This window comes from Comamonas sp. E6 (assembly GCF_001010305.1).
Taxonomy (GTDB): Bacteria; Pseudomonadota; Gammaproteobacteria; order Burkholderiales; family Burkholderiaceae_C; genus Comamonas; species Comamonas thiooxydans.
On record NZ_BBXH01000024.1, the window covers coordinates 1 to 113,741 of the forward strand.

The window sequence follows — 113,741 nt, forward strand, 5'->3', positions numbered from 1 at the left end:
GATGGCTCGAATGTTCGCCACAGCCGCCGCTTCACTACAGCGCATGCCAGTTGCCTTGCTACTTTCATGTAGCCTGCGTTGCCAACAGAAGTATCTGCTGTTACTGACCTGCAGCACGGCGTACGACATAGCTACGGGATATACGGCCTTCATTTGGTAGATCTCAGGCGTGTCTCGCAGCACATCTGGGCGAAGTACGCCGCCGCTTTTTTGCGATATATCGCTCCATGCGCAACCGTGCGTTCTCTGCCTGTAGGCGAGCTATCTCCATTTGCTGTGGAGTGACCTTGGGCTGAGTGGCATCACTGCAGGCTCCATCAAGCTGACCCACGGCCGCTTGCCTGACCCCGTTAGACAAACTGGCTTTGGGGAATACCCAGGACCTTACCCACTACAGCCGTGGACTGCCCTTGCTGCACCTGCCTGACGGACTCCAACTTGAACTCTTGCGTGTATTGCGCACGCACTTGCTTTGATGTCGTCTCTTGGTTCCTTACCGAGATTCTGTTCAAAGCTAAGAACTACAGTTTTCGGGGGTAAGGTCAATTCGTAGAAGCAGAAAATCCAGCAGCCCCCGCCTTTGGGCATAGCAACGTTCAGCATTGTTCGCACTCGCAGAAGAACTGGTAGGCATCGATCGGCATGGTCTCATGCTTGACATGGCCGCAGTGCGAGCAGGTCAGCACCGACTCCAGTGTGTGCATGGGCCCTGTAGGGCCGATATGCAGGGCCTTCCCGACGAGCGCAGGCCTTGGCGGCACTCTACAACCAAGTAGACCATCCGGTGGATCGGCAAGGCCGACGATGCAGGCAGGGTCAAATAAATATGATTTCCCATGGAATAAACCGCCTAGTTGGCCTGTTTACTGCAGGTCAACCCCAAGGAGAACCTCCATGACCCGCCTCGCAACCTTTTCCATCCTCGGCTCGGTGCTGCTGGCCGCCTGCACCATGGCGCCCAAGACCCAGGCAGAGGCCCCGGCCAGCGCTATGAACGGTGTGCTGGTCGGCCCCAACCAGATGACGCTGTATGTCTTTGACAAGGATGCCGCAGGCTCCGGCAAGAGCGTATGCAACGGCGGTTGCGCCACCAACTGGCCGCCGCTGCTGGTGGCCGCGAGCGCTGCCGCCAGCAGCGACTGGAGCGTGGTGAGCCGCGATGACGGCGGCAAGCAGTGGGCCTACAAAGGCCGTCCGCTTTACTTCTGGAGCAAGGATGCCAAGCCCGGCGACAAGACGGGCGATGGCTTTCTCAACAACGCTTGGCACGCCGCCAAGCCCTGAAGGTTCTGTGGTCTTACGCTGCGGCGCTGGATGGGTGCCGCAGCGCTGATCCCCACCGCAACAGGATAGACACGCACGCATGAGGAGCCAATGGTATTGGTTCCGAAGGCTATGTACGGTCTGCAGGAAGCGCCAGCGCTGTAGACCCAATCCAAGACAAGAGAATCTATGACACGCAGGAAAATGAATTTCGTTATGGTCAGTGTGATGGCATTGCCACCAATGTTCTCGCAGGCGGCCGAGCCGGAAGTGACGGCACCGCAGGTGGTCCAGGCGCTCGAGGGCACCTTTGGTGTCCATCAGGGAGAGCGCCGGAATCACACCAAGGGGACGTGTGCGAGTGGTGAATTCATCGGTACTGCCGAAGCGGAAAAGTACTCGCGCTCCGCACTGTTCTCCGGCAAGGCCGTACCGGTGGTTGCACGCTTCTCTCTGGCCGGCGGCAATCCTCATGCGCCAGACGTAGCGAAGAGCCCGCGCGGCATGGCGCTGCAGTTCAAGCTGCCGCAGGGGCAGTTGCACCAGATGTCCATGCTGAACACGCCGATGTTCGGCGCGGCTAGCCCGAAGACCTTCCTGGACCTGACGCTGGCCCAGCGCCCCGATCCCGCCACCGGCAAGCCCGACCCGGAAAAGCTCAAAGCCTTCAAGGCGGCCCATCCAGATAACCTGGCGCAGGCGCAGTACCTGGCGGGCCACAACCCGCCCGACAGCTATGCCCACAGCGCTTACTTCGGCATTCACACCTTCAAGTTCATCGACATCCATGACAAGGTGACGCCGGTGCGCTGGCGCTTCGTGCCGCAAGGCGGCGAGAGGCCTTTGAGCGATAAGGCATTGAAGACAGTCGGCGCCGACTTTCTGGAAAAGGGCTTGATTGATGCCACGGCGAAGCAGCCAGTCCGCTGGGACATGCTGGTGGCCGTGGGGCAGCCGGGCGACCCGCGGGACGATCCGACGCAGCCCTGGCCGGTAGAGCGGCCCGAGTTCAAGGCCGGCACGTTGACCATCACCAGCGCATCGCCCCAGAAAGGCGCTGCGTGCGAGACGGTCAATTTCGACCCCATGGTCATGGCCGACGGCATTGCGCCAACCAATGATCCAGTGCTTCGATTCCGTTCGCAAGCCTATGCCGTGTCTTTTGGCAAGCGGTTGAGCGGCCAGTGAATATGCACCACCAGTCAGCTCCTTGAGTGCAAGGTGTCCTGGTAGAGGGGGGAGGCTCGTCCACCGGTATTGGCAATTTGCGCAGACGTTGGCCACAGCTCTCCATTGAGCCGGTCACGACGAGCAGACTGGTCAGCCGCAACCGGCGTAGGTGGTCAACTCAACCGGAGTCCGCATCCGATTACAAACTCTCGATCATCCAGGCCCAGGTCGGGTGGTAGCGACCTTCCTCGATGCGAAGCAGTGCTTCCTGAACCCATTCACCGCGTTGAGGACTTGAATTCTTGATGTAGTTCACCTTGGCAGTTATTCTTTCAATGGCAATTTCGGCAGGGTGCTTTGGCACGGCCTTCCTAGGTTCAACTGGCGCTTGAGCTCCGAGTTCAAAAGATTTGAGTAAGCGAAAGCTTGCCAATGACCACACATGATCGAAGCTGTCGATTTCCCGTAGGTGTTTGCAGAACAAGCATCCGGTGGGAGTCAGGCAATCTGGCTGAGTCGCAGGAGCCGGTTTGTTTGCAATGGGCTCTGGGGTCTTTCCCAGACATGTGCCTATCCCGACGGCCGCCTGGGCCGGGTCATACTGCGCCCAAAAGTTTTTGATTTGTACCATGGCCCGCTGTAGGCTTGGCTTCTCGTACACGCTCAGCAGTGTCTTAACGGCATGCTGTTTCTCGTTTGCGGTAAGGTCAGGGTCCTGCGTACGTCGAAGTAGCCAGTTGACGTTAGTCTGGCGTAGTGCACTGGGAGGAAGGTATTTGATGCCCGCCCGTACGCAAGCATTTTTGAGGTTGTTAAACATCGGGTGCTTTTCCGGATGGCGGGTGGTTTGCTTGCCGCCATGGCCAAGTAAGGGAAAGAGCAGCCCATTCGGGTCGTCGGGGAAGATGGCAGTTCGCCACTTCAAATAACGCTCGAAGACCTGACGATATTGGGAGTAGATTTCGAACACCACCGGCCCCCATCGGCGATGCTTGTATGTGCGAATTTCGTATCCATGGGTGGATGGCTTGTATCGCCATTGATCCATGCGTAATTGATGTGTCTGTGCCAAGTTCACTGCTGGTTGTCCCATAAGCATGAACATCTCAGCTTGAATGCGTAGGTTGATGAGAGGGTAACGTGTCCGGAAGGTGGTTTCAGCTGTCCATTTAGCGCGTTTCTGCGCTGACTTTTTGGCGAGGAATTTTGTCTGATTAGGGTATTTGGGGTTGGGAGGCTTTAGGGTCTCGGAGCGCTTCAATCCCGACCATTCCTCTAGTGCGATGCCATTGCGCAGTTGGATGCGAACTGGTATTGGTCCCCAGATGGCATCCACATGCAACGCGTCTGCAATATCCAGCAGAAAATGTCCTAGAGCGAAGGTCTCTTCTAGGTTTTGTTTGTCTGCTTGGGGGCGGACTGCGCGGGGAGTACGCTTGGGTAAGCTCAGGCGAGTTGTCTTGACGATGGGGATGCTACGTTCCAAAACGCGATCTAGCGCCCATCCTGCCACGGAGCCGTAGCTATAGGCGGTCCTCTCGGACAGATCATTTTTGATCCGTACGCGATGTAGGAGCCAGTCGGTCCAGTGTAGGTAACTGGACTCAATGGATGCCAAGCTGAGTTCTTTATTGTTTTCGTCTGCCCAGCGAAAAAGTAACGTCAATTTATCGATTACGCTCCTCACTGTTTCTCGTCTGCTGCCGCGATCAAGGTAGTTTGAAAGAACTTCATGGATTTGGTGCACGAGCTCAATGCGCTCCATCAAGGGCTGGCCAAGCTGGCCTGATGTAATCTTGGTTGTGACCGTTCTGACGTTGGCTTTTGAGCCACCCTTGTAAATCCAACGCACCAAGTCCCATGGTGTTTCATACTTCCCAAAGGTCATGTTGGGAAAAATCAGTCCTGATAGGTTCTGCTCAAACATGATCGCTACCAAGTCGCGTGCTCAACCCCAGGAACGCCTGTGTAAACTCATTGGCCACCTTGATCTTGATGGGGGTTTGATCGACAAATTTGATATATCGTAGTGTGGTCTCAACATCCTTGTGTAGCATGGCATCGCAGACGAAGGTAAGGACTGCCTTGACATTGAAGCCGTGCTCTAGCAGGGTTGATGTCAACCAAGTACCAAAAGTCGCTCGTGTCATGTGAAAGTGAAAGTGCTTGGAGAACTTCAATCCTGCATCTGTTGCCTTGCGTCGAAGGTCCACCATGGCGCGATCAATCGCTGTGCCTGAGTCGGATTCACGATCAGCGTAGCGGTTTCCGTAGCGTGTCAGGAAGACGAGATCCTTGTGTTCCGGAGGGGCCAGCGTCTCGCGCTTGAGCCGATTCGTGTCAGTTACGTAATCCTGCAATGCTTGGAACAACCAATCCGGCACTACGATGCTCCCTCGTACATCGAACTTTGTGGCCACATGAGGCTTATGACCAGGTCCTACTGCCAGATAGATCAAGCCCGGAGTTGAAGGGTCGGCTGTCGCATTTTCGAGCGTTCCACGTTTTAAATCAGTGATGGTCTCGATGCGAGCTCCGGAATAAAAGCCAAGTTGGAGCATTAAATGAAGTTCGCGGCTGGCATGTTCCTCTTGCGAAGTGAAGGCCAGTAGCTCGAGCATTTGTTCTCCAGTGAGCGGGGTAAGCCCGTCTTCTAGTTGCAACCCGTGCCGAGCTCGATTGGGGATGGCCAAGTCCGTGCTTGAAAGCCGCATTGTGCGCTCGAAACCGTGGGCATCGTGAAAGCGATGGAGAATCTGCCGCTCTTGCCATAGCGGCGCATCCTTTCCAATCAAATCATAGGTCCGGACGTGGCGGTAGAAATGAATTGTCGCGTTCATCCGGTGGGTGGCAGTAGATGGCGCCAGCAACCCATACTTGTCGCGCAGTTCCATCAAATGTTTGCGCCAGCGGATAAGCACTCTGTCTCGCTCAAGCATCGGAAAGTGACGCCAATCTACCTCCTCGGACTCAAGCCATCCTGCATATTTGTGCAGGTGCCGCAGATTGGATTGAACCGTCTTGATATCGATCTTGCCGGATGTGGCACGCTCATGAGCCCATAAATTGGCCTCTAACCATGGTGTTCCATCGCACCAGAAAAGTTGGGGCAACTTCTTGATAGGACGGCATGCGGTGTCGCGCGCCCAGGCCACTTGGCCATCCATCCCAACGATAGGACGATGTGGGATGTAGTGAATCAACTCAAGCGAGGCCATCAGCAGGCTCCTACATGCTGTTTTCTCCGCTCTGATTATGGGGCTGATTAGTTAAAAGCTTGCTCAATCTCTGCCGGGAACTCAGGTCGGCCTCGCGAATTCAACGCGGTCCCCGTCACAACCGCGCTCAACATCAGCCGGTTGTCTGGAAGTCGATGGATGTACTGCTTGAAAAGAAAGCGGATTCTTCCGCTGCGCTCTAGGGCTGTGTGAACGACGAAAGAGTCTCCGCTAAGGAGTGAACCCCTGTAGTCAACCTCAATGCGGGTTATGACCAAGCTAATGCCTCGTTTGGAAAGCTCCCCGAACTTGAGGCCCTTGGTGGCAAGCAGTTCATGTCGAGCATGCTCTAGGTAGTTGAGATAGACCGCGTTGTTCACAACGTGATCCATGTCGCATTCGTAGTCTCGAACCTTCAGTTCCAGCTCCAAGAAGTGCGGGAAGGTCTCTGGGGTGGGGATGGATGATTGCATGTCCATAGGTTAACGACACGCTGTTACGGTGTCCATGCCGTCAACACGCGCGTATCGGTGTCTTCCCAGTAAACGCGTATCGGGAATGTGAACACCCCGGCTGCGGCGGCTTGCATGGCATCGGCCCCGTCAGGCAAAGGCGCTGGTTGGCTCTGCATCATCACGGATTCAGCAGAAGAGCTTTTTCATGCGAGCAATGGCTTCCTGCAGCTGCTCCATGGAGTTGGCGGTGGAAAAGCGCACATAGTTCGCCGTCTCGGCCTGACCGAAGTCGCGGCCGGGGGTGATGGCCAGGTGAGCCTGGTTCATCAGCGCATAGGCAAAATCCCAGCTGCCCTTGACGCCGAGCTTCTCGGCGGCAGCGCGGCAGTCGGCCCAGGCGTAGAAAGCGCCGTCGGGCTTGACGGGCACGGGCAGGCCTATCGATTCGAGAGCCGGGATGAAGTAGTCGCGGCGGGCCTTGAACTCGGCGCGGCGGCGCTCGTATTCGGCAATGCTCTCGGGCTCGAAGCAGGCGAGGGCCGCATATTGCGATACGGTGCTGGCACAGATGAACAGATGCTGGGCCAGCATCTCTATGGGCGCGACCAGCGACTCGGGCACGACCATCCAGCCCAGGCGCCAGCCCGTCATATTGAAGTATTTGCTAAAGCTGTTGATGGAGATGATGTCATCGCCCAGCTTCAGGGCCGATTGGCCAAAGGCTTCGTCGTAGGACAGGCCCAGATAGATTTCGTCGACGATGGTCAACCCGCCTTTGGCGCGCACGACGTCGTGGATGCGGCGCAGCTCATCGGGAGCAATCGAAGTGCCCGTGGGGTTGGACGGCGAGGCCAGCATCACGCCGCGTGTGCGCTCGCTCCAGGCGGCTTCGACCTTGGCGGCGCTGAGCTGGAAGCGCTCCGCCGCCGAGGAGGGGATGAGCACCGGCTTGCCCTCGGCCGCCGAGACAAAGTGGCGGTTGCAGGGGTAGCTGGGATCGGGCATCAGCACCTCGTCGCCCTCGTCGATCAGCGCCAGACAGGCCAGCTGCAGCGCGGCCGAGGCGCCGGCCGTGATGATGATGCGGCGCGCCGGCACGTCCATGCCGAAGCGGCTGGCGTACCAGGCGCTGATGCGCTCGCGCAGCTCGGGCAGGCCTGGTGCCTGGGTATATTGCGTGCGACCGTCGCGAATGGCGCGCTCTGCCGCTTGCTGCACCAGAGGCGGGGCGCTGAAGTCCGGCTCGCCAATGTTCAGATAGATCATGGGCGTGCCGCTGGCGCTGGACTGGCGGGCCACTTCCTGCGCGTGCTTGGCCATTTCCATGACGTAAAAAGGCTCGATACGTTGGGCGCGGCGGGAAAGCTCAATGACGGACATGGACGACGTTATTCTTTCAATCAATCAGCGTTCGGGTGCAGTCTGGTGCCGGAGGATGCAGCCGGTACAGCAGCCTGGCACCCATAAAAAAACTGCAACCAGCCAGCCGGTGCACGATAGCACCTGCGGCCCTGTTGCAGTATTTGCATTGACTATGCATGTGGCGCCAGCAGGGCCGCGCAGGCACGGCGCTGCAGATCAAGCGGTTCAGCTCGCAGACTTGTTGGCGCGGTCATGCGCCACTTCGGTGGCGCGCAGCTCGGGAGCCAGTCCGTTGAGCACGGCGTTGACATACTTGTGACCGTCGGTGCCGCCGAATTCCTTGGCCAGCTCGATGCACTCGTTGAGCACCACGCGCCAGGGCACGTCGGGGCAGTTCTGGAACTCGTACACACCAATCCACATGCAGGCATGTTCGATGGGCGAGATCTCGGTCAGGCCGCGATCGAGCTTGGGCGTGATCAGTGCATCCAGTGCAGCTTCGTTTTCCACGCAGCCGCGCAGCAGTGCATCGTAGTGCACCACGTCGGCCTTGTGAAAGCCGGCCAGATCGCGCGTGAAGCGGTCGATGTCGAGCACCGCATTGCGGCCCACGATGTGCTGATACAGGCCTTGCAGTGCGAACTCGCGTGCGCGGCTGCGATTGGATTTGGAGCCCGCCTTGCGTGCGCCGGTGCTGGTCAGGCCGGTGCGCTTCTGGGGAGGGCGGCGCGAGCCGGACTCGCTGGATTGTTCTTCACTCATGATCGTCGTAGGAGTTGAGCAGATTGGCCATTTCCACGGCGACCTGGGCGGCGTCGCGGCCCTTGTCTACCTGGCGGGCAATGGCTTGCTCCATGTTTTCAGTGGTGATGATCGCGTTGGCGATCGGCAGGCGGTAGTCCAGGGACAGGCGTGTCACGCCTGCGCCCGATTCGTTGGCTACCAGCTCGAAGTGGTATGTCTCCCCACGGATGATGCAGCCCAGCGCCACCAGGGCGTCGTACTGATCGGTGTCGGCCAGTGTCTGCAGCGCCACGGGCACTTCGAGTGCGCCGGGGACGGTGACATGGTCGATGTTCTCGCTCTTCACACCCAATGCCAGCAGCTCATCGCGGCAGGAGGCAAACAGGGTGTTGGTAATGCTTTCGTTGAAGCGTGCTTGCACGATGCCGATCTTCAGTTCGGCTCCGTTGAGGTTCTGGCCTTGGCCTTTTTCTGCGTTTTGCATCTGGTGTTCCGTCTCTTATTCTTTGGGGATGTAGCCCGTGATTTCCAGGCCGTAGCCTGCCATGCTGGGCATGCGGCGGGGCTGGCCCATGAGGTGCATCTTGCTCACGCCCAACTCGCGCAGGATTTGCGCGCCCACGCCATAGGTGCGCAGGTCCATGCGGCCACGCTCTGGCGCCTGGGCAGAACGGGCCTTGCCTTCGAACTGGGTCAGCAACTGCTCGCCGGACTCGCTGCAGTTGAGCAGCACGGCCACGCCTTGGCCATTGCCGTTGATGTACTTGAGGCTTTCGTCCAGGCACCAGGAATGCTGGTTGCGGCCGGTTTCGAGCGCATCGAGCACCGACAGCGGCTCGTGCACGCGCACGGGCACGGTGGTGTCGGGCTGCCATTCGCCCTTGACCAGTGCCAGATGCACGGAGCCGCTGGGCACGTCGCGGAAGGCATGGGCGATGAATTCGCCATGGGCCGTCTGCATGGGGCGGCTGCCCACTTTCTGCAGCAGGGATTCGTTGCGGCTGCGGTATTCGATGAGGTCGGCAATCGTGCCGATCTTGATACCGTGCTCGGCACAGAACAGCTGCAGATCGGGCAGGCGGGCCATGGTGCCGTCGTCCTTCATGATCTCGCAGATCACGGCCGAGGGCGTGCAGCCTGCCAGCGCGGCCAGATCGCAACCAGCCTCGGTATGGCCGGCGCGCATGAGCACGCCGCCGTCCACGGCCTGCAGCGGGAAGATATGGCCGGGCTGCACCAGATCGCTGGGCTGGCTGTTCTTGTTCACGGCCACCTGGATGGTACGTGCACGGTCGGCGGCCGAGATGCCGGTGGTCACGCCTTCGGCGGCTTCGATGGAAATGGTGAAGGCCGTGCTGTACACGGTGCCGTTGCGCGCGGCCATGGGAGGCAGCTTGAGGAATTCGCAGCGCTCGCGGGTCAGCGTCAGGCAGATCAGGCCACGGCCGAAGCGGGCCATGAAGTTGATGGCTTCTGCTGTGACATGGTCGGATGCCAGAACCAGATCGCCTTCGTTCTCACGGTCTTCTTCGTCAACGAGAACGACCATGCGGCCGGCACGCATTTCCGCCACGATTTCTTCGACGGGCGAGATGGGCACAGGTTGGAGGGAGCTGTTCATGGAATGCCTTCTTGGACGTGAACTGGATGCGATGCACTGCAGTCGGCGGCTGGCGCATGACACGCACCAGTGAGGCATTGCCGACGCCGCCATGGGCGCAGGCAGGACTTCCAAAGAACGTGTGAGGCGGGAGGCCGCCTGGGCGGAGCCGCTTTCTGCAGGACAAGGCCTTGCGGAAAGCGCTCATTCTATTGCAGAGCGGGCTTTGAGCGCGCAAGCCGACCCTGAAACCATGATGCAGTGCAAGAACCGGATGCAGTTCCAAGGCGTGGCATCCGGCAAGAGCCGCCCCGCCGCTCAGGGGGCTTACAAATACTCATGATCCTTGAGCACCACATCGCTGTCGGGATAGGCACAGCAGGGCAGCACATAGCCTTCGGCCTGCTCTTCGGTCGTCACACCCGGCCACTCGATGTCGTAGTGCACGCTGCCCGACACCAACTGCCCCATGCAGGTGCGGCAGGTGCCGTTGCGGCAGGAGCTGGGCCAGTTCACGCCGCCGCTCTCCAGCGAGTCCAGCAGGGACTGGTCGGCCCAGGCGTCAACCTGCTGGCCGCTGGGCTCGCACTTGGCGATGAAGAAGGGAGGGGCAAAAGCAGAGTCGTTGGACATGAGGCGCTGTAGTGATTCTTTGCAAAACCCGTTGTTTTAGCCGGTTTGCCAAGGCCGTGGGCCCGGTGCGGATTGCCTGTTTTTTCAGCGCTGAAAAATGAACCTTTTGAAATCAATGACTTGCCTGACTTATTCATGGGGCGGTGGCAGTTGTTCACAAGGATGTCCAGCGTAGGACGGGATAAGTGGCTGGTTGTCGGATAGGAGCTGATCAAAAAATAGGCGGTTTGAAAAATTCTATATAAATCAAATACTTGAGCAATTGTTGCAAAAGATATTCAGGCTTGTCCACAGGCTTGTTGAGAAAAATTGGGGAAAAGCCGTCGCTTGTGGATGACTGATTTTTTTGCTATTGAAAGAAGAGCTTATAGCGAATACAGATTTTGAAATTTGAATAGTTTTAATATTGAAACCAAGTGATTTTCTGCGGTAAAAGCTCCCGGATTGATAGCATTCTCCAGACTTACCCGCAGGCAGTCGCAAACGCTACGCTGCGCTGCAGCATGGGCGCTTAAAGTGGCTGCATCAATGCACAAGCAAGGAGCAGCACATCATGGCAATGGATTTTCAAGGTCGTGTGGCCATCGTGACGGGAGCGGGCGGCGGTCTGGGGCGTCTGCATGCGCTGGCTCTGGCCAGGCGCGGTGCCAAGGTGGTGGTCAACGATCTGGGCGGCGCGGTGGACGGCTCGGGCGGTTCGGCCACGGCGGCGCAGCAGGTAGTGGATGAAATCCGCGCTGCGGGCGGCGAGGCGATTGCCAACGCGGCCTCCGTGACCGACTTCGACGCCGTGCAGGCCATGGTCAAGCAGGCCATCACGGCCTGGGGGCGCGTGGACATTCTGGTCAACAACGCCGGCATTCTGCGCGACAAGAGCTTTGCCAAGATGGACATGGCGGACTTCCGTCTGGTCGTCGACGTGCACCTGATGGGCGCGGCCAATTGCTGCAAGGCGGTCTGGCCCTATATGCAGGAGCAGAACTATGGCCGCATCGTGATGACGACTTCGTCCACGGGCCTCTACGGCAATTTCGGCCAGGCCAACTATGGCGCGGCCAAGCTGGCCCAGGTGGGCCTGATGCAGACGCTGGCCATCGAAGGGGCCAAACACAATATCCGGGTCAACGCGCTGGCCCCCACGGCGGCCACACGCATGACAGCGGGTCTGCTGCCCGAGCCGGTGCTGGAAGCCTTGAAGCCGGAGGCTGTGGTGCCTGCCATGCTGGTGCTGGCGCACGAGAGCGCGCCCACGCGCACCATTATCTGCGCCGGCGCAGGCGGTTTCGAGGCCGCTCATATCACCATGACCGAAGGCGTTTATCTGGGCATGGGTGAGACCGTTCCCGAAGAGTTGGCCGCGCGTCTGGCTGAAGTCACGGCCAGCGAAGGCCAGCAGGTGCCGGCCAGTGGCGCCGTCCAGGGACAGGTGGAAGTGGGCAAGGCCATGAAAGCGCATGGACATTGATCAAGGCCAAAGTCGCAGCATTTTTTGCCCTGCACGAGCGGCAAGAGCGGCAGGCGATTGCGATTAGCACAGCTGAAAAAAGCCCTCTCGCGAGGGCTTTTTCTGTTTTGGAGTGAGCATGTGCTCATGTTTGGGTTGCTGTTAACCTGACAAATTTCTGGCAGAGGCCCTGGCTCTTGGCGGCTCAACAGGCCGAAAAACGTGGTTAAGCGGCCAGCCGCCATCGCGTTGCGTCTTGTTTCTCTATCATTCGCCGTCTGGGCGCGATTGGGCAGACGAAGTTTGTCGTCAGCGTCTTCACTAAGAAGGTAAGAACAATGAAGACATCGCAGGCCGCCGTGAATATGCCCACCGCCGAAAGGCTGCTGGGCATTCGTCGCGGCATCGAGAAAGAGGGACTGCGGGCACTGGCCACGGGCTCGCTGGCCCTGACGCCGCACCCGGCGGAACTGGGCTCGGCTCTCACGCACCCGCACATCACCACCGATTACAGCGAGTCCCAGCTGGAACTCATCACCGGCGCACGCCTGGGTGTCGAGGAATGCCTGGACGAGCTGACCGAAGTCCATCAGTTCGTGCTGCGCAACCTCAGCGAAAGCGGCGAGCTGATGTGGAATTCCAGCATGCCCTGCCGCCTGCCCACCGACGAGACGATTCCGCTGGGCCGCTATGGCAGCTCGCACTCGGGCCGTTCCAAGAGTGTGTACCGCATGGGTCTGGGCCACCGCTATGGCCGTCGCATGCAGACCATCTCGGGGATTCATTACAACTGGTCGCTGCCCGGAGTGAGCAGCGACCAGTACTTTGCGCTGATCCGCAACTTCCGCCGCAACGCCTTTGTGCTGCTGTATCTGTATGGCGCCTCTCCCGCGCTGTGTCCCTGCTTTGTGGAAGGGCGCGAGCATCGCCTGCAGCCGCTGGGCGACGGCAGGCATGCGCTGTACCTGCCCTATGCCACATCGCTGCGCATGGGGCGCCTGGGCTATCAGAGCGACGCGCAGTCCAGCATCAATGTCAGCTACAACGGACTCGACGGCTATGCGGACTCGCTGCATGAGGCGCTGACCCGTCCTTACCCGGCCTACGAGCAACTGGGCGTGCGCAACCCCGGTGGCGACTACAACCAGCTGGGCACGGGCCTGCTGCAGATCGAGAACGAGTTCTACGGCACCATCCGTCCCAAGCGCACCGTCAAGAGCGGCGAGCGCCCGCTGCACGCGCTGCGCGAGCGCGGTGTGGAATATGTGGAAGTGCGGCTCATGGATATCGATCCCTATGAAACCGTGGGCATTGCGCCGGCCACCATGCGCATGATCGACGTCTTCCTGCTGCACTGCCTACACAGCGACAGCCCCGACGACACGCCCCAGGAAATTGCCGACCTCAAGCACAACCAGCATCTGGCTGCGGAACAGGGCCGCGAGCCGGGCCTGAAGCTGGTGCGCAACGGCCAGCAGGTGCTGCTGACCGACTGGGCACAGGAAGTGCTCGAGCAATGCCGTCCCTATGCCCAGGCGCTGGATGCTGCTCATGGCACAAGCGACTACAGCGCTGCGCTGGATCAGGCCCTGGCCCGCGTGCAGGATGCGCAGTCCACGCCTTCGGCCCATGTGCTCAAGGAGCTCACCAGCGCCTATGACAATCGTTTCATAGACTTCATGACCACGCAGTCCGCCAAGGCGCGCGATGCCTTGCTGGCCATGCCCTGGACGGCCGAGCAGCAGGCGCGCTACGAGCGGATGAGCCAGGAGTCGGTGACCGCGCAGCAAGCCATCGAGGCTGCCGACACCGTGACGTTCGAAGAGTGGCGCCAGCGCTATATGGATCCAGCCAGCCTGCTGTAATTCTTGGAATTTGATAGCTGGGAGCGCTTGCAATCTCTGGGTTGCAGGCGCTTTTTTATTGCATTAGGTGCTGCGGCTGTCACGTCACTGTCATCTGTGTTTCATATCGTAACGATCAGCGGAGCACTGCGCTTCGCGCTTGATCGGCGGTGTGCTCATGTTGTTGAAGAAATTCCAGAACCTTTCGGTGGCTCGCAAGATGTGGGCCTTGTTCCTGGGGCTGTTGCTGTGCAATGTGCTGGTGGCAGGCGGCCTGTTCAGCTATCTGCAGAATGTGGAGCAGCGGGTCAGCGCCGCTGTTCAGGCCACGGACAAGCGCATCAATCTTGCGCTGCGCTGGCAGGCGCTGACGCTGCAGAGCGTGGAGGCTGCGCTGGCCAGCGTGCTCTCTTCGGAAGAGCATCTGATTGCTCAGCTCTCGCAGAAAGCTCGCGGGCTGATGCAACAGGCTGGTGGTCTGCAGCAACAGGTGCAGGCCGATGCTCAGAGCGAAGTCGATCGAAGCGGCCTGGCCAGGGTGGAGCAGGAACGCAAGGCAGTGCTCGATATCTACGAGCAGGCCTATCAGGCGCGTGATCTGGGCAAGGCCTGGGAGGCGCAGAAGCTGGTGGACGAACAACTGATTCCCGCTTCCAGGCGCTATGTCCAGGCGCAGGATGCCTTTATCGAGGCTCAGCAGCAGCAGCGTCTGGACGCCGAGCAGCATGGGCGCGAGCAAACCGCCATCGCCAAGCGTATGGCCATGGGTGTGGGCTTGTTCATGGGCCTGGTGGGGGCGTTGCTGTCGTTGACGACGATTCGCTCCATCACCACGCCCTTGAGCGAGGCGGTGCAGCTGGCGCAGACCATTGCGGCGGGCGATCTCAGCTATGCACCACCGGCGACGGGGCGCGGCGACGAGCTGGGTCGGCTCATGCAGTCGCTGGCGCTGATGACTAGGCAGTTGCGCGGCCTGGTAGGCGAGGTGCAGGGTGGTGTGGAGGCCGTGGCTGCCGCATCCAGCCAGATGGCGCAGGACAACAGCGATCTCTCCGATCGCACAGCCCACGCTGCAGAGCAACTCAAGGCCACGGTCAGCAGCATAGAAAACATGGTCACCCTGGTCACCCATTCGGCCGACAGTGCGCGCCATGCCGACCAGAGTGCGCGCAGTGCCGCCGAGGCGGCGGCCAGCGGAGGCAGCGTGGTGCAGGAGGTGGTTCGCAATATGGAGCACATGGCGCAAAGCAGCCAGCAGGTGGCTGCCATTGTGGGGGTGATTGACGGCATTGCCTTCCAGACCAATATCCTGGCGCTGAATGCCGCCGTGGAAGCGGCGCGGGCAGGCACTCAGGGCCGTGGCTTTGCGGTGGTGGCGGCCGAGGTACGCGAGCTGGCCCAGCGCAGTGCCGAAGCGGCTAAGCAGATCCGCCAGCTCATGGAGCACTCCACCAAACAGATGAAGTCGGGACAGACATTGGCGCTGCAGGCCGGCCAGCGCATGGAGCATATCGTGCGCGATGTGCGCACGGTCAGCGGTCTGATCGCCTCGATCACCGAGGCGGCACAGGCCCAGAACCAGGGTATCGCCCAGATCAGCGAGGCGGTGCAGGCACTGGACCATATGACCAGCCAGAACGCGGGTCTGGTGGCCGAATCCAGCGCAGCAGCGCGCGAGCTATTCCATCAGGCGCAAAGGCTGGAGGCAGGGGCGGGGCGCTTCCGTATTGACTATCAAGCGCTGGATAACGAGATCGCCGATATCGAGGTGGACGTCATGGAAAAAGAAGTCCATGTGCCTCGCCTGGCTGCGCTGGAAGCCGAAATGGCATGAGTCCCGTGTAGCGGGTTTCAGGCCTCGGTCATGGCTTGGGCCGCATCCTCCAGCCAGAAAGTCAGCGCGCCGTAATAGCCTTCCCAGACGCAGCCGTTGCAGCCGCGCCCGCAGCAACTCGTGGGCTCGGGCGGCGGCTGGCGCAGCGTCACCGCCGCTGCTGCTGCGCGCTGCTGCCACAGCGCAATCTGGCTGCGCGCCTGTGTCAGCGGCTGCAGCAGGGCTGTGTCGCTCATTTCTTGAAGCGAACCCAGAGAAACTGGGCGATGAAGGCCAGACCCAGCACCAGAGCAAACCAGCCCACGATATGGGACTGGGCAAACAGCTGGGCAATACCGCTTTCAGGCTTGAACACAGGGGCCAGCAAGATGATGATGCCGATCAGTGCAATCGTCAGGCCCTTGATCAGAATTTCGTTGCGGGCTTTGGACTTTTGGGGGGCGGAGGGCAAGGGCATAAGCGAGCTGGCAGGTCAGAAAAGCAGAGGGAGATTATCCTTGCGCGCCTGAATTCACTGACATAAAAGGGTGTTTGCGCCCATTGCGTGCTCGCACCCTGCAAAAAAGAAAGATCTCCGCTTATGGCCATCCAATGGTTTCCCGGTCACATGCATCTGACGCGTCAGGCCATCACGGAGCGCGTCAAGGAAATCGATGTGGTCATCGAGGTTCTGGATGCGCGCTTGCCCGGCTCCAGCGCCAACCCCTTGCTGCAGGAGATGACGGGCCACAAGCCGCGCCTGAAGATACTCAACAAGCAGGATATGGCCGATCCGGTCCAGACCAAGGCCTGGATGGACTGGTACAACGCCCAGAGCGAGACGCGCGCCATTGCGCTGGACGCCTCGGAACCTGCTCCCACCAAGCGTCTGATCGAGCAGTGCAAGCTGCTGGCGCCCTCGCGTGGCGGTCTGGCCAAGCCCATGCGGGTGCTGATCTGCGGCGTGCCCAATGTGGGCAAGTCCACGCTGATCAACTCCATGAGCGGCAAGACCCAGGCCAAGACCGGTAATGAGGCCGGTGTGACCAAGCTGGAGCAGCGCATCGTGCTGGCCGACGACTTCTACCTCTGGGACACGCCCGGCATGCTGTGGCCGCGCATCATCGTGGAGAAAAGCGGCTACAACCTGGCGGCCAGCGGTGCCGTGGGGCGCAATGCCTACGACGAAGACCTGGTGGCGCTGGAGCTGCTTTTGTATCTGCAAAAGCACTACGCTTCCATGCTGGAGGCGCGCTACAAGCTGGGCATTTCGGCCGATGAAATTGCGGCGTTGCATGATGACGAGCTGCTGACAATGATCGGCAAAAAGCGTGGCGCCGTGATGAGTGGCGGCCGCGTGAACCTGCAAAAGGCGGCCGAGCTGGTGCTGACCGACTTCCGTGATGTGAGCATTGGCCGCATCACGCTGGAGACTCCGGCCGAATTCGAGGTCTGGCTTGCCGAGGGCCAGCAAAAAGATGCGGAGCGCCAGGCCAGGAAAGATGCACAGACCAAGGCACGCCGAAGCGCGCGGCGGCAGCAGCAGCAGCGTTAGGCTGCAGGCGACAAGCCTGATGCGGCCAGGCCAGGCCTTGCATGCACTCAAGCCGGGCAGGCCGTGCGTCTGGGCTTTCAAGACCTGGCTCGCCGGACGATTGAACTAATTGGCAACTGCCCCTAGCATTCATCATTCAGTCTGAATGCCAAAGGGCTTGCATGCAGCGTCACTTCGTTGAGGCCAGATACCGGTTGCCCATGCGCCGCATGGTGTGGCTGGGCTGTCTCTGGATGTGGGTCCTGGGCGCTGCAATGAGTCTGGTCTGGTTGCTGATGCCGGCGATGGACGACATGGATCTGGCGCTGTCCGGCGGCGTCATGCTGCTGTCGCTGCTGTGCATGGGCCTGGCCAAGGCCAGGCAGTGGGTCTGGGCCGTGTCCTGCTTTGTCTGGGGCAACTGGCTGTTGAGCTTGCTCTGGGTCTGGCACATGGGAGGGCTTTATGGGCCGGCCGTGATGGCATTTCCTGCCTGGCTGGCTGTTGCGCTCTGGGTGCAGGGCACGCGTGCCGCCCTGACGATGCTGGGGCTATCCTCCATCGTCGTTTCTGCCCTATGGTGGCTGGCTCCTCATATCGGCACGCCGTTTGCAGCTCTATCGGCAGCCGAGCATCTGCTGGCGATGGTTCATTTGCTGGGCATGATGATGCTGGTGCTCATCATTTGCTTGCAGGCAAGAGCCAGCCTGGGGCGGCGCGTGCAGAAAAGCCAGGAGATGCTGGCCGCACTGGAGGCCAGCCAGAACGAGTTGCGCAAGTTCTATCGGGCGGTCGAGCAGAACCCCGAGAGCATCGTCATCACCGATCCCGAGCTGAAAGTCATCTATGTCAACGAGGCCTTTCTGCTGCGCTCGGGCTATGCGCGCGAGCAGGTGCTCGGCCAGTCTACCGAGCTGGTGTCCACCATGGGCATGGACCGCAGTCACCGCCAGCGCGCGCTCAAGCAATTGGCCAAGGGCACGCTATGGCGTGGCGAGATGACCAATCGCACGAGCAAGGGTGAGGCCTTGCGGGAGTCGGTGCTGGTGACGCCGATTCGCACGCCTCAGGGAGAGGTCGTCAATTATGTGGAGCTCAAGCGCGATCTCTCCGAGCGCGTTCTGGCCGAGCGCCGTATCCACGACCTGGTCTACCTGGACTCGCTCACGGGGCTGCCCAACCGCCATTCGCTGACCTTGCATCTGCGCGAACTGGCCCTGGTTCGGCAGGATGCCAGCCATGGATTGCTGCTGCTGGACGTAGATCGCTTTTCCGTCTTCAACGATGTGCATGGCATGCAGCACAGCGACGAGCTGGTGCAGGCCATGGGGGCCAGGCTGGTCGAGGTTCTGCCTGACGATGCCTGGATTGCGCGTGTTGCGGCTGCGGAGTTTGCTATTGTTTTTGATAGCCTACACAAGCATGCCGAAGGTGTGGAAGAGCAGCTGCAGCAGTATGCGCAGACCTTGAAGAAGGCCTTGCAAAAGCCGTTTTCTCTCAACAGCTGGGTGGAAACCGAGTTTGTCAGCTGCTGCATTGGCGGTGCCGTGCTGGAGCCGGCCATCAAAGGCGGCAACAGCCATGACGTGCTGCGCTTTGCCAGCGTGGCCTTGCATGAGGCCAAGCTGGGCGGTCCGGGCAGCGTGGTGCTGTTCGAGCCGCGCATGGCCCAGGATGTGTATCGGCGCGTGCGCATTGCCAGGGATTTGTACCACGGCATCTCCGACGGGGAGTTGCGTCTGTATCTGCAGAGCCAGACCGATGCGCGCGGTCGCTGCGTGGGTGCCGAGGCGCTGGTGCGCTGGCAGCACCCCGAATGGGGGCTGGTAAGCCCGGGAGAGTTCATTCCGGTGGCCGAGGAGTCCGAGCTCATCGTGCGTCTGGGCGACTGGGTGCTGCGTCAGGCCTGCATGCTGCTGGCCAGGCCGGCCATGGCAGAGCGTGGACTGCGTCTGTCGGTCAACGTCAGCGCTCAGCAATTTGCGCATGACGATTTCATGGCCACGCTGGACAAGGTCTTGAGGGAAACCGGTGCCAATGCTCGCCAGCTGACACTGGAGATCACCGAAGGCACCTTGCTGCGGGATCTGGATCAGGCGCGTCGGCGCATGCTGGCACTGCGTGGCCTGGGCATAGAGATTTCTCTCGATGACTTCGGGACCGGCTATTCCAGTATGTACAGCCTGCAGCACCTGCCGATTCAGGAGCTCAAGATCGACAGAAGCTTTGTCAGCGGCAGCCATCGCTCCGAAAAAGATGCAGCCCTGGTCGAAGCCATGTTGCTGGTGGCGCGGCGCTTGCAACTGCGCGTGGTGGCAGAAGGTGTGGAGCTGTCCGAGCAGGCGCTGCAGTTGACGCAGTGGAACCCGGACATCGTGCTTCAGGGCATGCTGCTCGGCATGCCCATGCCGCAGCAGCGTTGGCTGGTCGAGGTGTTGGGCGAGCCCGATGCCGCTGCCAAGATATAAAAAAGCCCACAACCGTTGCTGGTTGAGGGCTATCAGCTATGAATAGCGTAGTTCTTGGCTGTCGTCAGGCGGCCGGCTGCTCAAAATAGCGACGTGCCAGCAGATCCCAGAATCTGGAGCCGCGACCGATATTGTCATCGTTGAAGTCGTAGGCCGGATTGTGCAGGCTCACGCCGGGCTGGTCGCCCTTGGCATTGCCAATCCAGCCATAGGCGCCGGGGACGGCCTCCAGCATGAAGCCGAAGTCTTCGGAGGTCATGGCGGGCAGCACATCGTCAAAGGCGTTGTCGTCACCGACCACTTCACGCATCACGGCGGCCATGAACTTGGCTTCGCGGGCGTGGTTGGTTGTGTTGGGGTAGGAGCCGGGGCGCAGCGTGAACTCGGCCGTGCACAGATGGGCGGCTGCCACGTGGCTGCTGATGCGTTTGAGGCCTTCGACAAACATCTCGCGCGTTTCCTTCTTCAGGGTGCGCACGGTGCCGGCGATGATGGCGTCATCGGGAATGATGTTTTCCACGGTGCCACTGGTGATCTTGCCCACGGTGAGCACGGCCGAGTCCAGCGGATCGGTGCTGCGCGAGACCAGGGTCTGCAACTGGCTGACGATGGCGCAGGCCACGGGAATCGGGTCCAGCGTGGTGTGGGGCATGGCCGCATGGCCGCCCTTGCCATGGACCCTGATCTGAAAGCGCAGGGTGGAGGCCATGATGGGGCCAACGCGCACGGCCATCTGGCCGGCCGGCAGCGATGGCCAGTTGTGCAGCGCAAACACGGCTTCGCAGGGGAATTTGTCGAACAGGCCGTCATCCATCATGGCCTTGGCGCCAGCGCCTCCTTCTTCGGCTGGCTGGAAGATCAGGTGCACCGTGCCGTCAAAGTCGGGTTGCTGAGCCAGGGTGGTTGCAGCGCCCAGCAGCATGGTGGTGTGGCCGTCGTGGCCGCAGGCATGCATGCGGCCCTTGTTCTGGCTGATGTGCCCGAAGGTGTTGATTTCCGTGACGGGCAGGGCATCCATGTCGGCACGGATGCCGATGCTGCGGCCGGGGTTGTCCTTGCTGCGGCCCTTGCCGTGGATGCTGGCGACAACGCCAGTCTGGCCCAGGCCGCGATGCACGGTCAGGCCCAGGGCCGTGAGGTATGCGGCGACCTTGTCGCCGGTGCGGTGCTCTTCGTATTTGAGCTCAGGATTGGCGTGCAGGTCGCGGCGAAAACTGAGCAGCGTACCGAGGTGAGGAGTGATATCGGGTGTAGATCGCATACAGGGGCCGCGGAGCACCCAGCGCTGTAACTGTCGTGGCAGGCAAGCGTTGCGGGCCTGCCGGTGACCGCAGCATTTCAATAGCAAGACCCCCATCATAGGCGTATGCGAAGAGTGGGGGCTTAGGTAGATACCGAAATCAGGGATTTCAGCGCTTGTGCTAACCAAGGAAAAAGCAAGCGGTGACTTACAAGGCGTGAAGCCTCTTGCGGGCAGCCGGATGAGCCCTGCAGGCCGTGTCTTGCAGGGCGAAACACCCGCCACGGAAGCAGTCAGCCGTGAGCCCGCAATGCCCGTGCGTCGCCTCGCTCCGGCGCAAACGGCGAAAATACCCGGCTATGACCGCACAGAACGCCAAAATTTCCCTGTTCCAGCAGTTGCTGGTGCGCCCCGATCGCAACGATCCCAAGCCCCTCATCCTCTACCATGGCCGTCGCTGCCCCGACGGCTTTGGCGCGGCGCTGGCGGCCTGGCTGTTCTATGAAGGCCAGGCCGAGTTTCGAGGTCTGGATCACGGCGAGATTCAGGCGGCCGACGACTTGGGTGATCTGGCCGGTCGCGCCGTCTATGTACTGGACTTTGCCTTCGAGCCCACGCTGATGGCCGAGATCGAGTCGCGCGTGGCCAAGCTCGTGGTGCTGGACCATCACAAGAGTGCGGCCGAGAAACTCAGCGGCTACCAATGCCAATGCGGCGTGGTGCATTTCGATATGAGCAAGTCCGGCGCGCGTCTGGCCTGGGAGTTTTTCCAGGCCGACAAGCCCGTGCCCGGTCTGATTCGCTACATCGAGGACCGCGATATCTGGAAATGGGAATTCCCCGAAAGCGCGGCGTTTCTCGCGGCTCTGGACATGGAGCCCGTGCGCAGCTTTGAGCGCTGGGCCGAGATTGCGGCCTTCACGCCCGAGCAGGAAACCGTCTACATGGCCCGTGGCGGCGCCATGGACGAGAAATTCCAGAAGCTTTGCGCCGATATTGCCGACGGCGCCCAGGTGCTGGTCTTCAACGGCAGGCAGGGCCTGATGGTCAACTGCCCGGGCATGTTCCACAGCCAGGTGGGTGATTTGCTGGCGCGCCAGAGCGGCAGCTTTGCCCTGATGTGGCATGCCAATCACAAGGGCACCAAGGTGGGCCTGCGCTCGCGCTCGGAGTTCAACTGCATTCCTCTGGCAGAGAGCTTTGGCGGCGGAGGCCATGCCCAGGCCTGTGGCTTCAAGATGGGCAACGAGCGTCTGGTGGAGTTGCTGCAGGGTGAGCTCAAGGCCGAACCCGAAGCGCAATACGAGTTTGCGGCCGCACCAGGCCTGCAGTTCGACGAAGAGGGCAAGTGGATTCGCGCTACGCCAAAGTCTGCGTAGTTGCAGAAAATCATAGCTGTCAACGCTTGAGATACAAGCGCTGACAGCTGTTTCTTATGCTATGGGTTGCCAGCCCGGCAGCGCCAGCAGCTTTCGCCAGTCCCGCGCTTCCTGCAGCTGAGTCAGGCTGGACCAGTCGGCCTCGAAGCGCATGGGCTGCCCGCTCACGGGGTGGGCAATCTCCAGTGCCCTGGCATGAAGCCATAGCCGCTGTTGACCCAGGCGTTCGGCCCACCAGCGATTCAGCGGCCCCTTGCCATGGGTGGCGTCGCCGATGATGGGGTGGGCCACATGCTTGAGATGGCGGCGTATCTGGTGTCTGCGGCCCGTGGTCGGCAGGGCTTCGACCAGGCTGATGCGGGTTTCGGGGTGTCGGCCGTCATAGCTTTCGGGCCAGGACAGGCGCGCCAGACAGCGCAAGTGCGTGTGCGCGTCCTGCACCGGGGCATCCTCGGGTGCATCGTCGGGCTTGAGGGGATGATCGACTTCCAACGTTTCGGGCAGCCAGCCGCGCACCAGGGCCCGATATTCCTTGCGGGTTTCATGGGCTGCAAAGCTGGCAGCCAGAGCCTGGGCCGCTTGCTTGTGCAGTGCCATGAGCAGCACGCCGCAGGTGCCCTTGTCCAGCCGGTGCACGGGCCAGACATGATGGCCCAGCTGGTCGCGCAGCGTCTGCATGACAAAGCGGGTCTCGTGCGCATCCAGGCCCGTGCGATGCACCAGCCAGCCGGCGGGTTTGTAGACCACGACCATATGCTCGTCCTGCCAGAGTATGTGCAAAGGCGGATTGGCAGAGCCGTCGGGCAGGGCGGTATCGGGCATGTGGAAGGCAGACAGAAGAGGGCGAGCCGCACTCTAGCGCACAGTGCAAAGCTTTGCTGACCAGGGTCTGCCTGCCGACAGGCCGCTTCGTGGCCGAGAATCGGTGCGGGCCGCTTGACGTCGGCTCATTTTTTGAAGTAGCTGCCAGCGCTTGACGGATCAATGCTGGCCGCCATTTGGAGGCTTGATCTTGTGTCTGTGATGTTCAAGGGTGTGGTGGTTTCGGTCCTGGCGTCCGTGCTGTTCGCCTCGCTGTACTACCTCTCGCCTTTTCTTGCCCCGCTCGATGGCGAGCAGATCTTTGGCTGGCGCGTGCTGGTGACGTTGCCCTTTACCACTGCCCTGCTGTTCGCTCTCAAGGAGGTGGCGGCGGTACGCGACTTGCTGGCAAGAGCGCTGGCCCAGCCCCGGTTTGGAATGCTGCTGGTGCTGAGCTCGGCGCTGCTGGGCGTGCAGCTATGGATTTTCATGTGGGCACCCATGAACGGGCGTGCGTTGCCAGTGTCGCTGGGCTATTTTCTGCTGCCGCTGGTGATGGTCGTGGCCGGGCGTGTGCTGTTTGCCGAGCGTCTGACGCTGGGTCAGAGCCTGGCTACGCTCCTGGCGGCTGCGGGCGTGGCGCATGAGTTCTGGCAGGCCGGCGGCATGTCCTGGGAGACCTGGGTGGTGGCGCTGGGCTATACGGTGTATTTCTCACTGCGCCGCTGGCTGCAGACCGATACCCTGGCCGGTCACTGGATAGACATGGCGCTGCTGGTTCCGGTGGCCATTGCCTTCACGCTGCGCACGCCAGACAGTTGGCCGCTGGTCGCGGGTCATCCGACGTTATGGGGCCTGCTGCCCTTGCTGGGCATCGTCAGCGCCGTGGCGCTGGCGCTGTACATGATTGCCAGTCGCTGGCTGCCGCTGGGCCTGTTCGGTCTGCTGTCCTATGTGGAACCGGCCTTGCTGGTCGTGGTGGCCTGGCTGCTGGGTGAGAGCATGGAGCCGCAGCAGCAACTGAGCTATGCGCTGATCTTTGCCGCCGTGGGCCTGCTGATCGGCGATGGCTTGCGGCATTCATGGCGTGGGCGTTCACACACATCGGACTGAGATTGCTGCAGTTCCAGCCCCAAGTTGGTGCATCACAGGGCAATAATTGAAGTTTTGTTTTGTTTGAAGGAATAGCTCGTCATGGCATCGACCTCATCCCCTATCCGCGTTGCTATCGTCGGTTACGGCAATCTGGGCCGCGGCGTGGAAGCTGCTGTCGCCAAGAACCCCGATATGCAGCTCAAGGGGATTTACACCCGTCGCGACCCTTCCCAGCTCCAGCCCCTGAATGCAGATACGCCTGTGCATTCCATGGATGTTTTGCTGTCGCACAAAGGTCAGGTCGATGTGCTGATTCTCTGCGGCGGCTCCAAGGACGATTTGCCCAGGCAGGCGCCCGAGCTGGCGGCTCATTTCAATCTGGTCGACAGCTTTGACACCCATGCCCGCATCCCCGAACACTTTGCCAACGTGGACAAGGCCGCTCAGGGGGGTCAATGCACGGCCCTGATCTCGGCCGGCTGGGACCCCGGCATGTTCTCCATCAACCGCGTGCTGGGTGAAGCCCTGCTGCCTGACGGCGCTACCTACACCTTCTGGGGCAAGGGCCTGAGTCAGGGCCATTCCGACGCCATCCGCCGCGTGGAAGGCGTGGCCGGCGGCGTGCAGTACACCATCCCTGTGGAAGAGGCGGTCAACAAGGTGCGCTCCGGCGTGCGCCCCGAGCTGTCCACCCGCGAGAAGCACCAGCGTGAATGCCATGTGGTGCTCAAGGATGGCGCCGACGCCGAAGCCGTGCGCAAGACCATTGTGGAAATGCCTCACTACTTCGACCAGTACGACACCACGGTCCACTTCATCAGTGCCGAAGAGCTGGCTCGCGATCACTCTGCCATGCCCCATGGCGGCTTTGTGATCCGCAGCGGCAATACCAGTGCCGAAAACAAGCAGGTCATCGAATACCGGCTGCAGCTGGACAGCAACCCCGAGTTCACTTCCAGCGTGCTTGTGGCTTATGCACGCGCCGTGCATCGCCTGGCCCAGGCTGGTCAACATGGCTGCAAGACGGTATTTGACGTGGCCCCTGGCCTGCTGTCGCCCAAGAGCGCCGAACAACTGCGTGCCGAGCTGCTGTAAATCAGCCGCCGCGATCAGCAAAAAGCCTCGCAGGGTCTGCGAGGCTTTTTTGTGTCGAAACGGGTTGCAGCGTCAATTGCCCGATGATTGGCAGCTATTGATTTTCAAGTGCTTGCGGGGCTCGAGGCCGCTTACGCGCGCCGCATCTTCGAGCCTGTCCACATCGCGCAGGGGCTTGAACAGTGCCATCCAACCACCCACCACGCCCAGCGTGCACAGGCTGCCCAGAATGGCGGCGGGAACTGCGCCGAACCAGGACGCGCTGCTGCCTGCGCGGAACTCGCCCAGCTCGTTGGAGGAGCCGATGAACAGCATGTTCACCGCATTCACGCGGCCGCGCATATGGTCGGGCGTGGAAAACTGCACCAATGCGCCGCGAATATAGACGCTGACCATATCGGCCGCACCGGCCACGGCCAGTGCCAGCATGGACAGTACAAACCAGTGCGAGAGCGCAAACACCAGATTGGCCAGTCCGAACACTGCTACGGCGGCAAACATCACCTTGCCCACGCGGCGGTTGATGGGGCGCGATGCCAGCCACAGGCCCATGCAGACCTCTCCCGCAGCCATGGAGGAGCGCAGCAGGCCCAGGCCTTGCGGACCTACCTGAAGCACCTCGTGCGCATAAACGGGCAGCAGGGCCACAACGCCACCCAGCAGCACAGCAAACAGATCGAGCGAGATGGTGCCAAGGATGATGGGGCGGGTACGCATGAAATGCAGACCTTCGGCAAAGCGTTGCCACATGGTGGTTTGCACGTCAGTGAGGATCCTGGGGCCGGCAAAATGTACGGGGACCTGGCTCAGCAGGCCGGCTCCCAGAAGCAGAGCGACGCCGCAGACCGCATAGGTCAGCACGCCGCCGCCGAGCGCGTACAGCAGGCCGCCCAGCACGGGAGCGGCAATCGCCGAGATACGCATCAGCATGCTGTTGGTGGCCAGTGCCTGGGCCAGTTGCTCGCGGGCAACGATCTGCGGCAACAGGCTTTGCAGCGCCGGACCGCTGAAGGCGCGACTGCAGCCAAACAGCACCAGCACTGCATAAATCCAGTGCACATTGTGCGCGCCGCTCTCGGCTAGCAGCCAGAGCAGGCCCGAGCAGACTGCGGCCACCAGCCAGCTGATGCCAAGCAGGCGCTTGCGGCTCATGCGGTCGCTGAGATCGCCAGCGGGAATCAGCAGACCCGCCATGGGCAGGAACTGCGCCAGCCCGACATAGGCCAGAGACAGAGGCTCGCGGGTGATGTCGTACACCTGCCAGGCCACCACCACTGCCTGCATCTGCTGGGCAAACATGGCAAGCATGCGTGCCAGCACGAAATTGACAAAAGCGGGATCGCGCAATGGCGGGATGGAGGAGGCCTGAGGCGCTGTAGAGGTGACGGGGGTGGACAAGGTGAGATCCGTGAGTGCGGCTGAGGAGGCGGGAGTTGGCCTGGGCTGACGTCCTGCCTTGGCGACCTGAAATGTCAGAGGGCCGAGTATGCGCGATCGCCTTGTTTTCTGCAGTGCCTATGGCCGTTCTGAGCATTCACTTCTGCTGCGGTTCATATCCGGCAAGCAGGCTGCGGATTAACCTTCATGCCATGCAGGAGAGAAGCCTTGTTTGTCAAAAAATGTTTACCGACGAAGGCATGAGTCACTTTCCCACACGCAAAGAAACGGCGGCGATTCATCATAGCTTCACACAAATGGTTTGGCGTTAGGAATAGCGAAGCTTTCTCTCAAGGAGTCACATCATGTCCATGCTTTCGATGCAATACGCAGGAACTCTTCTGGGCCGCGAAGCAGTCATTGAATTCCCGGACAGCCAGGCCCAAGTCCGCTACACCGCCAGCGGTCAGATGCGCTGGCGCGTGGTGGACTCGCAAGGGCATATTTCCGAGGGCTGCGAGAACCTCAGCTATCTGCAACTGAGCGACCACCTGCATTTTTTGAACTGGATCGAGAAAACCGGCTTCACGGTCAGCCAGGTCATAGATTCGGCCAAGGGCACGGTGCAGGCTTTCTGGTCCTACGCTGACAACCAGTGCGAAAGCGGCCATCGTTCCTCCATGTTTGTGGAAGGTCGTTTCCGTCTGCGTTGAATCTGTCGGCTATTGCCCGGGGCATGGAGCCGGGGCAGGAGCCAGCTCAATGATTTGTGTGTGAGGTCAGTGACTTTCCTCTCTTGCCGGCATCCGAAAGGTGTCGGCTTTTTTCTCCGTGAAACATTGCAGGCTCAATCATCCCTGCGTATTTTTTGATCGCAGGGCCCGAAGTCAATGCCTGTGCGGCCTCGCTCTGCTTTTCCGAGGCTTGTCCACAGGCGGCTCCACAGACGCTGGGCATAACCTGTAATCCTGTTTTCCGAACTACTGCGTTCAGAAAACATTCCCTAAGTAGTTATTGCCAAAAGAAAATCGTCCTTTGGCAACGAACCATGTTTGATGAAACGTGGTGCGTGAAACATCGGCGTTGAATGTACGCATGAAAATAGAAAAGCCGGCACCAGGGCCGGCTTTTTCAATGCCTGAGCGCCGGCTTACTTGAGCTTGTCGGCGATGGCCGAGGACACCACCATGTCCAGCACATAGACATAGCTTGAAGCATCGGCGGGTACATTCTGGCGCTTGAAGCGGTTGATGCGCAGCACATTGCTCACACCGGTTTCGTGCTTGTAGCCTTCAATCTCGCTGTAGAAGTTCTCCCACTGGCCGGTATAGGTCTTGACGCCGTTGTCGCCGTAGCGGATCTCGCGTACCTGCAGACACTGATGGCGGCCTGCACCTGCACTACAGGCCTTGCGCTCGGGACCGACCTCGAGAAATATGCGTTCGGGCGCGCTGCCGTATTGGGTCTGGGCAGTGGGCTTGCCGTTGAGCTGCCAGCGCGTGCCATCAATGAATTGCAGCGTCAGGCGAGGCTGTTCAGTGGAGGAGCCGCCGAGCTGCACATTCCATTGCTTGGCCGTAGGCAGAATGCGCGCTACCTTCTGCTCCAGCATCATCAGCTGGTTGTCATTGCAGGCACGCAGGGTGCTCATGCCGCGCTGCAGATTGATGCGCTGGCCCTCAACGGTGTAAGCCGACGAGATGACGTTGCACAGATTCTTGACGACGACGCGCTGATCCACGAAGTCCAGCTCGATAGGTGCCTGGCTGGAGCCCAGAAACCAACTCTGGTCCTCATTGCCAGCCGGTGTGTAGGCCTGCTGCAGTTTCCAGTGGTAGGCGGTCAGCGACGCGGCATCGCCTGCGGAGCCTGTAGGGCCGGGCTTGCTTGCACCGCCGCCGCTTGTCGTACCGCAGGCGGCAAGCGTCATGGAAGCAACAAGGGGAAGGCACCAGGTCCAGCGAAATTTCATAGGGTTTCCTTAAGGTCGAATAGAGGAATACGGCAAACCGTGTCAGCAGAAACAGAGTCTCTGTTGACCATATCAGTTCCCTGCGGGTTTTATCTGACCTTAACCCAACGTTGCGGTTGTTTTGCGCTTCGACAACCTCAGAGTGTCAACAAATGCTGCACGCGGAAGGGCGGAGAAATCAGATGTGCCGCCCGGGCGTGAAGCCCCTGTAAAGATCGAAAAAATCCGTACGACTAGACAGCGCTTCGTCAAATTAGTCTTTGCCAAGCTGCTACGCTTCAAAGGTTCGGGCTATGAAGAAACTACGGCCCAGGCATCAAGGAGTTTCTGTGCGCTTAGGTGGTGTTGCTTTGTTTGGGCTGAATTGGGGGCGGCTGGGTTCTGTGGGCATATTGGCAGGTTTGCTGGGGGCATGCTCGGCAACCGCACCTCAGCATATGCCGGTACAGGAGACTTTTGACTCCAGTTCCACGTTTTCCCGCGGCTTTGATGCGACACCGGCACAGACTTGCGAGGCCGCACGTCGCGCCTTGTTGAGCCAGGGTTATATCGCAACGGCCAGGACGCAGGAGCTGATAGAAGGGCGCAAGAACTTCCAGCCCAATACGGAGACCAATCTGGAAATCAATTTCCGTGTGGTCTGCGTGCCGCAGACCAGTGATGGCCTGGTCAGTCTGGGTTTTGCGACAGCGTTGCAGGATCGCTATTCGCTAAAGAAGAGTGCAACCTCGGCCAGCGTGGGGGTGAGCGCTCTGGGTTCGCTGTCTCTGCCGTTTTCCTCCAGCAACGATTCGCTGGTCAAGGTGGGCAGCGAGACCATTTCCAAACGCAGCTTCTACGACAGTTTCTTTGAGTTGGTGGAGAACTATCTGAAGCAGGATCGGGATGCACCATAGTTTCGAGCAAACCGATCTGCAGCGTTTGGTAGGTCGGGCGCTTGTGATTCTGATCTGGTAGCAAGAACTAAAAAGCGGCTCGCTGAGCCGCTTTTTCGTCTGCGAGATCCGTTCAGATGAACAGCGCCGGGTCCACCATGGCGCGGTTCAGCATCACGCTCCAGTGCAGGTGGGGACCGGTCACGCGGCCTGTGGCTCCGACCTTGCAAAAGGAATCGCCTGTCTGCAACTGGTCGCCCGGCTTGCAGTCCACCTGGCTCAGGTGGCAGTACATGGTGAGCAGGCCGCCGCCATGGTCCAGCCAGACCGTGCCGCCGTTGAAGAAATAGTCGCCCACATCGATCACCTTGCCGGGTAGCGGTGCACGCACCGGCGTGCCCGTAGGGGCGGCGATGTCCATGCCGCTGTGCGGATTGCGCGACTGGCCGTTGAAGACACGGCGCAGGCCGAAACTGCTGGAGCGGCGACCCGGCACCGGCACGCGCATGTGCAGGCTGCCGGAAGGCAGCGGCTCTGTGAAGGTGGCCATCACGGTCTTCAGGTGGGCGGCCTCGCGTTCGTAGCGGGCATTGTCTTCGGCAGACAGGTCCACCGTCTTGGGTGAGACCTTGAGGCGTTGCTCCACATACTGTTTGTCGCGCACCGTATAGCTCATGGTGCGCAAACGGCCGTCGGCCTTCACGCCAACGCTTTGCTCACCCGGTGTGGTGGCAAGCGGTATGCCCACGAGTGCGGTCCATTCGATCATGTCTCCCACCACCAGAACCTCGGCCTCCGCTGCCGTGACCAGGGGACGTGCGGAAGCAGGGCCCAGCGACAGGCGTGCGACGCCGCCGGGAACCCTGCTGTCCTGCGGCCAGAGCGCGCTGTCCGAGTTGGCGCTGCGCGCAGCCCAGGCTGGTGCTGCGGCAAACAGCGCCGATTGCGCCATCCATTGCAGCAGGCGACGGCGCTCGGGAGGGAGAGAAGGGTTGGAAATTTTTTCGGCTGGCATGGTGCTTATCGGGTTGTGCAGGCATTGTGCTGTATTGCTATCGATAGCGGAGCTAAAGGCGATACAGGCATGTGAGCTTTACGCTGGCTGTGCCTTGAAGGCCGGCCGCGCGATCAGGGCTGGCGCATGCTCTGGGCCAGATCCAGCTGTCCCAGTTGCTCCAGGGCCTGCACTGCACCGAGCCGGTCACGCTGCTGCTTGTTCTGGCTCAGCTTGAACTTGGCTTCCAGGCGGTCGACGGTAATTTCCAGGCCCACGATGGCGCCGAGCATGCGCTGCAGATAGTCGGGCGGAGCATCGCTCATTTTCCACGGGGCCTGGGCATTGTTCCGAGCCTCATGGCGGCGGGTGAGCCGGCCCACCACGCCGCGCACGAACTTTTCATCATCGCGCACACCGATGCGGCCGTGCGCATGGACCACACGGTAGTTCCAGGTCGGGACCTGCTCATGGTTCTCGTGCTTGCTGGGATACCAGTTGGGGGAGATATAGGCCTGCTCGGCACGGAAGATCACCAGCACGGAGCTGTCGTCCCGGATCTGCTGCCACACAGGGTTGGCGCGCGCCACGTGGGCGATAAGGCGCAAAACGCCATCCTCGTCCTGCAACAGCTCGAAAGGCAGGTGATTGGCGTCCAGCCCCGAGTCGGAATGGGTGACCAGACAACCCAGCGGGTGAGCCTGGATCAGGGCATGCAGGGAGGCCGGATCATCGATCTTGAAATGGCTGGGGTTGTACATGAAGGCTGCGGCAATGAGTGGAGCAAAACGAATGAGCTTTTATGAGCTTGTTTATACCGTCATGCAGGCTGCGCACTGACAAGCCGCCTGCATGGCAGGCGGCATGGTACGAAGGCGAGTGGCGTTTCAGCGGTGCTCGCGATCCCCGCGCGAGCGGCCCTCAGACCGCGTCGCTTGCATGCGAGCCTGCTGCTCGGCCTGGTGCTGTTGGGCCTGCATCTGTGCCTGCTGCTGGCGTTGGGCCTGTTCCTGTGCCCGTTGTTGCTGCATCTGGGCCTGCTGCTGGCGCTGCTGTTGTTCACGGGCTTGTTGCTGGCGCTGAGCTTGCTCCTGGGCGTGCTGCTGTTGCATCTGCTGCATCTGCTGCATCTGGGCCTGCTGCTGGCGCTGCTGTTGTTCACGGGCTTGTTGCTGCTGCATTTGTTGCTGGCGCTGAGCCTGTTCCTGGGCGCGCTGCTGTTGCATCTGCTGCATCTGTGCCTGTTGCCGACGCTCTTGCTGTTCAAGGGCTTGTTGCTGCATTTGTTGCTGGCGCTGAGCCTGCTCCTGGGCGCGCTGCTGTTGCATCTGCTGCAGCTGTGCCTGTTGCCGATGCTCTTGCTGATCACGGGCTTGCTGCATTTGCTGTTGGCGTTGAGCCTTCTCCTGGGCACGCTGCTGTTGCTGCTGCATCTGGGCTTGTCGCTGGAGCTCCTGCTGCTCGCGGACTTGCTGCATGGGCTGCTGACGCTGGGCCTGCTCCTGGGTGTGCTGCTGTTGCACCTGCACAGGAGTCTGCTGCTGCATTGCTTGCTGGCGCTGGGTTGGCTCCTGTGGGCGTTGCTGCATGGCTTTCTCCGCCGTGGCAGCCTGCATCTGCGGCGCCTGCGGTGGATGGCGATCATGCGGGTCTTGCGGCGGCATCAAAGTATTGCCATTGGACGCGCGTGGCCCGCCTGGAACCTGGTTGGGTCCCTGGGCAAAGCCCGGCCTGCCCTGTAGCTGTGTAGCCAGAGGATTCTGTGCTGGCTGGCGCTGGCTCAGGGCATGACCACCGGCAGCGAGGGCCGCTGCTGTTGCGCCGCCAGCAATCGCGTCCGGCTGCAGTCCATGCTGTGCAGCGAAGATGCCTGCAGTCTGAGGCTGTCCGGTTTGTACCTGGCGCTCGCCTGCGGCATTTTCATGGATGCTGTTGATATAGGTGTTGTCCGTGCGATGGATGTTCTGCACCACGGTTCGCGACTGCGATATATAGGTGGTGTTGTTGTAGACCACGGCCGGACGGGCTTGCGGGGGCGGGGGGCGCTCGCCGTGACGCCAGGGCCTTTCGGGATCGCCCCAGTGCATATTCCAGGCATTCCAGCCCCAGGACGGATGTCTGTCCATGGACCCGGCCAGCACGATGGCGGAGCCAAAGCCCAGCAGGCCGGCAATCACGGGCACGCCTGCCACGGGAGCTGGAGGCGGCACCTCCACATAGCGGTAGCCGCCATATACGGGCAGCGGCTGACCGTAGACTGCAGCCGGGTCGTACTGAGGAACGTAGACCGTATCCACTTGGGTGGGGCTGATTTCAATGAACTGCTCCGGCGGCTCTATGACCGGGTCGGGCAGCGGTGTGACCACGGCTCCTGGCGTATAGGCCACGGCGGCAGGCGTGGACGCCAGGTTGACCTTGAGCTGGCTGGAGGTCTTGAGCGTGCCGGCCTTGTAGGCACGGTTGCGCATGACCTGTATGGCGTTCATCACATCCGAGGGATCGTTGTAATAGGCTTTGCCCAGCGCCGTGGTCCAGGGCAGGTTGGAGGCCATCTGTTCCAGCACATTGGGAAACTGGGTTAGTGATTTGACGGAAGGGTCCCAGTTCTGGGCGTTGACGGCATTGCTCAGCGCCGTCTTCTGCAGTCCGGGGTTCTGCCCCAGCCAGGTTTCGGCGGCGCTGATCTGGTCTGGATAGGTGGCACCGGCCAGGATCTGGGCCACAAGCTTGTCCGGGTAAAGCGCAATCGGCGCTACCATCCGGTAGAGCGCGTCAGCACCGGGTGGCACATAGGCTGCGGGCTGAGGCTGGGCGGCATCGGGCGTGGCGGAAGGTACCGAGGCTGGCGGCGCACTGTCCGCCTTGATCGGCGAATCCTTGTCGTTGCAGGCGCTCAGCGCCATGGCGGCGGCCAGGGCAATCATGCCTGGATGCCATAGGCGGGCGACCGTTTTTGGCTGCAGTTCCGGCTGCTCGGGCCGGGTCCTGGGGAAATGCGACATCTGACGCTCCTTGCGCCGCGCCGTGCAAATCACGGTGCTTTGGCGGATGCTGTTTTAACGCCAGTTTTGAGCCGTTGTTGACAGAGTGTTGTAAGCAAATAAAGCGTGTGGTTGCAGGCCATGCTCCGAGAGATATCGTGAATTTTGATAGCTTCTTTCGCAGTGTGGGTAAGGGCTGAAGGCTGAAAACAATGAACATTTCGGGCAGGAGTTGCTGACGGTGCTTTCTCGTCTGCATCTCCATACTCGGGGGGCGTTCTTCCCATGAAAAAGGCCTGCGCGAGGCAGGCCTTGGAGCTATCCGCGAAGCAACACGCCTCCCGGGTCTGGGTCACATCATTCGGTCATGGTGCCCATGAGTGTGCTGGTACCCATGGCGTCCAGCGGCTTGCCGTTGACCTGGAATTCGCCCTTGGCATAGACGATCTCGGTGCGCATCTTGCCGTCCTTGTCTTCAAAGATGCCTTGCTCCTTGAGCATGTCCAGGCTGGCTTGAGTCTGGGCTTTGGCGGCTTCCTCGATATCTTCGGGTTTGTACTCGCTCTCGTCTTCAAACACGGCCAGCAGGCTGGAACGTCTGCGCGAGAGCATCATGTTTTCCATGAAGGGCTTGGGCATTTCGGCCTTGAGGCTGACCTTCAGATCCTGCAGCAGAGTGCCCATCTTCTCGCCATCGCCCAGATACTGAATGGCTGCCGCGAACTCGCTCACGCCGTCGGGGGTGCGCATGGACAGGCGTTTGAGCTCGATCACGGGCTGGCGCGCCAGGGCCTGTGTCAGCGACTTGAGCATTTTCTCGCGCAGATCGCCGCTGCCCTGCTCCTCGGCATCTTCGTCGTCAGTGGCCTCGCCGAGCAGCGGGTTCTTGCGCTTGCTCATTTCCACGACCTGGTTGATCCAGTTGGCATCGACATTGTTGAAGGCCATGTCCAGCATCAGGTCGTCAGCCTGTTTGTCTTCGAGTTTGGCGGTCTTGATGCCGGTCTTGAGCGTCATTTCCACGACCTCGCCTTTGAGGATGGTGTCCGAATCCATGGTGATGCCTTCGAAGTGGCTGGCAGAGCTTTTGCCTTCCTCTTCCTGCTTGGTGGCGGCAATCTTGGCAATCGTCATGGCAAAAGGGCCGGTCCAGAACTGCTGGCCCGGGGGCTGTTTCATGTCGAAGCGCATATCGGCCTTGTCCAGCGTCACGCTGCCTTCCTCGTCCTTGAACTGCAGGCCGGCGAAGCTGCCCGTGCCCTTGGCGGCCTTCATGTCGGCGGGCATGTCCCAGACGATCTTCATGCCGCCCCAGTTCATTTCGCTGTCCTTGATCTTGCTGCTCACGGCCGGCGACGTCATGACGTTGGAGCTGCTGCGGCCCCAGCCGACCTTGGTGTCGACTTCCAGCGGAGAGCGGCCGTTGAGCGCGGTTTTCAGCGCCGGGTCCGCGTCTTCGGGCAGATCGAAGCTGGTGTGAATCTCGGCGGCATGGCCAAGGGGCAGCGGACCGTGGCTGATCTTGTGCTCGGCGGTGAACTGGACGGGCTCGTCGCCGCTGTCCAGGGTCCATACCGTTTTGGCGGTGGAGGAAAAAGCGCCGCGGTCATAGCTGGTGACCTGAATCTTCACGCCATGCTCGCTCCACTTGTCCAGGCCTTCGGTAAAGCTTTGCTGCAGTTTGCCGCCCATGTAATAGCTGGTGCCCAGTGTTCCTGCCACGATCACGGCGATGGCCGCTGCAATGCCTGCTCCTGCTTTTCTGTTCATTCTTGACCTTTGATGAAAATAAAAAATCCGCGAATGAATTGCGGATTGGTAATGTTGCGGTGAGCAGGATTCTAGAAAGAAAATAATCAAATGCTCTGAATTTCAGAACATTTTATGCAAATGTTTATCGAGTATTGAAAATCAATACCGGCGGTATTCATTTCAATATGTAACCAGAATTCATTGGGCGCTATCCATTTTCCGATCGGAGAACCGAATAGCTTTCTTGGGATAAATGCTGCGGCAGTTTGCGCAATAAAAAAGGCCGCCAGTGAATCCTGGCAGCCTTGTTGAAACCGGCTGGAGTGTTTACTTGCCCCAGCTGTCCTTGAGTCCCGTGATCTTGTTGAACACGGGCTTGTCGCTGCGGTGATCCTTGCGGTCGGCCACAAAGTAGCCAAAACGCTCGAACTGGAACTTGTCGTCAGCCTGAGCCGCCTTGAGCGAAGGCTCCACATAGGCGGTGACGACCTTCAGGCTGTCGGGGTTCAGCAGGGTCAGGAAGTCCTTGCCGCCTGCATCGGGCTGCGGGTCGGTGAACAGACGGTCGTACATGCGCACTTCGGCCTGCAGGCCATCGGCCGCGCCCACCCAGGTGATGGCGGCTTTGACCTTGACGCTGTCGGCGCCCGGTGTGCCGCTCTTGGTGTCGGGCACCACGGTGGCCAGCACCTTGGTCACATTGCCATCGGCGTCCTTTTCGGCGCCGGTGCATTCGATCACATAGCCGCCCTTGAGGCGGACCTTGTTGCCGGGGAACAGGCGCTTGTAGCCCTTGGGCGGCACTTCGGCAAAGTCTTCGCGCTCGATCCAGACTTCGCGGCCAAGGGTGAAACGGCGCTCTGGCACGGTTTCACCTTCCGCCGCGTGGGGCAGGGCGGGCAGGTGGCAGTCCTCCAGATGTTCGGCGCTGCCAAACACTTCGGCCCAGTTGCTGAGTTCGAGCTTGACCGGGTCCAGCACGACCATGGCGCGGTGTGCCTTGTTTTCCAGATCTTCACGCAGGCAGCCGTCCAGCGTGCCGTAGTCGATCCAGGCGTAGTCCTTGGTCACGCCGATGCGTTCGCAGAAGTTGCGGATGGACTCCGGCGTGTAGCCGCGGCGGCGCAGGCCGACCACGGTGGGCATGCGCGGGTCGTCCCAGCCGGTGACGAACTGGTTGTCCACCAGATGCTTGAGCTTGCGCTTGCTGGTGATCACATAGGTCAGGTTCAGGCGCGAGAACTCGTACTGGCGGGGCTGGGGGGCGTCGATCAGACCGCCTTCGCGCAGGTGGTTCAGCAGCCAGTCGTAGAAGGGGCGCTGATCCTCGAACTCCAGTGTGCAGATGGAGTGGGTGATGTGCTCGTAGGCATCCTCGATAGGGTGCGCAAAGGTATACATCGGGTAGATGCACCACTGATTGCCAGTGTTGTGATGCTCGGCGTGGCGCACGCGGTAGATGGCAGGGTCGCGCAGATTGATATTGGGCGCGGCCATGTCGATCTTGGCGCGCAGCACGGCGGCGCCATCGGCCAGCTTGCCGTCCTTCATGTCGGCAAAGCGCTGCAGGTTTTCGGCCACGGAGCGGTCGCGGAAGGGGCTGTTCACGCCGGGACGGGTGAAGTCGCCGCGGTTGGCCTTCATCTCGTCGGCCGACTGCTCGTCCACGTAGGCCAGGCCTTGCTCGATCAGGTAGACCGCACAGCGGTACATGAAGTCGAAGTAATTGCTGGCGAAGTAGAGGTTCTCGTGTCCGTCGGCATCCTTCCAGTCGAAGCCCAGCCAGCGCACGGCATCGATGATGCCGTCCACATATTCCTGGTCTTCCTTTTCTGGATTGGTGTCGTCGAAGCGCAGATGGCAGACGCCGCCGAAGTCGCGTGCCAGGCCGAAGTTCAGGCAGATGGACTTGGCATGACCCACGTGCAGATAGCCGTTGGGCTCTGGCGGAAAGCGGGTGCGGATCTTGGCTTCGTCTATCTGGCCGCTCTGGTGATGCTGGGCATCGCCGGGCGCGCCGCCCCAGTGACGGGCGGCATAAGTGCCCTTGTCCAGATCCGATTCGATGATCTGGCGCAGGAAGTTTGTGGGCTTGACCGCTTCGGGGGCGGTGTTGTTGGATTTGGAGGCGTCAGCAGAGCTCATTGCACCATTTTAGGCCGGCTGCCATGACCTCATGTCGATCTGCGGACACTGCAGCTTTGCCGCGTGTGCATTTGGACACAATGTTTTGGAGGAACCGTGCCATCCTGACGGGACTCTGAAACGTTATATCCCCAAGGGCCGAAGGCGCAGCACAGATTTGCAAGCTTGCCCCGGTGACACATAAACAGAGGAGAGATTGTGATGTCCAGAACAACTTCCCCCCGCATGGCCAGGCTGCTTGCCGCTGGCTCTATCGCTATTGCTGGCCTGATGGCTGCCGCAGGCGCCCAGGCGCATGGCGGCGTCAGCCTGTCGGTCGGCATCGGCGTGCCCGGCGTGGCCGTGGGCGTCGGCGCTCCCGTTTACGCCACGCCCTATGTGGCGCCCGCCCCGGTCTATATGCCGCCGCGCCCTGTCTACTATGCGCCTCCGGCACCGGTCTACTATGCGCCGCCGCCTCCCGTGTATCGTCCCGCACCCGTGATGGTTGTGCCCGGCCCGGTCTATTACGGTGGCGGCCCGCGCTGGCGTGGTCATCGCCATCATCATCATCACTATCGCTGATGACATCGATGACGGAGCCCTGAAAGACTCTGCACCACAGACGGCTGCCCAGGCAGCCGTTTTTTATGCCTGCGGGGCGGTTGCAGCGCTCGCATAATCCGGGCAGTCCTCAAAAATCAGGAGAGTGCTTCCGTGAAAACCGTCTATGTCCTCAATGGCCCGAATCTCAATCTGCTGGGCATGCGCGAACCCGCCATCTATGGATCGGCCACGCTGGCCGATGTGCGCCAGCTTTGCGAAGAGGCCTGTGCACGCCATGGCCTGAAGCTGGAGTTCCGCCAGAGCAACCATGAGGGCGAGCTGGTGGACTGGATTCACGAGGCAGGCCGGTTGCACTCCAAGGGGGAGTTGCAGGCGCTGATCATGAATGCAGCGGCCTACACCCATACCAGTGTGGCAATTCTCGATGCCGTCAAGGGCACGGCCGTGCCGCTGGTGGAGTTGCACATCAGCAATGTCCATGCGCGTGAGAGCTTTCGCCACCATTCCTATCTGTCGGCCACGGCGCGCGCCGTGATGTGCGGCTTCGGCGTGGCAGGCTACGGTCTGGCCATCGATGCGGTGGCGCAGTGGTGACATCGGCGGTTGAAGCAGCCTGTTCGCTGGAGCAGGTCTCGCAGGAGCTGGGGGTCGAGCTGCCGGCAGCCATTGCCCGGCTGCAGGCCACGGCGCAGCGCGTGCAGACCCGGCTTGGAGAAGCCGCCGACAGCGGCTTGATGGTCTGGCATGGCTGGCAGCCCCCGGCCGGGGTGGTGCAGCGCGGTCTGCCCCTGGTGCTGCTGCATGGCGGCAGTGGCAGCTGGACGCATTGGTTGCGTGTGATTCAGCCGTTGACCGAGGCGGGCTACAGCCTGTGGCTGGCCGATCTGCCGGGTTTTGGTGAATCCGATGGAGTGCCCGGCGGCATGGATGTGGACACCATGCTGGAGCCTCTGGCCTATGGCATCCGGCAGTTGCTGGGCAATGCCGATACGGGTCCGGTCTGCGACCTGGTCGGCTTTTCCTTTGGCGGCATGACCGCCGGTCTGCTGGCTGCCGAGCATCCGGAGCTGGCCCGGAGGCTGGTGTTGGTCGGCGCTCCCGGCATGGGAATGACCGAGGGACGCAGCGTGCGCCTGCTGGGCTGGCGCCACCTGCCGGGACTGGAGGCACAGATGCAGGCCCATCGCCACAATATCGCGGCCCTCATGCTGCATGACGAGGTGCTGATCGATGAAGAGACGCTGGCACTGCATGCGCTCAATGTGGCTCGCGACCGACTGCCGCGCAGACGGCTGTCGCGCACCGATGTGCTGGCCCGGGCCCTGACCCGTATCAAGGTGCCGGTGGCGGCGATCTATGGCGAGCATGACCCTCTGTATGCGGGCTGCCTGGCCGAGCTGCAACTGCTAATGCAGCGTCAGTGCCTGGGGGCGCTGGACTGGCAGGTGATGCGGAACGTCGGCCATTGGGTACAGCACGAGGATCCGGCCACCTTCTGCGCCGCGCTGCAGGAGGCTCTGTCGTGAGCAATGCGGCCGCCTTCGAGCTGACCGAAGCCGATGTGCAATGGAGCGCCGTGCGCGCTCAAGGCCCGGGCGGCCAGAATGTGAACAAGGTGGCCAGCGCTGTGCATCTGCGCTTTGACGTTCGAGCCTCGCGTCTGCCGGTCGATGTGCAGCAGCGCTTGCTGGCTTTGGGCGATTCGCGCATCACCACCGATGGAGTGGTGGTCATCAAGGCGCAAAAATACCGCACTCAGGAACACAATCTGTGGGATGGGCTGCAGCGCCTCAATGCGTTGGTAGCCACGGTTGCAAGGCCGCCGCGCCCACGCAAGCCCACCAAGCCGACCTGGGGCTCGCAGCAAAGACGCCTGCAGGGCAAAAGCCTGCGCTCCGGCATCAAGGCATTGCGCGGGCGGGTGCATGACTGAGCTTGTGTAGCGGCAAAGCCACGCTCAGGTCGGTCAACTGTATCAAAAGGCATGCGCGCACCCTGTCGGGCCGAGTGCGGATCGGTCAGCCAGCTGCGGGTCTGCGCTATATTGTTTTGATAGCTGCAGTCGCAGAATGCAAAAGCGCTGCAGCCTTTTCCCATCAAATTCCGTGCTGCCTTCGGGAGTTGTCCATGAGCACATTGCCTTTGACTTATCTGGAGCGGCCCGCGCAGCTGGACGCCGGCCGGCCTGCCTGGCTGCTGGTGCTCATGCATGGCGTGGGCAGCAATGAGCAGGACCTGTTCGGCCTGGCGCCCTATGTGCCGCCGCAATTTCATGTGCTCAGTCTGCGTGCGCCCTTTGCCATGGGCATGGGTGCTTATGCCTGGTTTCAGTTCACTGTGGATGCCGATGGTACGCGCCATATCAATGTGCCGCAGGAGCAGCAGGCGCGTATCTTGCTGCAGCAGACGGTGGAGCAGGCCGCGCAGCAACTGGACATTCCGCCCGAGCGGGTGGTGCTGGGGGGCTTCAGCCAGGGCGGCATCATGAGTCTGAGTCAGTTGCTGACCCAGCCCCAGACCTTGCGTGCCGCACTGGTCTGGCACAGCCGTCTATTGCCCGAGATCGCGTCGCTGCACGCGCCCGCTGCCGCATTCGAGGGCAAGTCGGCCTGGGTCAGCCACGGCACTTATGACAATGTGATTCCGCTGACCAGCGCCCATGCCGTGCGTGACCGCCTGGCCTCCTTGCCCTTGCAACTGAGCTATCACGAGTACCCGGGCGCCCATGAGATCCGGCCCGAGGAGCTGCGCGCCAGCATGCAGTGGTTGCAGGATCTGACGCAGTCAGTGGAGGACTTCGGGGGCGAGGGCGATCAGTGACCGGCGGTCTTTGAAAACAGGTTGATCACCAGCACGCCCCCCACAATCATGGCCATGCCGGCCAGAGCGGGGGCATCGAGCTTCTGGCCCTGCCAGAAGTAGGCAACGGCCGAGACCAGCACGATGCCCACGCCGGACCAGATTGCATAGGCCACGCCCGTGGGCACGGTACGCAGCGTCAGCGACAGCAGATAGAAAGAAATCGCATAGCCCACCAGGGAAACCGCGGTAGGGCCGAGCCTGGAGAAGCCTTCCGACCTGGCGAGGAAGGAGGTGGCAATCACCTCGCAGATGATGGCCAGACCCAGATACAGGTAATTTGTCATGCCGGGCACTGTAGTGCGGCTGGGGCCGGGCTGTTTCCAGGCTGGTTTCAAGACCCCGGACCGCTTCTGGCCGTTATTGCCAAAATCCAGCGGCTGTGCGCACATAGCCGAGGGCAATATGCACGGTTCGCCGCGCTTGATCAGATGGCAGGGTAGTCGCCTGTACCCTCGGGCCAGGGGGTCAGCACCTCAAATCCGGTCTCCGTCACCAGCACCATATGCTCCCACTGGGCGGAGAGCGACTTGTCATTGGTGATCACGGTCCAACCGTCCGCCAGTTCGCGCGTGGCGGCCTTGCCGGCGTTGAGCATGGGCTCGATGGTGAAGATCATGCCGGGCTGCAGCGTCAGGCCCTGACCGGGCGTGCCGTAGTGCAGCACCTGGGGCTCGTCGTGATAGACCTTGCCGATGCCATGGCCGCAGTACTCGCGCACGATGGAAAAGCGCTCGCGTTGGGCCACGGTCTGGATGGCATGCCCCACATCGCCTAGCGTGGCCCCGGGCTTGACGGAGCGGATGCCGGCCACCAGCGCTTCATAGGTGGTGTTGACCAGGCGCTTGGCCAGATTGCTGGGCTGGCCCACGTAGTACATGCGGCTGGTGTCGCCGATCCAGCCTTCGGGCGTGGTTACTGCGACGTCGACATTGATGATGTCGCCGTCCTTGAGGACCTGCTTGGTATCTGGGATGCCGTGGCAGACCACATGGTTGACCGAGGTGCACACGGTTTTGGGAAAACCATAGTAGCCCACATTGGTGGGCGTGCATTTCAGCTCGTTGACGATGTAGTCGTGGCAGATCTTGTCCAGTTCCTCTGTGCTTACGCCGGGCTGCACATGAGGGGTGAGCATGGACAGCACCTTGGCGGCCAGGCCGCCGGCCTTGCGCGAGAGGTAGATGTCGGTGGCGTCATGAATGGGTACGACTTTCTGTTTGCCGCGCTTCATTGCATGCCTCCTACCAGGCGCACCGGACGGGGGCGGCGCACGACTGTGTCGGCTTCATGAGCGCTGGCAGGCTGCAGCTCACGCTCGGCTTGCTGCAGCAGCAGGGCGCAGATGCCTTCGTAATTGAGCTGGGGGTGATGCTCGGCCAGCTGGCCTACACGCAGCCAGTGCTCGGCCTGGGCATTGATGGAGCGGCCGAGGGCCGCGCTGGAGACACGAATCTGGTCGTGCAACTGGTCTGAAATTTTGACGATTCCCATGGCCGAGCATCATAAGGTCTGTATACGTTTCGTATATTGACAAACGCAAATTGCATGGTTGAAGCAGCGGTTTTGCCGCTGCTTGACAAGCGCTGTTCGTCGAATGGGGTTTTAAGGCCACGTCGTACGACATGGCGCTCAAGAAGTTGATAGCGCGCCACGCTTGATTGCCATTGCTTGCAGCCAGGGTTATTCAGAAAATTGAAAGCTTTCAAGGCAGACCTTGCATTCGTGCAGCTCAAGTCTTATAAAAGATATATATCATCATTATTTGCCTTGTCCATATTGAGTTTCCTGCTATAAAAATTGAAGAACAATCAATGCGTGCCAGATATCTTGAGATGTTCTGGCGTCCGGTCACAACAGACGCAGAGTCAGGGTCGTTCATGGAAAACGCAGTCAATCAAGCAGAGCAGGGCGAGCAGCCCATCACCGAATCCCAGGAGCCGCAAGCTCGAAAGCCACAGCATCCACGCAATGGGCATGCGGCCCGCATCGTGGTCGTGGGCGGTGGTGTGGCGGGGTTGGAGGTGGCCACGGCCCTCGGCAAGCTCAAGAGTGAAAGCATTGACACGGTGACGCTGGTGGACAGCGACTCCGCCCATGTCTGGAAGCCCATGCTGCACACGATTGCAGCCGGCACTCGCGATCTGGCCCAGCAGCAGACCACTTATCTTGCTCAGGCCACCGATGCCGACTTTGCCTACCAGCCCGGCGAGATGTGCGGTCTGGACCGTGAGGCACGCGAGATTCTGCTGGCCCCCATTTATGCACCCGATGGCCGCGAGCTGGTGGCGGGTCGGCGTCTTGCCTATGACAAGCTGGTGATTGCGGTGGGCAGCGGTGCCAACGACTTCGGCACGCCCGGTGTGCATGAGCATTGCTTCATGATCGATTCGCGCCGCAAGGCCGATGCCTTCAACCAGGAAATTCGTTTGCGCATGGTGCGCTGCATGACCAGCGGCGAGCAACTGCAGGTGGCCATCGTGGGCGGCGGTGCCACCGGGGTGGAGCTGGCGGCGGAGCTGGTTCAGCTTGCAGAGAGTGCCACGGCCTACGGCGCCTTGGGCGAGGCCGCCAAGTTCCGCATCGTGCTGATCGAGGCCGGCTCGCGCCTGCTGCCCAGCTTTCCCGAGGAGATCTCCGAAGCCACGCGTGTGCGACTGCAGGCCCTGGGCGTTTCCGTGATCGTCGGCGGCCGCGTCAGCCGTGCGACCGAGCAAGGTTTCGAGCTGGCCAATGGCGAGCTGATTCCTGCCAGCCTGCGTGTCTGGGCGGCGGGGGTAAAGGCCCCGGAATTCTTAATGCAGCTGGGTTTGCAGACCACGCGCAGCAATCAGCTGCTGGTCAATGACGAGATGCAGACCAGCGACCCCGATATCTATGCCCTGGGCGACTGCGCCAGCTATACCCTGCCGGGCAAGCAGGAGGCTTTGCCTCCTACGGCCCAGGTGGCCCACCAGCAAGCCCGCTATCTGATCGAGACTCTGCCTCATGTGCTGGAGCGTCCCGGTGCCAAACCCGTAGGCTTTGCCTATCGTGACTTTGGAGCCCTGGTGTCGCTTGCGCATTACGACGCCTATGGCTCGCTGGGCAAGTTCGGCCTGTTCAACGGCGGCGTGATCCGCGGCCGCATGGCCATGCTCAGCCACATCATGCTGTACCGCTCGCACCAGGCGCGGCTTTACGGCTTCTGGCGCGGCGGCCTGCTGTGGCTGATCGACCTGATGAACGCGCGGCTGCGGCCCTCCATCCGCCTGGACTGAGTTACAAAAATCCTTCGATGGGCAGCCAGCTCAGCACCCGCACCATGAAGCGCTGCCACCAGTTGGTGCCGGGGTCGGCACTGAAGGTCTGGGCTTCATGGGGCGGCTGCGGACTCTGGCCCGTCCAGCTCAGCCTGCCCTGCGCGTCCAGTTGCACCTTGTAGGCCATGTACGGCAGATGCTGATCCAGCGAGGTGCTGACCTGCTGGCTCAAGGCCGGGTCTTTGATGACCAAGCCCATTTCGGTATTGAGCATGGCCGAGCGCGGATCGAAGTTGAAGGAGCCGACAAAGAGCTGCTTGCCGTCGACCGCGAAGGTCTTGGCATGTAGGCTGGCGCCCGAGCTGCCCGTTGTGGCGGAGCTGCCGCTCAGCGCTGCAGGTGACGGAGCTTCGCGCTTGGGAGTCTTTTCGGCAGGCTCGCTCCTTGGTGTCTTGTCCGGCTCGTTGGCTGCGGGCTGGTTGCGCAGATCGATCTGACGGCGCATCTCGTAGAGTTCCACGCCCATTTTCAGCAGCGGCTTGCGGTATTTCTCGTAGCCGGCATGCACCACGGCCACATCGGTCGCCTCCAGGCTATTGGTCAGAATGCGCACCCGCACACCTTGCCGGCGCAGATGGCCAAAGGCGTCGACTCCGGCCTGGGTGGGCACGAAATAGGGCGACACCACTTCCAGCAACTGCTGTGGCTGGCCAATCACAGGCTGGAGCTGGGACAGCAGCAAGTCCTCGGGTGCGGCTTCGCGCAGGACCTTGGCCGGGTCGTCGCTGACCAGGGTGGTCTCGGCCCATTGCAGCGGCAGTTGACCTGCCAGCAAATCGGTGCTGAAGCGGCTGCGGCTGACGGCCTTCACATAGGCCTGTGCTTCGGGGCGATTCACATCGGCGTGCAGGCTTGCATAGACCTTGTCCACGGCCTGCTGTGGCATGGCGGGCAGCAGGCTGGCTGCCGGGTAGGCGGAGGTGCTGTTCCAGTAACGGTCGAACTCCGCTGCCACCTCGCCCACCACCGAGCCTGTTGCCACCACATCGAGGTCGGCGAACAGCACGCCGTCGGATGCGGCAAAGTACTCGTCGCCGATATTGCGTCCGCCCACGATGGTGGCGGAGGAGTCGGCCGTGTAGCTCTTGTTGTGCATGCGCCGCTGGGTGCGTGCGAAGTCCGTCACATAGCCAATCGCCTTGGGCGTGCGCAGGGCGAAGGGGTTGAATAGCCGCACCTCGATTAGAGGGTGCTGGTCCAGGGCGGCCAGGGTGGCGTCCATGCCGCCGGTGCCGCCATCGTCCAAGAGCAGGCGCACGCGTACGCCGCGGTCTGCCGCAAGCAGCAACTCATCGAGCAGCAAATGGCCGGTGGTGTCGTTGCGCCAGATGTAGTACTGCACATCGAGAGTGCGCTGCGCGGCTCGGGCCAGCAGGGCGCGGGCGGCATAGGCGTCATGGGCGTCGGCCAGCATATGGATGCCGCTCTGCCCAGGATGTGCCTGCTGCAGCGGCGCCAGCGCCTGGCCGAGCCGGGTTTGCAGGGCCTGCTCGGCGCTCAGGGCCTCGCTGGCCATGCGATCCGGCAGGGGAGGCAGGCCGCAGCCTGTGAGCAGCCCCGCGATCAGAAGGGCGGCCGCCGTACCGCGCCACAGGGGAAGTTCGGGTCTCGAGGCCTGTGTGTTTTGCATGACCCGAGTATGCCGTAGCGCATCAGGCGATCTTTACAGGACCGGGGCGGCGATCTTCCACCACAAAGCGTGCCAGCGTATAGAGACTGCTGTCGGCCTGGAGCGGGTTGCTCACGGCGCGCAGCTCCGTAGTCATGGACTGTGGTGTGATCTCCACAAGGCTGTAGCCACGCTCCTCACAGCGTGCGAAAAGCACTTGAGGGTTGTGGGCCACGATGGCATCGACCCTGGCTTGTGTGGTGCCGCTGTGCGAGCTGATGGAGGTGCCGCAAAATTCGCTGGCAATCACCGGGTTGGCCCTGTCCGGGGTCTGATCGGCCTGGGCCGCAATGGCGCAGACATAGTTCTGGTGAATGTCCCCGCCGAGCAGCACGCTGTTGCGCGGTTGGCTTTCTGCAATCTGGCGCACCAGGCGCTGGCGTGCCTGAGGGTAGCCGTCCCAGCTGTCGGTCGACTGCCTGCCATTGGGATGCTTGCGGGCCGAGAACAAGGTGGTCTGCACCACGGCGCTCCAGCGGGCGGCGTCGACCCTCTCGCGTGCATCGCCCTGCAACTGCCGGGCCAGCCAGCGCTCCTGATCCCAACCCAGAAAGCTGCGCGCCGGATCTTGCAGGGCAGGGCATTCGGCAGGGTCCACGGTGCCGGTGCTGGCCTTTCCCTCGGGGCGGCAGGCCTGCAGATCGCGGTACTGGCGGCCGTCCAGCAGATGCAGCCTGGCGAGCTTGCCCCACTGCAGGCTGCGGTACAGCGCCAGTCCCTGAGAGTTGCGCTGCAATGCGCTGTTACGCAGCGGCATGTTTTCGTAGAAAGCCTGCCAGGCCGCCATGCGCCTAGCTAAAAAGTGAGCGCTGTCCCCGCGCCCGTACTGGGCTACATAGTCGTTTTCAACCTCGTGATCGTCCCAGATGACGGACCAGTTGCACACGGCATGGGCGGCCTGCAGATGGGCATCGCTTTTGTGCAGCGCATAGCGGTCGCGGTAGTCCTGCAAGGTCTGGGCGGTACGCAGTGGCTGCGGACGCGCCAGTCCATCAGGCTTCGCCGGTTGCGCATATTCATAGATGTAGTCGCCGAGAAACAGCACCAGATCGGGCGAGGCCTGCGCGGCATCGGCCCAGGCACTGTAGAAGCCATGTTCCCAGCGCTGGCAGGAGGCCACGGCCAGACGCAGCTTGCGTACATCTGCTCCGGGCGCCGGGGCGGTACGGCAGCGTGCGGTGGTGCTGAAGGCGTCGCCACAGCGGAAGCGGTAGAAATACCAGCGGTCCGGACTCAGGCCGTTGACCTGCACATGGACGGCATGGCCCCATTCGGCCCTGGCCTGAGTCTGCCCATGAGCCACGGGCTGGCGGAACTGGGCATCATGCGCCACTTCCCAATGCACGGTCTGTGCTGCCAGGTCTGGCGCGACCGCCGTACCAAGATAGGCCAGAGGCGCTGTGAGCCGTGTCCAGATCAGGATGTTGTCGGGTTCCGGGTCGCCGCTGGCCACTCCCAGGGTGAACGGGTTGTGGGCCAGTGATTCCGTGGCACGGGCCCAGGCGGGCAGGGCGCCCACGGCCGTGGCAAGGCTGGAGGCAATCAGAAAGCGCCGGCGATCCGGCGCGGGCGTGTGGGCAGGAGAAAACATGGCGATGCTGCGGTGTCGGGGTTTTGTAGCCAGTGGCTGGAAGTATCTCCCTGAGCCCACAGGCATCGCCGCGGTTTACCGCAGCTTTACGCGTTGACCAGCACCAGCTTGCCCTGTACCTGGCGCGAGCCCATGCGCTCATAGGCCGCGAACAGCTCGCTCATGGGCATGGTGCGGTCGATTACGGGCTTGATCCTGCCTTGCGCCCACCACTGTGCCAGCTCCTGCATCATGGCGGCATTGTTCTGCGACTCGCGCTTGGCGAAATCGCCCCAGAACACGCCGACCAGGGAAGCGCCCTTGAGCAGAGGCAGGTTCAGCGGCAGCGAGGGGATGGGGCCGGAGGCAAATCCTATGATTAGATAGCGGCCGCGCCAGGCAATGGAGCGGAAGGCAGGTTCGGCAAAATCGCCGCCTACGGGATCGTAGATCACGTCGGGCCCCTTGCCGTCTGTCGCTGCCTTGATGGCTTCACGCAGATCGCCCTGGCTGTAGTTGATGGTGAGGTCAGCGCCCTGGGCCTTGCACAGCGCACATTTCTCGTCGGTGGAGGCAGCGGCAATCACCCGGGCACCGGCCGCCTTGGCGATCTGTATGGCTGCCGTGCCAACGCCCCCAGCTGCGCCCAGCACGAGTACGGTCTCGCCGGCCTTGAGCTGACCGCGATCGATCAGCGCATGGTGGGAGGTGGCATAGGTCATGATGAAGGCGGCGGCATCGACAAAGGGGAAGTCGGCCGGCAGCGGCATGCACATGGCAGCGGGTGCCAGCGTATGCGTGGCGAACCCGCCCGTGCCCGAAAGACAGGCCACATGCTGGCCTGGCTTGAGATGTTTGACCCCTTCGCCCACGGCCTGCACCACGCCGGCATATTCCGAGCCCGGCACAAAGGGCAGGGGCGGCTTGATCTGGTATTTGTTCTGCACGATCAGCAGATCGGGAAAGTTCAGGCTGGCGGCCTTGACTTCCAGCAGCACCTGGCCGGGGCCGGGCTGTGGCGTGGGCTGCTCGGTCCATTTCAGGGTCTCGACGCCGGTGGGGGTGGTGCAAAGCCATGCGTGCATATCTTGTCTCCTGATCTTCTTGAGGTGAGATTGGGGGGAATCGGCTCGCAGATGATAGAAGTGTGGTGCGAATGCCGCGTGTCTCTGTCGTGACCTTGGAGCCGCCTACAATCCGCCTCATCCATGAAGATTCTTATTTGCAATGACGACGGCTTCCAGGCCCCAGGCATCGTGGCCCTGCACGATGCGCTGCGCACCGTGGCAGACGTCGAAGTGGTGGCGCCCGAGCACAACAACAGCGCCAAGTCCAATGCCTTGACGCTGAATGCACCGCTGTATGTGCATCAGGCCTATAACGGCTTTCGCTATGTGAACGGCACGCCAGCAGACTGCGTGCATATCGCGTTGACCGGCCTGCTTGGCTACCGGCCCGATCTGGTGGTCTCGGGCATCAACAACGGCGCCAATATGGGCGACGACACGATTTACTCGGGCACCGTGGGCGCGGCCATGGAAGGCTATCTGTTCGGCATTCCCTCGATTGCCTTCTCGCAGGTGGACAAGGGCTGGGCCGAGCTGGAAGCGGCAGCTGCCACCGCCCGTCAGATGGTTCAACAGATGCAGGCCCAGCAACTGATCGGTACTGCTCCCTGGCTGCTGAACGTGAATATTCCCAATATGCCGCTGCATGCACTCAAAAGCGTCAAGCTGTGTCGCCTGGGGCGCCGTCATGCGGCCGAGCAGGCCATTCAGCAGCAAAGCCCGCGTGGCGAGACCATGTACTGGATCGGCAGTGCCGGCGCAGCAAAGGACGACTCCGAAGGTACGGACTTCCATGCCACGGCCCACGGCCATGTCTCCATGACTCCGCTCAAGGTCGATTTGACCGATCATGAAAACCTCGGCTATTGGGCGCAGACGGCCAGCAAGCTGGCAGGTCCATCCAACACATCGGCGGCCGCATCGTGAGCGAGCGTCGTCCGCCTCAGGTCCCGGGCTGGATTGCACGCTCGGTGCAGACGGGCACCGGCGCGGCACGGCCGCCCGTTGCTCCCAAGCCCATCAATCCCTTGCGTGTGGCCGCCTCGCCGGTGGGCGTGGGGCTGGACTCATCCACGGTGCGTGCCCGCATGGCCCAGCGCATCGGTGCGGCCGGTGTCAGCAACCCTGCCGTGCTGCAGGCCATGGCCACGGTGGAACGTCACCGCTTTGTCGACAGCGCTCTGGTCAACCAGGCCTACGAAGACACCAGTCTGCCTATCGGCCTGGGCCAGACCATCTCCAAGCCCAGCATCGTGGCCCGCATGATCGAGCTGCTGCTCGACTCCGATGCGGCCCGAAACGGGCAAGGGCGCGTGCTGGAGATCGGTACGGGCTGCGGCTATCAGGCTGCAGTGCTGTCCATGCTCACCAAAGAGGTCTATTCGATAGAGCGGCTGCGCGGCCTGCATGAGAAAGCACGCAGCCATCTGCGCCCCATGCGCCTGTCGAATGTGCATCTGATTCTCGGAGACGGCATGGTAGGTTTTGCCAGTGGCGCGCCCTATGCGGGCATCATCTCCGCTGCCGGCGGTGACGTGGTGCCGCAAGAGTGGTGCGATCAGTTGGCGGTGGGCGGGCGTCTGGTGGCTCCGGTCGTGGTGGGTGCGGGTAAGCAGGCACTGCTGGTGATTGACAAGAGTTCACACGGTTTTACGCAGACAGTTTTGGAAGCAGTCAACTTTGTCCCTCTAAAATCGGGGATCGCCTAGAAGGGAATAGCTTATGTTGGTATCGCGAAGTCTTGGTGCATGGGGAACGGCCGTGCTGGCAGGTGTCATCCTGGCCGGTTGTGCTGCCCAGGCAAACAGGGCTCCTGTGGAGGATCGCGGACAGTCGGCCTCCTCGTCTTCAACTGTGGACGTCAAGTCGCTGCCCGGCGCTGAAAATGCCGGCAAGCCGGGTTACTACACGATCAAGCCTGGCGACACTCTGATCAGGATTGGTCTGGAGCACGGCCAGAGCTGGAAGGACATTGCTCGCTGGAGCAATCTGGACAATCCCAACGTGATTGAAGTCGGTCAGGTGGTGCGTGTGGTACCACCCGGACGCGAGGCGCCTGTCGCTTCGTCCGGTTCGGGCCGCGGTGTCGCGCCCGTGGTTGTGGGTGGTGGCAGCGCCGCAACGACGACCACACCCGTGACTCCCCCGGCTGCAACCGCAACGCCAGTGCCATCCACGCCTGCAACAAGCCCGGCGCCTGTTGCCAAGGGTGCCGATGATGTGAACTTCATCTGGCCTGCCAGCGGCTCGTTGATTGCCGGCTTCGACGAGCAGCGCAACAAGGGCTACGACATCAGCGGCAAGGCCGGCGATCCCGTGCTGGCTGCTGCCGATGGCCGTGTGGTGTATGCCGGTGCCGGCCTGCGTGGCTATGGCAATCTCATCATCCTCAAGCACAACAACACCTATCTGACCGCCTACGCCCACAACCAGTCTCTGCTGGTCAAGGAAGATCAGGCCGTGAAGAAGGGACAGAAGATTGCCGAGATGGGCAGCACCGATGCCGATCGCGTCAAGCTGCACTTCGAGGTGCGTCGCCAGGGCAAACCTGTCGATCCTTCGCGTTATCTGCCCTCGCGTTGAGCATGGCCTCACAACGCAAGCAAGCCGCACAAGCCCCTGCCCCGCAGGGGCTTGTGCCTTCTGACGCGGTCGAGCAGAGCTGGGACGAAGCAGCCGAAGACGCCATTGCCTCGGCCGAGGTCGAGAACCGCGAATTCACAGTCGCCGCCGAGCATCATGGTCAGCGTGTGGACAAGGTGCTGGCGCTGGGGGTGTCCGAGTTCTCGCGCAGCTATCTGCAGCAGTTGCTGGCCGACGGTGCGGTCACTCTCAACGGCAAGGTTCTGCTCAAGCCCTCGGTCAAGGTGGCCGTGGGCGACCGCCTGAGCGTGGAAATGCGGCCCACCCAGCAGAGCATGGCTTTCCAGCCCGAGACCATGGATCTGCAGGTAGTCTATGAGGACGAGGATCTGCTGGTCATCAACAAGCCTGCGGGTCTGGTGGTGCATCCAGCGCCCGGCAACTGGACGGGCACATTGCTCAACGGCCTGCTGGCGCGTGACGAAAAAGCGCGTCAGGTGCCGCGTGCCGGCATTGTTCACCGGCTGGACAAGGACACCAGCGGTTTGATGGTGGTGGCGCGCAATCGCAGCACCATGGATGCGCTCATCAAGATGATTGCCGCGCGCGATGTGAGTCGCCAGTATCTGGCGCTTGCCCACAAGCAATGGGGCAGCCGCAAGCGCCGCGAAGTCGATGCGCCGATCGGCCGCGATCCGCGCAACCGTCTGCGCATGGCGGTGGTGGATCTGAATCTGCATCCCGGCAAGCAGGCGCGTACCGACTTCGATCTGCTCGATGGCGATGCCGCGCACAGCCTGGTGCGCTGCACGCTGCACACCGGACGCACGCACCAGATCCGGGTGCACATGGCTTCGCTTGGTCATCCGCTGATAGCCGATACGCTGTATGGCGGCCAGCCCGAGGGCGGGCTGGAGCGCCAGGCACTGCATGCCTTCAGGCTGGCCTTTGAGCACCCTGTGACGAAAAAGCCGCTGGTCCACTATGCGCCGCTGCCACAAGACATGGCCGGTGCACTGGATTTATGGGGTCTGCGTTACAATCTGCCGGAAAGCCTCTGACCATCACTCGCATGGCATCTTTGGGGCGCTTTCCTCTCTTCTTAGAATCAGGCGTCCCACCGCAGTCGGTGCGACAGCCGCTCCCGAAACGCTGCGCCCATGAATACGGTAGATGCCAAGCGGGTTCTTGAAACAGCATTGATTTGTGCCCCGCAGCCTGTGACGCTGCGGGAATTGCGCTCACTTTTTGATGATGTGCTGGGCTCGGACACGGTTAAGGATTTGCTGCTGGACCTGCAAAAGGACTGGGCCCTCAAGGGCGTGGAACTGGTGCAGGTGGCTTCGGGCTGGCGTTTCCAGAGCCGGCCAGAGATGCGCGTCTATCTGGACAAGCTTCACCCCGAGAAGCCGCCCAAGTACACGCGGGCGACGCTGGAGACGCTGGCCATCATTGCCTACCGTCAGCCGGTCACGCGGGGTGATATCGAGGATATTCGCGGTGTGACCGTGAACAGCCTGATCATCAAGCAGCTGGAAGACCGAGGCTGGATCGAGGTCATCGGCCATCGTGAGACCGTGGGACGGCCCGCGCTGTTTGCCACCACGCGCCAGTTTCTCGATGATCTGGGTCTGCAGTCGCTGGATCAGCTGCCCATGCTGGAGGAAACCCAGGCCCAGCAAAGTCTGTTCAAGGCGCTGGATGGGGAGGAGGGCGACCAGACAGCAGCGCCGCAGGTCAGTGCAGAGGATGCCCAGCCCCAGGAGGGTGTGGAAGCCTCAGAGCCGGCCGAGGTCGCTGAGGATACGGATGTCGCTGCAGAGTCCGATGCTGCTGAGAGTGAAATCCTGGGTGCCCCGGACGAGGAAGGTGGCGCCGAGGAGCTGCTGGATACCGATGCCGACCCAGTGGCGCGAGCGCCTGCAGAGCTTGTGTCGGAGCTTCAGCCCGAGGCCGATGCGCCAGAGTTGGAGTCATATCCGGACCAGGCGCAGAGTGATATTGAGCAAGATGCTACTGAAGAGATAGCGATTGAGCTGCCGGATTCGGAGCCAGGGCCGACTGAGGGGCCGCCATCCGTGAGCAAGCCCAAAGCGGCCAGGACAGCCAAGGCAGCAGAGCCGGAGCCCAAACCGGCGGCCAAGAAAACAGGTCGAACCGAGTGGGTGGGCCTGAAGGCGTTTCTCGAGGATGACTACGGCAGCGATGACGACGAGGCCGAGGACGCAAAGACGAAAGCGCGGGCCGACGATGCCGTCGGGTCAACAGAACAAGGAATTGTGGAGGGTGACGATGGCGTCATCCCCGAAGGAAAACTGGAATGAACAACGAGACATCGAACCCGATGCCCGAGTCCGCAGCCGCTTCGCCCGAAGCCGAGCCGGTCAAGAAGACTCGCAAGCCCCGCGCAGCCAAGGCCGATGGGACCAAGGATGCCGCCGAGGCCAAGAAGCCTGCCGCACCGCGCAAGCGCGCCGGCGTCAAAAAGGACGCTGCTGGCGAGGCCAAGCCTGCGCGCAAGCGAGTGACCAAGCCGCGTGCCGAAGAAGCCGTGGTCGTCGAGGAGCCGGTTCAGCCCGTGGTCGAGCAGGAGCTGCAGTCCCAGGACCAAGACCAGGGTCATGACGCAGCAGATACCGTCGTTGCCGAAGTGGCTGTGCAGAGCGTTGCCGCTCCTCATGGGTCCAAGGGGCGCAAGGGTCAGAACATCGACTTTGCCGATGTGATCTCGGGCGACTTCGACGACGAGGAAGAGAACGGCAGCGCCATGCCCGCCAAGCGCGTGCTTGCGCCCCAGGTCGATTCTCCCAAGCTGCACAAGGTGCTGGCCCAGGCCGGCATGGGGTCGCGCCTGGAGATGGAGCAACTGATACTGGAAGGGCGCATCTCGGTCAACAACGAGCCTGCCCACGTCGGCCAGCGCATTCAGTTCGGCGATATCGTCAAGGTCAACGGCCAGCCCATCCGCTTCCGTATCGACCCGCCGCCCGCGCGCGTGATTGCCTATCACAAGCCCGTGGGCGAAGTGGTGACGCATGACGATCCGCAAAACCGCCCCACGGTGTTCCGCAAGCTGCCCAAGCTGCAGCATGGCAAGTGGCAGTCGGTGGGTCGCCTGGACCTGAATACCGAAGGTCTGCTGCTGTTCACCAGCTCGGGCGAGCTGGCGAACTCGCTGATGCACCCCCGCTTCGGCCTGGAGCGTGAATACGCGGCCCGCGTGCTGGGCGCGCTGAGCAAGGAAGAAAAGCAGCGCTTGCTGGACGGCGTGCAGCTTGAAGACGGCGAAGCCAGCTTTGGTGCCGTGGAAGATGGCGGCGGCGAAGGCGCCAACTGCTGGTACCGCGTGACCATCTCCGAAGGCCGCAACCGCGAAGTGCGACGCATGTTCGAGGCCGTGGGTCATGCCGTCAGCCGTCTGATCCGCATTCGCTACGGCGCCATGATGCTGCCGCGCGGCCTCAAGCGCGGCGCCTGGGTGGAGCTCGATCAGGCCGATATCCAGGCGCTGATGTCGGCAGCCGGCGTCAAGGAGCGCGCTCCCGTCGAGCGCAACAACGGCGGTGCCCGTGGCGCCAACAACCGTGGCGGTCGTAACAACCGCAGTGGCGGCCGCGGCAATGGCATGAACGCCGATCGCGCCCCTCAGGGCCGTCGTGAAGGCGGCGGTCAGCGCCGAGGCGAGTGGGACGGCAATCGTCCGGCACCCAGCGGCATGCTGGGCGACAACCCGCGCAACAAGTCCGGCGGTCGCTCCGGTGGCTCGGGGCGCTCGCAGGGAGGCGGTCAGCCCGATCCCATGCGCACTTCGGTGGGTTATATCGGCAGCGACAGCCTGTCGCGGGCCCGTCAGAACGCCAAGCGTCGCCCTGGTGGCGGCGGTGGTGGTGGCCGCCGCGGCGGCCGCTAAAAAGGCGTCCGTAAGGATTTGAGTGCTGCCCGGACTTCAAGGTCTATGGCGGCACCGTTAAAATCAACTGTTTTGCTTTTTCGGCAAAAACCCATAGTAACCCTGATTAGGAAATAATCATCATGGCTATCGAACGTACCCTCTCCATCATCAAGCCCGACGCAGTTGCCAAGAACGTGATCGGCCAAATCTACGCCCGCTTCGAAGCTGCCGGCCTGAAGATCGTGGCTGCCAAGCTGGTGCACCTGTCGCGCGGCGAAGCCGAGCAGTTCTACGCTGTGCACGCTGCCCGTCCTTTCTTCAAGGATCTGGTGGACTTCATGGTCTCCGGCCCCGTGATGATTCAAGCTCTGGAAGGCGAGAACGCCATCCTGAAGAACCGTGAACTGATGGGCGCCACCGACCCCAAGAAGGCCGAAAAGGGCACCATCCGCGCCGACTTCGCTGACAGCATCGATGCCAACGCCGTGCACGGCTCCGACGCTGCTGAAACTGCTGCTGTGGAAGTTGCCTTCTTCTTCCCCGGCATGAACGTGTACTCGCGTTAATCCACGCTAGCTTTACAGCATGCTCTCGCTGACGCCAGCGCTTTGCATTCGTGCAAAGCGGGTGTCAGCACTTGAAGATGCTGGCCACGGCGTGGCAAACACCGTTCGCAAGACGCCTCGCCACATGCCGATATGACTACTAATTTGCTTGATTTTGACCTCGAAGGACTGACCGCTTATTGCGAGCAGCTCGGGGAGAAGCGTTTCCGTGCGACGCAGCTGTTCCGCTGGATTCACCAGCGTGGCGCATCCGATTTCGACCAGATGACAGATCTGGCCAAGTCTTTGCGCGAAAAGCTCAAAAGCCGGGCCCACATTACCGCTTTGCCTGTGGTGACGGAGCATGTCTCTGCCGATGGCACCGTGAAGTGGCTGTTCGATGTGGGTGACGGCAATGCCGTTGAATCCGTTTTCATTCCTGAGGACGACCGCGGCACGCTGTGTGTCTCGTCCCAGGCCGGTTGCGCCGTGGGCTGCCGCTTTTGCTCGACGGGGCATCAGGGCTTCAGTCGCAACCTCAATACCGGCGAAATCCTTGCCCAGCTCTGGTATGCCGAGCATTCGCTGCGCAAGCGTTTCGGCACCGAAGATCGCATCATCTCCAACGTGGTGATGATGGGCATGGGCGAGCCTTTGCAGAACTACAGTGCGCTGGTGCCTGCCTTGCGCGTGATGCTGGACGACCATGGCTACGGCCTGTCGCGTCGTCGCGTGACGGTGTCCACCTCGGGCGTGGTGCCCATGATGGATCGTCTGTCGCAGGACTGCGCGGTGGCGCTTGCTGTGTCGCTGCACGCGCCCAATGATCCGCTGCGTGACAACCTGGTGCCGCTGAACAGGAAGTACCCGATTGCCGAGCTGCTGGACGCCTGCGAGCGCTATCTGGAGTTCGCGCCGCGTGACTTCATCACCTTTGAATATTGCATGCTCGACGGCGTTAACGATCAGCCTGAGCATGCGCGCCAGCTGATAGAGTTGGTGCGCGCGCGCGGCGATGGCAAGAGCTGGTGCAAGTTCAATCTGATCCCGTTCAATCCCTTCCCCGCTTCGGGTCTGCTGCGCTCGCCTTCGGCCCGTGTGACCGAGTTCGCTACGTTGCTGAGCAATGCCGGCATCGTGACCACGGTGCGCAAGACCCGCGGTGACGATATCGATGCGGCCTGTGGCCAGCTCGCGGGCGATGTGAAGGACAGAACTCGCGCTGCCGAGCGCATGGCCAAGCAGCGTACTATCCCGCTCAAGCAGGTGTCTTGACGGAGTTTTGAATAAAGGACAATCAATGAGGGCAGTGGTACAGCGACCGGTTTGGCAACATTGGGGCTTGTTGGCCCGGTGGGGGGTACCGGTTGCGGTCGCGGCACTTGTGGGTTGTACTTCGACAACGACCACCACCACTTCCTCTACGTCCGTGCCCCAGACTTCCGTGGTTGGCACGGCCGGGACCCAGGTCGCCGATGCCAATCGCCGTGCCCAGATTCGCCTGGAATTGGCTGCCAATTACTTTCAGGCCGGGCGCCTGGATGTGGCCATGGACGAGGTAGGGCAGGCCTTGGCTGCCAAGCCCGATTACGCCGATGCATACGGCCTGCTGGGCCTGATCCTCATGCAGAACCAGGACTGGACACAGGCGGAGATCGCCATGCGCAAGGCCGTGGATCTCAATCCGCGCGACGGCAACCAGATTCACAATTACGGCTGGATGCAATGCCAGCAAAAGCATTTCGACGTAGCCCAGCAGTGGTTTGATAGAGCCTTGCAGGCTCCGGGCTACCGTGAACAGCCCAGGACCCTGCTGGCCAAGGGCATGTGCTACCAGCAGGCGGGACAGTTGGAGCAGGCCTACCAGAACATGTTTCGTGCCTACGAGATGGATGTGGGCAACCCCGCCGCAGGCTACAACCTGGCAAATGTGCTTTGGCTCAAAGGTGATCTGAAGAAGGCGCAGTTCTACATCCGGCGCTTGAATAACAATAGCAATCAGGCCAGTGCGGAAAGCCTCTGGCTGGGGATCAAAATAGACAGGGCATTGCACGACGACATTGGAGTGCGTCAACAGGCCGATCAGTTGCGCGAGCGTTTTCCTCAATCGCGTCAGTGGCTGGCCTATGAACGTGGAGCTTTCAATGAATGAGGCTGCGGTGGAAGAGGAAACTATGCAAAGCGAAGAGCAGGTGCCAACTCAGGGTCAGGCCACGGCCGGAGTCTTGTTGCGTCAGGCACGGGAAGCAGCCCGGATGCAGTTGCCCGTGATGGCTGCGACATTGAAGGTGCCACAGCACAAGCTGGAGGCGCTGGAGGCCGATGACTATGCGGCCTTTCCCGATCATGTGTTCATGCGTGCCCTGGCCATGGGAATGTGCCGGACCTTGCATATCGATGCCGAATCGGTGCTGGCCAAGCTGCCACGCAGCGAGATCAAAAGCCTTGCCAATGCGGGTCCAGGCATCAACGAGACCGTCAAGGTGCGCAGCAGCTTCAAGGTCACGGGTACACCGCTGGACTCCGGCAACAGCAGCTCTCGCAAGATTGCGGCAGGCGTGCTGATTCTGCTGGCTGCTGCCGCTGCCGTGTACTTTGTGCCATTCCAGCAGATGGTGGACGGCCCCGATGGGGCAGGCGTGCCAGTGCCGGCTCAGGCCCAGTCCGGCCAGACGCCAGTGGTGAGCGCGCCGGCGGCAGAACCGCTTGCCCAGGCCGAGGGCGGCGCACAGGGCAGTTCTGCCACACCCGCGGCGGCAGTGACAGAACCTGTGTCGGTTGCTGCTGCCAGCATGCCAGGCGACGGAACTGCAGCAAGCGCTCCCGCATCTGCGACAGCTGCCCAAACCGCAGCCCCGGCAGCCGATGCGGCTGTGCCTATGACCGGCGCTGCCGGCCTGCTGGTGCTGAAGGTGAATACCGGCCAGTCCTGGGTCAAGGTCAGGGACGGAGCCGGCAAGGTGGTGCTGGAAAAGACCCTGTCCAAGGATGAATCTGCGACTGCCGAAGGCCAGTTGCCCCTGTCGGTGATTGTGGGCAATGCCAAGGGCACGCAGGTGACGGTACGTGGCGAACCCTTCGATATCTCGAGCACACGCGACAATGTGGCTCGCTTCGAGGTGAAGTAACCGTTCGAGGTAAACAAGAGTGCAAGATTCTCAAAGCTCGCAGCAGCTCAGCCAGGCGATAGCCATCGCCAGCCCGCTGCCGCGCAAATCACGCCAGGCCCGTGTGGTGTGGCGCAACAACGTGGTCACTGTCGGGGGCGATGCACCCGTGCGCGTGCAGTCCATGACCAATACCGACACCGTGGATGCGGTGGAAACCGCCATCCAGGTGCGCCAGCTGGCCCAGGCCGGCTCGGAGATGGTGCGCATCACGGTGAACACGCCCGAGGCGGCGGCGGCCGTGCCCTATATCCGCGAGCAGCTCGACCGGATGGGCGAATATGTGCCGCTGGTGGGGGACTTTCACTACAACGGCCACCGTCTGCTGACCGACTACCCCGACTGCGCCCAGGCGCTGTCCAAGTACCGCATCAACCCCGGCAACGTGGGCAAGGGCGACAAAAAGGACAAGCAGTTCGGCCAGATGATCGAGATTGCAGCCAAGTACGACAAGGCCGTGCGCATCGGCGTGAACTGGGGCTCGCTGGACCAGGAAATCATGGCCGATCTGATGGATCAGAACAGCCGTCGCGAGAGGCCCTGGGAGACACGCCAGGTCATGTACGAGGCGCTGATCACCTCGGCCATCAGCTCGGCCGAGCTGGCCAGGAACATCGGCCTGAACCCCGATAACATCATCCTGTCCTGCAAGGTCAGCGGCGTGCAGGATCTGATCTCGGTCTATCGCGAGCTGGCGCGCCGCTGCGACTATGCGCTGCATCTGGGTCTGACCGAGGCCGGCATGGGCACCAAGGGCACGGTGGCATCGACGGCTGCACTGTCGGTGCTGCTGCAGGAGGGCATTGGTGACACGATTCGCGTCTCGCTCACGCCCCAGCCGGGTGAAGCGCGCACGCAGGAGGTCGTGGTGGCCTCCGAGATTCTGCAGGCTCTGGGCCTGCGCGTGTTCGTACCCAGCGTCACCGCCTGCCCGGGCTGCGGCCGCACCACCAGCACCACCTTCCAGGAACTGGCCAAGAAGATCGACGATTTCCTGCGTGGCGAAATGCCGGTCTGGCGCACCCAGTTCCCTGGCGTGGAAGCCATGAAGGTGGCCGTGATGGGTTGCATCGTCAACGGCCCCGGCGAGAGCAAGCATGCCGATATCGGCATCAGCCTGCCCGGCAACGGCGAAGCGCCAGCGGCGCCCGTTTTCATTGACGGCGAGAAGGCCTTGACGCTGCGCGGCGAGCATATCGCCGAGGAGTTCCAGACCCTGGTGCTGGAATATGTGCAGCGCCGCTACGGCCTGAAGGCCTGAGCGACTCGAACGCTTGCAGCGGCCCGGCATGCGGGTGGTGATTACGCTTGCTGGCACAATGCCAGCGAGCCAAGACTTTGGAATTGATAGCTGCTTGCGCACTATCTGTATGGATTTGAATTAGGTTTCTAGCTGAAGGGCATGATTGCCATGCGCAATATGCTCTTGTTTTGCTAGTAACCCAAGTGTGAGACTTCACGTGGCCAAGAACGAAAAACTGACCGCCGTCAAAGGCATGAACGACATTCTCCCACCCGATTCGGCGCGTTGGGAGTGGTTTGAAGCCAAGGTGCGCGATCTGATGGGCCGCTTTGCCTATCGCAATATGCGTACCCCCATCGTCGAGCCCACGGCCCTGTTCGTGCGCGGCCTGGGCGAGGTGACCGATATCGTCGAAAAGGAGATGTACTCCTTTGAGGACCGGGCAGATAAGCATGGCCAGGCCGAGCATCTGACCCTGCGTCCTGAAGGTACGGCCGGCGTGGTGCGTTCGGTAGTGGAAAACAATCTGCTGTATGAAGGCGGCAAGCGTCTGTTCTACATCGGTCAGATGTTTCGGCGCGAAAAACCCCAGCGCGGTCGCTATCGCCAGTTCCACCAGGTCGGTGTGGAAGCCCTGGGTTTTGCCGGTCCCGAGCTGGATGCCGAAGTGATTCTGCTGGCCGCTCAACTTTGGAAAGAGCTGGGCATTGAAGGCGTGCGTCTGGAACTCAACAGCCTGGGTCAGCCCGAGGAGCGCAAGACCCACCGCGAGGCGTTGATTGCCTACTTCGAGCAGCACACAGAGGTGATGGACGAGGAAGCCAAGCGCCGCATGTACAGCAACCCGCTGCGCGTGCTGGACACCAAGAATCCTGCCATGCAGGAAATGGTCAACGCAGCTCCCAGGCTGATGGACTATCTGGGCGATGCATCCAAGGCGCATCTGAAGGCCGTGCAGGACATTCTGGATGCCAACGACGTGGCCTGGAGCCTGAACCCGCGTCTGGTGCGCGGCATGGACTACTACAACCTCACGGTGTTCGAGTTCATTACCGACAAGCTGGGTTCGCAGAGCACGATCTGCGGCGGCGGTCGTTACGACTATCTGATCGAGGAAATCGGCGGCAAACCCGCTCCGGCCGTGGGCTGGGGCATGGGTGTGGAGCGCGTGCTCGAAGTGCTCAAGGAGGTGGGGGTAGAGATTCCCCAGCCCGCAGCCGATGTCTACGCCATCATTCCCGACGCCTCGGTGCTGCCTCAGGTCTTCAAGACCGTGCAGCAGCTGCGTGCAGCTGGTGTGGCGGTTCAGATGCATGCAGCGGCCGGCGGCTCGGCCGAGGGCATGGGCTCGATGAAGTCCCAGTTCAAGAAGGCCGATGGCTCGGGTGCACGCTTTGCCCTGATCTTCGGCACCGACGAGCTGGCCCAGGGCAAGGTGACCGTGAAGTCGCTGCGCGACGGCGAAGGCCAGCAGGTGCAGCAAGCTCTGGCGGATGTGGCCCTGTGGGCCGGCAGCCTAAAATCGGTGGTTTGATTTTCCGCACCTCGTTTTCCGACCAGCGTTCCACTCAATCTAAGTAGCCATGGCAAACCATCTCGATCTTGAAGAACAAGAGCAAATTGAGCAGCTCAAGCATTTCTGGAATTCCTGGGGAACTCTGATCACCAGCGTGCTGGTCGTGGTCTTTCTCGGACTGGCCGGCTGGAATGGCTGGCAGTACTGGCAAAAGCGTCAGGCCACCCAGGCCTCGGCCCTGGAGTTCGCTGTGGACGAAGCGCTGACGGCCAAGGATGCGGCGCGCGCAGACCAGGCTTTCAGCGAGTTGCGGGACAAGTACGCGGGCACGGCACAGTCTGCCCAGACGGCTTTGCTGATGGCCAAGGCCTCGGTGGATGCCGGCAAGCTCGATGACGCCAAGGCTCAGCTGAGCTGGGTGGCCGACAAGGGCGATGAAAGCTTCAAGGCCCTGGCTCGCATTCGTCTGTCTTCCGTGCTGGAGCAGCAAAAAAGCTATGACGAAGGCCTGAAGGTGCTTGAGGCGGCCATGCCCGAGTCCTATGCCGGTCTGCAGGCTGATCGCCGTGGCGATCTGTATGTGGCGCTGGGCAAGCAGGCTGAGGCGGTTGCCCAGTACCAGGCTGCCTACAAGGCACTGGACAAGGATCTGGACTACCGCCATCTGGTGGAATTCAAGCTGAATGCGCTGGGCGTGGCTCCTGAAGCCGCAACCCTGGTCAAGACAACGCCGTCGGAGAAATAATCTTGAAGACTTTTGCCCATCAAGTGAAGTTCGCTGCCCCCGCAGCGCAATCCGCAGCCCGTGTGCTGGTGCTGACTGCTGTGGCCGCGTCGCTGGCTGCCTGCTCCATGTTCGGCGGCAAGGACAAGCCCAAGCCTCTGGACCTGGGGGCCAATCCAGGCAAGATCGCGGTGCATCAGGCTTGGTCGGCCAAGCTCGGCAACGAAGTGCCTCTGGCCATGCCTGCGCTGGTGCAGGGCAATACCGTCACCGTGGTCACCAAGGATGGCAGCGTTACGACGCTTGATGGCAATACCGGCAGCCAGCTGGGCAAGTTCAGTGCGGGCGAGCCGCTGACCACCGGCGTGGGCAGCGACGGACAGCGCACGGCGGTGGTTACACGCAGCAACCAGCTCATGGTGTTTGCCGAAGGCAAGCAGCTGTGGAAGAACAATCTGACTGCCGCAGTCTATACGCCGCCTCTGGTGGCTGGCGGCCGCGTGTTCGTGATGGCGGCGGACCGTTCTCTGGCGGCCTTCGATGCCAATACGGGTCGTGAGCTGTGGTCGGTTGAAGGCCCCAGCAATGAACCGCTTATTCTGCGCCAGCCAGGCGTTTTGCAGGCCGTTGGTAATAATCTGGTGGTAGGCGTGTCCGGACGTCTGGCAGGTGTTGATCCTGACAATGGCTCGGTGCGCTGGATGGCTCCTCTGGCCGCACCGCGCGGGACCAACGATGTGGAGCGACTGGTGGATCTGGTCGGCCCCGTCAGCCGTGTGGGCAGCAGTGTCTGCGCACGTGCGTTCCAGGCCTCGGTGGGGTGCGTGGATGTGAGCACGGCCAATGTGCGCTGGACGCAGACCTCCAAGGGTAGCGATGGCGTGGCGGGCGACGAGCAGGCCGTGTTTGGCGCCGAAAGCAACGGCACGGTACAGGCTTGGAATCGTGCAGACGGTCAGCGTCTGTGGTCCATCGACAAGCTGCAGTACCGCAAGCTGACGGCACCTCTGGTGCTGGGCCGCTCCGTGGTGCTGGCCGATGATTTGGGGACAGTGCATATGCTCTCGCGTGAAGATGGCTCTGCACTGGCCCGTTTGGAAACTGACAAGGCAGGAGTTGCCACTTCCCCGGTTGTCGCCGCCAATACTCTGGTGATCGTCAGCCGAAGCGGAACTGTGTATGGCTTCAAGCCGGATTGATAGGTTGTTTTTGGAATGAAGCCAGTTATTGCCCTGGTAGGGCGCCCCAATGTGGGCAAGTCGACGCTGTTCAATCGACTCACGAAGTCGAGGGATGCCATCGTCGCCGACTTTGCAGGGCTGACGCGTGACCGCCATTACGGCCAGGGCCGTCAGGGCAAGCATGAGTACATCGTCATCGATACGGGCGGCTTCGAGCCGGACGCATCGCGCGGCATCTTCAAGGAGATGGCCAAGCAGACGCAGCAAGCCGTGGCGGAAGCCGATGTCGTGATCTTCGTGCTGGATGCGCGTGCCGGTCTGTCCGGTCAGGATCACGAGATCGGCAACTACCTGCGCCGTCTGGGCAAGCCCACCATTCTGGTGGCCAACAAGGCCGAAGGCATGAAGGATGGCGTGCAGCTGTCCGAGTTCTATGAACTGGGCCTCGGTGAGGTCGTGCCCGTGTCTGCCGCCCACGGTCAGGGTGTGCGCAGCCTGGTCGATGCGGCCCTGGGTCTGCTGAATCTGCCTGAGCCTGAAGACGAGGTCTTTGGCGAGGAAGATCAGAAGCCCGTGCGTCTGGCGGTGGCAGGTCGTCCCAATGCTGGCAAGTCCACGCTGATCAATACCTGGCTGGGTGAAGAGCGCCTGGTGGCTTTTGACATGCCAGGCACCACGCGCGATGCGATCACGGTGCCTTTCGAGCGCAATGGCCAGAAGTTCGAGCTGATCGACACCGCAGGTCTGCGCCGCAAGGGCAAGGTGTTCGAAGCCATCGAGAAATTCTCGGTGGTCAAGACGCTGCAGGCCATCGAAGGCGCCAACGTCGTGCTGCTGCTGATCGATGCCACGCAAGGCGTGACCGACCAGGACGCCCATATTGCGGGCTATATCCTGGAAAGCGGCCGCTCGGTCGTGCTGGGCATCAACAAATGGGATGCCGTGGATGACTACCAGCGTCAGATGCTGGAGCGCTCCATCGAGACGCGCCTGTCCTTCCTGAAGTTTGCGCCGCTGCACTTCATCTCGGCACAAAAGCGCCAGGGTCTCGAGCCGCTGTGGAAATCCATCATCCAGGCTCATCGTGCAGCCACCTGCAAGATGCCTACTCCTGTGCTGACGCGCATTCTTATGGAGTCGATCCAGTTCCAGACGCCCAAGAAGGTGGGGGCCTATCGTCCCAAGATGCGCTATGCCCACCAGGGTGGCATGAACCCGCCCATCATCGTGATCCATGGCAACTCGCTGGAACTGGTCACCGATGCGTACAAGCGCTTTCTGGAAGGCCGTTTCCGCAAGGAGTTCAATCTTGTCGGCACCCCGTTGCGCATCGACTTGAAAACCTCCCATAATCCTTACGCCGACAAGGATTAATAGCTGTCTGCTGGTGCCTACGGGAAAACCCTTTTCGCTGTTTTTCCCGGGCCCTGTGGTAATGTGTCGGTTTACAACAACACTCTTCGAACACGGAGAATATCGTGAGCAATAAAGGTCAACTCCTCCAAGATCCGTTCCTGAACGCACTGCGTCGTGAACATGTGCCGGTCTCCATCTATCTGGTCAACGGCATCAAGCTGCAGGGCCAAATCGAGTCGTTCGACCAATATGTGGTGCTTTTGCGCAACACTGTGACCCAGATGGTATACAAGCACGCCATCTCCACCATCGTTCCCGGTCGCGCCGTGAACTTCTCGGCCGCTACTCCGGCTGACAACGACGCCGCTGCTGCCTAAGCTTTCTTGCGTCAACGCCCGCCGGCTAGTCCGGCGCGGCTCTTACCCTACGGGACAGGTATTTGAGTTCTGAATCCTTTGAACGTTCCGCGTCTGCGCCAGTGCTGCTGGTGGGCGTGGATTTTGGTGTTCCCCATTTCGATGACGAGCTGGAAGAGCTGGGCCTGCTGGCACAGACTGCTGGCTTGCAACCCGTGGCGCGCTTGACCTGCAAGCGCAAAGCTCCCGATCCCGCGTTGTTCGTGGGCAGTGGCAAGGCGGATGAGATCCGCATGCTGGCCCAGATGCACGGCGCCAAGGAAGTCTGGTTCGACCAGGCTCTGAGCCCGGCGCAGCAGCGCAATCTGGAGCGCCATATCCAGATGCCGGTCAACGACCGGACCATGCTGATCCTGGAAATCTTCGCCCAGCGTGCACGCAGCCATGAAGGCAAACTGCAGGTGGAGCTGGCTCGCCTGCAATACATCAGCACGCGCCTAGTGCGCCGCTGGAGTCACCTGGAGCGTCAGGCTGGCGGTATCGGTGGCCGTGGCGGCCCCGGTGAAAAGCAGATCGAGCTTGACCGCCGCATGATTGACGATGCCATCAAGCGCACCAAGGAGCGCCTTAAAAAGGTCAAGAAGCAGCGTTCTACGCAGAGGCGTCAGCGCTCGCGTCGCGAAGTTTTCAATATTTCCCTGGTTGGCTATACCAATGCCGGCAAATCCACGCTGTTCAATGCCATGGTGAAGGCTCGCGCCTATGCCGCAGATCAGTTGTTTGCCACGCTGGATACCACCACCCGGCAGATGTATCTGGCGGAGGCCGAGGAGTCGGTTTCCCTGTCGGATACCGTCGGTTTTATTCGTGACTTGCCGCACGGTCTGGTGGATGCTTTCCAGGCCACCTTGCAGGAGGCGATTGACGCCGATCTGCTGCTGCATGTCGTGGATGCATCGAACCCCGGATTCCCCGAACAAATACAACAAGTCCAAAAAGTTCTGGGTGAAATCGGGGCCGATGATGTGCCCCAGATTCTGGTTTTCAACAAGCTGGATGCCATTGAGCCCGAGCGTCAGCCTGCCATGCTGCAGGATATGTATGAGCTCGATGGCACGCCGGTGCCGCGTGTGTTTGTCAGTGCTCGCTCGGGGCAGGGGCTGGCGCAGCTGCGGCAGATGTTGGCTGACCGGGTTTTGCAGGTACGTGAAGAGGCGGCACGCGAAGAAGTCGAGGGGCAGGACGATACGTACTGGATGTCCCCTGATGACGACGCGCAATACTAGGGGCTTGCGTTCCTATTGGGCACAATGCTTGCCATGGTCCATGTCTTTTTGAAAACACAGAGACGTCTCGCATGAATTTTTCACAACGCGTCCATCGCCTGGCGGTGCTGCCGCAACGCATTCGCGGGATGTTCAATTTGAACGATCCGCGCTGGGGTCGTGGCGACAACAACAACGAAGATGGCTCCAAGCCGGACGGCTCGGCACCCGAAGGGGAGCGTCCTCCGATGCCGCCCGCACCCGAGCAGCGACCCCGTCCTTCCTCTCCTCAGCAAGGCCAGCCGCCTGATCTGGAAGAGGTGTGGCGTGATCTCAATCGCAAGCTTTCCGGCCTGTTTGGTGGTGGCTCCGGCAACGGCCGTGGTGTGCCACCCAGCCGCAGCGGCGGTCAGCCTGGCGAGCCTTTCAACCCCGGCAAAGGAATTTTCCTGATTGCCGGCGTGGCCGTGCTGATCTGGCTGGGTACAGGCTTTTTCATCGTGCAGGAAGGCCAGCAGGCCGTCATCACGCAGTTCGGCAAATACAAGAGCACCGTGGGAGCGGGCTTCAACTGGCGCCTGCCTTATCCCGTTCAAAAGCATGAGCTGGTCTATGTTTCGCAGATCCGCTCTGCGGAGGTGGGGAGCGACAACATCGTGCGCAGCACGGGGCTGCGTGAATCGGCAATGCTGACCGAGGACGAGAACATCGTCGAGATCAAGTTTGCCGTGCAGTACCGCCTGAGTGATGCGCGAGCCTGGCTGTTCGAAAGCCGCAGTCCTTCCGAGGCCGTGATCCAGGTGGCAGAGTCCGCCGTGCGTGAAGTCGTCGGCAAGATGAAGATGGACGCGGCTCTGGCTGAGGAGCGTGATCAGATCGCGCCGCGAGTGCGCGATCTGATGCAGTCCATTCTGGATCGCTACAAGGTGGGCGTTGAGGTGGTGGGCATCAATATGCAGCAAGGCGGCGTGCGGCCGCCCGAGCAGGTGCAGGCCTCGTTTGACGATGTGCTCAAGGCTGGTCAGGAGCGTGAGCGTGCCAAGAATGAGGCCCAGGCTTATGCCAACGATGTGGTGCCCCGTGCTGCGGGTGCAGCGGCGCGTCTGGGTGAGGAGGCTGCTGCCTACAAGTCCAAGATCGTGGCCCAGGCTCAGGGTGATGCCGGACGCTTCAGTTCGCTGTATTCCGAGTACCAGAAGGCTCCTCAGGTCACACGTGACCGTCTTTACATCGATGCGATGCAGCAGGTCTACACCAACGTGACCAAGGTTCTGGTGGAGTCGCGCCAGGGCTCCAATCTGCTGTATCTGCCTCTGGACAAGATCATGCAGAACGTGGGTGGCAGCGCCGCTGCTCCCGCTGCGTCGGGTGATGCAGCTGCCGGCGGCGCAGCTTCGGCTCCAGCCAACGTACGTGTAGTACCCAATCCCGCCGGTGATGCCCGCAGCCGCGATGCGCGCAGCCGTGACCGTGACGCACGCTAGGAGAGAATGCAGTGAATCGAATCGGATTTTTTGTCACCAGCATTCTCGTGGTGCTGGCCTTGCTGAGCTCGACCCTGTTTGTCGTGGATCAGCGTCAGTTCGGTGTGGTCTATGCGCTGGGTCAGATCAAGGAAGTGATCACCGAGCCCGGGCTTAACTTCAAGCTGCCGCCACCGCTGCAGAACGTGCGTTACATCGACAAGCGTCTGCTGACGCTCGACAGCACCGATACCGAGCCCATGCTCACGGCTGAAAAGCAGCGCGTGGTCATCGACTGGTATGTGCGCTGGCGCATCTCCGAGCCTTCGGAATACATCCGTAACGTGGGTCTGGATGAATCTGCCGGTGCCATGCAGCTCAATCGTGTGGTGCGCAATGCCTTTCAGGAAGAGATCAACCGCCGTACCGTGCGTGAGCTGCTGTCTTCCAAGCGTGAAACGCTGATGGCCGACGTCAAGCGTGAAGTGCTGGAAACCGTGCGCGGCTCCAAGCCCTGGGGTGTCGACATCGTCGATGTGCGCATCACTCGCGTGGACTATGCCGAGACCATCACCGAGTCCGTCTATCGCCGTATGGAGGCCGAACGCAAGCGCGTGGCCAACGAGCTGCGCTCCACAGGCGCGGCTGAGGGTGAAAAGATTCGCGCCGAGGCCGACCGTCAACGTGACATCACCATTGCCAATGCCTACCGCGATGCACAGAAGATCAAGGGTGAGGGTGATGCTGAAGCGGCACGGGTCTACGCAGAAGCCTTTGGCAAGGATCCGCAGTTTGCGCAGTTCTATCGCAGTCTGGATGCTTACAAGGAGAGCTTCTCCAAGAAGAGCGATGTGCTGGTGTTAGATCCTTCGCAAAGCGACTTCTTCAAGGCTTATCGCAGTGGCGGCTCCGCTGGCAAATAGGCCTTGGCTTGCGCAAATTCGGATCAGGCATGGTGTTTTGCCGATAGAAATGCCTGTTGTGCATCCTTGTTTGCGCAAGTTCGGAAAGCTCTGACAACGATACAAGCAATGGCCCCTTGAGGGCCATTGTCTATTGGGAGATGGCAATGGACTGGTGGGAGATCCTGGGACTGGCGATCGCCATGTTGCTGGTGCTGGAGGGGCTGCTGCCCCTGTTCGCGCCCGGGCTGTGGCGCCAGCTGTTTTCCCAGTTGCTGCAACTCAGGGATGGGCAGCTGCGCTTTTGCGGATTGCTCTGTATCGCAGCAGGCGCCATCATGCTGGTGCTGCTTTAAATACTGCCGATACTGGCTAGGCCTTAGCGGTCAAATTGGGCAGGGCTGGCAAAGCCGGTAGAATCGCATTTTTAACAGCCTCCCCATTTCTCCATGTCTGCTTGGGTCCTGCCGGATCACATTGCCGATGTTTTGCCCTCCGAGGCACGGCACATCGAAGAATTGCGTCGAGGATTGCTCGATACTGCGCGCAGCTATGGCTATGAGCTTGTCATGCCACCCATGCTGGAGTATCTGGAGTCCTTGCTGACGGGTACAGGCGAAGCTCTTGCCCTTCAAACCTCCAAACTGATTGACCAGCTCTCCGGTCGCACCATGGGCCTGCGTGCAGACATGACGCAGCAGGTGGCACGCATTGATGCACATTTGCTCAATCGCAAGGGCGTAACCCGTCTGTGCTACTGCGGTCCTGTCGTTCATGCGCGCCCCGATCGTCCGCGTGCCACGCGTGAGCCGTTCCAGTTCGGTGCTGAAATCTACGGCCATGAAGGCCTGGAAGCCGACCTCGAAGCCCTGCATCTGGCTCTCGACTGCCTCAAGGGAGCGGGCGTCAAAGACGTCATCGTGGATCTGGCCGATGTGCGCATCGTGCGCAGCCTGCTGGCTGGCGTGATGGTGGACGAGCAGGTGCTGCGTGGCGTGCATGCAGCCCTGGCCTCCAAGGATGCAACCGAGCTGGCTCAGCTGACCCGCGATTTCCCCGAAGCCTCGCGTGAAGGCCTGATGGCGTTGCTGCAGTTGTACGGCGGCATGGAAGTGCTCGATCAAGCTGAAAAGCTGCTGGAGCGCACTGCCGGCGTGCGCAATGTGCTGTCGCATTTGCGCTGGCTGGTGCAGCATCTGGATGGCGTCAAGGTCAGCTTCGACCTGGCCGACCTGCGTGGCTACTCCTACTACAGCGGCACGCGCTTTGCGATCTATGTGCCCGGCGGCAGCGATGCCCTGGTGCGCGGTGGCCGTTACGACGAAGTCGGTGCAGTGTTCGGGCGCAATCGTCCCGCTGCCGGCTTCAGTCTCGATATCAAACAACTGGTGGCTGTCGTGCCCGAGCGTCCGCTCAAGGCTGCCATTCGCGCCCCCTGGGGTGATGACGCGCAAGTGGCTGCCGCCATTGCCGCATTGCGCCAGCAGGGCGAGACGGTGGTCTGCGTGCTGCCAGGGCATGAAAGCGAAGTGGATGAGTTCCACTGCGACCGTGAGCTTGCCAATGTCGGCGGGCAATGGGTCGTGCAAGCCATTTAAGGCATTTGACTAATTCTTCGATTTATCGGATTGGAATATGAATACATCCAAAGGTCGCAATGTGGTCGTCGTCGGCACCCAGTGGGGTGATGAGGGCAAGGGCAAGCTGGTTGACTGGCTGACCGAAAGCGCCAACGGCGTCGTGCGTTTCCAGGGCGGTCACAACGCCGGTCACACACTGGTCATCAACGGCGTGAAGACGGCTCTGCACCTGATTCCCAGCGGCATCATGCGTCCCGGCGTGAAGTGCTACATCGGCAACGGTGTGGTGCTCTCCGTGGGCAAGCTGTTTGAAGAAATCGAAGGCCTGGAAAAGGCCGGCGTGCAGGTGCGTGAGCGTCTGCGCGTGTCCGAAGCCTGCCCGCTGATCCTGCCTTTCCACCAGGCTCTGGACGTGGCCCGTGAAGCGGCCCGTGAAAAGGGTGGCGTGCAGAAGATCGGTACCACCGGCAAGGGCATCGGCCCCTCCTACGAAGACAAGATCGCCCGCCGTGCCCTGCGTGTGCAGGACCTGAAGCACCCCGAGCGCTTCGCCACCAAGCTGCGCGAGCTGCTGAGCCTGCACAACCACATTCTGGTGAATGTGCTGGGCTCCAAGAACTTCGACTTCGGCGCCGGCCTGGCTCCCTACATGAAGGACGGCGAAGTGCAATTCGACGCCGTGTACGAAGAAGCCATGCGTCATGCCGAGCTGATCAAGCCCATGATTGCCGATGTTTCGCGTGAGCTCAATGCCGTGCACGCCGAGGGTGGCAACCTGCTGTTCGAAGGCGCGCAAGGCACGCTGCTGGACGTGGATCACGGCACCTACCCCTATGTCACATCGTCCAACTGCGTGGCTGGCAATGCCGCCGCAGGCGCTGGCGTGGGCCCAGGTCTGCTGCACTACATCCTGGGCATCACCAAGGCTTACTGCACCCGCGTGGGCGGCGGTCCCTTCCCCACCGAGCTGGAATGGGAAAAGGAAGGCACTCCCGGCTGGGTCATGTCCACCGTGGGCGCTGAGAAGGGTGTGACCACCGGCCGCTCGCGCCGCTGCGGCTGGTTCGATGCTGCGCTGCTCAAGCGTTCGGCCCAGATCAACGGTCTGTCCGGTCTGTGCATCACCAAGCTGGACGTGCTGGACGGCATCGAAGAGCTGCAACTGTGCGTGGGCTACGAGCTCGACGGCGAGAAGATCGACCTGCTGCCTCTGGGTGCGGACGATATCGAGCGCTGCAAGCCCATCTACGAATCCATCCCTGGCTGGACCGACTCCACCGTGGGCGTGACCGAGTACGACAAGCTGCCCGTGAATGCTCGCCGCTATCTGGACCGTATCGCCGAAGTGACTGGTGTGCCCATTGCCATGGTGTCCACCAGCCCCGACCGCGATCACACCATCCTGATGCACAACCCGTACAGCGCCGCCTGATCGGGCCGGGTTTTACTGAACTTTCAAAGGAACTGTGCCCATGCTGACAGAAGACGGTAAGCACCTGTATGTGAGCTACGACGAGTACCACGGTCTCATCGAAAAGCTCGCCATCAAGATCCACCAGTCCGGCTGGGAATTCGACACCATCCTGTGCCTGGCACGCGGTGGTCTGCGTCCCGGCGACATCCTGAGCCGCATTTTCGACAAGCCCCTGGCCATCATGTCCACCAGCTCCTACCGCGCCGAAGCCGGCACGGTGCAGGGCCATCTGGACATCGGCCGTTTCATCGCCACGCCCAAGGGCGACATTTCCGGCCGCGTGCTGCTGGTGGACGATCTGGCGGACTCGGGAGCCACGCTCAAGGCCGTGATCGCCATGCTCAAGACCAACTACGCACCTATTACGGAGCTGCGCAGCGCCGTGATCTGGACCAAGGGCGTGTCGACCTTCGAGCCTGACTATTCGGTGGACTTCCTGGCCACCAACCCCTGGATTCACCAGCCTTTCGAAGGCTATGACACGCTGAATCCCGAAAAGCTGGCGGAGAAGTGGAAGGTCTGAGGACCCGTCACCGACGTTGGCAAAGGAGCCCTTTTGGGGCTCCTTTTTTTATAGAGCAATGATGTTCATCAATGGATGAGCGTCATGTGCCTTTATTCCAACGGTTTCAAGCTTTTTTAAGGCTGTACCGTAATAAAAGCAGGAGCTAGCTGCTCCTGTTTTTGAATTGTTGTCATGATGCGGCCTGCGCCGATCAGGCAAGCTTGGCGCGGCATTTCAACAAGCTTTGTAAACCAGAAGGCTTGTGTTGGCAGCGGCTGCATTGACGCAGCTACACTGCATGGATTCTGAGAAGGTGGTGGTTGTGGGACGTCTTTCTATTGGGCGCACTGGCGCTGCTGTGGCATTGGTCGTGGGCGTGGGCGCTGCGGCATGGTTGGGGGCTTCGGCCTTGCCCGGTTTCAAGTCTGCCAAGGCAGCCGCACCGGCGGTCCCTGCCGCTCCTGTGGTCGCGCCCGCGGCGGCGGTTGCAACCGGTGCACCTTTGCCGCCAGCTGCTGTCAAGCCGGCACAGGCAGCGCGTGCCGTGCAAGGCCCGACGCCCATCTTTGTGCTCAATTCCCTGGATGCATCCATCAGCGTGATCGATCCGCAGACCTGGAAGGAGCAGTCGCGCATTCCCACGGGCAAGGAGCCTCACCACCTGTATCTGACGCCAGACGAGAAATCACTGGTGGTGGCCAATGCGCTGGGCGATTCGCTGACTCTGGTGGATCCGCGCACGGGTGCCGTGCAGCGCGTGATCCGCGATATCGTGGACCCATACCACCTGCGCTTTTCGCCGGACATGAAGTGGTTTGTCACGGCTGCCAACCGCCTCAACCACATCGATTTCTACCGCTGGGATGCGGCCACGCAGACGCCGACGCTGGTCAAGCGCGTCTCCACCGGCAAGACGCCCAGCCATTTGTTCATCGACGCGCAGAGCAAGACGCTGTACTCCACCATGCAGGACAGCGACGCCCTGGTGGCCATCGATATCGCCACCCAGACCATCAAGGCCCGAGTGCCCACCGGCCCCATGCCTGCCGACGTCTATGGCAGCCCTGATGGCAAAAAGCTGTTTGTCGGCCTGACGGGCGGCGATGGTGTCGAAGTGTTCGACATCACCGGTCCCGAACCACGCAGCCTGGGTCAGATCAAGACGGCAGCCGGCGCCCATGCCTTCCGCGCCGCCGGCGATGACCGTCATCTGTACGTGAGCAATCGCGTGGCCAATACCATCAGCAAGATCGATATGGTCAGCAGCCAGGTCGTTGCCAATTACCCGGCGCCTGGCGGCCCCGACTGCATGGATGTCTCGGCCGACGGCCGCTACATCTTCGTGGCCTCGCGCTGGGCGCGCAAGCTGTCGGTGATCGACACGGTGGAGAAGAAGGTGGTCAATCAGGTCAATGTGGGCAAGTCGCCTCACGGTGTCTGGACGCTGTCCCACGCTGCGCGCTAAGGTGCTTGTCCCTGCTGCATCGAAACGGCAGGGATGGCTTGGTCTCCGTGTTGACCACCTCAAGGAGGGTGGATGCAAAGACGTTGTTTCATGCTCGGCTCGCTGGTCGGCGGCCTGCCTGCCGTCCCAGCCTTTGCTGCCGAAGCTGCAAGGAAGATGGCTTCAGGCGCTTGCTCCAAGGCGGTCTACCTGACCTTCGACACCGGGCATATGGGCATAGCCCAGCTTGTCGCCCAGGTTCTGCAAAAGCACAAGGTGCCCGTCACATTCTTTGCGGCCAATGAGGCCACGAAGGAGGGGGGCAGCAGTCTGAGCGACTTCTGGGCGCCCTGGTGGAAGGCGCGTGCCGACGAAGGTCACCAGCTCGCATCCCATACCTTCGACCATATGTACTGGCTGGCCGATATCCGCGACAAGGCCACAGGCCAGGTCACGCACTTCAAGGTCAAGCCATCGGCCGGGCCCAGAGCCGGTCAGAGCTATGTGGTGTCTGCCGATGAGTACCGCCAGGAGATTGCCCGCTCCGCTCAGAGGCTGGCGCAGATCACGGGTCGCAAGACCTTGCCGCTGTATCGTGCGCCGGGCGGCAAGACATCGCCAGCGCTGATTGCCGCAGCGCAGCAGGGAGGCTTTCAGCATGTGGGCTGGGCGCCGGCAGGCTTTTTGGGCGACGAGCTGCCCAGCGACAGGTATCCCAATGAACGCTTGCTGGCCCAGGCACTCAAAAACATAGGCGGCGGCGATATCTTGCTGGCCCACCTCGGCATCTGGTCGCGCCAGGACCCCTGGGCCCCGGCGGTGCTGGAGCCGCTGATCGTCGGTCTGCTGGATAAGGGTTTTTGCTTTCGTACGCTGGCCGAGCATCCGGCGTACCAGGGCTGGATTGCGCAGCACCGCTGAGTGCGGCAAGAGGAGTGAGTTGTGGATTGGTTGGTTCAGATGTTTGGAGAGGCGCAGCAACGCTTGTTTGAAGGCGTGGTTCAGCCGTTTCTGTTCCATTTCGGCATGGCGAACCTGCTCGAAGATGGCTACACAGCCACGGGCTGGCTGCTGGTGGGGCTGCTGCAGATAGCGGTCATGGTCGCGGTGATCGTGCCGCTGCAGCGCTGGAGGCCGGTCGAGCCCGTGGTGGACCGCCAGGCGATTCGCGTGGACATCCTCTACACGCTGATTCACCGGCTGGGATTTTTCCGGCTGGCATTGTTCTTCACGATCGATCCCTTGTGGGATGCCCTCATGGGCAGGCTTCATGTCTTGGGCATGCCTGGCTTTCATCTTGACGATATCTGGCCGGGCGTGACGGACAACGCCTGGGTCAGTCTGTTGATGTATCTGGTCGTGTTCGATCTGGTCGAGTACTGGATTCATCGAGGTCAGCACGGTTTTACCTGGTGGTGGAAGCTGCATGCCGTGCACCACTCGCAGCGCCAGATGACGGTGTGGAGCGACAATCGCAATCACCTGCTCGACGACGTGATCCATGACGCCATCATCGTGCTGGTGGCACAGCTGATTGGCGTGGCTCCGGGGCAGTTCGTGGCCATCGTGGCCCTGACCCAGCTCAGCGAGAGCTTTCAGCATGCCAACGTGCGCATCTGGTTTGGCCAACTGGGCGAACGCCTGTGGATCAGTCCACGCTTTCACCGCCGCCACCACGCCATCGGTATTGGCCACGAACCCATGGCGCCCGTGCGCAACAAGAAGGTGCATGGAAACAATTTCGGCGTATTGTTGCCCTGGTGGGACATATTGTTTGGCACGGCCAACTTTGATCTGCGCTATGACCCCACTGGCATTCGCGATCAGGTGCAAGCGAATACAAAAGGACAATTGCGCGACTATGGCCGTGGCTTCTGGGCGCAGCAGTGGCTGGCTGTCCTGCGATTGATGGGTCGCGCATAAGCCAATCCTTGAGTATGCTTGCCAGCATGAGCTTGCTACTCGACTCTTTTTGGCGTGCCATGGCGTATTGCCTGCATAAGCGGGTCATTGTCTGGTCACTCTTGCCGCTGCTGGCCATGGCTTTGATGGCCTGGCTTCTTGGTTACTTCTTCTGGGCCGATGCGGTCCTCAAGGTGCAAAGCCTGCTGGACGGGGTGGGCTGGCTGCATTCCTTGTGGCTATGGCTGCAAGGGCTGGGCCTTGGGTATGCCTCGGAGGTGGTGGCTTCCATTTTTGTTGTGTTGGGCGCAATGCCGGTACTCGTGGTGCTGGTTTTGCTGCTGGTAGGCCTGTTCATGGCACCAGTGCTCACGCAGCTGGTGGCCGAGAAACGCTTTGTCGGTCTCGAGAAAAAGCATGGCGGCTCCACCATGGCCAGCCTGGTCTGGTCGGGCGGCTCCACGCTGATTGCGCTGCTGGCCTTGTTTGTCACTCTGCCGTTATGGGTGTTCCCGCCGCTGATGCTGGTGGTAGCGCCTTTGATCTGGGGATGGCTCACCTACAGGGTCATGGCATTTGACGCCTTGTCCGAGCATGCCAGCAAGGACGAGCGCCGGGCCCTGTTTGCCCGTCATCGCATGTCGCTCATTCTGATGGGCGTGATCTGCGGCTATCTGGGTGCAGCGCCCGGTGTGGTCTGGATTTCCGGGCTGCTGTTCCTGGCTGCTTTCTGGATTCTTGTGCCCATTGCCATCTGGATCTATGCGCTGGTGTTTGCCTTCTCTGCACTGTGGTTTGCCCACTTCTGTCTGGCGGCGCTGGAGCAGATGAGGGCGCAGACCATGCCGAGTGCTGCCGACCCGCAGGTCCCGTTTGCACCGGGTGCAGATGATTCGGATGGTGCAGCTTCGGTGGCTCGCTGAAAAGCGTCTGCAGCAGGTTGAATCAGGTGCCATGCACCAAAAACAATCTTGTTTCAGAAATGCACCAAATTGGTGCCAATTAATTCACCAAGATGGTGCAATTGTGTGGCGTGCTCTGGCAGTGAGACAATGCGCGTCTGTTTGGTGCAGTTTGCAGATGCAGCTCTGGTAAGTGCTTATGTCTTGTGCCGAATATCTTTACACCAAGGCTCGGTTTCGGTGCGCAGATGTTGTTGCGAGGCGCCGAGGTCGAGTTGGCACGCAAACTGCTAGATACTATTCATTCTTTATTTGATCAGCCAAAGTTGGCAGGAGAGATCTAATGGCGAAGACCGTTGCAGACGTGATGCAGATGGTGCAGGATAACGAGGTCAAGTTCGTGGACCTGCGCTTTACCGATACCCGCGGCAAGGAACAGCACGTGACCGTGCCCGTGTCGCACTTCGACGAGGACAAGTTCGCCTCGGGCCATGCTTTCGACGGTTCTTCCGTTGCCGGCTGGAAGGGTATCGAAGCCTCGGACATGCAGCTGGTTCCCGATCCCAACACTGCCAATATCGATCCCTTCTTCGAAGAAACCACACTGATTCTGCAGTGCGATGTGATCGAACCCGGTGATGGCAAGGCCTACGACCGCGATCCCCGTTCCATTGCCAAGCGTGCTGAAGCCTACCTGAAGGCTTCCGGCCTGGGCGATACCGCTTACTTCGGTCCCGAACCCGAATTCTTCATCTTCGACGGCGTGCGTTGGGGTACCGAGCCTCACAACCCCTTCTTCGAAATCGAAGAATACGAGGCTCCCTGGAACACCGGCACCAAGTTCGAGACCGGTAACCGTGGTCACCGTCCTCGCGTCAAGGGTGGCTACTTCCCAGTTCCTCCTGTCGACAGCACCCAGGACATGCGTGCAGAGATGTCGCTGCTGCTGGAAGCGGTCGGCATCCCTGTCGAAGTGTTCCACCATGAAGTGGCCGGCGCCGGTCAGAACGAAATCGGCACACGCTTCTCGACCCTGGTCGAGCGTGCCGACTGGACACAGCTGCAGAAGTACATCATCTGGAACGTGGCCAACACCTACGGCAAGACGGCAACCTTCATGCCCAAGCCCTACGCTGGCGATAACGGCTCCGGTATGCACGTGCACCAGTCCGTGTGGAAGGATGGCAAGAACCTGTTTGCCGGCGACGGCTATGCCGGCCTGTCCGACTTCGCCCTGTACTACATCGGCGGCATCATCAAGCACGCTCGTGCGCTGAACGCCATCACCAACCCTGGCACCAACAGCTACAAGCGTCTGGTTCCCGGCTTTGAAGCGCCCGTGAAGCTGGCTTACTCGGCCAAGAATCGCTCGGCCTCCATCCGTATTCCTTACGTCAGCAACCCCAAGGCTCGTCGCGTGGAAGCACGCTTCCCCGATCCTCTGATGAACCCCTACCTGGGTTTCGCAGCTCTGCTGATGGCCGGCCTGGACGGCGTGGAAAACAAGATCCATCCCGGCGAAGCCGCGACCAAGGATCTCTACCACCTGCCCCCCGAGGAAGACAAGCTGGTGCCTACCGTCTGCCACAGCCTGGATCAGGCTCTGGAAGCCCTGGACGCAGACCGTGCGTTCCTGACCAAGGGCGGTGTGTTCTCCGACAGCATGCTGGATGCCTACATTGAGCTGAAGATGGGCGAAGTGACTCGCTATCGCCAGTCGGTGCACCCTGTCGAATACGATATGTACTTCTCGCTGTAAAGCAGAGGTCAAAAAAGGCGGCGCAAGCCGCCTTTTTTATTGAGCGCCCGCTGCGGCGGGCGTGGCAGCAAAGGAACCAAACGGGTTGGTGGCGGTCAAGTAGTCAATAAAAGCCGCAGGCTTGGAGCGATACTCAGGGTATTGCGGACTTGCGGCCGCCGTCTGCCTGAGAGGACCGAATGAAGAAGTTTTATGTGTTGTCGTTGCTGTGTCTTGCATCCGGGCTGGTTTCTGCCCAGGATGTGATCTACCGCTGCGGCAATGAGTACACCAACAATGTTTCGCAGGCCAAGGCCAAGGGATGCAAGCCGGTCGATGGCAGTGGCGTGACGGTGATTCACGGCACCAGGCCCTCGGGTGGCAATGCCGCTGCGGCTTCGGTCAAGCCCAAGCCGGCAAGTAGCTCTGCATCGAGCGCGCCGGCCACGGCCCGTAGCGACAGTGCCGCGCAGAAAGCGCGTGACTCCGATGCACGAGCCATCCTGCAAGGCGAGCTGAACAAGGCCCAGGCCAGACTGTCCGAGCTGAAGGCGGAGTACAACGATGGCAACCCCGTGCGCACGGCACTGGAGCTGCGCAATCCTCAGGGCTACCCGGAGCGGGTGGCCAAGCTGAAAGCCGATATCACACGCCAGGAAAGTGATATCGCAGGCATCAGGCGAGAGCTGGACCGGCTGCCTGCGGTCAATTAATCCGGCCCCTGGGGCTGGTCATTTTTGGTCTATCGAATGAGTTCCACTGCAGCCCCGCTCCCCGATATCCCCAGGCCTGATCCGGATCAGGCCAATGCTCACGGCTACCAGTCGCTGGACTGGCTTTGCACCCTGATTGCCGTGCTTGACGAGTACGGCATGGTGCGCTTCGTCAACGCGGCGCTGGAAAACGCCCTGGGCCAGTCGCGCCGCATCATGGTGGGCAGTGACTTCGCCACCTGCTTTGCCGAGCCTGCCTTGCTGGACAAGGCGCTCAGCGGCGCCCGTTCCAACGACTTTGCTGCGCTGCGCTTCGAGGCCAGCCTGCTGCGCCTGGGGCAGGAGCCCTTGCCGATTCATGCGGCGGTTTCGCTGGCCGAGAAGGCCGGCCATGTCATGGTGGAGATGTGGCCGCTGGAACAGCAGGCCCGTCAGGATCGCGAGGAGCGCATCCGAGAGCAGGCGCTGGCGAACAAGGAACTGATCCGCAATCTGGCGCACGAGATCAAGAATCCGCTGGGCGGCATTCGCGGCGCGGCCCAGTTGCTGCAGATGGATCTGGTCACGCCCGAGCTGCTGGAATACACCACGGTCATCATTCACGAGGCCGATCGCCTGCAGGCGCTGGTGGACAGATTGCTGGCCCCGCATCGCCACCCGCATGAGGTGGGCGACGTCAACATCCACGAGGTCTGCGAGCGCGTGCGTTCGCTGGTGCTGGTCGAGCATCCTCAGGGGCTCAAGATCACGCGCGACTATGACATCTCCATCCCCGAGTTCAGAGGCGACAGCGCACAGCTGATACAGGCTCTGCTCAATATCGTTCAGAACGCGGCACAGGCGCTGGGGCGGCGCATTGCAGAGGGCGATGCCGAGATCATTCTGAAGACGCGTGTGGCCAGACAGGTCACTCTGGGGCGCGAGCGCTACAGATTGGCACTGGAATTGCATGTAATCGACAACGGGTCAGGCGTGCCAGATGCCATCAAGGAGCGGATTTTCTATCCTTTGGTCTCAGGCAGAGACGGCGGATCCGGCCTGGGGCTGACGCTGGCTCAGACCTTTGTGCAACGTCACCATGGCCTGATCGAATGCGAGAGCCAGCCGGGGAGGACGGATTTCCGAATCCTGATACCGCTGCCATAAAGCCTGACATTATCAATATGCAGAAGAAGGGAAGGATGTTGCACGAATGAAGCCAATCTGGATTGTGGACGACGACCCTTCCATCCGCTTTGTGCTTGAAAAGGCATTGGGGCGTGAAGGCTGGCCCATTCGCAGCTTTACCCAGCCGCGCGATGTGCTCAAGGCCCTGGCTGATGTGGACAACAGCGATCCCGAGCGTCAGGCTCCACAGGTGCTGGTCAGCGATATACGCATGCCTGGCGGCTCGGGCCTTGAGCTGCTGGAGCAGGTCAGGGCGCAGCAGCCCGGGCTGCCCATGATCATCATGACGGCCTATTCCGATCTGGACAGTGCAGTCTCGGCATTCCAGCGCGGGGCCTTCGAGTATCTGCCCAAGCCATTTGACGTACCCAAGGCCGTGGAGTTGATCCGGCGCGCCGTCGAGGAAAGCCAGCGCGAGGAGGTGGCCGATGTGCAGGCTCCGGTGCAGGCGGAAATGCTGGGTCAGGCACCCGCCATGCAGGACGTGTTTCGCGCCATCGGCAGACTGAGCCAGAGTCATGTCACGGTGCTGATCACCGGGGAGTCCGGTGCCGGCAAGGAGCTGGTGGCACGGGCGCTGCACAAGCATTCTCCGGTTGCCGGCGGACCGTTTGTGGCCATCAATACCGCTGCCATTCCGAAAGACCTGCTGGAGTCCGAGCTGTTCGGCCACGAGCGCGGCGCCTTTACCGGCGCGCAGACCCAGCGCAGGGGACGTTTCGAGCAGGCCGAAGGCGGTACGCTGTTTCTCGATGAAATCGGAGACATGCCGTTCGAGCTGCAGACGCGTCTGCTGCGGGTGCTCTCCGACGGCCATTTCTACCGGGTTGGCGGACATCAGGCCGTCAAGGCCCATGTGCGTGTGATTGCGGCGACGCACCAGGATCTGGAGCTGCGCGTCAAGGACGGTGCTTTCCGCGAGGACTTGTTCCATCGTCTGAATGTGATCCGCCTGCGCCTGCCCGCGCTGCGCGAGCGCAAGGAAGACGTCCCCATGCTGACTCAGCATTTCCTGCAGCAAAGCGCGCGTCAGCTGGGGGTTGAGCCCAAACGCATGAGCACGGCCGCCATGAGCCGCCTGCAGGCCTTCAACTTCCCGGGCAATGTGCGCCAGCTGGAAAACATCTGCCACTGGTTGACCGTCATGGCTCCGGCCCAGCAGATTGCACTCAAGGACTTGCCGCCCGAAGTGCTAGGCAGCTCTGCATCGGTGAGCACAGCAGTCTTTGCCGGCGCATTGAGCAGTGGTGTGGGCCTTGACCAGTCCAAGGTAAACCTGCCTGAGGCGGCGTCCATGTCCGTGCCTGGCACTGCGGCAGCTCCTTTGACCGAAGCTCCGACATTGACCGAGGGCTGGCTGGAAGGGTTGGGCAAGCAGGCCGAGGAACTGTTGTCGCAAGGCCACCACGATGTATGGGATCAGCTGTCCCATCAGTTCGAGGCACAGTTGCTGCGAACGGCTCTGGCAGCCACGCATGGTCGCAGAGTGGAAGCTGCCAGCCGGCTGGGGATTGGCCGCAACACCATAACCCGGAAGCTGCAGGAGCTGGGATTGGAAAACGAGAATTTCGACTGAAGCAGTGCAGTGGCCACTCGCTCTCGCGGTGGGTTTTATCCGTCCTACATGGTGCAATCACGGTTGACGACATGAGGCAGATGGCGCAGGGGTAAAAATCAACAGGCCTTTTGTTGATTGGACTGTTTGCGTTGTCTGCCTTGCCTTTATCCATCTCTTTCCCACCTGCACCGGAGTCTTTCCCGCGGGATGCGAACGCCTTGTCGCCATTGCTGCAGATGCCGGAGGCCGAGGAGGCCTTCTGGCACGAGCGCTATATGTGCGAGCCTTACTTTGTCCCAGGGCGTAGCTTTGATCAGTATTACCCTGCCTATCTGCTGGGCTGGCAGGCCGGCAGATATCGGGCTCGGCAGACGGCTTCGGGGGGGAGCAGGAGTTTCGAATCCCTGGAGGCCGAGCTGCGCCGGCATTGGTCGCTGCATTGCGGGGGCAGCCTGCTGGACTGGTCTCAGGTCAGAGCAGCCGTCAAGGCAGCCTGGCGCCGTGCGATTGTTCCACCCGCGTCCAAGCCTTGCGCGGAGGCCGTACTGGGCCAGATGGCGAAGAACAGTCTTGCTCTGGCGTTGCAGGCAGGACTGCGTTTCGCGCAAAGCTCCAGACTGTTTTTGACGACTGCGGACGCCAGCATGGCTGTTGATGCCCTGCGCCGCTTCTCGCAGGATTCACACAAGCTGGTTTCCGAGCTGGAGGAGCTGCTTGATGGTGTTCCGGCGGCCCCGCTACCCATGGCCTTGGATGAGGGCGGTCTGCTGGAGCGGGTGCGCAAGACCTGGCTTGACTATCTGGGAGAAACGGTGGCCGAAACCTGGCTGGATGTGCTGCGGCGCTTGCAGACCTGGCTGGAGCGCACGGAGCACACTGTTCAGCTGGATTTGCCGGTCAAAGTCGCCAAGCTGCTCAAACGCCATGTGATGCTGTTGCGTGGCCAGCTGCAGGCCTTGCAGTGGCTGAGCCATGGCGCCGCCTGATCCGCGTCCCGCCTCAGTCTAGTGTGACAACCACGGGGGCGTGGTCGCTGGGCTGTTTGTTCTTGCGCGGAGCGCGGTCCACGCTGCAGGCGCTGACCTTGCTCTTGAGAGCCTCGCTGACCAGAATATGGTCGATGCGCAGGCCGCGATTCTTCTGAAAGCCCAGCATGCGGTAATCCCACCAGGAGTAGCTTTTTTCCGGCTGCTCGAACATGCGGAAGGCATCGCTCAAGCCCAGCTGCAGCAGGCGCTGGAAATGGTCGCGCTCTTCCACTGTGTGGTGGATCGTGTCCTTGAGGCCGACGGGGTCGTAGGAGTCGCGATCTTCGGGAGCCACGTTGAAGTCCCCCACCAGCACCAGGCGCGGATGCAAGGCCATCTGTTCCTTGACCCAGTCTTGCAGCGCCTGCAGCCAGCGCATCTTGTAGGCAAATTTTTCCGAGCCAGGTTCCTGGCCGTTGACGAAGTAGCCGTTGATCAGACGAATTTCACCGTTCGGCGAGTCTATGGTCGTGGCAATGATGCGGGCCTGTTCGTCGTCAAGCCCAGGGATGTTGCGCACCACATCGCGCCCCGTGTCGCGCGTGATCCAGGCCACGCCGTTATAGGTCTTCTGGCCGTGGCTGACTGCCTTGTAGCCGGCTTCCTCGAACGCCATGTGCGGGAACTTGTCGTCGGTGAGCTTGAGCTCCTGAAGTCCCAGCGCATCGACGGGGTTGGCGGCAAGCCAGTCCAGCACCTGCGGCAGTCGTACGGACAAGGAGTTCACATTCCAGGTGGCAATTTTCATTGTCATATAAGCCCACTTGATTTCAATGGGTTGCGTATCTGATTTTTAGGTTTCTAGCTCTAGCTACCCAGCTAGCTACCCAAAAAAGGTGTTCAAAAGATGGTCGTGCTTTCAGCTCCTTCTATCGTATCAGCCACATAGTTCCCGCTGAGCGAGCGCGTTTTGGAATAAGGTGGCCAAGTTGCAGTCGCAAGCCTATGAGTGATGAACATGCCTTTGAGCCGTCGCACATGTGGCATCACCTGCACGTGCATGTGCCGGTGTTACAGCCAGAGTGCGATCAGGCTACGCACACGCTCCAGGGCCTTGACGGCTTGTATCAGCGAGGTGGTTGAGCCATGTCACAGCAACAAGGCTGGTTCGGCATCTCCGTCAGGCTCGTATTTGGGCGAGTGCCATTGGCTAAAACATATGACGTATACCGACGCCGAAGCCTGTCTGGTTGATTCCGGCGACCGGCAGGCTGCCAGCCTGGCCGCTGCTAGCGCTGAATGTGGCATTGCCGCTGTTCTTCATGTGTCCCAGTGACGCATAGGCGGCGGTTCGTTTGGAGAAGTGGTAGGTGCCACGCAGCACCATGAACTGGCCTTTGTCGCTATTGGACTTGTACTGGAGCCGGTAGTACTGGGTGTCGAAAGTCCATGCTCCTGCGGGATACGAAAGGCCGACGAACCACAGGTCGCTGCGGGGGGAGACCTTGTAGCCATCGTTGTCGCGGCGCAGAAATCCCGCTCCAATCTTGACTCCGTTGAATTTCACATAACCGTTGAGCATGGTGCGCTTGTCACTCATGCCGCTTTGGCTTAGACCACCAAATGCACCTGAGCCTCCTTTGAGCACGTCATGAGCCAGCGCAGTCCCCCCAACTGGCGGAGTCGTACTTGAGCAACATCGACCATTCGCGGCAAGCGTTCCTGTCGGTGCCACTCTCGCCGGCACAATTTGTGCCGGCGGGGCTAGGGCCAGCATTGACCGTATCGCGCCCAAAGCTGTAAGTGATGCCCACGGTCAGTCCTGAGAATGTGCCCTTGTAGGAGATGGCGTTGTCGGCGCGTGCATTCGGAAAATAGCTGTCGAAGTTCGCAATGCTGTGCATACCCGGCCCGATGACATCGGCGTCATGCATCGACCAAAACAGCATCGTGTACTGCCGGCCCAGGCCAACCTGACCCCAGGGGCCGTTCAGGCCAACAAACGACTGTCGCCCAAACCCGCGCCCACCTTGGTTCAAGACGCCCGAATCAGGTGCGATGCCCATTTCGAGAACGAACTGGGCACTTATTCCGCCACCCAAATCTTCACGGCCACGAAATCCCAGCCTGGATGGAATGTTGCCCGCATTGCTGGGGATGCGCGTGAGCCCAGAACCAGTGGCGCCCACATGGTTGATGTGCTCGACAGCGGTGTCGAGCAATCCATAGATCGTGATGCTTGGTTGGGCATGACAGGCGCCTCCCAACCACAGGAATGCAGCGGCACAGAAAAATTGCTTGTTCATCGGGGTCTCCTCCAGGATTGCGGTCCAACTTCCGCACGTACCTCAGGCGATAGCCGTCGGCAGTGGCGAGCAATCAGCCTGTTCGCTGAGCTCCATCAGCAACTGCATACACAACTGTCCGCGCTCGGCAGCGCGCTCATGCCACAGGTTGTGTTGCTCGAGCGGATCGGCGTGCAGGTCGTAGAGCTCGCACAGCTCGGGCAAGTTGCTCAAGGTCAGGCGCCATTCTTCGCTGACGAGGCTGCGAAGGCGGTAGCGGCGCGTTCTTCCGTGCGGCAGCACCACGGGCTCGCTTTCGACAATGACACCAGGGCGCGATGGGACTGTTTGCGATTGCCCGTCCAGCCAGGGCAGCAGATTGAGTCCCTGGATCCCGTTGTAGGGGGCGAGCCCGCAGCGCGCCAGCACGGTCTTGGCAATGTCGATGGTTCCGGATGGCAGCTCCAGGACTGGAGGAGCGGCCCGGCTGCATGGGTCCTTCCAGATAAAGGGTATGCGCGTGAGCCCACTGAAATGCATGGCGCCCTTGAGCACGATGCCATGGTCGCCCATCATGTCGCCGTGGTCGCTGGTGAAGATGATGACCGTGTCGTCCTCTATGCCCAACTCCTGAAGAGTCTGGAGTAACTGCCCGACCTGCTCGTCGATCATGCTGACCATGCCGTAGGTCAGGGCCAGCGTTTCCTGGCATTCACGGCTGGTTACGGCGTAGGCGCCGTAACCCTCGCGGGAGCCTCCCTCTCTGGTGTAGCGATGAACGTCGACCAGCAGTTGAGAGTTGCCGGGCTTGCCGAAGCTGGGCGGCAATGGCATGTCCTCAGGCTGGTACATATCCCAGAACCGTCCCGGAGGAGTGAATGGATGGTGCGGATCAGGAAAGGACAGGTTGAGAAAGAACGGCTTGCCGGACGAGCCTTGCACATGTTTTCTGAGCCAATCGCAGCCGCGCTCCCCCACCCAGGCCGAGGGATACAGCGCCTCGGGCATGGCCGTGCGCCATGCCTGCGGCGCGCTGTAGCCTGGTGAAGGCAGGGCGTTGGCACGGCCGCGCAGACTGTCGGGAGCCGGATGGCGCTGGGCCAGCCAGCGGGCATAGTCACCTTCAACCTGGTCGCCGTGGAACGTAGCCAGCTCCACATGTTCGAAACCGTAGTAAGGGGTGGTCACCGCCATGCGCTTGCCACTGCGCCAATCGGGCGTCCATTCGTTCAAATACCCGTCGCCGTCACGCTGGCGCTTTCGTGCGTCCAGTAGATCGAGCGGCGGCGTGACCCCTTGGTCACCCTGACTCCAGCGACGGCGTGCCGGGCCGTCATAGCCAAAAGACTGCAGGTGAGACTTGCCTATGAGTGCCGTGGCATAGCCTCCTGCGCGCAGCAGTTCCACAAAGGTAGTGTGATCGCGCGAGAGACTGATGCCGTTGTGCACCACGCCATGCAGCGATGGCAGCCGTCCGGTCATCAGCGTGGCGCGATTGGACATGCAGGTGGTGCTGGCCGCATGGAAGTTACTGGCGCGTACGCCGGTGCGGGCCAGGCGGTCGATGTTTGGCGTCCTCAGCAGCGTGTTGCCCGCGCAGCCCAGGTGGTCGGCACGCTGCTGGTCGGTGACGATCAGCAGCACGTTGGGAGTCTTGTTCGTCATGAGGCCGGCTTTCAGTCGGCAGTGATGCCAAGTTCTTTCACAAGCTTGCCGTAGCGCTTGTAGTCGGCGCGGGTCTTTTCGGCGAAAGCGCTGCGTGGCTGGTTTTCCACGCTCTGGTACAGGTTTCTGAACTGGGCTGCGACCTCGGGCTTGGCCAGAATCTCGCGCAAGGTCTTGTTGATATCGTCAGCCAGCGCCGGGTCCATGTTGCGGGGGCCATAGACGCCGAAGGAAATGTCGACCTCCACCCCTGTAAAGCCTTGTTCCTGCATGGTTGGCAAGCTGGGCAGAAAAGAGCTGCGGGCCTTGTCTGCCACGGCCAGCGGTACCAGGCGTCCCGCATCGATCAGGGGCTTGGCAACAGGCATGCCGAGGAAGGTCAGCATCACATGGCTGCCCAGCACGTCGTTGATCGCCGGTGTCGTGCCTTTGTAGGGCACATGGCGCAATTGCACGCGAGCTACCTTGTTGAAGAGTTCTCCCACGATATGCATGGGAGACCCATTGCCCGAGGTGGCGTAGCCCAGGTCGGGCTGTGTCTTCGCCATCCGGGCCACATCGCCCGCCGTTTTTGCACCGAGTCTGGGGTTGGCGAGCATCAGCATGGAGGCTGATGAGAGCAGAGCGATCGGAGTGTAGTCCTTGACGACATCGGCATGCTGCCCGCCCGCCGGCAGCACGTGAGGGACCATGGTGAAGGTATTCGGTGTCACCAGCAGGGTGTGGCCGTCGGCCTCGGCGCGGGCTACGGAGTCGTTGCCCAGGTTGCCCGACGCTCCCGCCCTGTTCACCACGATGACGGGATTTTTCCAGCGCGCTTGAAGCTGGGGCGCCAACAGGCGCGCTATCTGGTCGGGAGCTCCTCCTGGCGGGAACGAGACGACCAAGGTGATGGGCCTGTCCGGATGTGTGGGCATGCCGGTTTGCGCGGCCGCGCCCCAAGCTGCCCCGCTGAGGCCGAGGCAAAGGGGAAGTAATAGTTGTCCAAGCAGGTGGGGCATCTGTGTGTCTCCGGCGATTTTGAATGTTTGCCAAACTTTACTTAGCGCCCGCGTGCTGTCACAGTGGGTGCAAGATTGAAACAGCTTCAAGCAAAATTTGTAAATCCATGGACAGGCTTAGACTCATCACCACATTCATGAACGTGGCTGAGGCAGAGAATTTCAGCCGTGCCGCGCAATCGCTGCACCTGACGCCACAGGCTGTGAGTCTGCAAATATCACAGCTCGAATCGTGGTTGGGCGTGCGCCTGTTCCACCGCTCCACGCGCCGCATGGCATTGACGGAAGACGGCCGTGTGTTCTATGAACGTTGCCGCGTCGGTCTTCAGTCGATCGACCAGGGCGAGCGTGAATTGCGCGACCGCGCAAGCGGCATCACCGGCTCGATCAAGGTGGCCTCAAGCCTGAGTCTCGGGCAGTTGCTGGTGGCGCCACTGCTGGCACAGTTCAATGAAAGCTATCCCGATATCCGCATCGAACTCGTGACGCAGAACCCCTGGCCCGACACGGTGGACCTGGGCATGGACATCGGTGTGATCGGCGGACCACTGCTCAACGTATCGCTGGTCGCGCGCAGAGTCGGGCGCTTCACTCACATGCTCTGCGCTGCGCCTGCCTATCTGGCCGCCAAGGGGACACCCAAGAGCCCGCAGGAACTGCTGCAGCACTGCTGCATCGGCCTGAGGCACCCACGCACCAACCGCATCTGGCCCTGGACCTTTCAATCGGCGCGCCGGCAGACGATGCTGGAGCCGCCGTTCTCCTTCATCACGCAGGACCCTGCCGTACAGCGGCAGCTCGTGCTGCAGGGGGCTGGCATCGGCCAACTGACAGATTACTTTGCGCGACCTCTCATAGCCAGCGGAGCGCTGGTAGAGCTCCCCCTTGGCTACAGCGGCCCTCGTCTCGACGTGCATGTTTTCATTCCCCAGCGCGAACACACGCCCCGGCGCATCAAGTTGCTCAATGATTTCCTCTATGAAAGGCTCAAGCAGTTCTTTCACAGCTAAAACAGCTAAAAGACGAAGGATAGAGGGGCCCTGGTCGATAGCGAGGGCCGCAGATGCAGGAGTGGGAGTACACCAGAATAGGCACCTGGCGCATCAATGCTGTGCACGCAAATGGTGAGTTCGGGCATGTTTCCCCGCTGCGAAACTCACGCGAGCTGGACCCCTCTCCGGCCACCCGACAGGCGAGCCTGCCAGCTGTCCACGGGGTGCGTGGCAATCCAAACCTGGTTCAGCCTGTGGCTGGCAGCAGATCAAGATCTGGTGCAGGCAAGGTGGTTTGCAGCGATCCCTTTCAGGGCTTCGGGAGGCTGGACTTTCTGGAGGGACATGGTCTTTCTTGATGCCTTCGAAAAGCAAATTGCTCACAAGCGGGTGTGCAGGGGTTTGCTACATTGAGCCCATGAAACATGCTTCAAGCCTGGCAGGGATGATGATTGTCGTGGCGGCAGCCGGTGGCTGCGCACAATCGGTTTCCGTCAATTTTGGCAACCCCTCGGAAGCCAACTGCAAAAAGCAGGGTGGCGTGCTGCGCACCGAGAAGGGGGCGGATGCTGATCGAAATACCTGCGTGCTGCCTGACGGCTCTGCTTTTGAGGAATGGGTGCAGCACGCGCGGCAGCCGCCCGCGAAATAGGTCTAGGCCCAGACCTGGATTCAGGCAGTGGCAAGGCGCTGCTCAGGCCGAAGCTGCCTTGATGCCGCGAGGCCTGGCAGGCGTGGAAGCTGGCTTCAATCGCGCAGCATCACGGAGTGCTCGAAATTTTCCGATATGGCCTGTGTGCCGTCGTCAAAGACCAGTACGCGCTCGGGCCAGCGCATGGCGGCAAGTTTGCTGCGCTGCACGGGGTTGTCACCGCGCAGGCGGTCCAGCCAGCGCGCTCCTACCGAATAGTCCACGCAGAACACATTGCCGCGCAGGCCGTGCCATGACAGCGGGGGTGTTGCGCCAAACAGGTTTTCAAACTGCGAGCCATGCGCCGGTGCGTCAGCCGGGCGCAGGCGGCGCCAATAGTGGCCGACGATGACGGCGGGCGCTTCTTCATATTCATTCCACCAGCCCACGCGTTCGACAAAACGCCATTTGCCGCCCGCGTAAAAGGGGTTGCGGCATTCGCGCTCCACGCCGGCCGTCAGCACCTTCAAAGGATTGACCATAGCCTTGTTGAGTTCGTTCTCGCTATGCGCTTGCAGAAAGGGTGGCTCGTGGCGATAGTCTTCCAGGCTGTAGGGCCAGCTCAGTTCTTCCTGGCGCATGCGCTCGGCCACGCACTGGGCGACGGACTGTTCTTCGGCAATTGTCTCGAAGTGGTCGTAGGTGGCGCGTGCGCTGCCGCTGGGCAGTTGGCGAATCATGGCGATCTGTTCGGGCCTCCAGGCGGCATGGACAATGCGCAGATCCTCACGCTCCAGTGCGATCGGCAACTGGCCGAGCCGCTCGAGCATGGCGGGAATCTGCTCGGCCGGCATGCGTGCAAAAGGCGCGTACTTGGGCTGGTCGGAGTCGATGCGGCTGTCGAAGAACCAGCCCGAGCCATCCTTGGCATCTTCGCGCAGCAGATTGATTTCGTGGTTGCCCAGCACCGCATGGGCCGTGTCCGAGGCCAGCATGGCGCCGACCAGCGCGAGCACGGAAGGGCTGTCCGGCCCGCGGTCGCAGAAGTCGCCGACAAACACCAGTCGCCGTCCTTCGGGGTGATTGCCCTGCAGGTCGTAGCCCAGATGGCCCAGCAATTGCACCAGCGCGGCGTATTCGCCGTGGATATCGCCGACGATATCGAGGGCGCCAGGAGGCAGGGGCTGGACTAGGCTCATGATGAAGGTCGATAGGCTTGCGGGTTTGGAGGGCTCAGGCTGCAGCAGGCTGCCTTGCCATTGTCATACGGCAGTCATGCAATGAAGCTGACAATTGTTGCAACGCAACACCGCGAAGGCAAGAGAGTTTTGTCTCTTGCCGGACTGCTGGCCGCCCCGTGCGGATGCGATCCCGCACGGCACGAGACGAGGGTCAGCCCCGGCGCTCGAAGCGCACAAAGCAGTAGGGAAGGCCATTGGCGGAGACATGCTCGCTGCGGCTCACGGCTTGCCACTGCTCGCCCAGTTCGGGGGCAAAGGCATCGCCTTCGAAGTCGCGGCCGATTTCGGTCACTTCCACGGCATCGGCCAGCGGCAGAGCCTGGGCATAGATCTGCGCGCCGCCGATGACCCAGACGTCTTGCGAGAGATTGCGGCCCAGCTCCAGCGCTTCTGGCAGGCTGGCAGCGCGCAGGACCTGATCGGATGCCGGCTCGGCTTGCCAGTCGGCCTGGCGGGTGACGACGATATTGCTGCGGCCCGGCAGGGGGCGAAAGCGCGGCGGCAGCGAGTCCCAGGTCTTGCGGCCCATGATGACGGCGCAGCCCCGGGTCAGTTCCTTGAAATGCGCCATGTCTTCGGGCAGATGCCAGGGCATGGTGTTGTCCTTGCCGATGACGCCGTTGGCTGCGCGGGCGTAAATGAGTTGAATGGCCATAGCTATCAATAAAGAAGCTGCTGGCACTTGTTATTCATTGACTTCAGATATGAAAGTATCTGAAATCGCAGGATGGCAAGCGCAAGCAGCTTTGATTTTTATAGTGATCCGGAGGGCGCAGCTCAGACCGCCACGGGAGCCTTGATGCCGGCATGGTGCTGATAGTCCAGCACTTCGAAGTCTTCGTACTCGTAGTCGAAGATGGATGCGGGCTTGCGCTTGATGTTCAGCGTCGGATAGGCGAAGGGCTGTCGAGACAGCTGGGTCTGCACCTGCTCGAAGTGGTTGTTGTAGATATGGCAGTCGCCGCCGGTCCAGATGAAGTCGCCCACTTCCAGGCCGCATTGCTGGGCCAGCATATGGGTCAGCAGCGCATAGCTGGCGATGTTGAAGGGCACGCCCAGGAAGATGTCGGCGCTGCGCTGGTAGAGCTGGCAGCTGAGCTTGCCGTCGGCCACATAGAACTGGAAGAAGGAGTGGCAGGGCATGAGCGCCATCTGGTCCAGCTCGGCCACGTTCCAGGCGCTGACGATGATGCGGCGGCTGTCGGGATTGCTCTTGAGCTGCTTGACGACTTCGGCAATCTGGTCGACATGCGTGCCGTCGGCCTTGGGCCAGCTGCGCCATTGCACGCCATACACCGGGCCCAGGTCGCCGGTTTGCTTGTCGGCCCACTCGTCCCAGATGGTGCAGCCGCGTTCCTGCAGCCACTTCACATTGCTGTCGCCGCGCAGAAACCACAGCAGCTCCAGAATGATGGATTTCAGATGCACCTTCTTGGTGGTGACCAGGGGGAAGCCTTCATTGAGGTTGAAGCGCATCTGGTAGCCGAAAACGCTGCGCGTGCCCGTGCCCGTGCGGTCGGTCTTGGACGCGCCGTGCTCGTACACATGGCGCATAAAGGTTTCGTACTGGCAGCGCACGGGGCGCAGGGTGCAGGTGCTGGAGTTCATGGTGCAAAAAGCGGTCAAAGACTGGCAAAGACTGGCTGTGCTGGCAGCGTACACAAGGTGCCGCAGCTCTTGAAGAGGGTGGGCCCCGAGGGCCGCGATAGCCGAAGTGTGCCACGTGCCGGAGCATGCCGAGTTGCCCGCTGTCAATGACCCGTCCTGCGGCCCTGTCAGTCTCAAATCTGCCGCAGCTGGCTTCACAATGTCATGGAAAACAACCGAGCCGAACAAGGAGAGTGAGTTCATGTCACGCAATTTTGTGAGCACTGCGGCTGTTGCGCTGGCGATTGCGGCCTTGATGGCTGCCTGCGACAAGACCAAGGCACCATCTCCCACCGCCGCTGCGGCTGCTGCCGCCCCGCCCGATGCCATGCCCCAGACCCAAGAGCCCGCTGCCACGGCGCAGATCGAGGAGGCGGCCACGGTCTCCATCGAGGAAGTGCGCGTTCCCCATGTGGTCAAGGACGGCGAGCCAAGCCTGGACAGCCTCAAGCCGCTGCAGGGCAAGTACCGCTGGGATGGCGTGGACTATGTGAAGGACGGCGTGCTGGCCCAGCGGCTGAAGACGCTGATGGGCGGCAGTCAGTACGAGACGCTGCTCAAGAATCTGCAGGCCCTGGGCCCGCTGGAGCCCTCTGCAGGGCTGCTCTATGTGATGGGAAATCGCCAGCATCAAGGGGGCGAGGAAATGGCCGCCGTGGTGATTGATCCTGTGCGCAACGGCTTGCGCGTCTGGTTGCTCAGCGAGGGCAGGCAGACCGTGTTCACCGATGTGGATGGCGCAGACATCCCCTGGCCCAGCGCGGTTGAGAACATGCTGCGCAATATCGTGGCCTCTCGCTAAAGCCCTGGTCAATGCAAAAAGCCCTGCACAGCAATGCAGGGCTTTTTTGTCGGCGATGCCAGGATCAGCCGCGCGTCAGCACCACGCCGGGGTTCATGAGGCCCTGGGGATCCAGCGCATTCTTGATGGCGCGCATCATCTGCAGCGCAACGGGGGACTGGTATTTTTCGAGCTTGTCCGTCTTGAGTGCGCCCACGCCATGTTCGGCCGAGAACGAGCCGCCGAAGGCGTCCACGGCCTCGTAGACCAGATGGTTGACCAGGGCTTCCTTGTCGCGCAGAAAGGCCTTGCCGTCCTCGCCCTCGGGTACTTGCACGTTGTAGTGCAGATTGCCGTCGCCCAGATGGCCGAAGTTGACCAGACGCACGCCGGGAATCTCGCGCTTGAGCACGGCGTCGGCATGCTCGACAAATGCCGGAATGCGCGAGGCTGCGACCGAGATATCGTGCTTGATGTTCAGGCCTTCCTCGGCCTGGGCCAGAGGAATGCTCTCGCGGATATGCCACAGGTCATGGGCCTGGGTCAGGCTCTCCGCCACCACGGCGTTGACCACGCAGCCGTCCTCAAAGGCCAGCTCCAGCAAGTGCTCGAAGCGCAGGCGCGCATGCTGCTCGGACTCGCTGTCGCTGTTCTCCAGCAGCACGCAATAAGGGGCTTCGTCGCCCATGTCGGCAAAGGGCACGCGCAGCTGCGGCATGTGCTTGACGACCAGGCTCAGTGCGAACTGGCCCATGACTTCAAAGCCCGTGAGTCCCGCACCCAGGTGCTGGTGCGCGAGGCCCAGCAGGCGCACGGCGGCTTCCATGGACGGCACGGCGGCAAAGGCCGTGAGCTGGGCGGCCGGCTGCGGGAACAGCTTCATGGTGGCGGCGGTGATGATGCCCAGCGTGCCTTCGCTGCCAATGAACAGATCGCGCAGGTCATAGCCGGTGTTGTCCTTGCGCAGGCCCTTGAGGCCGTCCCAGATTTCGCCCTGAGGCGTCACCACTTCCAGGCCCAGGCACAGATCGCGGGTGTTGCCATAGCGCACCACCTGTGTGCCGCCCGCGTTGGTGCCCAGATTGCCGCCGATCGTGCAACTGCCTTCGGCGGCCAGCGACAGCGGGAACAGCAGGCCTTGCTGATCGGCCAGCTCCTGCAGGTTCTGCAAAATGCAGCCGGCTTCGACGGTGAAGGTCAGATTGTCCTTGTCGATATGGCGCACGGCGTTCAGGCGCGTCAGGCTGAGCACGACCTGCCGGCCGCTGTCGTCGGGGGTGGAGCCTACGGAAAGCCCGGTATTGCCGCCCTGGGGCACGATCTGCACGCCGGCTGCGGCGCAGGCCTTGACCACGCCGGCCACTTCGGCCGTGTTGCCGGGGCGTACCACGGCCAGGGACTTGCCGTGCACGCGCTTGCGCCAGTCCTGTTCGTAGGCGCTGAGGTCGCCGTCGGTCAGCACATGGGGAGCGCCCACAATCTGGCGCAGGGATTCGAGCAAAGCGGTGGAAGTCATGACAAGCAGGCCGCAGCAGGGGCGGCAGAGAGGGGAGACAGACGGAAATCCTAAGCCACGCACAGCGCTGCGACCGGAAAACCATGAAGCCGCAAGCGTAGAGCATGGCAGACTACGGGGCAATCGAAATAAATTGATTGGTTATGCCAGTTTTTCCGAATAATGTCAGCCTGCGCCAATTGCGTGCCTTTGACGAGGTGGCGCGCCAGGGCGCGTTTGCCCCCGCGGCACGCGAACTGTGCCTGACGCAGTCGGCCCTGTCCGAATCCATTCGCCAGCTGGAAGATGCCCTGGGCCTGCGGCTGTTTGATCGCACCACGCGAACCGTGGGGCTGACGGCTGCCGGCCAGGCCTTTTTGCTCGATGTGCGCCAGGCCTTCGAGACCCTGGAGCAGGGCTTTCAGAACCTTGGCGATCTGGCCGCACTGCGCCGCGGCAAGGTGCGCATTGCTGCCGCTCCGTCGGTGCTGGCGGTGTTGCTGCTGCCGGTGCTGCCGGCCTTGCGGGCCAGGCATCCGGGCATCGAGGTGGATCTGATCGAGGACAGCGCCGAAGGCATCGCCCAGCGTGTGCAGGCCGGCAGTGTGGATTTCGGCGTGGGAGCGGCACACCCGGCTGGCGGCGATTTGCTGACCCAGCCGCTGATCAGCGATGCCATGGGGCTGGTGGCCAGGCTCGATGAACCTCTGCTGCAGGCGGGGCGGCTAACGGCGGCCGATCTGGCCCGGCTGCCCCATCTGGCTTTTGTGGGCCTGACCACCGATACCGCCATCAGCCAGCTGCTGGCTTCGGCCCCGGGCATGCCGCAGAACCTGCTGCAGACACCGCTGCGCCTGTCCAATCCGCAATTGCTGTTCGAGGCCGTGAGTCTGGGCCTGGGCGTCAGCATCGTTCCGGCGCTGACGGCGCGTCACCCTTCGCTGGGCCTGCAGGGCGATCTGGGCTTTCGCCTGCTGGACGAGCCGCGCATTCTGCGCCGCACGCTGCTGATTCAGCGCCCGCGCCGTGCGCTGTCGCCGGCCGCGCAGTTGCTGTTCGATGCGCTGGCGGCGCAGGTGCGGACGCTGGCGCAGTTTGAAGGCATCACGCCTGATTGAGCCGGGCCGCCTTGACGGCACGCTGGCGCAGGCGCACATGGGCTGCGCAGGCGATGAAGAGCAGCACGCACAGCGCCACCTCTGCCAGCGCCAGCCAGCGGCTGGGCGCGGCATCGCTCCAGGCCCGCACCACGCCTTCGGTGAAGTACAGCCACACCAGCAGGCTGAGCCAGCGATAGGTGTACATGCGGCGCTTGAGCAGGCCGATCACGGCGAACGCCAGCGGCAGGGCTTTGAGAAACAGCCAGGTGCCGCCTTCGCGCAGCGGTGCCAGCCACAACTCCCAGGCCACGCACAGCAGCATCAGTGCCAGCAGGCTGCCCACGGCCAGCCAGCGCGTGGCGGCCACATCGGAGCCGGGCTGCTGGATTGGTGAAGAAGTGTTTTCGGCGGCTTGGGGCGAGAGGGCGTCGGTCATAGCAGTGGCATCATATCGGTCATGCCAGCTCTGTTTGAATCCGGTCGTTTTGTTTTGCGTTCTGCGCTTGATGTTGCGCAGCACCCGTCCTCCTTTTGCGTTCGTGAAGGAGTGCCGTCATGAAGAAAAACGAGCGTGCCGGCTTTTGGGCTGCGTTGGAAGGCAAGGCGCAGCAAGCCAGGCCGGTGACGGAAGATCGGGACCGTGTGGTATCGCCGGCGTCGACAGCCGCAACTGCTGCCGCGAACGTTGCCGCCGAGTCCAGACAGGTAGAGCAGCGCCAGGAACCCAGCCTCGATGGTCCGGGCCTACCGCTGGAGCCAGTGTTCGAACCCTTGCCCGATCTTGGCAACGATCTGGCTCGGCACGAACCCGTGCCAGCTCCTGCCGCGACGCCTGCGGCGGCATTCAGCACGGCAGCTCAGGGCTGGACCAGCTATTCCACGCCGAATACGACGCCAGCTCAGGAACAGAAAGCGGTGCATGCTTGCGTTTCAGGAGTGACCGACAGTCCTGACGACAGCTCGCAGCGCGTTGCCGAGAGCCCGCGCAGCAGCAGACTCGACAAGGCCAGGGCGCTGGCGGCTAGCTGCAAGGATCTGGCCGGGCGTATCCCCAAGCCCCAGATGCCCAGCCAGCAGGAGCTCAGGACTGAGCTGCGCCGCAGAAGCCGCCGTGCGCAGCAGCGCCTGCGTACCTTCCCCTGGCACAACACGGCCCAGGTGCTGCTGGCACGCTTCAAGGAAGACCGCCTGGGCGTGACGGCCAGCAGTCTTACTTTCACATCGCTGCTGGCGCTGGTGCCATTTTTTACCGTGGCGCTGGCCTTGTTCACGGCCTTCCCGATCTTTGGCAAGGCGCAGAAGGTGCTGGAGCGCTGGCTGATGGACAGCCTGATTCCCGAGACCATTGCGCGCCAGGTGCTGGGCTATCTCACGCAGTTTGCCTCCAAGGCCAGCCAACTGGGCCTGGTCGGCTTTTCCATACTGATGGTCACGGCGATTGCGCTGATCCTGACCATAGACCGCACGCTCAACAACATCTGGCGCGTGCGCCAGCTCAGGCCGCTGGGCCAGCGCGTGTTGATCTACTGGGCCGCCATCACGCTGGGGCCGCTGCTGCTGGGCCTGAGCCTGGTGCTGTCGTCCTATGTGATGTCGGCCTCCAAGGGCATGGTCAATGCGCTGCCCGGCAGCCTGCGCTTTGTCTTTGATTCCATAGAGTTCGTGGTGCTGGCCGCCGGCATGGCCGGGCTCTACCACTATGTGCCCAACACGCCGGTGCGCTGGCGCCATGCCTTGGTGGGGGGCGTGTTTGTGGCCGTGTTCATGGAAGTGGCCAAGAAGGTGCTGGGCCTGTATCTGTCGTCCGTGCCGACCTACTCGGTGATCTACGGCGCGTTTGCCACGCTGCCCATCTTGCTGATCTGGATGTATGTGGCCTGGAGCATTGTGCTGCTGGGGGCTCTGGTCACGGCCTATCTGCCCACGGTGCTTGCCGGGGTGGAACGGCTGACAGGACATCGGGGCTGGCAGTTCGAGCTGGCCGTCGAGGTACTGCAATGCCTGGCCAAGGAGCGCGAGCTGCCGCACAAGGGCCTGTATGTGCACCAGCTTTCGCGGCGCCTGCGCGTGGAAGCCTCTCAGATTCAACCCGTGCTGCAGGCGCTGGCCAAGCTGGACTGGGTCGGGGCCGTGCAGCCGCCCGATGCCTATGTGTCGCTTGAGAGCACCGAGCCGCGCTATGTGCTGCTGGTCGATCCGCATGCCACGCGGGTCGAGCCCCTGGTGCAGAGCCTGTTGCTCGAGCCCTCAGAGGCCGTGCGGCCGCTGTGGCAGCGTGCCCAGCTCGATTCCATGACCATGGCCGAGCTGATTGCCGCGCCTGGAGGCAATATTCATAGAATTTGATGGCTGTGGGCGGATATCTATGAATATCTGCGCTCAAGATCGGGCTGCCGATTCGCTGCCTGCAAAGCAGGCCAGCGGGCGCGCTTCAGAGGGGGAGTGGCACTACATCTTGATGCGGCCCAGCAAGATGTCGCGCCACATCATCCAGTCGCCGAGAAAGCTGTAGAGCGGACGCTTGAAGCTGGCTGGCTTGTTTTTCTCAAAGCCGAAATGCCCCACCCAGGCAAAGGCATAGCCGCAGATCAGGCCTGCGAGCAAATACCACCAGTCGCCCGTCAAAAACAGCGCCAGCAGGAACACCAGCGACAGGCTGGTACCGATGAAGTGCAGCCGTCTGCAGGTGGCGTTGCTGTGCTCGCCCAGGTAGAAGGGGTAGAACTCGGCAAAGCTCTTGAACTGGCGCGGGTCCACGCTGGCTTTGACAGCGTCGTCCGGTTCTGAGGTCGTGGTCTGTGACATGGCGAACCCCGGTGAAGTTGATGCTGTTTTTATACTGCCGACAGCATGGCCAGGCCAGCGGGTTAGCGAGTGCTGGCAATTTGCTGCCGGAGGTCTTCGTCACCTGAACGACAGGCCATATACGGTAAGACTGCGCAAAATCGGCCAGATTCGTCATCTTTGCGGCCACTCCAGCTTCTGGCTAGGCTGCCATGAGCGTTCTCTTGCTAAGGTGACCGTGCACCTCATCGCCATTCAACCCAGACCCTGCCCATGTTTGACGACACCATGCCGCCCGTTGTGATCAGCTCCAGTGAAACCCGTGTTCAGACGCCCGACGGGCAGCTCCATGTCAAACGCTGGCAAGCGCAGGGCGGGGCGGCCAAGGCGCCGCTGGTGCTGATGCACGACTCTCTGGGCAGCGTGGATCTGTGGCGCGAATTTCCCGCGCAGCTGGCCGCGGCCACCGGGCGTGAAGTCATTGCCTATGACCGCCTGGGCTTCGGTCATTCGGACCCCAATCCGCATCGGCTTCAACCCAGTTTTGTGGAAAGCGAGGTCGAGGCCGGCTTCACGCCGCTTCATCAGGCGCTGGGTCTGGACGCTTTCGTGATGCTGGGACACAGCGTGGGCGGCGGCATGGCGGCCATGGTGGCAGCTGAGTATGGACGGCAATGCCAGGCGTTGATTACCGAATCGGCCCAGAGCTTTGTCGAAGACCGCACCTTGCAGGGCATCAGGGCGGCGCGAGACAACTTTGCCCAGCCCGGCCAACTGGAGCGGCTTGCCCGCTACCATGGCGACAAGGCGGCCTGGGTGCTGTCAGCCTGGGTGGACACCTGGCTGAGCCCGCCTTTCGCGCATTACCGGCTGGATGCGGCCTTGAGACAGGTGCATTGCCCGGTGCTGGCGATCCACGGCGAGCTTGATGAATTCGGCTCCCTCGTGCATCCGGAGAACATCTGCACCTGGGCGCAGGGCCCTTGCGAAGCGGAAATCATTGCCGGCGGCGGCCATGTGCCGCACCGCGAGCTGCCTGATCGCATCAGCAGCCGCATCGCCGGTTTTCTGTCAAGAATCGCCTGACTCTGTTTGAGCCAGGCGCCCGCGGGCGTAGTCGACCAGATCAGCCGGGTAGTGCGGGCTGCTGCGCAAAGCGCTGTCATCCCAGCCATAGAGCACGGCCAGGGCGGCCACCTCCAGTGCCCAGTAGCCCGTGCCCAGCCACGGACTGCCTTTCTTCTGCTGCTTGGGCGAGAGCTTGAGAAACTCCTGGTACTGGGTTTGCAGATAGGGCAGCAGTGGGTCAGGCAGAGCTTCGAGCTGTTCAAAAAAAGGCTTCATGGCGCCGTAAGGGCGTTTGTGGAAAAGCTCCTCGCTGACCTGCTGCAGCTGCAGACCGCCTGCGCACAGATAATCCAGCAACTGGTCCGTATCGAAGGCCAGCACATGCTCATCGATCGCCGGTACGTCATCCTGCGCATCCAGCAGTGTGGCCAGTGACAGCAGGGTCACGGCAACAGCGTAGTCGTCAGCGCGTGTGTTGATGGGCGGAGCTACGCCATAGTCCTCGCCAGTCTCCTGCGCCATGCTGGCGCGCGCATGCTCGGCCACCGAGGCGGCATCAATCCACAGCGCGGTCACTTCCTGGTAGATGGGGCGCAGCACATCACCGTTCAGGCCCAGATCGATACCATAGATCAGCAGCCAGCGCGCCTGCTCGCCCGCTTCCTTCCATTTCCAGTAGTTCTCCAGCGCGGCATGTGCCTGGAAATCCTGGTGAGCTTTATAGCTATCGCTGTTGGCAAAGCGCTTGAGCGCGCTCAGTGCTTGCTTCCAGTCGGCTTTTTTATCGCTCAGATTGAGATTGCGCCGGGGCTGCAAACCGGTCAGTGAAATCTTGGCCCATTCGGCGCAGGCGGCAGCCAGTTGGCCGTGGTGCTGGAAGGTTTGGCTCATGGCCCAAGCTTAATGGCTCATGCAGCCAGAAAATCCCGAATCGCAAACAGCGTCGCATCGGGCGACTCCGTCATCTGGTTGTGGCCGTTGGGAATGATCTGCACGCTCACCGTTTTGCCCGCGCCTTTGGCGGCTTCTATCAAGCCTTTTGCAGCCTTGGGTGGTGTCATCTGGTCTTGCTCGCCCAGCACAAACAGAAGCGGGCAGCTGACCTGCGTCATGGCCGCTTCGCCGCCCGCATAGCTGTCACAGGCCTTGAAGCCTGCATGCAGCAGATTCGTGTGAGCATTGCTGGCCAGCACGCGGCGGCCCAGGGCCACGCCGGCGCCAAACACCCAGCTGCCTGCGCCATTGGGCGGTGCCAGCGTGGCGCGCGAGAAGGTGTTGACCATCTGGATGGCTTTCTCGGGCGTATTCAGGGCCGACTCCAGCAGCGCGGGCGAGACCTTCATGGGGAAGGCCGTACCCACCAGCACCAGATGGCTGATGCGGTCCTGCAGCCTGGCCGCAGTCTCCATGGCAATCAGACTGCCCCAGCTATGGCCGATCAGCGCAGCTTGCTGCAGGTTTGCCGCATCCATCAGCGCGCCTATGAAGCCTGCAGCCTCCTCGACGGATTCCGGTGCTTGGCCGCCGCTTTTGCAATGGCCAGGCAAATCGATGGCCAGCACGTTCCAGCCGTGATTGGCCATGTAGCGGCTTTGCAGCGCCCAGACACTGTGATCGCAGAGCACGCCGTGGATGAAAATGGCCGTGGGCTTGGCCGCGTCGAAAGCCTTGCCGCCGGTGTAGGCGTAGATGTCTGCGCCTTGCACATTGATTTGCATGTTTGTCTCCGGTTCTGTTCTTTGTGATTCAGCAGTGTTCATTCAGCCATTGCTGAGCCAGCTCGCGTATGTCGTCGCTGGCATCGTGTTCAGCGGCATGCTCAATCGTGGCGCGCTGCGCTGCGCTGGCTTTTTTCCAATACCGCAGGCCCAGCATGGCCTGATAACGTACGTTTTCGTTGCGGTCGTGACTCAGGGCTTGTGCCAGTACAGGAGTGATGCGCCTGCCCGCAGCGGCCCCAAGGCTTCGCTCTCCCATGATGCAAGCCGCATGAACGCGCACCAGAGCGTGAACGGACTGCAGAGCGAGCAGGGCTTGCTCCAAATCCTCAACCCGAAGGCTGCAATAACCGGTTCCGGGTGATAGCTCTTCATTCAGCGCCTGGGTCAAGGCCGGATGCTTGAGGTCGAGCGCCCGCTCCAGCGGCGCATAGTCAAGGTGCAGGGCCGTGGTGCCTGGTTTGCTGTTCCAGGAACGGTAGGGATAGGCAATGCCTTGCGCGATTCTGTCCACAGGCACGGCCGTGGTGCCTATTTGCTGCTGCAGCCATTCCTGGTCACCTAACGACCCCAAGGCACTGGCGCACCAGCCTCGCTCGCTTTCTTCCCGGGTGCTGCGGATGGGGGCCTGAACCTGCCGACGCAGTGCAGTCAGTACCTGTTCGTCTCGGTAAGCTATCTGGGCCAGCAACATGGCCGCGCGCCACTGTTTGCCAGGCCGATTCAGCATGGGCAGCAGCGCATGGGCCACCTGGCTGTGATTCATGGCAAGCAGCGCAGTCTCGGCCTCTTCCCCCAGCAATTGCGCCTCTTTTGGGCTCAGTCCCAGTTCCGGGCACCCGATACCTTCAAGACAGCTCAGATGGTATTGCAGCTGTTGAGCGGGGGAGAGCGCGGCAACTCTGGCGCGTCTTTGCGCTTGCTGGTCATGGCTGGGAAACAATGCAAGAAAGCGTGCCTCCCCCATGCACTCGCGTGCCATGGCTTCGCATTCCTGAGTGTCTTCCACATAGATCAGCACCGCAAACTCTGGAGTGAGCTGGCCGGACCAGGGCGATTTTTGGCAGGCTTTGGTCAGTTGCTTGCAGATGCGGATCAGCGCCTTGATCAGCTGCGCCTCGGTACGCAACCAGTGGGCAGGCGTGCTTTTATTGGCCTCGGCCAGCAAGGCTTGTTCCAGTTGCTCCAACTCCTGAGAGTCCGAGGCTGAATCCAGCTCCTCCCATTCCCAATCCGGCGGGTTCCAGCGCAGAGTGCCCAACTGGCCGGTATCCAGGTCGAATTCGGACAAGCGACCCTGCGGCTCGGGGGCATTCACCATTTGTGAATAAGCCTGCTCGCTATTGGCAGACAGCGTGGGCAGGTAAATGGGGCCGTCCTCCTCGCGGTACAGGCCGTTCAGTGCCAGTGCGTAGATGCTTTCTTGAGGGTTCGCGGCCAGGAACGCCTGAGCATCTTGCCAGTAGATGCTGAATAAAGTCTGTTCAAACTGCTTCCAGTCCAGCGATGCAGAAGTTGTGGCAACCATGTTTGTTCAGGTCTCTCAGGCTGCTTTCTCGGCCGCCTTCAGCGCGCGCTTGAGGTCGTCGATCAGGTCGTCGGCGTCTTCCAGGCCGATCGACAGGCGGATCGTTCCCTGGCCTATGCCGGCCTGGGCCAGGGCCTCGTCGCTCATGCGGAAATGCGTGGTGCTGGCAGGGTGGATCACCAGCGAGCGGCAGTCGCCCACATTGGCCAGATGGCTGAAGACCTTCAGCGTTTCGATGAACTTCTTGCCCTGGTTGCGGTTGCCGGCAATGTCAAAGCTGAACACCGAGCCGGCGCCGCGCGGCAGCAGCTTCCTGGCCAGGGCGTGCGAGGGGTGGGTCTCCAGCATGGGGTGGCCCACGCGGCTGACCAGCGGGTGGCTGGCGAGGAACTGCACCACTTTTTCGGTGTTGCGCATATGGCGCTCCATGCGCAGCGGCAGAGTCTCTATGCCTTGCAGGATCAGCCAGGCGCTGTGCGGGCTCATGCAGGCGCCGAAGTCACGCAGGCCTTCGCGGCGAGCGCGCAGCAAAAATGCACCCGTGGTGGACTCCTCGCTGAACACCATGTTGTGAAAGCCGTCATAGGGCTGGGTCAGCTCGGGAAAGCGCCCCGATTTTTCCCAGTCGAAGCTGCCGCCATCGACGACGATGCCGCCGATCACCGTGCCGTGGCCGGACAGGAACTTGGTGGCCGAGTGATAGACGATGTCCGCGCCATGCTCGAAAGGCTTGATCAGCCAGGGCGAGGTCAGCGTCGAGTCCACCAGCAGCGGCACGCCGGCTTCGTGGGCGATCTGGCTGACCGTGGGAATGTCCAGCACATCCAGGCCGGGGTTGCCCACGGTCTCACCAAAGAACAGCTTGGTGTTGGGGCGCACCGCAGCCTTCCAGCCATCGATGTCGCCTGGCTTGACGAAGGTAGTCTCTATGCCGAAGCGCGCCAGCGTGTAGTGCAGCAGGTTCTGCGAGCCGCCATACAGGGCCGTGCTGGCCACGATATGGCTGCCCGCGCCCATCAGCGTGGCAATCGACAGGTGCAGCGCCGCCTGGCCGCTGGCCACGGCAATTGCGCCCACGCCGCCTTCCAGGGCCGAGACGCGTTGCTCGAGCACCGCGTTGGTGGGATTGGAGATGCGGCTGTAGACGTGGCCGGGGCGCTCCAGATTGAACAGGCTGGCCGCGTGGTCGCTGGATTCGAAGACAAAGGACGTCGTCAGATGGATGGGTACGGCACGTGCGCCGGTGGCGGGGTCGGGCTGGGCGCCTGCATGCAGGCTCAGGGTGTCAAAGCCGGGGTCAGAGTAGCCGGGCATGTTTTGTCTCCATGGCTGGTTTTGATCGACGCAATGTGTGATCGAGCACGCAATCAAATATCGATTTGGTCGGATAGACGAATGAATATGTGGAAATTCATATGTTTCGTCATTGATTTAGTTTTTCTCAATGCAAGCCATTGTGGGCTATATTTGTGCACGCACCTGCATTCTGTGCAAAGCGATGCCGCATGTGCTGACACATGCAGGACAAAAGCTGCCACAGCGTGCCAAACAGATTCGGAGAACAGCAATGAAAGTTAGTGACATCCTGCGCGTCAAAGGCAATACCCTGTACACGGTGTCGCCCGACGAAAGCCTGGCCGCGGCGGTGCAGGTGATGTCGGAGAAGGACATTGGCTCGCTGGTCGTGATGGATCACGGCGATGTGGTGGGCATGCTCACCTTCCGCGAAGTGATCCAGGGCTTTGTGAAGACCGGCGGCGTGGAGAACATCTCCGTGCGCGGCGCCATGGACGACGCGCCCATGACCTGCACCATGGAAACCGATATGGACGAGGTGCGCCGCATGATGCTGGACCGCCATGCGCGCTACATGCCCGTGATGGACAAGCGCATGCTGATGGGCGTGATCTCGCTGTACGACGTGGCCAAGGCCGTGGTGGACAGCCAGAACTTCGAGAACCGCATGCTCAAGGCCTATATCCGCGACTGGCCCGAAGGCGAGCGCCAGGGTGCCGAATAAGCCAGCTTTTGCTGCAGACCCCGCCGAGGCGGGGTTTTTCATGTCCAGCCTGATGTGCTCTGCAGGCGACGCAGCGCTGCCTTATGGCTGTCGGTCGGCTGGGCTGTGCGGACTCTGCAATACAGTTGTTGGCGACTTTGCCTTGCGCAGGCCCTTGAGCAGCAGCCCCACAAAGCACAGCAAGGCGACACCCAGGCCCACCATCATGCCGATCACGGCCTTGCCGTAGCCGCAGGCATACTGGCCCGCGCAGCGCGACGGTGCAAATTCGAAGAACAGCAGACCGCCGACGCCGCCGATCACTACGGACACCAGGGCCGAGGCCAGAATAAACGCAAGTTTGAGCATGGTGAAAAGACTTTAGGCAGGACAGTGTGCAGCCGTCAATCATCACTTCAACGATAATCGGCAGCCTATGAGCGGCAATACCTTCGGCACAATTTTCACGGTCACCAATTTCGGTGAGTCCCACGGCCCGGCCATTGGCTGTGTGATTGACGGCTGCCCTCCGGGCATGGCCTTGAGCGAGGCGGACATCCAGCATGATCTGGATCGACGTCGCCCCGGCACCAGCAAGTTCGTCACCCAGCGCAACGAGCCCGATGCCGTGGAGATTCTCTCCGGCGTCTACGAAGGCAAGACCACGGGCACGCCGATTGCGCTGCTGATCCGCAACACCGACCAGCGTAGCAAGGATTACTCCAATATCGCGCAGAGCTTTCGTCCCGGTCATGCCGACTATGCCTACTTCCAGAAGTACGGTATCCGCGATCCGCGCGGCGGTGGCCGCTCCTCGGCACGCCTGACAGCGCCCACGGTGGCAGCGGGTGCCGTGGCCAAGAAATGGCTCAAGGAAAAGTTCGGCACCGAGTTCCGCGCCTGCATGACCCAGATCGGCGAGCTGCCCATAGGTTTCGAGAGCTGGGAGCATGTGCCGAACAACCCCTTTTTCGCGCCCGTGGCCGATGTGAGCCGCTTCGAGGAATACATGGAGCAGCTGCGCAAGAGCGGCGATTCCTGCGGCGCGGCGCTGCGTGTGAACGCCAGCAATATGCCGGTCGGCCTGGGCCAGCCCCTGTATGACCGCCTGGACGCCGACATCGCCTACGCCATGATGGGTCTGAACGCCGTCAAGGCCGTGGAGATCGGCGCGGGCTTTGACAGCGTGGCCCAGCGTGGCACCACGCATGGCGATTCGCTGAGCCCCGAGGGTTTCCGCAGCAATAACGCGGGCGGCATCGTGGGCGGCATCAGCACCGGCCAGGATCTGGAAGTGCGCATCGGCATCAAGCCCACCAGCTCCATCATCACGCCGCGTGAGTCCATAGATGTGCATGGCCAGAGCACCGAAGTCATCACCAAGGGGCGCCACGACCCCTGCGTGGGCATCCGCGCTGCGCCGATTGCCGAGGCGCTGCTGGCGCTGGTGGTGATGGACCATGCGCTGCGTCACCGTGCGCAGAATGCCGATGTGGATTCCGGCCTGGCCCCGATTCCGGCATCGGCCGCCTGACATCGCCCAGACCTCTTTGTGCGTTAAAACCTCTGACTCAGGAGAGTCCGATGGTTGCAGCTGACAAAAAACCGGATCAACGCCAGCCTCGCGCCCTGTCGCCGGGCTGGCGTTGCGCTTTGCGCAATGCCTTCCGCCCCATATGCGCTGGGCTGCTCGTGCTGGGTTTGAGTGCTTGCGGTGGCGGTGCGCTCAGGCCGGCCAGCATGGAGATCACCTTGCTGGGCTTCAATGACCTGCACGGCCATCTGGAGCCGCCCGGACTGGCCGTGACGGCCCAGAACGCGCAGGGACAGAACATTGCCGTGCCCGCTGGTGGCGTTGCCTACATGGCCCGGGCCATCGCCCAGCGCCGCCAGGCCAGCCGCCATGTGGCGCTGGTCACGGCCGGGGACATGATCGGGGCCTCGCCCATGGTCTCCGCTCTGTTTCTCGATGAGCCGACGATAGAGGTGCTCAACCTCATGAGGGTGGACTTCGCGGCCACCGGCAATCACGAATACGACCAGGGCGTGGCCGAGCTGCTGCGCATGCAGCATGGGGGCTGCGAGAAGTTCACCAGCAAGCAGCCATGCCAGATCAGCCAGCCCTTCAAGGGGGCGGAGTTCCCGTTTCTCGCGGCCAATACGCTGCGTGAAGACGGCCGGCCGCTGTTTCCTGCGACCGGGCTGAAGTTCTTCGAGCAGGACGGTCTGCGCATAGGCGTGGGCTTCATCGGCATGACACTCAGGAACACGCCGCATATGGTGCGGCCCAGCGGGGTCAGAGGGCTGACATTCGCCGACGAGGCACAGACGGCCAATGCGCTGATCCCCCAGCTGAGGGCGCAGGGGGCCGATGTGATCGTGGTGCTGATCCATGAGGGCGGAGCCACCACTTCGGGCCTGCAGGACGATAGCTGCCAAGGGCTGTCTGGCGCCATCGTCCCGATTCTGGAGCAGCTCTCTGGCGAGGTCGATGTGGTGATCTCCGGTCATACCCACCGCTCCTATGTGTGCGATTACGCCAGGGTGAATGCCCGCAAGCCGTTCCTGCTGACCAGCGCGGGTCAGTACGGCACGCTGCTGACCGAAGTCAGACTGACGGTGGATGCGCACACACGCCGCGTCAGCCGCAAATCGGCGCACCAGCATATCGTGCAGGGCGAGGCCTATCGCAGCGCTGCCGGTCTGGTGAGTCTGCAGCCCGAATTCCCGGTCCTTGATGCCGACGCCCCTGTTGCAGCGTTGGTGGCGCGCTACAAGGCTGCGGCCCGGCCGCTGGCCGAGGCCGGCGCAGGACGGCTGGCCGCTGCTGCCAGCCGCGTGCCGCAAGCCAATGGCGAAAGCGTGATGGGGCGCATCGTGGCCGACGCCATACATGCTGCGACGCGCGATGCTGCTGCGGGCGGAGCGCAGTTGGCCTTTGTGAACCCCGGCGGTGTGCGCGCCGACCTGCTGCCTGCAGCCGACGGCAGCGTGACTTATGGACAGTTGTTCAGCGTTCAGCCGTTCGGCAATACGCTGATGGTGATGAGTCTGACGGGCGAGCAGATTCGCCAGGCGCTGGAGCAGCAATTCGACAGCGGCAGCAACACCGTGAATGCGCCACGCATCCTGCAGGTCTCCGAGGGCTTCAGCTACCGCTTCGACCGTCGCCTGCCCGCGGGCCGGCGCGTGAGCGAGCTGCGCCTCAACGGCCGGTTGCTCAAGATGTCACAGCGCTACCGCGTGGGACTGCAGAGCTATCTGGGCAGCGGCGGCGACAATTTCAGCATTTTCACGCAAGGCATCGACGTGGTGGGCGGCATGCTGGATCTGGATGCACTGGCGGAGCATGTACGCGAACAAAGCCGCAGCGGGCCGATGGCGCTACCTTTGAAGGAGCGTATTACGTGCGTTCATTAAGGAAATCAGATAAAAAATTGTCTGATTTCCTTTTAGACCATGCGTTAGATGCTCATTAGTTCATAGCTGATGCCTGCCATCAAGCGCGCAAAACAAAAGCCACCCAAGGGTGGCTTTTGGCATGGCAAGGCACGGCGGTCAGGGCTAGGGCTTTTTGGCGGCCTTGGCCTTGGGGCTGCGAACCTCATCCATGATGTTCTTGAAGTCGTCCACATCCTCGAAGCTGCGGTAGACGCTGGCAAAGCGGATATAGCCGACCTTGTCCAAGCCCTTGAGTTCATCCATCACCAACTCGCCAAGGCGGCTGGAATCGATTTCACGCTGGCCCAGATTGAGCAGCCTGTCCTCGATGCGCTCTATGGCTGCGTCGATGAGTTCGGTGCTCACGGGGCGCTTGCGCAGCGCGATCTGAAAAGAGCCTTGCAGCTTGGCGCGCTCGTATTCGATACGGCGGCCGTCTCTCTTGACCACGGTGGGAAAGCTGACCTCGGGGCGCTCGTAGGTCGTGAAGCGCTTGTCGCAGCCGCCGCAGCGGCGGCGGCGGCGGATGAAGCCCCCGTCCTCGGACTCGCGGGTCTCAACCACTTGCGTGTCCGGATGGTTGCAGAAGGGGCACTTCATGACAGCTCAGCGCAGCAGGATTTACTTGCTGTAGACAGGGAACTTGGCGGTCAGCTCGGCCACCTTGGCGCGCACGGCAGCCAGATTGGCTTCGTCTTCGGGCTTGTCCAGCACATCGGCCACCAGATTGGCGGTGATGCGGGCTTCTTCCTCGCCGAAACCACGGGTGGTCATGGCGGGCGTGCCGATACGGATGCCGCTGGTCACGAAAGGCTTTTCGGGGTCATTGGGGATGGCGTTCTTGTTCACGGTGATGTGAGCCAGACCCAGGGCCGCTTCGGCAGCCTTGCCGGTAATGCCCTTGGCGCGCAGGTCCACCAGCATCACGTGGCTTTCGGTGCGGCCGGAGACGATGCGCAGACCGCGCTCGGTCAGCGTTTCGGCAAACACCTTGGCATTCTTCACGACCTGTTCCTGGTAGGCCTTGAACTCGGGAGTCAGGGCTTCCTTGAATGCCACGGCCTTGCCGGCGATGACATGCATCAGGGGGCCGCCTTGCAGGCCGGGGAAGATGGCGCTGTTGATGGCCTTCTCGTGCTCGGCCTTCATCAGGATCACGCCGCCACGGGGGCCACGCAGGCTCTTGTGGGTGGTGGTGGTGACCACGTCGGCATGGGGCACGGGGTTGGGGTACACGCCTGCGGCAATCAGGCCGGCATAGTGGGCCATGTCCACCCAGAAGATGGCGCCGACTTCCTTGGCGATCTTGGCGAAGCGCTCGAAGTCGATGCGCAGGGCATAGGCGGAAGCGCCAGCCACGATGATGCGGGGCTTGTGCTCGCGGGCCAGCTCTTCGAGCTTGTCGTAGTCGATGGCTTCGTCGGCATTCAGACCGTAGGAGACGGCCTTGAACCATTTGCCGGACATGTTCAGCGCCATGCCGTGGGTCAGGTGACCGCCTTCGGCCAGGCTCATGCCCAGAATGGTGTCGCCTGGCTTGGCGAAAGCCATCAGCACAGCCTGGTTGGCCTGAGAGCCGGAATTGGGTTGCACGTTGGCGGCTTCGGCGCCAAAGATCTGCTTGATGCGGTCAATGGCCAGCTGTTCGACCACGTCCACATGCTCGCAGCCACCGTAGTAGCGCTTGCCGGGATAGCCTTCGGCGTACTTGTTGGTCAGCTGGGAGCCCTGGGCTTCCATCACTGCGGGCGAGCAGTAGTTCTCGCTGGCGATCAGCTCGATGTGCTCTTGCTGGCGATGGTTTTCAGCTTCAATAGCTGCAAACAGTTCGGGGTCGACTTTCGCGACGGTATCGGTGCGTTGAAACATGGCAGTCCTGTGAACTTAGAAATTCCCTTGAGGCCAAGGGCTGCCCAGGCGAACGGCTGAAACGCTTGCAGGTTGCAGTCGCTGCGACCCTGGGCGGTACGCTCCCCGGTGGTTCACAGACCTTGCAGTCTGCCGGATTCCACGTCAGCGGCAGAAAATTCTGCGCCTATCGCCAGTTGCGTACACCCGCTAGTGTAGCTGAGCTGGCATGGCTGAAGAACCTATGCCCGTTTTTCCCGCAGGACCTGGCCGGGGCATAAAAAAAGCTGGCCGGAGCCAGCTTGAGAAATGCAGGGGTCTGTCGCTTAGAGGTTGGAGTTGGCCAGTGCCACTTGCTGAGCGTGAGAGACCTTGGTGGCTTCGTCGGACTTGGCCGTCATCAGCGGGCTGGCCTGCAGGCCCACGCCCTGGCGCAGACGCTGGTGTTCGGCAAGCACCTTGGCCGCATAGCCGCCGTCCGAAGGAAGATTGGCTGCACCCACGTAATAGCGCAGGCCACCCTCGATGGAGCCGGCACGGGCAATGCATTCCTTGAGCACCTTGACGCCGACCTTGAGATTGGTCACTGGGTCGAAGGCAGCGTGCTGGCCGCCAAAGCTTTCGTACTTGTCGGTGTGCACGGAAGTCATCACCTGCATCAGGCCCTGGGCACCAACCGAACTTTGGGCAAACGGGTTGAAGCTCGACTCAATGGCCATGATGGCCAGAATCAGCGTCGGGTCCAGCTTGTTGGCTTTGCCCTGGACATAGGCTTCGCTGACCAGGGCTGCAATCGGCTCGGGCGCAACCCGGTATTTTTTGCTGAGCCAATAGGCCACAGCCGCCTGCTCCTTGGGCAGGTTCTTGGGGTTGACGGCCGTGGCGCGGTCGCTGGCGACGACGATGTTGGTGGAAGCAGGGGCTTCCTCCACTTCGGCGGCAGCCACCACGGTGCTGGCGGGCAGGCGTGTGTCGAGCCACTCGCGCAGCTCGGTTGCACCGGCCAGACGCAGGTCCGGACGAGAGATCAGAATCAGGGCCGAAATGGCCACGGCCAAGCCCAGCAGGGCGAAACCGTTGTGAGTAAGAGCAAGAAAACCGTGGGCCGTCTTATGGCCCAACGTTCGCGCAGAGGCGATTAATTTTCCTGACGCTGGCATAGCTTGTCCTTTCTTGGCTATCGCCCGAGGTCGCACCGGATCAATCTCGCGGTACAACCAGGACAACTGGCCGATGAGGTTTGCTGCGGGCCGATTAAAAGCGCCCCTTGGGGCGCCGATCGGTCTGCTCAGTCGTGAGGCAGCGGAAACAAAAAACGCTCATTTCGAGCGCTGGCGGATTCTAGAAGCGCCCTAAATATTCAGTCAACACTAACAAAAATACTTTTTAGATTTTAAAATTATATAAAAACTGTATGAATGTACAGCTTGCTCAAAAAATTACAGCAAAAAATCACGGATTCAAGAGGTGTATACGCTCACATCGTTTTATTTGTCATCAAGGCGAAATAAAGTGCAAAAAGCCTGGTAGCCCTACGCGAGCACAGATATAGTGAATTTGCCTGCACGTTGCAGGTGCTTGCCAAAGGAAAGGAAAAGCAAATTCCGCCGAGGCCTTTGATTCCATGGGCTGTTGGCACTTGCTCTTTATCTTCGCTTGAGGCACAAAAGGGAGCAATCGTTGCTTCCAGCGGCAAGGACCACACCCTCCTTGATCCGCGAAAAACGGCCCGGTCTGGTACCGGCCGTAAAGCCCGGAAGTCGGTTTCGCCACTTCCGGGCTTTGTCATTTCCGGCGTTGTCTTTTCTCTGCAGCGCATTGTTTGCATTTTTCGCGCTCATCTGCCTCTGGTCGGCATTCCTATGGCGCAAACTTCTCCCTGGAAACGCCTCTTGCCTCTATCTATATATAGAGCGCAATCTAGATACACCAGGGTGCGCTCAAGGTACAGTGGTGTTCCGGGCGCGCGGCGGGTCCCGCCCCTGAGAGTCTTGGAAGGCTTTCAATCTCTGCATCAATAACAATTGCCCATGTCCTTGCTCACATCGAATCGCTGGCTTCGCCGGCTGATCTGGTCTGTTCTTGCTCTTTTGCTGTTATGGCTGCTGCTCTGGGCGGTAGTGCCCTGGGTGGCTAAAAGCCAGCTGGAAAAACGGGCTGCCGAGAAACTGGGGCGCGGCGTCCATGTGGGCAAGATCGAGTTTGCGCCCTGGGCCATGTCCATCACCCTGCATGAACTGGTGATCGATAAGGCTATAAAAAAAGTAGCTGAAACCGCTGATGCAGAGAGCTCTGTGGCTCAGAAAAATCTGAAATCCGCCGCCGAGCCACAGCTGCAGATCAAGCGCATCTTCATCAATGCCAGCGCGCAGTCCTTGTTCAGGCTCGCTCCTGTGCTGGATGCGATCGAGGTCGATGCGCCGGTGGTGCGCCTGACGCAGCATTCACTGGGCAAGCTCGATATCGACGATGTAATTGCCAAGCTCTCCGAGCCCGATGACGAGGAGCCGTCCAAGCCCCTGAGCTTTGCGCTCTACAACATTGCCTTGCGCGACGGCCGTATCGAGCTCAATGACGAGTTCGTGCAGCGCAAGCACGAGCTCAAGGACTTGCAGCTGAGCATTCCTTTCATCAGCAATCTGGCCTCCAAGCGCGAGATCAAGGTGCTGCCGCATCTGGCTTTCGATCTCAACGGCAGCAAGTTCGATACCTCGGGCGAGAGCACGCCGTTCACTGACACCCGCCAGACGGCGATGCAACTCAAATGGGAGCACATCGATCTGGCCCCTTATCTGGGCTATGTGCCTGCCAGCGTTCCCGTGCAGCCTCTGTCTGGCGTGCTGGACACGGATCTGCAGATCAGCTTCGAGCAAAAAGACCAGCCTGTGGTCAGCATCAGCGGCAAGCTGGCCTTGAGCAATGTCGCGGTGCAGGATCGCCAGAGTGCGCCGCTGCTGAACTTTGAGGCGCTGGAGGTGCAGCTCAAGAATGTTCAGCCTCTGCAGAACCAGATTGCGCTCGAATCGGTGCGCTGGGTCAAGCCCGAGGTTCATGCCAGCCGCAATGCGCAGGGCGTGATCAACTGGCTGGGGCTGAATGCGCCGTCCACTGCTGCAGCAGCGCCCGCCGAAAATGCAGAGCCTGAGTCTGATTCCTCCGACGCCAAGGCTTCGGTCCAGGCGGGCACCAAGGCCGAGGCGCCTGCCCAGTCCCTCGCAGTGAGCGTGAAACAGTTCGATATTGATAGCGCTACAGTGCATTGGAGGGATGCTGCTACAGGCGCGGCGCCTGCGGCGCTGACCCTGGCTCCTTTGATGCTGCAGGCCAAGAATCTGGCTTGGCCCATGAATGCGCCTTTGCAACTGACGGCCACTGCAGGTTTGCAAACGGCTGAGCAGGCCCGGGTGGAAGGGGCTGCCAGGCTGGCTGTGGATGGAGAAGCCACGGACAAGGCGGGCAAGCTCAATCTCAAGCTCGAGCAGTTGCCGCTGCAATGGGTGCAGCCCTATATGCAAGCGCACTTCAAGCCGCAGCTCAGCGCCATGCTCAATACCGATGCCCGGATTTCCTGGGGTGAGGGCGGAGTCGTGGCAGAGGTGGCCGAGCTGACTGCCGACAAGCTGCAGCTGCAGGACAAGCAGGCCCCTGTCAATATCGAACAGATCAAGGTCAGCGGCGTTCAGGTCGATCTTGCTGCCCGGCAGGTGCAGGTGGAGGCCATTGCCGTGCAGAAGCCGCAACTCGCGGCTCTGCGTGACGCACAAGGGCACTGGATGTACGAGCGTTGGTTGCCCGTGGCATCGCCTGCAGCCAGGCCGGCAACGCAGGGCAGCAAGGTGGAGCCGGGCAAACCTTGGTCGGTCAAGCTGGCAGCGATTGCCGTGGATGGCGGTGCGCTGCAGTTTCGCGATGCAGCACCTGTGCAAGGCGGGAATGCACGGCCCGTGCAGCTGGATGTGAGCGCCTTGCGCATACGCCTGGGGGCTTTCGAGCCTCTGGCGGCCAAGGCAGCGCCGACTCCGCTGGAGGTCTCGGCTCAGCTGGCTGCCAGTCGCCGTGTGCAGGCTGGTCATATTCAGTTCAAGGGGCAGCTGGGTCTGACCCCT

At 61.5% G+C, this 113,741-nt stretch carries 103 protein-coding genes, 1 pseudogene and 1 riboswitch (1 of these 105 running past the window's edge); of the genes and pseudogenes, 60 read left to right on the forward strand and 44 right to left on the reverse strand.

Going from position 1 to position 113,741, the window contains the following annotated elements; translation table 11 throughout:
* Positions 1-894 precede the first annotated feature (894 nt).
* Together CSE6_RS20015 and CSE6_RS20020 are read left to right on the forward strand one after the other, a co-directional pair.
* On the forward strand, positions 895-1,284 hold the full coding sequence (locus CSE6_RS20015; protein ID WP_059441289.1) for a hypothetical protein: 390 nt from the start codon (positions 895-897) through the stop codon (positions 1,282-1,284).
* 168 nt (positions 1,285-1,452) lie between these two features.
* Positions 1,453-2,451: a catalase family peroxidase gene (locus CSE6_RS20020; RefSeq protein ID WP_193751150.1), complete on the forward strand. Its 999-nt coding sequence runs from the start codon at positions 1,453-1,455 to the stop codon at positions 2,449-2,451.
* Between the two features lie 181 nt (positions 2,452-2,632).
* Here CSE6_RS20020 and CSE6_RS20025 read toward each other — a convergent pair whose 3' ends face one another.
* The 9 genes from CSE6_RS20025 to CSE6_RS20065 form a co-directional block, all read right to left on the reverse strand.
* Positions 2,633-4,360 carry a hypothetical protein gene (locus CSE6_RS20025; protein WP_059441291.1) on the reverse strand — a complete coding sequence of 576 codons (1,728 nt, stop codon included), beginning with the start codon at positions 4,358-4,360 and terminating at the stop codon, positions 2,633-2,635.
* Positions 4,353-5,651: a site-specific integrase gene (locus CSE6_RS20030; RefSeq protein ID WP_059441292.1), complete on the reverse strand. Its 1,299-nt coding sequence runs from the start codon at positions 5,649-5,651 to the stop codon at positions 4,353-4,355. Before CSE6_RS20030 ends, CSE6_RS20025 begins: the two co-directional genes overlap by 8 nt.
* Positions 5,652-5,698: 47 nt before the next feature.
* Positions 5,699-6,124: a thioesterase family protein gene (locus tag CSE6_RS20035; protein WP_059441325.1), complete on the reverse strand. Its 426-nt coding sequence runs from the start codon at positions 6,122-6,124 to the stop codon at positions 5,699-5,701.
* Between the two features lie 23 nt (positions 6,125-6,147).
* Entirely contained in the window at positions 6,148-6,285 is a 138-nt protein-coding gene (locus CSE6_RS20040) for a hypothetical protein (protein WP_238585748.1), read from the reverse strand.
* A gap of 7 nt (positions 6,286-6,292) precedes the next feature.
* On the reverse strand, positions 6,293-7,486 hold the full coding sequence (locus CSE6_RS20045; RefSeq protein ID WP_187771854.1) for a pyridoxal phosphate-dependent aminotransferase: 1,194 nt from the start codon (positions 7,484-7,486) through the stop codon (positions 6,293-6,295).
* 207 nt (positions 7,487-7,693) lie between these two features.
* Positions 7,694-8,230 (reverse strand): transcription antitermination factor NusB, encoded by a 537-nt coding sequence (gene nusB, locus CSE6_RS20050; protein ID WP_003063915.1) that lies wholly within the window; start codon positions 8,228-8,230, stop codon positions 7,694-7,696.
* Entirely contained in the window at positions 8,223-8,696 is a 474-nt protein-coding gene (ribH, locus tag CSE6_RS20055) for a 6,7-dimethyl-8-ribityllumazine synthase (protein ID WP_003063913.1), read from the reverse strand. Before ribH ends, nusB begins: the two co-directional genes overlap by 8 nt.
* Positions 8,697-8,711: 15 nt before the next feature.
* Positions 8,712-9,833, reverse strand: a complete 1,122-nt coding sequence (gene ribBA / locus CSE6_RS20060; RefSeq protein WP_003063911.1) for a bifunctional 3,4-dihydroxy-2-butanone-4-phosphate synthase/GTP cyclohydrolase II — start codon at positions 9,831-9,833, stop codon at positions 8,712-8,714.
* A gap of 306 nt (positions 9,834-10,139) precedes the next feature.
* Positions 10,140-10,445, reverse strand: coding sequence for a 2Fe-2S iron-sulfur cluster-binding protein (locus CSE6_RS20065; protein WP_012839207.1), 306 nt, complete (start codon positions 10,443-10,445; stop codon positions 10,140-10,142).
* 553 nt (positions 10,446-10,998) lie between these two features.
* Here CSE6_RS20065 and CSE6_RS20070 point away from each other — a divergent pair.
* From CSE6_RS20070 to CSE6_RS20080, 3 genes are all read left to right on the forward strand, one after another.
* Positions 10,999-11,910 carry an SDR family NAD(P)-dependent oxidoreductase gene (locus CSE6_RS20070; protein ID WP_034405817.1) on the forward strand — a complete coding sequence of 304 codons (912 nt, stop codon included), beginning with the start codon at positions 10,999-11,001 and terminating at the stop codon, positions 11,908-11,910.
* 317 nt (positions 11,911-12,227) lie between these two features.
* The gene (gene gshA / locus CSE6_RS20075) at positions 12,228-13,754 is read left to right on the forward strand and encodes a glutamate--cysteine ligase (protein WP_034391903.1); all 1,527 of its coding nucleotides are present in this window, start codon (positions 12,228-12,230) and stop codon (positions 13,752-13,754) included.
* 157 nt (positions 13,755-13,911) lie between these two features.
* The gene (locus tag CSE6_RS20080) at positions 13,912-15,567 is read left to right on the forward strand and encodes a methyl-accepting chemotaxis protein (protein WP_238585749.1); all 1,656 of its coding nucleotides are present in this window, start codon (positions 13,912-13,914) and stop codon (positions 15,565-15,567) included.
* A 17-nt stretch (positions 15,568-15,584) separates the two neighbouring features.
* Here CSE6_RS20080 and CSE6_RS20085 read toward each other — a convergent pair whose 3' ends face one another.
* Together CSE6_RS20085 and CSE6_RS20090 are read right to left on the reverse strand one after the other, a co-directional pair.
* Positions 15,585-15,803 carry an oxidoreductase-like domain-containing protein gene (locus CSE6_RS20085; protein WP_080746229.1) on the reverse strand — a complete coding sequence of 73 codons (219 nt, stop codon included), beginning with the start codon at positions 15,801-15,803 and terminating at the stop codon, positions 15,585-15,587.
* Entirely contained in the window at positions 15,800-16,024 is a 225-nt protein-coding gene (locus tag CSE6_RS20090) for a hypothetical protein (RefSeq protein WP_003063898.1), read from the reverse strand. The genes CSE6_RS20085 and CSE6_RS20090 overlap by 4 nt, the downstream gene beginning before the upstream one ends.
* 123 nt (positions 16,025-16,147) lie before the next feature.
* On the opposite strand from CSE6_RS20090, the gene ylqF reads away from it, so the two are divergent.
* Positions 16,148-17,101 carry a ribosome biogenesis GTPase YlqF gene (gene ylqF / locus CSE6_RS20095; protein ID WP_034359425.1) on the forward strand — a complete coding sequence of 318 codons (954 nt, stop codon included), beginning with the start codon at positions 16,148-16,150 and terminating at the stop codon, positions 17,099-17,101.
* Between the two features lie 161 nt (positions 17,102-17,262).
* Positions 17,263-19,548, forward strand: a complete 2,286-nt coding sequence (locus CSE6_RS20100) for a bifunctional diguanylate cyclase/phosphodiesterase (RefSeq protein WP_059441294.1) — start codon at positions 17,263-17,265, stop codon at positions 19,546-19,548.
* A gap of 64 nt (positions 19,549-19,612) precedes the next feature.
* Here the strand turns inward: CSE6_RS20100 and CSE6_RS20105 are convergent, their stop codons facing one another.
* Positions 19,613-20,809 (reverse strand): M20 aminoacylase family protein, encoded by a 1,197-nt coding sequence (locus tag CSE6_RS20105; RefSeq protein ID WP_034359420.1) that lies wholly within the window; start codon positions 20,807-20,809, stop codon positions 19,613-19,615.
* Positions 20,810-21,147: 338 nt separating this feature from the next.
* Here CSE6_RS20105 and CSE6_RS20110 point away from each other — a divergent pair, with 338 nt between their 5' ends.
* Positions 21,148-22,167 (forward strand): DHH family phosphoesterase, encoded by a 1,020-nt coding sequence (locus tag CSE6_RS20110; protein ID WP_034378411.1) that lies wholly within the window; start codon positions 21,148-21,150, stop codon positions 22,165-22,167.
* 54 nt (positions 22,168-22,221) lie between these two features.
* Here the strand turns inward: CSE6_RS20110 and CSE6_RS20115 are convergent, their stop codons facing one another.
* Positions 22,222-22,989: a pseudouridine synthase gene (locus CSE6_RS20115; protein ID WP_034378410.1), complete on the reverse strand. Its 768-nt coding sequence runs from the start codon at positions 22,987-22,989 to the stop codon at positions 22,222-22,224.
* 201 nt (positions 22,990-23,190) lie between these two features.
* Here CSE6_RS20115 and rarD point away from each other — a divergent pair, with 201 nt between their 5' ends.
* Positions 23,191-24,081 carry an EamA family transporter RarD gene (gene rarD, locus CSE6_RS20120; RefSeq protein ID WP_034359486.1) on the forward strand — a complete coding sequence of 297 codons (891 nt, stop codon included), beginning with the start codon at positions 23,191-23,193 and terminating at the stop codon, positions 24,079-24,081.
* Positions 24,082-24,162: 81 nt separating this feature from the next.
* Entirely contained in the window at positions 24,163-25,158 is a 996-nt protein-coding gene (locus CSE6_RS20125; protein WP_034378409.1) for a diaminopimelate dehydrogenase, read from the forward strand.
* A gap of 72 nt (positions 25,159-25,230) precedes the next feature.
* Here the strand turns inward: CSE6_RS20125 and CSE6_RS20130 are convergent, their stop codons facing one another.
* A complete protein-coding gene (locus tag CSE6_RS20130; RefSeq protein WP_370545719.1) occupies positions 25,231-26,466 on the reverse strand; it encodes an MFS transporter in 1,236 nt (411 codons plus the stop codon).
* Between the two features lie 434 nt (positions 26,467-26,900).
* On the opposite strand from CSE6_RS20130, the gene CSE6_RS20135 reads away from it, so the two are divergent.
* Positions 26,901-27,248: a hypothetical protein gene (locus CSE6_RS20135; RefSeq protein ID WP_003053278.1), complete on the forward strand. Its 348-nt coding sequence runs from the start codon at positions 26,901-26,903 to the stop codon at positions 27,246-27,248.
* Positions 27,249-27,685: 437 nt separating this feature from the next.
* Here CSE6_RS20135 and CSE6_RS20140 read toward each other — a convergent pair whose 3' ends face one another.
* A complete protein-coding gene (locus tag CSE6_RS20140; RefSeq protein ID WP_059441296.1) occupies positions 27,686-28,507 on the reverse strand; it encodes an META and DUF4377 domain-containing protein in 822 nt (273 codons plus the stop codon).
* A 437-nt stretch (positions 28,508-28,944) separates the two neighbouring features.
* Between CSE6_RS20140 and CSE6_RS20145 the strand changes: the two genes are divergently transcribed.
* Complete coding sequence (locus CSE6_RS20145; RefSeq protein ID WP_224648528.1) at positions 28,945-29,403, forward strand: DUF2242 domain-containing protein; 459 nt, start codon at positions 28,945-28,947, stop codon at positions 29,401-29,403.
* Positions 29,404-29,515: 112 nt separating this feature from the next.
* On the opposite strand, the gene CSE6_RS20150 is transcribed toward CSE6_RS20145, so the two are convergent.
* The 5 genes from CSE6_RS20150 to CSE6_RS20170 all read right to left on the reverse strand — a co-directional run bounded on the left by CSE6_RS20150 (position 29,516) and on the right by CSE6_RS20170 (position 37,254).
* The gene (locus CSE6_RS20150) at positions 29,516-30,397 is read right to left on the reverse strand and encodes a M23 family metallopeptidase (protein ID WP_034391891.1); all 882 of its coding nucleotides are present in this window, start codon (positions 30,395-30,397) and stop codon (positions 29,516-29,518) included.
* Between the two features lie 113 nt (positions 30,398-30,510).
* Positions 30,511-31,137, reverse strand: a complete 627-nt coding sequence (locus tag CSE6_RS20155; protein WP_059441297.1) for an FMN-binding negative transcriptional regulator — start codon at positions 31,135-31,137, stop codon at positions 30,511-30,513.
* 126 nt (positions 31,138-31,263) lie between these two features.
* Positions 31,264-33,378, reverse strand: coding sequence for a DUF3300 domain-containing protein (locus tag CSE6_RS20160; protein ID WP_059441298.1), 2,115 nt, complete (start codon positions 33,376-33,378; stop codon positions 31,264-31,266).
* A gap of 336 nt (positions 33,379-33,714) precedes the next feature.
* The gene (locus CSE6_RS20165) at positions 33,715-35,127 is read right to left on the reverse strand and encodes a YdgA family protein (protein WP_059441299.1); all 1,413 of its coding nucleotides are present in this window, start codon (positions 35,125-35,127) and stop codon (positions 33,715-33,717) included.
* Positions 35,128-35,436: 309 nt separating this feature from the next.
* Positions 35,437-37,254: a glutamine--tRNA ligase/YqeY domain fusion protein gene (locus CSE6_RS20170; RefSeq protein WP_034359397.1), complete on the reverse strand. Its 1,818-nt coding sequence runs from the start codon at positions 37,252-37,254 to the stop codon at positions 35,437-35,439.
* A 225-nt stretch (positions 37,255-37,479) separates the two neighbouring features.
* On the opposite strand from CSE6_RS20170, the gene CSE6_RS20175 reads away from it, so the two are divergent.
* The 5 genes from CSE6_RS20175 (at position 37,480) to CSE6_RS20195 (ending at position 40,620) form a co-directional block, all read left to right on the forward strand.
* On the forward strand, positions 37,480-37,818 hold the full coding sequence (locus tag CSE6_RS20175; protein WP_034359394.1) for a hypothetical protein: 339 nt from the start codon (positions 37,480-37,482) through the stop codon (positions 37,816-37,818).
* A gap of 132 nt (positions 37,819-37,950) precedes the next feature.
* Entirely contained in the window at positions 37,951-38,394 is a 444-nt protein-coding gene (aroQ, locus tag CSE6_RS20180) for a type II 3-dehydroquinate dehydratase (protein WP_034359392.1), read from the forward strand.
* Complete coding sequence (locus tag CSE6_RS20185; RefSeq protein ID WP_034359390.1) at positions 38,388-39,326, forward strand: alpha/beta fold hydrolase; 939 nt, start codon at positions 38,388-38,390, stop codon at positions 39,324-39,326. Before aroQ ends, CSE6_RS20185 begins: the two co-directional genes overlap by 7 nt.
* Positions 39,323-39,733, forward strand: a complete 411-nt coding sequence (arfB, locus tag CSE6_RS20190; protein ID WP_003063861.1) for an alternative ribosome rescue aminoacyl-tRNA hydrolase ArfB — start codon at positions 39,323-39,325, stop codon at positions 39,731-39,733. The genes CSE6_RS20185 and arfB overlap by 4 nt, the downstream gene beginning before the upstream one ends.
* Positions 39,734-39,927: 194 nt before the next feature.
* Positions 39,928-40,620 (forward strand): alpha/beta hydrolase, encoded by a 693-nt coding sequence (locus tag CSE6_RS20195; RefSeq protein WP_059441300.1) that lies wholly within the window; start codon positions 39,928-39,930, stop codon positions 40,618-40,620.
* Here CSE6_RS20195 and CSE6_RS20200 read toward each other — a convergent pair.
* The 3 genes from CSE6_RS20200 to CSE6_RS20210 all read right to left on the reverse strand — a co-directional run bounded on the left by CSE6_RS20200 (position 40,614) and on the right by CSE6_RS20210 (position 42,153).
* Complete coding sequence (locus tag CSE6_RS20200) at positions 40,614-40,946, reverse strand: SMR family transporter (protein ID WP_034359382.1); 333 nt, start codon at positions 40,944-40,946, stop codon at positions 40,614-40,616. The genes CSE6_RS20195 and CSE6_RS20200 overlap by 7 nt on opposite strands.
* A gap of 140 nt (positions 40,947-41,086) precedes the next feature.
* Positions 41,087-41,893: a type I methionyl aminopeptidase gene (gene map / locus CSE6_RS20205; RefSeq protein WP_059441301.1), complete on the reverse strand. Its 807-nt coding sequence runs from the start codon at positions 41,891-41,893 to the stop codon at positions 41,087-41,089.
* Entirely contained in the window at positions 41,890-42,153 is a 264-nt protein-coding gene (locus CSE6_RS20210) for a ParD-like family protein (protein WP_003063854.1), read from the reverse strand. The genes map and CSE6_RS20210 overlap by 4 nt, the downstream gene beginning before the upstream one ends.
* Before the next feature lie 386 nt (positions 42,154-42,539).
* Between CSE6_RS20210 and CSE6_RS20215 the strand changes: the two genes are divergently transcribed.
* The gene (locus CSE6_RS20215) at positions 42,540-43,919 is read left to right on the forward strand and encodes an NAD(P)/FAD-dependent oxidoreductase (protein ID WP_012839185.1); all 1,380 of its coding nucleotides are present in this window, start codon (positions 42,540-42,542) and stop codon (positions 43,917-43,919) included.
* 1 nt (position 43,920) lies between these two features.
* Here the strand turns inward: CSE6_RS20215 and CSE6_RS20220 are convergent, their stop codons facing one another.
* From CSE6_RS20220 to CSE6_RS20230, 3 genes are all read right to left on the reverse strand, one after another.
* Positions 43,921-45,591: a phospholipase D family protein gene (locus CSE6_RS20220; protein WP_059441302.1), complete on the reverse strand. Its 1,671-nt coding sequence runs from the start codon at positions 45,589-45,591 to the stop codon at positions 43,921-43,923.
* A gap of 22 nt (positions 45,592-45,613) precedes the next feature.
* Positions 45,614-47,221 carry an alkaline phosphatase gene (locus tag CSE6_RS20225; RefSeq protein ID WP_059441303.1) on the reverse strand — a complete coding sequence of 536 codons (1,608 nt, stop codon included), beginning with the start codon at positions 47,219-47,221 and terminating at the stop codon, positions 45,614-45,616.
* A gap of 86 nt (positions 47,222-47,307) precedes the next feature.
* Positions 47,308-48,285 (reverse strand): NADPH:quinone oxidoreductase family protein, encoded by a 978-nt coding sequence (locus CSE6_RS20230; RefSeq protein ID WP_034405774.1) that lies wholly within the window; start codon positions 48,283-48,285, stop codon positions 47,308-47,310.
* A 123-nt stretch (positions 48,286-48,408) separates the two neighbouring features.
* Here CSE6_RS20230 and surE point away from each other — a divergent pair, with 123 nt between their 5' ends.
* The 32 genes from surE to CSE6_RS20390 all read left to right on the forward strand — a co-directional run bounded on the left by surE (position 48,409) and on the right by CSE6_RS20390 (position 82,429).
* A complete protein-coding gene (gene surE / locus CSE6_RS20235; protein WP_034359368.1) occupies positions 48,409-49,194 on the forward strand; it encodes a 5'/3'-nucleotidase SurE in 786 nt (261 codons plus the stop codon).
* Entirely contained in the window at positions 49,191-49,976 is a 786-nt protein-coding gene (locus CSE6_RS20240) for a protein-L-isoaspartate(D-aspartate) O-methyltransferase (RefSeq protein WP_034359483.1), read from the forward strand. The genes surE and CSE6_RS20240 overlap by 4 nt, the downstream gene beginning before the upstream one ends.
* A gap of 13 nt (positions 49,977-49,989) precedes the next feature.
* Positions 49,990-50,850: a peptidoglycan DD-metalloendopeptidase family protein gene (locus CSE6_RS20245; RefSeq protein ID WP_034359366.1), complete on the forward strand. Its 861-nt coding sequence runs from the start codon at positions 49,990-49,992 to the stop codon at positions 50,848-50,850.
* Positions 50,851-50,852: 2 nt separating this feature from the next.
* Positions 50,853-51,911 carry an RluA family pseudouridine synthase gene (locus CSE6_RS20250; protein WP_034378391.1) on the forward strand — a complete coding sequence of 353 codons (1,059 nt, stop codon included), beginning with the start codon at positions 50,853-50,855 and terminating at the stop codon, positions 51,909-51,911.
* A gap of 99 nt (positions 51,912-52,010) precedes the next feature.
* Positions 52,011-53,174 (forward strand): SMC-Scp complex subunit ScpB, encoded by a 1,164-nt coding sequence (scpB, locus tag CSE6_RS20255; protein WP_059441304.1) that lies wholly within the window; start codon positions 52,011-52,013, stop codon positions 53,172-53,174.
* A complete protein-coding gene (locus CSE6_RS20260) occupies positions 53,171-54,760 on the forward strand; it encodes a pseudouridine synthase (protein ID WP_059441305.1) in 1,590 nt (529 codons plus the stop codon). Before scpB ends, CSE6_RS20260 begins: the two co-directional genes overlap by 4 nt.
* Positions 54,761-54,882: 122 nt before the next feature.
* Positions 54,883-55,308 carry a nucleoside-diphosphate kinase gene (ndk, locus tag CSE6_RS20265; protein WP_003053316.1) on the forward strand — a complete coding sequence of 142 codons (426 nt, stop codon included), beginning with the start codon at positions 54,883-54,885 and terminating at the stop codon, positions 55,306-55,308.
* Positions 55,309-55,440: 132 nt separating this feature from the next.
* A complete protein-coding gene (gene rlmN / locus CSE6_RS20270; protein WP_034359357.1) occupies positions 55,441-56,562 on the forward strand; it encodes a 23S rRNA (adenine(2503)-C(2))-methyltransferase RlmN in 1,122 nt (373 codons plus the stop codon).
* 25 nt (positions 56,563-56,587) lie between these two features.
* A complete protein-coding gene (gene pilW, locus CSE6_RS20275) occupies positions 56,588-57,439 on the forward strand; it encodes a type IV pilus biogenesis/stability protein PilW (RefSeq protein WP_224648526.1) in 852 nt (283 codons plus the stop codon).
* A complete protein-coding gene (locus CSE6_RS20280; RefSeq protein ID WP_059441306.1) occupies positions 57,432-58,415 on the forward strand; it encodes a helix-turn-helix domain-containing protein in 984 nt (327 codons plus the stop codon). The genes pilW and CSE6_RS20280 overlap by 8 nt, the downstream gene beginning before the upstream one ends.
* Before the next feature lie 19 nt (positions 58,416-58,434).
* Entirely contained in the window at positions 58,435-59,715 is a 1,281-nt protein-coding gene (ispG, locus tag CSE6_RS20285) for a flavodoxin-dependent (E)-4-hydroxy-3-methylbut-2-enyl-diphosphate synthase (protein ID WP_034378387.1), read from the forward strand.
* Positions 59,716-59,914: 199 nt separating this feature from the next.
* Positions 59,915-61,231 carry a histidine--tRNA ligase gene (hisS, locus tag CSE6_RS20290; RefSeq protein WP_059441307.1) on the forward strand — a complete coding sequence of 439 codons (1,317 nt, stop codon included), beginning with the start codon at positions 59,915-59,917 and terminating at the stop codon, positions 61,229-61,231.
* Positions 61,232-61,280: 49 nt separating this feature from the next.
* Entirely contained in the window at positions 61,281-61,958 is a 678-nt protein-coding gene (locus tag CSE6_RS20295) for a tetratricopeptide repeat protein (protein WP_059441308.1), read from the forward strand.
* A gap of 2 nt (positions 61,959-61,960) precedes the next feature.
* Entirely contained in the window at positions 61,961-63,136 is a 1,176-nt protein-coding gene (gene bamB, locus CSE6_RS20300) for an outer membrane protein assembly factor BamB (RefSeq protein ID WP_052057692.1), read from the forward strand.
* 15 nt (positions 63,137-63,151) lie between these two features.
* A complete protein-coding gene (der, locus tag CSE6_RS20305; RefSeq protein ID WP_012839171.1) occupies positions 63,152-64,492 on the forward strand; it encodes a ribosome biogenesis GTPase Der in 1,341 nt (446 codons plus the stop codon).
* A 104-nt stretch (positions 64,493-64,596) separates the two neighbouring features.
* Complete coding sequence (hfq, locus tag CSE6_RS20310) at positions 64,597-64,851, forward strand: RNA chaperone Hfq (protein WP_012839170.1); 255 nt, start codon at positions 64,597-64,599, stop codon at positions 64,849-64,851.
* A 101-nt stretch (positions 64,852-64,952) separates the two neighbouring features.
* Positions 64,953-66,116: a GTPase HflX gene (hflX, locus tag CSE6_RS20315; RefSeq protein ID WP_182287255.1), complete on the forward strand. Its 1,164-nt coding sequence runs from the start codon at positions 64,953-64,955 to the stop codon at positions 66,114-66,116.
* Between the two features lie 71 nt (positions 66,117-66,187).
* Positions 66,188-67,579, forward strand: coding sequence for an FtsH protease activity modulator HflK (hflK, locus tag CSE6_RS20320; protein ID WP_034359349.1), 1,392 nt, complete (start codon positions 66,188-66,190; stop codon positions 67,577-67,579).
* 11 nt (positions 67,580-67,590) lie between these two features.
* Complete coding sequence (hflC, locus tag CSE6_RS20325) at positions 67,591-68,481, forward strand: protease modulator HflC (RefSeq protein WP_003063801.1); 891 nt, start codon at positions 67,591-67,593, stop codon at positions 68,479-68,481.
* A 146-nt stretch (positions 68,482-68,627) separates the two neighbouring features.
* Positions 68,628-68,816, forward strand: a complete 189-nt coding sequence (locus CSE6_RS20330) for a DUF2065 family protein (RefSeq protein WP_012839168.1) — start codon at positions 68,628-68,630, stop codon at positions 68,814-68,816.
* Positions 68,817-68,909: 93 nt separating this feature from the next.
* Positions 68,910-70,058: an ATP phosphoribosyltransferase regulatory subunit gene (locus CSE6_RS20335; protein ID WP_003063798.1), complete on the forward strand. Its 1,149-nt coding sequence runs from the start codon at positions 68,910-68,912 to the stop codon at positions 70,056-70,058.
* A gap of 37 nt (positions 70,059-70,095) precedes the next feature.
* Positions 70,096-71,472 (forward strand): adenylosuccinate synthase, encoded by a 1,377-nt coding sequence (locus CSE6_RS20340; RefSeq protein ID WP_003063796.1) that lies wholly within the window; start codon positions 70,096-70,098, stop codon positions 71,470-71,472.
* A gap of 40 nt (positions 71,473-71,512) precedes the next feature.
* Positions 71,513-72,037, forward strand: coding sequence for a phosphoribosyltransferase (locus CSE6_RS20345; protein ID WP_003063794.1), 525 nt, complete (start codon positions 71,513-71,515; stop codon positions 72,035-72,037).
* 280 nt (positions 72,038-72,317) lie between these two features.
* Positions 72,318-73,484 carry a YncE family protein gene (locus tag CSE6_RS20350; RefSeq protein WP_034378382.1) on the forward strand — a complete coding sequence of 389 codons (1,167 nt, stop codon included), beginning with the start codon at positions 72,318-72,320 and terminating at the stop codon, positions 73,482-73,484.
* Positions 73,485-73,556: 72 nt separating this feature from the next.
* Positions 73,557-74,384, forward strand: coding sequence for a polysaccharide deacetylase family protein (locus tag CSE6_RS20355; protein ID WP_034394862.1), 828 nt, complete (start codon positions 73,557-73,559; stop codon positions 74,382-74,384).
* 21 nt (positions 74,385-74,405) lie between these two features.
* Positions 74,406-75,386 carry a sterol desaturase family protein gene (locus CSE6_RS20360; RefSeq protein WP_059441309.1) on the forward strand — a complete coding sequence of 327 codons (981 nt, stop codon included), beginning with the start codon at positions 74,406-74,408 and terminating at the stop codon, positions 75,384-75,386.
* 14 nt (positions 75,387-75,400) lie between these two features.
* Complete coding sequence (locus tag CSE6_RS20365) at positions 75,401-76,288, forward strand: EI24 domain-containing protein (RefSeq protein WP_034359334.1); 888 nt, start codon at positions 75,401-75,403, stop codon at positions 76,286-76,288.
* 322 nt (positions 76,289-76,610) lie between these two features.
* Entirely contained in the window at positions 76,611-78,026 is a 1,416-nt protein-coding gene (gene glnA, locus CSE6_RS20370) for a type I glutamate--ammonia ligase (protein WP_003063782.1), read from the forward strand.
* A gap of 179 nt (positions 78,027-78,205) precedes the next feature.
* Positions 78,206-78,718 carry a hypothetical protein gene (locus tag CSE6_RS20375; protein ID WP_034359332.1) on the forward strand — a complete coding sequence of 171 codons (513 nt, stop codon included), beginning with the start codon at positions 78,206-78,208 and terminating at the stop codon, positions 78,716-78,718.
* A gap of 36 nt (positions 78,719-78,754) precedes the next feature.
* Positions 78,755-79,864 carry a nitrogen regulation protein NR(II) gene (gene glnL, locus CSE6_RS20380; protein ID WP_177340863.1) on the forward strand — a complete coding sequence of 370 codons (1,110 nt, stop codon included), beginning with the start codon at positions 78,755-78,757 and terminating at the stop codon, positions 79,862-79,864.
* A 46-nt stretch (positions 79,865-79,910) separates the two neighbouring features.
* Complete coding sequence (ntrC, locus tag CSE6_RS20385; protein ID WP_034359327.1) at positions 79,911-81,461, forward strand: nitrogen regulation protein NR(I); 1,551 nt, start codon at positions 79,911-79,913, stop codon at positions 81,459-81,461.
* Positions 81,462-81,661: 200 nt separating this feature from the next.
* Positions 81,662-82,429, forward strand: a complete 768-nt coding sequence (locus CSE6_RS20390; protein ID WP_238585750.1) for a hypothetical protein — start codon at positions 81,662-81,664, stop codon at positions 82,427-82,429.
* A 13-nt stretch (positions 82,430-82,442) separates the two neighbouring features.
* Here the strand turns inward: CSE6_RS20390 and xth are convergent, their stop codons facing one another.
* The 4 genes and pseudogenes from xth to CSE6_RS20410 form a co-directional block, all read right to left on the reverse strand.
* On the reverse strand, positions 82,443-83,219 hold the full coding sequence (gene xth, locus CSE6_RS20395) for an exodeoxyribonuclease III (protein ID WP_034359323.1): 777 nt from the start codon (positions 83,217-83,219) through the stop codon (positions 82,443-82,445).
* 402 nt (positions 83,220-83,621) lie between these two features.
* Positions 83,622-84,717 (reverse strand): annotated as a pseudogene (locus CSE6_RS20400) (porin).
* Between the two features lie 42 nt (positions 84,718-84,759).
* Positions 84,760-86,361, reverse strand: a complete 1,602-nt coding sequence (locus CSE6_RS20405; RefSeq protein ID WP_059441311.1) for a sulfatase — start codon at positions 86,359-86,361, stop codon at positions 84,760-84,762.
* A gap of 11 nt (positions 86,362-86,372) precedes the next feature.
* Positions 86,373-87,278, reverse strand: coding sequence for a tripartite tricarboxylate transporter substrate binding protein (locus CSE6_RS20410; protein WP_052703388.1), 906 nt, complete (start codon positions 87,276-87,278; stop codon positions 86,373-86,375).
* Positions 87,279-87,469: 191 nt separating this feature from the next.
* Here CSE6_RS20410 and CSE6_RS20415 point away from each other — a divergent pair, with 191 nt between their 5' ends.
* On the forward strand, positions 87,470-88,372 hold the full coding sequence (locus CSE6_RS20415; RefSeq protein ID WP_003063765.1) for a LysR family transcriptional regulator: 903 nt from the start codon (positions 87,470-87,472) through the stop codon (positions 88,370-88,372).
* 340 nt (positions 88,373-88,712) lie between these two features.
* Positions 88,713-89,006, forward strand: a complete 294-nt coding sequence (locus CSE6_RS20420) for a DUF333 domain-containing protein (protein ID WP_238585751.1) — start codon at positions 88,713-88,715, stop codon at positions 89,004-89,006.
* A gap of 95 nt (positions 89,007-89,101) precedes the next feature.
* On the opposite strand, the gene CSE6_RS20425 is transcribed toward CSE6_RS20420, so the two are convergent.
* The 3 genes from CSE6_RS20425 to CSE6_RS20435 all read right to left on the reverse strand — a co-directional run bounded on the left by CSE6_RS20425 (position 89,102) and on the right by CSE6_RS20435 (position 91,834).
* Entirely contained in the window at positions 89,102-90,184 is a 1,083-nt protein-coding gene (locus tag CSE6_RS20425) for a metallophosphoesterase (RefSeq protein ID WP_059441313.1), read from the reverse strand.
* Between the two features lie 193 nt (positions 90,185-90,377).
* Positions 90,378-90,881: a dihydrofolate reductase gene (locus tag CSE6_RS20430; protein ID WP_059441314.1), complete on the reverse strand. Its 504-nt coding sequence runs from the start codon at positions 90,879-90,881 to the stop codon at positions 90,378-90,380.
* 122 nt (positions 90,882-91,003) lie between these two features.
* Entirely contained in the window at positions 91,004-91,834 is an 831-nt protein-coding gene (locus CSE6_RS20435; RefSeq protein ID WP_034359309.1) for a thymidylate synthase, read from the reverse strand.
* 241 nt (positions 91,835-92,075) lie between these two features.
* Between CSE6_RS20435 and CSE6_RS20440 the strand changes: the two genes are divergently transcribed.
* A complete protein-coding gene (locus CSE6_RS20440; protein ID WP_034405736.1) occupies positions 92,076-92,675 on the forward strand; it encodes a hypothetical protein in 600 nt (199 codons plus the stop codon).
* 64 nt (positions 92,676-92,739) lie between these two features.
* On the opposite strand, the gene CSE6_RS20445 is transcribed toward CSE6_RS20440, so the two are convergent.
* On the reverse strand, positions 92,740-94,170 hold the full coding sequence (locus tag CSE6_RS20445; RefSeq protein WP_003063759.1) for an FAD-binding oxidoreductase: 1,431 nt from the start codon (positions 94,168-94,170) through the stop codon (positions 92,740-92,742).
* A 143-nt stretch (positions 94,171-94,313) separates the two neighbouring features.
* Here CSE6_RS20445 and CSE6_RS20450 point away from each other — a divergent pair, with 143 nt between their 5' ends.
* A complete protein-coding gene (locus CSE6_RS20450) occupies positions 94,314-95,267 on the forward strand; it encodes a LysR family transcriptional regulator (RefSeq protein ID WP_059441315.1) in 954 nt (317 codons plus the stop codon).
* On the opposite strand, the gene CSE6_RS20455 is transcribed toward CSE6_RS20450, so the two are convergent.
* The gene (locus CSE6_RS20455; protein ID WP_003063757.1) at positions 95,254-95,769 is read right to left on the reverse strand and encodes a DUF2069 domain-containing protein; all 516 of its coding nucleotides are present in this window, start codon (positions 95,767-95,769) and stop codon (positions 95,254-95,256) included. The two genes, CSE6_RS20450 and CSE6_RS20455, sit on opposite strands and share 14 nt — an antisense overlap.
* A 542-nt stretch (positions 95,770-96,311) precedes the next feature.
* Here CSE6_RS20455 and CSE6_RS20460 point away from each other — a divergent pair.
* Positions 96,312-97,595, forward strand: coding sequence for a YhjD/YihY/BrkB family envelope integrity protein (locus tag CSE6_RS20460; protein ID WP_231905930.1), 1,284 nt, complete (start codon positions 96,312-96,314; stop codon positions 97,593-97,595).
* A 102-nt stretch (positions 97,596-97,697) separates the two neighbouring features.
* Here CSE6_RS20460 and CSE6_RS20465 read toward each other — a convergent pair whose 3' ends face one another.
* The gene (locus CSE6_RS20465; RefSeq protein ID WP_003063755.1) at positions 97,698-98,054 is read right to left on the reverse strand and encodes a DUF962 domain-containing protein; all 357 of its coding nucleotides are present in this window, start codon (positions 98,052-98,054) and stop codon (positions 97,698-97,700) included.
* Positions 98,055-98,306: 252 nt separating this feature from the next.
* On the opposite strand from CSE6_RS20465, the gene CSE6_RS20470 reads away from it, so the two are divergent.
* On the forward strand, positions 98,307-99,119 hold the full coding sequence (locus CSE6_RS20470; RefSeq protein WP_059441317.1) for an alpha/beta fold hydrolase: 813 nt from the start codon (positions 98,307-98,309) through the stop codon (positions 99,117-99,119).
* Here CSE6_RS20470 and CSE6_RS20475 read toward each other — a convergent pair.
* From CSE6_RS20475 to CSE6_RS20490, 4 genes are read right to left on the reverse strand one after another with little or no spacing between them, the layout of a single operon-like run.
* The gene (locus CSE6_RS20475) at positions 99,105-99,992 is read right to left on the reverse strand and encodes a PoNe immunity protein domain-containing protein (RefSeq protein WP_059441318.1); all 888 of its coding nucleotides are present in this window, start codon (positions 99,990-99,992) and stop codon (positions 99,105-99,107) included. The genes CSE6_RS20470 and CSE6_RS20475 overlap by 15 nt on opposite strands.
* A 17-nt stretch (positions 99,993-100,009) precedes the next feature.
* Positions 100,010-100,819 carry an alpha/beta fold hydrolase gene (locus CSE6_RS20480; protein WP_059441319.1) on the reverse strand — a complete coding sequence of 270 codons (810 nt, stop codon included), beginning with the start codon at positions 100,817-100,819 and terminating at the stop codon, positions 100,010-100,012.
* 28 nt (positions 100,820-100,847) lie between these two features.
* The gene (locus CSE6_RS20485) at positions 100,848-102,347 is read right to left on the reverse strand and encodes a DUF4303 domain-containing protein (RefSeq protein WP_059441320.1); all 1,500 of its coding nucleotides are present in this window, start codon (positions 102,345-102,347) and stop codon (positions 100,848-100,850) included.
* Positions 102,348-102,362: 15 nt separating this feature from the next.
* Positions 102,363-103,661 carry an O-acetylhomoserine aminocarboxypropyltransferase gene (locus tag CSE6_RS20490; RefSeq protein WP_003076227.1) on the reverse strand — a complete coding sequence of 433 codons (1,299 nt, stop codon included), beginning with the start codon at positions 103,659-103,661 and terminating at the stop codon, positions 102,363-102,365.
* A gap of 253 nt (positions 103,662-103,914) precedes the next feature.
* On the opposite strand from CSE6_RS20490, the gene CSE6_RS20495 reads away from it, so the two are divergent.
* The gene (locus CSE6_RS20495) at positions 103,915-104,367 is read left to right on the forward strand and encodes a CBS domain-containing protein (RefSeq protein ID WP_003053381.1); all 453 of its coding nucleotides are present in this window, start codon (positions 103,915-103,917) and stop codon (positions 104,365-104,367) included.
* Between the two features lie 81 nt (positions 104,368-104,448).
* Here the strand turns inward: CSE6_RS20495 and CSE6_RS20500 are convergent, their stop codons facing one another.
* A complete protein-coding gene (locus CSE6_RS20500; RefSeq protein ID WP_003053383.1) occupies positions 104,449-104,715 on the reverse strand; it encodes a hypothetical protein in 267 nt (88 codons plus the stop codon).
* Between the two features lie 67 nt (positions 104,716-104,782).
* Here CSE6_RS20500 and aroC point away from each other — a divergent pair, with 67 nt between their 5' ends.
* Together aroC and CSE6_RS20510 are read left to right on the forward strand one after the other, a co-directional pair.
* Positions 104,783-105,880: a chorismate synthase gene (gene aroC, locus CSE6_RS20505; RefSeq protein WP_003053385.1), complete on the forward strand. Its 1,098-nt coding sequence runs from the start codon at positions 104,783-104,785 to the stop codon at positions 105,878-105,880.
* 50 nt (positions 105,881-105,930) lie between these two features.
* The gene (locus CSE6_RS20510; protein ID WP_059441321.1) at positions 105,931-107,766 is read left to right on the forward strand and encodes a bifunctional UDP-sugar hydrolase/5'-nucleotidase; all 1,836 of its coding nucleotides are present in this window, start codon (positions 105,931-105,933) and stop codon (positions 107,764-107,766) included.
* Positions 107,767-107,910: 144 nt separating this feature from the next.
* Here the strand turns inward: CSE6_RS20510 and nrdR are convergent, their stop codons facing one another.
* From nrdR to CSE6_RS20525, 3 genes are all read right to left on the reverse strand, one after another.
* Positions 107,911-108,387 carry a transcriptional regulator NrdR gene (gene nrdR / locus CSE6_RS20515; protein WP_003053388.1) on the reverse strand — a complete coding sequence of 159 codons (477 nt, stop codon included), beginning with the start codon at positions 108,385-108,387 and terminating at the stop codon, positions 107,911-107,913.
* A gap of 21 nt (positions 108,388-108,408) precedes the next feature.
* Positions 108,409-109,656, reverse strand: a complete 1,248-nt coding sequence (glyA, locus tag CSE6_RS20520; protein WP_003053390.1) for a serine hydroxymethyltransferase — start codon at positions 109,654-109,656, stop codon at positions 108,409-108,411.
* 35 nt (positions 109,657-109,691) lie between these two features.
* Positions 109,692-109,846, reverse strand: a riboswitch (ZMP/ZTP riboswitch).
* 115 nt (positions 109,847-109,961) lie between these two features.
* Complete coding sequence (locus CSE6_RS20525) at positions 109,962-110,795, reverse strand: lytic transglycosylase domain-containing protein (protein WP_059441322.1); 834 nt, start codon at positions 110,793-110,795, stop codon at positions 109,962-109,964.
* 870 nt (positions 110,796-111,665) lie between these two features.
* On the opposite strand from CSE6_RS20525, the gene CSE6_RS20530 reads away from it, so the two are divergent.
* Positions 111,666-113,741: the 5' portion of a DUF748 domain-containing protein gene (locus tag CSE6_RS20530; RefSeq protein WP_059441323.1), read on the forward strand. The gene runs 1,821 nt beyond the window's last position; 2,076 of the gene's 3,897 nt are visible here — the first part of the coding sequence; the start codon lies at positions 111,666-111,668; the stop codon falls past the right edge of the window.

Bases quoted from the DNA above. Each gene is read 5' to 3' on its own strand.
- CSE6_RS20410 (WP_052703388.1), bottom strand. From the start codon at position 87,278: ATGCCCACACATCCGGACAGGCCCATCACCTTGGTCGTCTCGTTCCCG.
- ntrC (WP_034359327.1), top strand. From the start codon at position 79,911: ATGAAGCCAATCTGGATTGTGGACGACGACCCTTCCATCCGCTTTGTG.
- CSE6_RS20040 (WP_238585748.1), bottom strand. From the start codon at position 6,285: ATGATGCAGAGCCAACCAGCGCCTTTGCCTGACGGGGCCGATGCCATG.
- xth (WP_034359323.1), bottom strand. From the start codon at position 83,219: ATGAAAATTGCCACCTGGAATGTGAACTCCTTGTCCGTACGACTGCCG.
- scpB (WP_059441304.1), top strand. From the start codon at position 52,011: ATGAATACGGTAGATGCCAAGCGGGTTCTTGAAACAGCATTGATTTGT.
- CSE6_RS20340 (WP_003063796.1), top strand. From the start codon at position 70,096: ATGAATACATCCAAAGGTCGCAATGTGGTCGTCGTCGGCACCCAGTGG.
- CSE6_RS20485 (WP_059441320.1), bottom strand. From the start codon at position 102,347: ATGGTTGCCACAACTTCTGCATCGCTGGACTGGAAGCAGTTTGAACAG.
- CSE6_RS20125 (WP_034378409.1), top strand. From the start codon at position 24,163: ATGGCATCGACCTCATCCCCTATCCGCGTTGCTATCGTCGGTTACGGC.
- surE (WP_034359368.1), top strand. From the start codon at position 48,409: ATGAAGATTCTTATTTGCAATGACGACGGCTTCCAGGCCCCAGGCATC.
- glyA (WP_003053390.1), bottom strand. From the start codon at position 109,656: ATGTTTCAACGCACCGATACCGTCGCGAAAGTCGACCCCGAACTGTTT.
- CSE6_RS20105 (WP_034359420.1), bottom strand. From the start codon at position 20,809: ATGCGATCTACACCCGATATCACTCCTCACCTCGGTACGCTGCTCAGT.
- CSE6_RS20450 (WP_059441315.1), top strand. From the start codon at position 94,314: ATGCCAGTTTTTCCGAATAATGTCAGCCTGCGCCAATTGCGTGCCTTT.
- CSE6_RS20445 (WP_003063759.1), bottom strand. From the start codon at position 94,170: ATGACTTCCACCGCTTTGCTCGAATCCCTGCGCCAGATTGTGGGCGCT.
- CSE6_RS20080 (WP_238585749.1), top strand. From the start codon at position 13,912: ATGTTGTTGAAGAAATTCCAGAACCTTTCGGTGGCTCGCAAGATGTGG.
- CSE6_RS20435 (WP_034359309.1), bottom strand. From the start codon at position 91,834: ATGAACTCCAGCACCTGCACCCTGCGCCCCGTGCGCTGCCAGTACGAA.
- CSE6_RS20170 (WP_034359397.1), bottom strand. From the start codon at position 37,254: ATGAGCTCTGCTGACGCCTCCAAATCCAACAACACCGCCCCCGAAGCG.
- CSE6_RS20035 (WP_059441325.1), bottom strand. From the start codon at position 6,124: ATGCAATCATCCATCCCCACCCCAGAGACCTTCCCGCACTTCTTGGAG.
- pilW (WP_224648526.1), top strand. From the start codon at position 56,588: ATGAGGGCAGTGGTACAGCGACCGGTTTGGCAACATTGGGGCTTGTTG.
- CSE6_RS20345 (WP_003063794.1), top strand. From the start codon at position 71,513: ATGCTGACAGAAGACGGTAAGCACCTGTATGTGAGCTACGACGAGTAC.
- CSE6_RS20150 (WP_034391891.1), bottom strand. From the start codon at position 30,397: ATGCCAGCCGAAAAAATTTCCAACCCTTCTCTCCCTCCCGAGCGCCGT.
- rlmN (WP_034359357.1), top strand. From the start codon at position 55,441: ATGACTACTAATTTGCTTGATTTTGACCTCGAAGGACTGACCGCTTAT.
- CSE6_RS20280 (WP_059441306.1), top strand. From the start codon at position 57,432: ATGAATGAGGCTGCGGTGGAAGAGGAAACTATGCAAAGCGAAGAGCAG.
- CSE6_RS20085 (WP_080746229.1), bottom strand. From the start codon at position 15,803: ATGAGCGACACAGCCCTGCTGCAGCCGCTGACACAGGCGCGCAGCCAG.
- CSE6_RS20355 (WP_034394862.1), top strand. From the start codon at position 73,557: ATGCAAAGACGTTGTTTCATGCTCGGCTCGCTGGTCGGCGGCCTGCCT.
- CSE6_RS20415 (WP_003063765.1), top strand. From the start codon at position 87,470: ATGGACAGGCTTAGACTCATCACCACATTCATGAACGTGGCTGAGGCA.
- CSE6_RS20510 (WP_059441321.1), top strand. From the start codon at position 105,931: ATGGTTGCAGCTGACAAAAAACCGGATCAACGCCAGCCTCGCGCCCTG.
- CSE6_RS20420 (WP_238585751.1), top strand. From the start codon at position 88,713: ATGCCTTCGAAAAGCAAATTGCTCACAAGCGGGTGTGCAGGGGTTTGC.
- map (WP_059441301.1), bottom strand. From the start codon at position 41,893: ATGAAGCGCGGCAAACAGAAAGTCGTACCCATTCATGACGCCACCGAC.
- gshA (WP_034391903.1), top strand. From the start codon at position 12,228: ATGAAGACATCGCAGGCCGCCGTGAATATGCCCACCGCCGAAAGGCTG.
- CSE6_RS20195 (WP_059441300.1), top strand. From the start codon at position 39,928: ATGAGCACATTGCCTTTGACTTATCTGGAGCGGCCCGCGCAGCTGGAC.
- CSE6_RS20115 (WP_034378410.1), bottom strand. From the start codon at position 22,989: ATGCCCGATACCGCCCTGCCCGACGGCTCTGCCAATCCGCCTTTGCAC.
- CSE6_RS20065 (WP_012839207.1), bottom strand. From the start codon at position 10,445: ATGTCCAACGACTCTGCTTTTGCCCCTCCCTTCTTCATCGCCAAGTGC.
- CSE6_RS20490 (WP_003076227.1), bottom strand. From the start codon at position 103,661: ATGCCCGGCTACTCTGACCCCGGCTTTGACACCCTGAGCCTGCATGCA.
- CSE6_RS20215 (WP_012839185.1), top strand. From the start codon at position 42,540: ATGGAAAACGCAGTCAATCAAGCAGAGCAGGGCGAGCAGCCCATCACC.
- aroC (WP_003053385.1), top strand. From the start codon at position 104,783: ATGAGCGGCAATACCTTCGGCACAATTTTCACGGTCACCAATTTCGGT.
- CSE6_RS20425 (WP_059441313.1), bottom strand. From the start codon at position 90,184: ATGAGCCTAGTCCAGCCCCTGCCTCCTGGCGCCCTCGATATCGTCGGC.
- CSE6_RS20210 (WP_003063854.1), bottom strand. From the start codon at position 42,153: ATGGGAATCGTCAAAATTTCAGACCAGTTGCACGACCAGATTCGTGTC.
- CSE6_RS20020 (WP_193751150.1), top strand. From the start codon at position 1,453: ATGACACGCAGGAAAATGAATTTCGTTATGGTCAGTGTGATGGCATTG.
- CSE6_RS20245 (WP_034359366.1), top strand. From the start codon at position 49,990: ATGTTGGTATCGCGAAGTCTTGGTGCATGGGGAACGGCCGTGCTGGCA.
- der (WP_012839171.1), top strand. From the start codon at position 63,152: ATGAAGCCAGTTATTGCCCTGGTAGGGCGCCCCAATGTGGGCAAGTCG.
- CSE6_RS20260 (WP_059441305.1), top strand. From the start codon at position 53,171: ATGAACAACGAGACATCGAACCCGATGCCCGAGTCCGCAGCCGCTTCG.
- CSE6_RS20250 (WP_034378391.1), top strand. From the start codon at position 50,853: ATGGCCTCACAACGCAAGCAAGCCGCACAAGCCCCTGCCCCGCAGGGG.
- ribH (WP_003063913.1), bottom strand. From the start codon at position 8,696: ATGCAAAACGCAGAAAAAGGCCAAGGCCAGAACCTCAACGGAGCCGAA.
- CSE6_RS20225 (WP_059441303.1), bottom strand. From the start codon at position 47,221: ATGTTTTCTCCTGCCCACACGCCCGCGCCGGATCGCCGGCGCTTTCTG.
- CSE6_RS20230 (WP_034405774.1), bottom strand. From the start codon at position 48,285: ATGCACGCATGGCTTTGCACCACCCCCACCGGCGTCGAGACCCTGAAA.
- CSE6_RS20140 (WP_059441296.1), bottom strand. From the start codon at position 28,507: ATGAAATTTCGCTGGACCTGGTGCCTTCCCCTTGTTGCTTCCATGACG.
- CSE6_RS20145 (WP_224648528.1), top strand. From the start codon at position 28,945: ATGCCGGTACAGGAGACTTTTGACTCCAGTTCCACGTTTTCCCGCGGC.
- ribBA (WP_003063911.1), bottom strand. From the start codon at position 9,833: ATGAACAGCTCCCTCCAACCTGTGCCCATCTCGCCCGTCGAAGAAATC.
- CSE6_RS20525 (WP_059441322.1), bottom strand. From the start codon at position 110,795: ATGCCAGCGTCAGGAAAATTAATCGCCTCTGCGCGAACGTTGGGCCAT.
- CSE6_RS20330 (WP_012839168.1), top strand. From the start codon at position 68,628: ATGGACTGGTGGGAGATCCTGGGACTGGCGATCGCCATGTTGCTGGTG.
- CSE6_RS20045 (WP_187771854.1), bottom strand. From the start codon at position 7,486: ATGTCCGTCATTGAGCTTTCCCGCCGCGCCCAACGTATCGAGCCTTTT.
- hflK (WP_034359349.1), top strand. From the start codon at position 66,188: ATGAATTTTTCACAACGCGTCCATCGCCTGGCGGTGCTGCCGCAACGC.
- glnL (WP_177340863.1), top strand. From the start codon at position 78,755: ATGAGTTCCACTGCAGCCCCGCTCCCCGATATCCCCAGGCCTGATCCG.
- CSE6_RS20160 (WP_059441298.1), bottom strand. From the start codon at position 33,378: ATGTCGCATTTCCCCAGGACCCGGCCCGAGCAGCCGGAACTGCAGCCA.
- CSE6_RS20155 (WP_059441297.1), bottom strand. From the start codon at position 31,137: ATGTACAACCCCAGCCATTTCAAGATCGATGATCCGGCCTCCCTGCAT.
- CSE6_RS20200 (WP_034359382.1), bottom strand. From the start codon at position 40,946: ATGACAAATTACCTGTATCTGGGTCTGGCCATCATCTGCGAGGTGATT.
- CSE6_RS20475 (WP_059441318.1), bottom strand. From the start codon at position 99,992: ATGAGCCAAACCTTCCAGCACCACGGCCAACTGGCTGCCGCCTGCGCC.
- CSE6_RS20090 (WP_003063898.1), bottom strand. From the start codon at position 16,024: ATGCCCTTGCCCTCCGCCCCCCAAAAGTCCAAAGCCCGCAACGAAATT.
- CSE6_RS20500 (WP_003053383.1), bottom strand. From the start codon at position 104,715: ATGCTCAAACTTGCGTTTATTCTGGCCTCGGCCCTGGTGTCCGTAGTG.
- CSE6_RS20440 (WP_034405736.1), top strand. From the start codon at position 92,076: ATGTCACGCAATTTTGTGAGCACTGCGGCTGTTGCGCTGGCGATTGCG.
- CSE6_RS20100 (WP_059441294.1), top strand. From the start codon at position 17,263: ATGCAGCGTCACTTCGTTGAGGCCAGATACCGGTTGCCCATGCGCCGC.
- nrdR (WP_003053388.1), bottom strand. From the start codon at position 108,387: ATGAAGTGCCCCTTCTGCAACCATCCGGACACGCAAGTGGTTGAGACC.
- CSE6_RS20135 (WP_003053278.1), top strand. From the start codon at position 26,901: ATGTCCATGCTTTCGATGCAATACGCAGGAACTCTTCTGGGCCGCGAA.
- CSE6_RS20175 (WP_034359394.1), top strand. From the start codon at position 37,480: ATGGCCAGGCTGCTTGCCGCTGGCTCTATCGCTATTGCTGGCCTGATG.
- CSE6_RS20295 (WP_059441308.1), top strand. From the start codon at position 61,281: ATGGCAAACCATCTCGATCTTGAAGAACAAGAGCAAATTGAGCAGCTC.
- CSE6_RS20030 (WP_059441292.1), bottom strand. From the start codon at position 5,651: ATGGCCTCGCTTGAGTTGATTCACTACATCCCACATCGTCCTATCGTT.
- nusB (WP_003063915.1), bottom strand. From the start codon at position 8,230: ATGAGTGAAGAACAATCCAGCGAGTCCGGCTCGCGCCGCCCTCCCCAG.
- CSE6_RS20130 (WP_370545719.1), bottom strand. From the start codon at position 26,466: ATGCTTGCCATGTTTGCCCAGCAGATGCAGGCAGTGGTGGTGGCCTGG.
- CSE6_RS20375 (WP_034359332.1), top strand. From the start codon at position 78,206: ATGAAGAAGTTTTATGTGTTGTCGTTGCTGTGTCTTGCATCCGGGCTG.
- ndk (WP_003053316.1), top strand. From the start codon at position 54,883: ATGGCTATCGAACGTACCCTCTCCATCATCAAGCCCGACGCAGTTGCC.
- CSE6_RS20405 (WP_059441311.1), bottom strand. From the start codon at position 86,361: ATGACGAACAAGACTCCCAACGTGCTGCTGATCGTCACCGACCAGCAG.
- CSE6_RS20470 (WP_059441317.1), top strand. From the start codon at position 98,307: ATGTTTGACGACACCATGCCGCCCGTTGTGATCAGCTCCAGTGAAACC.
- CSE6_RS20495 (WP_003053381.1), top strand. From the start codon at position 103,915: ATGAAAGTTAGTGACATCCTGCGCGTCAAAGGCAATACCCTGTACACG.
- CSE6_RS20335 (WP_003063798.1), top strand. From the start codon at position 68,910: ATGTCTGCTTGGGTCCTGCCGGATCACATTGCCGATGTTTTGCCCTCC.
- ylqF (WP_034359425.1), top strand. From the start codon at position 16,148: ATGGCCATCCAATGGTTTCCCGGTCACATGCATCTGACGCGTCAGGCC.
- CSE6_RS20110 (WP_034378411.1), top strand. From the start codon at position 21,148: ATGACCGCACAGAACGCCAAAATTTCCCTGTTCCAGCAGTTGCTGGTG.
- CSE6_RS20220 (WP_059441302.1), bottom strand. From the start codon at position 45,591: ATGCAAAACACACAGGCCTCGAGACCCGAACTTCCCCTGTGGCGCGGT.
- CSE6_RS20165 (WP_059441299.1), bottom strand. From the start codon at position 35,127: ATGAACAGAAAAGCAGGAGCAGGCATTGCAGCGGCCATCGCCGTGATC.
- CSE6_RS20465 (WP_003063755.1), bottom strand. From the start codon at position 98,054: ATGTCACAGACCACGACCTCAGAACCGGACGACGCTGTCAAAGCCAGC.
- rarD (WP_034359486.1), top strand. From the start codon at position 23,191: ATGTTCAAGGGTGTGGTGGTTTCGGTCCTGGCGTCCGTGCTGTTCGCC.
- CSE6_RS20430 (WP_059441314.1), bottom strand. From the start codon at position 90,881: ATGGCCATTCAACTCATTTACGCCCGCGCAGCCAACGGCGTCATCGGC.
- CSE6_RS20070 (WP_034405817.1), top strand. From the start codon at position 10,999: ATGGCAATGGATTTTCAAGGTCGTGTGGCCATCGTGACGGGAGCGGGC.
- CSE6_RS20460 (WP_231905930.1), top strand. From the start codon at position 96,312: ATGCCCAGCCAGCAGGAGCTCAGGACTGAGCTGCGCCGCAGAAGCCGC.
- CSE6_RS20480 (WP_059441319.1), bottom strand. From the start codon at position 100,819: ATGCAAATCAATGTGCAAGGCGCAGACATCTACGCCTACACCGGCGGC.
- CSE6_RS20025 (WP_059441291.1), bottom strand. From the start codon at position 4,360: ATGTTTGAGCAGAACCTATCAGGACTGATTTTTCCCAACATGACCTTT.
- CSE6_RS20015 (WP_059441289.1), top strand. From the start codon at position 895: ATGACCCGCCTCGCAACCTTTTCCATCCTCGGCTCGGTGCTGCTGGCC.
- CSE6_RS20350 (WP_034378382.1), top strand. From the start codon at position 72,318: ATGGATTCTGAGAAGGTGGTGGTTGTGGGACGTCTTTCTATTGGGCGC.
- CSE6_RS20365 (WP_034359334.1), top strand. From the start codon at position 75,401: ATGCTTGCCAGCATGAGCTTGCTACTCGACTCTTTTTGGCGTGCCATG.
- glnA (WP_003063782.1), top strand. From the start codon at position 76,611: ATGGCGAAGACCGTTGCAGACGTGATGCAGATGGTGCAGGATAACGAG.